The sequence below is a fragment of the Pseudomonas shiyinii genome, from assembly GCF_056725765.1.
The window spans coordinates 3,866,649-3,977,793 of record NZ_CM161522.1 but is presented as its reverse complement, the minus strand read 5'-3'; the positions used below and the strand labels follow the sequence as shown (position 1 = coordinate 3,977,793).

The 111,145-nt window shown below is 64.4% G+C and carries 103 protein-coding genes, 1 tRNA gene, 4 pseudogenes and 1 riboswitch (2 of these 109 only partly in view); of the genes and pseudogenes, 63 read left to right on the top strand and 45 right to left on the bottom strand.

Translation table 11 applies throughout. The features are described 5' to 3' along the window. From ACXHGZ_RS17980 to ACXHGZ_RS17965, 4 genes are all read left to right on the top strand, one after another. On the top strand, positions 1-498 hold the end of the coding sequence (locus ACXHGZ_RS17980; protein WP_480460784.1) for an MFS transporter. The gene continues 660 nt to the left of window position 1, outside the view; only the last 498 of its 1,158 coding nucleotides appear in the window; its start codon lies off the left edge, out of view; the stop codon is at positions 496-498. Between the two features lie 88 nt (positions 499-586). Next, positions 587-1,213 carry a DNA-3-methyladenine glycosylase family protein gene (locus ACXHGZ_RS17975; RefSeq protein ID WP_480460783.1) on the top strand — a complete coding sequence of 209 codons (627 nt, stop codon included), beginning with the start codon at positions 587-589 and terminating at the stop codon, positions 1,211-1,213. Between the two features lie 227 nt (positions 1,214-1,440). Beyond that, entirely contained in the window at positions 1,441-2,508 is a 1,068-nt protein-coding gene (ada, locus tag ACXHGZ_RS17970) for a bifunctional DNA-binding transcriptional regulator/O6-methylguanine-DNA methyltransferase Ada (protein ID WP_480460781.1), read from the top strand. Between the two features lie 56 nt (positions 2,509-2,564). Continuing rightward, positions 2,565-4,949, top strand: a complete 2,385-nt coding sequence (locus tag ACXHGZ_RS17965) for a DUF3772 domain-containing protein (protein ID WP_084858605.1) — start codon at positions 2,565-2,567, stop codon at positions 4,947-4,949. A 72-nt stretch (positions 4,950-5,021) separates the two neighbouring features. Here ACXHGZ_RS17965 and ACXHGZ_RS17960 read toward each other — a convergent pair whose 3' ends face one another. After that, positions 5,022-6,239, bottom strand: a complete 1,218-nt coding sequence (locus ACXHGZ_RS17960; RefSeq protein ID WP_480460780.1) for a DUF3422 domain-containing protein — start codon at positions 6,237-6,239, stop codon at positions 5,022-5,024. Between ACXHGZ_RS17960 and ACXHGZ_RS17955 the strand changes: the two genes are divergently transcribed. After that, positions 6,238-6,570, top strand: a complete 333-nt coding sequence (locus tag ACXHGZ_RS17955) for a GNAT family N-acetyltransferase (RefSeq protein ID WP_480460778.1) — start codon at positions 6,238-6,240, stop codon at positions 6,568-6,570. The genes ACXHGZ_RS17960 and ACXHGZ_RS17955 overlap by 2 nt on opposite strands. A 132-nt stretch (positions 6,571-6,702) precedes the next feature. Here ACXHGZ_RS17955 and ACXHGZ_RS17950 read toward each other — a convergent pair whose 3' ends face one another. The 3 genes from ACXHGZ_RS17950 to ACXHGZ_RS17940 form a co-directional block, all read right to left on the bottom strand. Further along, the gene (locus ACXHGZ_RS17950) at positions 6,703-8,133 is read right to left on the bottom strand and encodes an aldehyde dehydrogenase family protein (protein ID WP_480460776.1); all 1,431 of its coding nucleotides are present in this window, start codon (positions 8,131-8,133) and stop codon (positions 6,703-6,705) included. A 13-nt stretch (positions 8,134-8,146) separates the two neighbouring features. After that, positions 8,147-9,646: a purine-cytosine permease family protein gene (locus ACXHGZ_RS17945; protein WP_480460774.1), complete on the bottom strand. Its 1,500-nt coding sequence runs from the start codon at positions 9,644-9,646 to the stop codon at positions 8,147-8,149. An 87-nt stretch (positions 9,647-9,733) separates the two neighbouring features. Then, positions 9,734-10,123: a YybH family protein gene (locus ACXHGZ_RS17940; RefSeq protein WP_480460772.1), complete on the bottom strand. Its 390-nt coding sequence runs from the start codon at positions 10,121-10,123 to the stop codon at positions 9,734-9,736. A 634-nt stretch (positions 10,124-10,757) separates the two neighbouring features. Here ACXHGZ_RS17940 and ycaC point away from each other — a divergent pair. The 5 genes from ycaC to ACXHGZ_RS17915 are packed head-to-tail and all read left to right on the top strand — an operon-like array spanning position 10,758 to position 15,675. Beyond that, positions 10,758-11,378, top strand: coding sequence for an isochorismate family cysteine hydrolase YcaC (gene ycaC, locus ACXHGZ_RS17935; RefSeq protein WP_480460770.1), 621 nt, complete (start codon positions 10,758-10,760; stop codon positions 11,376-11,378). Between the two features lie 59 nt (positions 11,379-11,437). Next, complete coding sequence (locus ACXHGZ_RS17930) at positions 11,438-13,594, top strand: FUSC family protein (protein ID WP_480460769.1); 2,157 nt, start codon at positions 11,438-11,440, stop codon at positions 13,592-13,594. Continuing rightward, positions 13,584-13,790: a DUF1656 domain-containing protein gene (locus ACXHGZ_RS17925; RefSeq protein ID WP_084858597.1), complete on the top strand. Its 207-nt coding sequence runs from the start codon at positions 13,584-13,586 to the stop codon at positions 13,788-13,790. The genes ACXHGZ_RS17930 and ACXHGZ_RS17925 overlap by 11 nt, the downstream gene beginning before the upstream one ends. Position 13,791: 1 nt before the next feature. Continuing rightward, positions 13,792-14,739 (top strand): HlyD family secretion protein, encoded by a 948-nt coding sequence (locus tag ACXHGZ_RS17920; protein ID WP_411969561.1) that lies wholly within the window; start codon positions 13,792-13,794, stop codon positions 14,737-14,739. Positions 14,740-14,766: 27 nt separating this feature from the next. After that, on the top strand, positions 14,767-15,675 hold the full coding sequence (locus ACXHGZ_RS17915; protein ID WP_480464090.1) for a LysR substrate-binding domain-containing protein: 909 nt from the start codon (positions 14,767-14,769) through the stop codon (positions 15,673-15,675). A gap of 73 nt (positions 15,676-15,748) precedes the next feature. Here the strand turns inward: ACXHGZ_RS17915 and ychF are convergent, their stop codons facing one another. The 8 genes from ychF to ACXHGZ_RS17875 all read right to left on the bottom strand — a co-directional run bounded on the left by ychF (position 15,749) and on the right by ACXHGZ_RS17875 (position 22,548). Next, complete coding sequence (gene ychF, locus ACXHGZ_RS17910; RefSeq protein ID WP_084858596.1) at positions 15,749-16,849, bottom strand: redox-regulated ATPase YchF; 1,101 nt, start codon at positions 16,847-16,849, stop codon at positions 15,749-15,751. A 22-nt stretch (positions 16,850-16,871) separates the two neighbouring features. Further along, a complete protein-coding gene (gene pth, locus ACXHGZ_RS17905; protein ID WP_084858595.1) occupies positions 16,872-17,456 on the bottom strand; it encodes an aminoacyl-tRNA hydrolase in 585 nt (194 codons plus the stop codon). Positions 17,457-17,535: 79 nt separating this feature from the next. Beyond that, on the bottom strand, positions 17,536-18,132 hold the full coding sequence (locus ACXHGZ_RS17900; RefSeq protein WP_084858594.1) for a 50S ribosomal protein L25/general stress protein Ctc: 597 nt from the start codon (positions 18,130-18,132) through the stop codon (positions 17,536-17,538). 121 nt (positions 18,133-18,253) lie between these two features. Continuing rightward, positions 18,254-19,195, bottom strand: a complete 942-nt coding sequence (locus ACXHGZ_RS17895) for a ribose-phosphate pyrophosphokinase (protein ID WP_016391678.1) — start codon at positions 19,193-19,195, stop codon at positions 18,254-18,256. Positions 19,196-19,242: 47 nt separating this feature from the next. Beyond that, positions 19,243-19,317, bottom strand: a tRNA-Gln gene (locus ACXHGZ_RS17890). A gap of 19 nt (positions 19,318-19,336) precedes the next feature. After that, positions 19,337-20,197, bottom strand: a complete 861-nt coding sequence (gene ispE / locus ACXHGZ_RS17885; protein WP_480460766.1) for a 4-(cytidine 5'-diphospho)-2-C-methyl-D-erythritol kinase — start codon at positions 20,195-20,197, stop codon at positions 19,337-19,339. Positions 20,198-20,200: 3 nt separating this feature from the next. Next, on the bottom strand, positions 20,201-20,818 hold the full coding sequence (gene lolB / locus ACXHGZ_RS17880; RefSeq protein ID WP_480460765.1) for a lipoprotein insertase outer membrane protein LolB: 618 nt from the start codon (positions 20,816-20,818) through the stop codon (positions 20,201-20,203). 2 nt (positions 20,819-20,820) lie between these two features. Continuing rightward, on the bottom strand, positions 20,821-22,548 hold the full coding sequence (locus ACXHGZ_RS17875) for a tetratricopeptide repeat protein (RefSeq protein ID WP_480460763.1): 1,728 nt from the start codon (positions 22,546-22,548) through the stop codon (positions 20,821-20,823). 239 nt (positions 22,549-22,787) lie between these two features. Between ACXHGZ_RS17875 and hemA the strand changes: the two genes are divergently transcribed. From hemA to murI, 5 genes are read left to right on the top strand one after another with little or no spacing between them, the layout of a single operon-like run. Then, a complete protein-coding gene (gene hemA / locus ACXHGZ_RS17870) occupies positions 22,788-24,065 on the top strand; it encodes a glutamyl-tRNA reductase (protein WP_084858590.1) in 1,278 nt (425 codons plus the stop codon). Continuing rightward, positions 24,062-25,144 (top strand): peptide chain release factor 1, encoded by a 1,083-nt coding sequence (gene prfA / locus ACXHGZ_RS17865; protein WP_196143737.1) that lies wholly within the window; start codon positions 24,062-24,064, stop codon positions 25,142-25,144. The genes hemA and prfA overlap by 4 nt, the downstream gene beginning before the upstream one ends. Then, entirely contained in the window at positions 25,145-25,975 is an 831-nt protein-coding gene (gene prmC / locus ACXHGZ_RS17860) for a peptide chain release factor N(5)-glutamine methyltransferase (RefSeq protein ID WP_480460762.1), read from the top strand. Continuing rightward, the gene (locus ACXHGZ_RS17855; RefSeq protein ID WP_084858587.1) at positions 25,969-26,724 is read left to right on the top strand and encodes a molybdopterin-synthase adenylyltransferase MoeB; all 756 of its coding nucleotides are present in this window, start codon (positions 25,969-25,971) and stop codon (positions 26,722-26,724) included. Before prmC ends, ACXHGZ_RS17855 begins: the two co-directional genes overlap by 7 nt. After that, positions 26,717-27,514 (top strand): glutamate racemase, encoded by a 798-nt coding sequence (gene murI, locus ACXHGZ_RS17850; protein WP_480460760.1) that lies wholly within the window; start codon positions 26,717-26,719, stop codon positions 27,512-27,514. Before ACXHGZ_RS17855 ends, murI begins: the two co-directional genes overlap by 8 nt. Positions 27,515-27,542: 28 nt before the next feature. Here murI and phrB read toward each other — a convergent pair whose 3' ends face one another. The 3 genes and pseudogenes from phrB to ACXHGZ_RS17835 form a co-directional block, all read right to left on the bottom strand. Next, positions 27,543-28,958: a deoxyribodipyrimidine photo-lyase gene (phrB, locus tag ACXHGZ_RS17845; protein WP_480460759.1), complete on the bottom strand. Its 1,416-nt coding sequence runs from the start codon at positions 28,956-28,958 to the stop codon at positions 27,543-27,545. Positions 28,959-28,977: 19 nt separating this feature from the next. Continuing rightward, positions 28,978-29,427: pseudogene (locus ACXHGZ_RS17840) on the bottom strand (YbgA family protein); the annotation flags it as partial. Between the two features lie 209 nt (positions 29,428-29,636). Further along, entirely contained in the window at positions 29,637-30,623 is a 987-nt protein-coding gene (locus ACXHGZ_RS17835) for an NAD(P)/FAD-dependent oxidoreductase (protein WP_324814017.1), read from the bottom strand. Between the two features lie 189 nt (positions 30,624-30,812). Here ACXHGZ_RS17835 and ACXHGZ_RS17830 point away from each other — a divergent pair, with 189 nt between their 5' ends. Together ACXHGZ_RS17830 and hemH are read left to right on the top strand one after the other, a co-directional pair. Further along, positions 30,813-31,718 (top strand): TIGR01777 family oxidoreductase, encoded by a 906-nt coding sequence (locus ACXHGZ_RS17830; RefSeq protein WP_480460757.1) that lies wholly within the window; start codon positions 30,813-30,815, stop codon positions 31,716-31,718. A 13-nt stretch (positions 31,719-31,731) separates the two neighbouring features. Beyond that, positions 31,732-32,745, top strand: coding sequence for a ferrochelatase (gene hemH / locus ACXHGZ_RS17825; protein ID WP_480460756.1), 1,014 nt, complete (start codon positions 31,732-31,734; stop codon positions 32,743-32,745). A 117-nt stretch (positions 32,746-32,862) separates the two neighbouring features. Here hemH and ACXHGZ_RS17820 read toward each other — a convergent pair whose 3' ends face one another. After that, positions 32,863-34,128: a uracil-xanthine permease family protein gene (locus tag ACXHGZ_RS17820; protein ID WP_084858580.1), complete on the bottom strand. Its 1,266-nt coding sequence runs from the start codon at positions 34,126-34,128 to the stop codon at positions 32,863-32,865. A 2-nt stretch (positions 34,129-34,130) separates the two neighbouring features. Next, positions 34,131-34,769: a uracil phosphoribosyltransferase gene (upp, locus tag ACXHGZ_RS17815; RefSeq protein WP_028691132.1), complete on the bottom strand. Its 639-nt coding sequence runs from the start codon at positions 34,767-34,769 to the stop codon at positions 34,131-34,133. A gap of 165 nt (positions 34,770-34,934) precedes the next feature. Here upp and ACXHGZ_RS17810 point away from each other — a divergent pair, with 165 nt between their 5' ends. The 4 genes from ACXHGZ_RS17810 (at position 34,935) to ACXHGZ_RS17795 (ending at position 36,898) form a co-directional block, all read left to right on the top strand. Further along, complete coding sequence (locus ACXHGZ_RS17810) at positions 34,935-35,492, top strand: hypoxanthine-guanine phosphoribosyltransferase (RefSeq protein ID WP_084858579.1); 558 nt, start codon at positions 34,935-34,937, stop codon at positions 35,490-35,492. Positions 35,493-35,494: 2 nt separating this feature from the next. Continuing rightward, a complete protein-coding gene (locus ACXHGZ_RS17805) occupies positions 35,495-35,968 on the top strand; it encodes a WbuC family cupin fold metalloprotein (RefSeq protein WP_480460754.1) in 474 nt (157 codons plus the stop codon). A gap of 99 nt (positions 35,969-36,067) precedes the next feature. Then, positions 36,068-36,538 carry a hypothetical protein gene (locus ACXHGZ_RS17800; protein ID WP_480460753.1) on the top strand — a complete coding sequence of 157 codons (471 nt, stop codon included), beginning with the start codon at positions 36,068-36,070 and terminating at the stop codon, positions 36,536-36,538. Between the two features lie 69 nt (positions 36,539-36,607). Further along, positions 36,608-36,898 carry a PA4642 family protein gene (locus ACXHGZ_RS17795; protein WP_480460751.1) on the top strand — a complete coding sequence of 97 codons (291 nt, stop codon included), beginning with the start codon at positions 36,608-36,610 and terminating at the stop codon, positions 36,896-36,898. A gap of 151 nt (positions 36,899-37,049) precedes the next feature. Here ACXHGZ_RS17795 and mqo read toward each other — a convergent pair whose 3' ends face one another. Both mqo and ACXHGZ_RS17785 read right to left on the bottom strand, forming a co-directional pair. Next, on the bottom strand, positions 37,050-38,558 hold the full coding sequence (mqo, locus tag ACXHGZ_RS17790; RefSeq protein ID WP_084858575.1) for a malate dehydrogenase (quinone): 1,509 nt from the start codon (positions 38,556-38,558) through the stop codon (positions 37,050-37,052). Positions 38,559-39,159: 601 nt separating this feature from the next. Continuing rightward, positions 39,160-39,393 carry a hypothetical protein gene (locus ACXHGZ_RS17785; protein ID WP_480460749.1) on the bottom strand — a complete coding sequence of 78 codons (234 nt, stop codon included), beginning with the start codon at positions 39,391-39,393 and terminating at the stop codon, positions 39,160-39,162. 143 nt (positions 39,394-39,536) lie between these two features. Here ACXHGZ_RS17785 and ACXHGZ_RS17780 point away from each other — a divergent pair, with 143 nt between their 5' ends. After that, positions 39,537-40,121, top strand: a complete 585-nt coding sequence (locus ACXHGZ_RS17780; protein ID WP_084858573.1) for a YajG family lipoprotein — start codon at positions 39,537-39,539, stop codon at positions 40,119-40,121. A gap of 112 nt (positions 40,122-40,233) precedes the next feature. On the opposite strand, the gene ACXHGZ_RS17775 is transcribed toward ACXHGZ_RS17780, so the two are convergent. Then, complete coding sequence (locus tag ACXHGZ_RS17775) at positions 40,234-40,440, bottom strand: hypothetical protein (RefSeq protein ID WP_480460747.1); 207 nt, start codon at positions 40,438-40,440, stop codon at positions 40,234-40,236. A gap of 166 nt (positions 40,441-40,606) precedes the next feature. On the opposite strand from ACXHGZ_RS17775, the gene ACXHGZ_RS17770 reads away from it, so the two are divergent. Beyond that, a complete protein-coding gene (locus ACXHGZ_RS17770; RefSeq protein ID WP_084858571.1) occupies positions 40,607-40,867 on the top strand; it encodes a hypothetical protein in 261 nt (86 codons plus the stop codon). Positions 40,868-40,917: 50 nt separating this feature from the next. On the opposite strand, the gene ACXHGZ_RS17765 is transcribed toward ACXHGZ_RS17770, so the two are convergent. Then, entirely contained in the window at positions 40,918-42,087 is a 1,170-nt protein-coding gene (locus ACXHGZ_RS17765; RefSeq protein WP_480460745.1) for a 1-acyl-sn-glycerol-3-phosphate acyltransferase, read from the bottom strand. 121 nt (positions 42,088-42,208) lie between these two features. Here ACXHGZ_RS17765 and ACXHGZ_RS17760 point away from each other — a divergent pair, with 121 nt between their 5' ends. From ACXHGZ_RS17760 to ACXHGZ_RS17750, 3 genes are read left to right on the top strand one after another with little or no spacing between them, the layout of a single operon-like run. Continuing rightward, on the top strand, positions 42,209-42,394 hold the full coding sequence (locus ACXHGZ_RS17760; protein WP_084858569.1) for a CPXCG motif-containing cysteine-rich protein: 186 nt from the start codon (positions 42,209-42,211) through the stop codon (positions 42,392-42,394). Continuing rightward, on the top strand, positions 42,394-42,654 hold the full coding sequence (locus tag ACXHGZ_RS17755) for a putative signal transducing protein (RefSeq protein WP_084858568.1): 261 nt from the start codon (positions 42,394-42,396) through the stop codon (positions 42,652-42,654). Before ACXHGZ_RS17760 ends, ACXHGZ_RS17755 begins: the two co-directional genes overlap by 1 nt. A gap of 12 nt (positions 42,655-42,666) precedes the next feature. Continuing rightward, a complete protein-coding gene (locus ACXHGZ_RS17750; protein WP_084858567.1) occupies positions 42,667-43,287 on the top strand; it encodes an SOS response-associated peptidase in 621 nt (206 codons plus the stop codon). Between the two features lie 29 nt (positions 43,288-43,316). On the opposite strand, the gene ACXHGZ_RS17745 is transcribed toward ACXHGZ_RS17750, so the two are convergent. The 3 genes and pseudogenes from ACXHGZ_RS17745 to ACXHGZ_RS17735 form a co-directional block, all read right to left on the bottom strand. Beyond that, entirely contained in the window at positions 43,317-44,378 is a 1,062-nt protein-coding gene (locus tag ACXHGZ_RS17745; protein WP_480460742.1) for a hypothetical protein, read from the bottom strand. Between the two features lie 521 nt (positions 44,379-44,899). Then, on the bottom strand, positions 44,900-45,604 hold the full coding sequence (locus ACXHGZ_RS17740; RefSeq protein ID WP_480464089.1) for a methyl-accepting chemotaxis protein: 705 nt from the start codon (positions 45,602-45,604) through the stop codon (positions 44,900-44,902). A gap of 198 nt (positions 45,605-45,802) precedes the next feature. Then, positions 45,803-45,862, bottom strand: a pseudogene (locus ACXHGZ_RS17735) (hypothetical protein); the annotation flags it as partial. Positions 45,863-47,192: 1,330 nt separating this feature from the next. Between ACXHGZ_RS17735 and ACXHGZ_RS17730 the strand changes: the two are divergent. Further along, on the top strand, positions 47,193-48,008 hold the full coding sequence (locus tag ACXHGZ_RS17730; RefSeq protein WP_480460740.1) for a M48 family metallopeptidase: 816 nt from the start codon (positions 47,193-47,195) through the stop codon (positions 48,006-48,008). Positions 48,009-48,113: 105 nt separating this feature from the next. Here ACXHGZ_RS17730 and ACXHGZ_RS17725 read toward each other — a convergent pair whose 3' ends face one another. From ACXHGZ_RS17725 to ACXHGZ_RS17715, 3 genes are all read right to left on the bottom strand, one after another. Continuing rightward, on the bottom strand, positions 48,114-48,698 hold the full coding sequence (locus ACXHGZ_RS17725; RefSeq protein WP_172403059.1) for a TMEM165/GDT1 family protein: 585 nt from the start codon (positions 48,696-48,698) through the stop codon (positions 48,114-48,116). Between the two features lie 90 nt (positions 48,699-48,788). Beyond that, a riboswitch (yybP-ykoY riboswitch) is annotated at positions 48,789-48,923 on the bottom strand. Between the two features lie 39 nt (positions 48,924-48,962). Next, a complete protein-coding gene (locus tag ACXHGZ_RS17720) occupies positions 48,963-49,961 on the bottom strand; it encodes a methyltransferase (protein ID WP_480460739.1) in 999 nt (332 codons plus the stop codon). A gap of 48 nt (positions 49,962-50,009) precedes the next feature. Continuing rightward, complete coding sequence (locus tag ACXHGZ_RS17715; RefSeq protein ID WP_480460738.1) at positions 50,010-50,975, bottom strand: 2-hydroxyacid dehydrogenase; 966 nt, start codon at positions 50,973-50,975, stop codon at positions 50,010-50,012. 224 nt (positions 50,976-51,199) lie between these two features. On the opposite strand from ACXHGZ_RS17715, the gene ACXHGZ_RS17710 reads away from it, so the two are divergent. From ACXHGZ_RS17710 to ACXHGZ_RS17665, 10 genes are all read left to right on the top strand, one after another. Next, a complete protein-coding gene (locus ACXHGZ_RS17710) occupies positions 51,200-52,882 on the top strand; it encodes a fatty acid--CoA ligase (protein WP_368829209.1) in 1,683 nt (560 codons plus the stop codon). A 311-nt stretch (positions 52,883-53,193) separates the two neighbouring features. Then, positions 53,194-55,083, top strand: coding sequence for a DUF1302 domain-containing protein (locus tag ACXHGZ_RS17705; protein WP_480460736.1), 1,890 nt, complete (start codon positions 53,194-53,196; stop codon positions 55,081-55,083). A 24-nt stretch (positions 55,084-55,107) separates the two neighbouring features. Continuing rightward, complete coding sequence (locus ACXHGZ_RS17700; protein ID WP_084858558.1) at positions 55,108-56,472, top strand: DUF1329 domain-containing protein; 1,365 nt, start codon at positions 55,108-55,110, stop codon at positions 56,470-56,472. Between the two features lie 512 nt (positions 56,473-56,984). Continuing rightward, positions 56,985-59,699, top strand: a complete 2,715-nt coding sequence (locus tag ACXHGZ_RS17695; protein ID WP_480460735.1) for a winged helix-turn-helix domain-containing protein — start codon at positions 56,985-56,987, stop codon at positions 59,697-59,699. A gap of 180 nt (positions 59,700-59,879) precedes the next feature. After that, positions 59,880-61,487 carry a tetratricopeptide repeat protein gene (locus ACXHGZ_RS17690; RefSeq protein ID WP_480460734.1) on the top strand — a complete coding sequence of 536 codons (1,608 nt, stop codon included), beginning with the start codon at positions 59,880-59,882 and terminating at the stop codon, positions 61,485-61,487. Further along, positions 61,484-62,176, top strand: a complete 693-nt coding sequence (locus tag ACXHGZ_RS17685) for a sensor histidine kinase (protein ID WP_480460733.1) — start codon at positions 61,484-61,486, stop codon at positions 62,174-62,176. Before ACXHGZ_RS17690 ends, ACXHGZ_RS17685 begins: the two co-directional genes overlap by 4 nt. A 168-nt stretch (positions 62,177-62,344) precedes the next feature. Continuing rightward, positions 62,345-62,623 (top strand): AbrB/MazE/SpoVT family DNA-binding domain-containing protein, encoded by a 279-nt coding sequence (locus ACXHGZ_RS17680; RefSeq protein WP_480460731.1) that lies wholly within the window; start codon positions 62,345-62,347, stop codon positions 62,621-62,623. Continuing rightward, entirely contained in the window at positions 62,620-62,970 is a 351-nt protein-coding gene (locus ACXHGZ_RS17675) for a type II toxin-antitoxin system ChpB family toxin (protein WP_084858553.1), read from the top strand. Before ACXHGZ_RS17680 ends, ACXHGZ_RS17675 begins: the two co-directional genes overlap by 4 nt. Before the next feature lie 22 nt (positions 62,971-62,992). Next, a complete protein-coding gene (locus ACXHGZ_RS17670; RefSeq protein WP_084858552.1) occupies positions 62,993-63,637 on the top strand; it encodes an MBL fold metallo-hydrolase in 645 nt (214 codons plus the stop codon). A gap of 95 nt (positions 63,638-63,732) precedes the next feature. Next, positions 63,733-64,452, top strand: coding sequence for a YiaD family glycine zipper/OmpA-like lipoprotein (locus tag ACXHGZ_RS17665; RefSeq protein ID WP_084858551.1), 720 nt, complete (start codon positions 63,733-63,735; stop codon positions 64,450-64,452). Between the two features lie 128 nt (positions 64,453-64,580). Here the strand turns inward: ACXHGZ_RS17665 and pta are convergent, their stop codons facing one another. Together pta and ACXHGZ_RS17655 are read right to left on the bottom strand one after the other, a co-directional pair. Continuing rightward, complete coding sequence (pta, locus tag ACXHGZ_RS17660) at positions 64,581-66,671, bottom strand: phosphate acetyltransferase (protein WP_480460729.1); 2,091 nt, start codon at positions 66,669-66,671, stop codon at positions 64,581-64,583. A 31-nt stretch (positions 66,672-66,702) separates the two neighbouring features. Next, a complete protein-coding gene (locus tag ACXHGZ_RS17655) occupies positions 66,703-67,005 on the bottom strand; it encodes a DUF3565 domain-containing protein (protein ID WP_084858549.1) in 303 nt (100 codons plus the stop codon). On the opposite strand from ACXHGZ_RS17655, the gene ACXHGZ_RS17650 reads away from it, so the two are divergent. Then, positions 67,004-67,489, top strand: coding sequence for an FKBP-type peptidyl-prolyl cis-trans isomerase (locus tag ACXHGZ_RS17650; RefSeq protein WP_084858548.1), 486 nt, complete (start codon positions 67,004-67,006; stop codon positions 67,487-67,489). The two genes, ACXHGZ_RS17655 and ACXHGZ_RS17650, sit on opposite strands and share 2 nt — an antisense overlap. A gap of 145 nt (positions 67,490-67,634) precedes the next feature. Further along, entirely contained in the window at positions 67,635-68,117 is a 483-nt protein-coding gene (locus tag ACXHGZ_RS17645) for a glutathione peroxidase (RefSeq protein WP_480460727.1), read from the top strand. A gap of 219 nt (positions 68,118-68,336) precedes the next feature. Here the strand turns inward: ACXHGZ_RS17645 and ACXHGZ_RS17640 are convergent, their stop codons facing one another. Beyond that, entirely contained in the window at positions 68,337-69,554 is a 1,218-nt protein-coding gene (locus ACXHGZ_RS17640; RefSeq protein ID WP_480460725.1) for a glycosyltransferase family 4 protein, read from the bottom strand. 55 nt (positions 69,555-69,609) lie between these two features. Here ACXHGZ_RS17640 and ACXHGZ_RS17635 point away from each other — a divergent pair. Further along, positions 69,610-70,443 (top strand): annotated as a pseudogene (locus ACXHGZ_RS17635) (PAS domain-containing protein); the annotation flags it as partial. Positions 70,444-70,605: 162 nt separating this feature from the next. Then, complete coding sequence (locus ACXHGZ_RS17630) at positions 70,606-71,037, top strand: methyl-accepting chemotaxis protein (protein WP_411969659.1); 432 nt, start codon at positions 70,606-70,608, stop codon at positions 71,035-71,037. A 59-nt stretch (positions 71,038-71,096) separates the two neighbouring features. Here ACXHGZ_RS17630 and ACXHGZ_RS17625 read toward each other — a convergent pair whose 3' ends face one another. Next, complete coding sequence (locus ACXHGZ_RS17625; protein WP_480460723.1) at positions 71,097-71,708, bottom strand: hypothetical protein; 612 nt, start codon at positions 71,706-71,708, stop codon at positions 71,097-71,099. A gap of 81 nt (positions 71,709-71,789) precedes the next feature. Continuing rightward, positions 71,790-72,539: a sulfate transporter CysZ gene (gene cysZ, locus ACXHGZ_RS17620; protein ID WP_084858543.1), complete on the bottom strand. Its 750-nt coding sequence runs from the start codon at positions 72,537-72,539 to the stop codon at positions 71,790-71,792. Positions 72,540-72,866: 327 nt separating this feature from the next. On the opposite strand from cysZ, the gene trxB reads away from it, so the two are divergent. After that, positions 72,867-73,829 (top strand): thioredoxin-disulfide reductase, encoded by a 963-nt coding sequence (gene trxB / locus ACXHGZ_RS17615; RefSeq protein ID WP_224456886.1) that lies wholly within the window; start codon positions 72,867-72,869, stop codon positions 73,827-73,829. Between the two features lie 35 nt (positions 73,830-73,864). Here the strand turns inward: trxB and nadC are convergent, their stop codons facing one another. Then, positions 73,865-74,713, bottom strand: a complete 849-nt coding sequence (gene nadC, locus ACXHGZ_RS17610) for a carboxylating nicotinate-nucleotide diphosphorylase (protein WP_084858541.1) — start codon at positions 74,711-74,713, stop codon at positions 73,865-73,867. Between the two features lie 246 nt (positions 74,714-74,959). Here nadC and ACXHGZ_RS17605 point away from each other — a divergent pair, with 246 nt between their 5' ends. The 5 genes and pseudogenes from ACXHGZ_RS17605 (at position 74,960) to ACXHGZ_RS17585 (ending at position 80,817) form a co-directional block, all read left to right on the top strand. Next, on the top strand, positions 74,960-77,113 hold the full coding sequence (locus ACXHGZ_RS17605; protein ID WP_480460721.1) for a DUF1631 domain-containing protein: 2,154 nt from the start codon (positions 74,960-74,962) through the stop codon (positions 77,111-77,113). 75 nt (positions 77,114-77,188) lie between these two features. Then, positions 77,189-77,755, top strand: a complete 567-nt coding sequence (ampD, locus tag ACXHGZ_RS17600; protein WP_480460720.1) for a 1,6-anhydro-N-acetylmuramyl-L-alanine amidase AmpD — start codon at positions 77,189-77,191, stop codon at positions 77,753-77,755. Further along, complete coding sequence (gene ampE, locus ACXHGZ_RS17595) at positions 77,752-78,582, top strand: regulatory signaling modulator protein AmpE (protein WP_480460719.1); 831 nt, start codon at positions 77,752-77,754, stop codon at positions 78,580-78,582. The genes ampD and ampE overlap by 4 nt, the downstream gene beginning before the upstream one ends. Before the next feature lie 216 nt (positions 78,583-78,798). Further along, positions 78,799-79,914 (top strand): annotated as a pseudogene (locus ACXHGZ_RS17590) (methyl-accepting chemotaxis protein); the annotation flags it as partial. Then, positions 79,888-80,817 carry a methyl-accepting chemotaxis protein gene (locus ACXHGZ_RS17585; protein WP_480464087.1) on the top strand — a complete coding sequence of 310 codons (930 nt, stop codon included), beginning with the start codon at positions 79,888-79,890 and terminating at the stop codon, positions 80,815-80,817. The pseudogene ACXHGZ_RS17590 and the gene ACXHGZ_RS17585, both read left to right, overlap by 27 nt. A gap of 14 nt (positions 80,818-80,831) precedes the next feature. On the opposite strand, the gene ACXHGZ_RS17580 is transcribed toward ACXHGZ_RS17585, so the two are convergent. Both ACXHGZ_RS17580 and cra read right to left on the bottom strand, forming a co-directional pair. Further along, positions 80,832-81,608: a TatD family hydrolase gene (locus ACXHGZ_RS17580; protein ID WP_480460718.1), complete on the bottom strand. Its 777-nt coding sequence runs from the start codon at positions 81,606-81,608 to the stop codon at positions 80,832-80,834. Between the two features lie 2 nt (positions 81,609-81,610). After that, on the bottom strand, positions 81,611-82,606 hold the full coding sequence (gene cra, locus ACXHGZ_RS17575; RefSeq protein WP_480460717.1) for a catabolite repressor/activator: 996 nt from the start codon (positions 82,604-82,606) through the stop codon (positions 81,611-81,613). 285 nt (positions 82,607-82,891) lie between these two features. On the opposite strand from cra, the gene ptsP reads away from it, so the two are divergent. From ptsP to ACXHGZ_RS17560, 3 genes are read left to right on the top strand one after another with little or no spacing between them, the layout of a single operon-like run. After that, positions 82,892-85,744: a phosphoenolpyruvate--protein phosphotransferase gene (gene ptsP / locus ACXHGZ_RS17570; RefSeq protein ID WP_480460716.1), complete on the top strand. Its 2,853-nt coding sequence runs from the start codon at positions 82,892-82,894 to the stop codon at positions 85,742-85,744. Position 85,745: 1 nt separating this feature from the next. Further along, a complete protein-coding gene (pfkB, locus tag ACXHGZ_RS17565; protein ID WP_480460715.1) occupies positions 85,746-86,693 on the top strand; it encodes a 1-phosphofructokinase in 948 nt (315 codons plus the stop codon). Then, the gene (locus tag ACXHGZ_RS17560; protein ID WP_480460714.1) at positions 86,690-88,426 is read left to right on the top strand and encodes a PTS fructose-like transporter subunit IIB; all 1,737 of its coding nucleotides are present in this window, start codon (positions 86,690-86,692) and stop codon (positions 88,424-88,426) included. Before pfkB ends, ACXHGZ_RS17560 begins: the two co-directional genes overlap by 4 nt. Before the next feature lie 106 nt (positions 88,427-88,532). On the opposite strand, the gene ACXHGZ_RS17555 is transcribed toward ACXHGZ_RS17560, so the two are convergent. Beyond that, on the bottom strand, positions 88,533-88,760 hold the full coding sequence (locus ACXHGZ_RS17555; RefSeq protein WP_480460713.1) for a DUF3820 family protein: 228 nt from the start codon (positions 88,758-88,760) through the stop codon (positions 88,533-88,535). A 199-nt stretch (positions 88,761-88,959) separates the two neighbouring features. Between ACXHGZ_RS17555 and ACXHGZ_RS17550 the strand changes: the two genes are divergently transcribed. After that, entirely contained in the window at positions 88,960-89,436 is a 477-nt protein-coding gene (locus tag ACXHGZ_RS17550) for a ferritin-like domain-containing protein (RefSeq protein WP_480460712.1), read from the top strand. Here ACXHGZ_RS17550 and ACXHGZ_RS17545 read toward each other — a convergent pair. From ACXHGZ_RS17545 to norR, 6 genes are all read right to left on the bottom strand, one after another. Next, complete coding sequence (locus ACXHGZ_RS17545) at positions 89,433-90,929, bottom strand: GGDEF domain-containing protein (protein ID WP_480460711.1); 1,497 nt, start codon at positions 90,927-90,929, stop codon at positions 89,433-89,435. The two genes, ACXHGZ_RS17550 and ACXHGZ_RS17545, sit on opposite strands and share 4 nt — an antisense overlap. 131 nt (positions 90,930-91,060) lie before the next feature. After that, positions 91,061-92,392, bottom strand: a complete 1,332-nt coding sequence (locus ACXHGZ_RS17540) for an OprD family porin (protein ID WP_480460710.1) — start codon at positions 92,390-92,392, stop codon at positions 91,061-91,063. A 205-nt stretch (positions 92,393-92,597) separates the two neighbouring features. After that, a complete protein-coding gene (locus tag ACXHGZ_RS17535; protein WP_368829193.1) occupies positions 92,598-92,822 on the bottom strand; it encodes a hypothetical protein in 225 nt (74 codons plus the stop codon). A 193-nt stretch (positions 92,823-93,015) separates the two neighbouring features. Further along, a complete protein-coding gene (locus ACXHGZ_RS17530) occupies positions 93,016-93,750 on the bottom strand; it encodes a YkgJ family cysteine cluster protein (RefSeq protein WP_480460709.1) in 735 nt (244 codons plus the stop codon). A 152-nt stretch (positions 93,751-93,902) separates the two neighbouring features. Beyond that, positions 93,903-94,802, bottom strand: coding sequence for a chemotaxis protein (locus ACXHGZ_RS17525; protein WP_480460708.1), 900 nt, complete (start codon positions 94,800-94,802; stop codon positions 93,903-93,905). A gap of 328 nt (positions 94,803-95,130) precedes the next feature. Next, positions 95,131-96,684 carry a nitric oxide reductase transcriptional regulator NorR gene (gene norR / locus ACXHGZ_RS17520; RefSeq protein WP_480460707.1) on the bottom strand — a complete coding sequence of 518 codons (1,554 nt, stop codon included), beginning with the start codon at positions 96,682-96,684 and terminating at the stop codon, positions 95,131-95,133. Between the two features lie 156 nt (positions 96,685-96,840). Here norR and hmpA point away from each other — a divergent pair, with 156 nt between their 5' ends. From hmpA to ACXHGZ_RS17470, 10 genes are all read left to right on the top strand, one after another. Then, positions 96,841-98,016 carry an NO-inducible flavohemoprotein gene (gene hmpA, locus ACXHGZ_RS17515; RefSeq protein WP_480460706.1) on the top strand — a complete coding sequence of 392 codons (1,176 nt, stop codon included), beginning with the start codon at positions 96,841-96,843 and terminating at the stop codon, positions 98,014-98,016. A gap of 530 nt (positions 98,017-98,546) precedes the next feature. After that, positions 98,547-99,053 carry a disulfide bond formation protein B gene (locus tag ACXHGZ_RS17510; RefSeq protein ID WP_084858522.1) on the top strand — a complete coding sequence of 169 codons (507 nt, stop codon included), beginning with the start codon at positions 98,547-98,549 and terminating at the stop codon, positions 99,051-99,053. Between the two features lie 559 nt (positions 99,054-99,612). Continuing rightward, positions 99,613-100,557, top strand: coding sequence for a ubiquinol oxidase subunit II (gene cyoA / locus ACXHGZ_RS17505; protein ID WP_224456866.1), 945 nt, complete (start codon positions 99,613-99,615; stop codon positions 100,555-100,557). Between the two features lie 3 nt (positions 100,558-100,560). After that, on the top strand, positions 100,561-102,579 hold the full coding sequence (cyoB, locus tag ACXHGZ_RS17500; RefSeq protein WP_480460705.1) for a cytochrome o ubiquinol oxidase subunit I: 2,019 nt from the start codon (positions 100,561-100,563) through the stop codon (positions 102,577-102,579). A gap of 3 nt (positions 102,580-102,582) precedes the next feature. Continuing rightward, positions 102,583-103,206 carry a cytochrome o ubiquinol oxidase subunit III gene (gene cyoC, locus ACXHGZ_RS17495; protein WP_084858519.1) on the top strand — a complete coding sequence of 208 codons (624 nt, stop codon included), beginning with the start codon at positions 102,583-102,585 and terminating at the stop codon, positions 103,204-103,206. Then, positions 103,206-103,538: a cytochrome o ubiquinol oxidase subunit IV gene (cyoD, locus tag ACXHGZ_RS17490; protein ID WP_043208038.1), complete on the top strand. Its 333-nt coding sequence runs from the start codon at positions 103,206-103,208 to the stop codon at positions 103,536-103,538. Before cyoC ends, cyoD begins: the two co-directional genes overlap by 1 nt. Before the next feature lie 11 nt (positions 103,539-103,549). Continuing rightward, the gene (cyoE, locus tag ACXHGZ_RS17485) at positions 103,550-104,437 is read left to right on the top strand and encodes a heme o synthase (RefSeq protein WP_224456863.1); all 888 of its coding nucleotides are present in this window, start codon (positions 103,550-103,552) and stop codon (positions 104,435-104,437) included. 415 nt (positions 104,438-104,852) lie between these two features. After that, a complete protein-coding gene (gene alaC, locus ACXHGZ_RS17480; protein ID WP_084858517.1) occupies positions 104,853-106,061 on the top strand; it encodes an alanine transaminase in 1,209 nt (402 codons plus the stop codon). Between the two features lie 150 nt (positions 106,062-106,211). Next, positions 106,212-106,589 carry a YkgJ family cysteine cluster protein gene (locus ACXHGZ_RS17475; protein ID WP_084858516.1) on the top strand — a complete coding sequence of 126 codons (378 nt, stop codon included), beginning with the start codon at positions 106,212-106,214 and terminating at the stop codon, positions 106,587-106,589. A gap of 98 nt (positions 106,590-106,687) precedes the next feature. After that, the gene (locus ACXHGZ_RS17470; RefSeq protein ID WP_224456861.1) at positions 106,688-107,227 is read left to right on the top strand and encodes a hypothetical protein; all 540 of its coding nucleotides are present in this window, start codon (positions 106,688-106,690) and stop codon (positions 107,225-107,227) included. Positions 107,228-107,239: 12 nt separating this feature from the next. Here the strand turns inward: ACXHGZ_RS17470 and ACXHGZ_RS17465 are convergent, their stop codons facing one another. Then, positions 107,240-107,719, bottom strand: a complete 480-nt coding sequence (locus ACXHGZ_RS17465) for a DMT family transporter (RefSeq protein ID WP_480460704.1) — start codon at positions 107,717-107,719, stop codon at positions 107,240-107,242. 90 nt (positions 107,720-107,809) lie between these two features. Here ACXHGZ_RS17465 and ACXHGZ_RS17460 point away from each other — a divergent pair, with 90 nt between their 5' ends. Both ACXHGZ_RS17460 and ACXHGZ_RS17455 read left to right on the top strand, forming a co-directional pair. Then, entirely contained in the window at positions 107,810-108,727 is a 918-nt protein-coding gene (locus ACXHGZ_RS17460; RefSeq protein ID WP_480460703.1) for a LysR family transcriptional regulator, read from the top strand. Positions 108,728-108,814: 87 nt separating this feature from the next. Then, complete coding sequence (locus ACXHGZ_RS17455) at positions 108,815-109,201, top strand: lysozyme inhibitor LprI family protein (RefSeq protein WP_480460702.1); 387 nt, start codon at positions 108,815-108,817, stop codon at positions 109,199-109,201. Between the two features lie 140 nt (positions 109,202-109,341). Here the strand turns inward: ACXHGZ_RS17455 and mnmH are convergent, their stop codons facing one another. Continuing rightward, positions 109,342-110,451 (bottom strand): tRNA 2-selenouridine(34) synthase MnmH, encoded by a 1,110-nt coding sequence (mnmH, locus tag ACXHGZ_RS17450; protein ID WP_480460701.1) that lies wholly within the window; start codon positions 110,449-110,451, stop codon positions 109,342-109,344. After that, positions 110,451-111,145 carry the 3' portion of a selenide, water dikinase SelD gene (selD, locus tag ACXHGZ_RS17445; RefSeq protein WP_224456856.1) on the bottom strand. It continues 340 nt past the right edge of the window, so only the last 695 of its 1,035 coding nucleotides appear in the window; the start codon falls outside the window, past its right edge; the stop codon is at positions 110,451-110,453. Before selD ends, mnmH begins: the two co-directional genes overlap by 1 nt.

The following is a 111,145-nucleotide window of genomic DNA, read 5'->3' as shown; positions in this document are numbered from 1 at the left end:
CTGCTGCCGGTATACGCCACCAGCCATGGTTTTGCGGTGGGTGTGGCGGCGTTGATGGTGACCGTGGTGTTCGCTGGCGACATGATCTTCCAATTGCCCCTGGGCTGGCTGGCCGACCGGGTCGAGCGTACCGGGCTGCACCTGGTGTGCGGTGTGGTGGCCATGGCGATCGGCATCGGCCTGCCGTGGCTGCTGCAGATGAGCTGGCTGCTATGGCCGCTGCTGGTGGTGCTGGGCGCGGTGGCTGGGGGCATCTATACCCTGGCGTTGGTGCTGATCGGCCAGCGCTTCAAGGGCCAGGACCTGGTGACGGCCAATGCCAGCGTTGGCTTGCTGTGGGGTGTCGGCAGCCTGGTCGGGCCGCTGGTCAGCGGGGCGGCGATGGACGTGGCGCCGCACGGGCTGCCCATGGCCTTGGCGGTGATGGCAGGGTTGTTCGTGTGCTTCGCCCGGCAGTCGTATCGCCGGGTAGGGAAGCTGCGGGCTGTGACAGACTGAGGCGCCATTACCTGCGCAAGAACCGTCGTTCCGTCGATGACAGGTTGGTCTAAGCTGGTCTTTTTCCGATCATTCGAGGCTATCGCGCATGATCCACGCCGACCTCTCGCCCTCGGCCTATCGCCAGGCCACGGACTTCCTCGCGGGGTTGGACCCGGACTGGGCCCGACACATCGCTGCAATCGGCCCGTGCCAGCACAGCGCTGTGCCGGAGCGCGAGCCCTTCGAGGCGCTGGTGCGGGCGGTGGCCTACCAGCAGTTGCACGCCCGGGCGGCCGAAGCGATCCTGGCGCGCTTGCTGGCGTTGTACCCGGGGGCCACCTTCCCTAGCCCCGAGCAACTGTTGGCCACGCCGCCCGAGGTGCTGCGTGGCTGTGGCTTATCCGCGAACAAGCTGGCTACGGTGCAGGGGATTGCCCAGGCGCGCCTGGACGGTATCGTCCCCAGCCGCGAGCAAGCGCTGGCGATGCATGACGATGTGCTGATCGAGCGGCTGGTGAGTCTGCGTGGCGTCGGACGCTGGACCGTGGAGATGTTGCTGATCTATTGCCTGGAGCGCTCCGATATCCTGCCGGTGGACGACTTCGGCGTGCGCGAGGGGTATCGTCGGCTCAAGGGCATGGACAAGGCGCCGACTCCGGCGCAGATGCGTTCGCTGGGAGGTGGCTGGAGCCCATATCGGACCGTGGCATCCTGGTACCTGTGGCGCGCCTGAGCGTAATCCCCTTGTAGGAGCGGGCTTGCCCCGCGAAAGGGCCGCAGGGCGGCCCCGGGATGTCAGCATTGACGCCCAAGATGTCGGGGCTGCTTTGCAGCCCTTTCGCGGGGCAAGCCCGCTCCTACAGGGCGATGCACTACTGCCGGATTGCCGTGCAATAAACGGAGTGCCAGCCCCGCCCCAGCCTGTCAGGCTTGCAACATCAGCCGCCCAGGAGAGATTTCATGAAGCCTGCCACCGCCTACGCCACCGACGCCGACCGCTGGCTTGCCGTGCAACGCCGCGACTTGGCGGCCAGCGGCCATTTCGTCTATGCCGTACGCACCACGGGCGTCTACTGTCAGCCTGGCTGCAAGTCGCGCCTGGCCAAGCGTGAGAACGTCGAATTCTTCAATGATGCCGACGCTGCCGAAGCGGCCGGCTATCGCGCCTGTCGCCGCTGCACGGAGGGCAAGGCCCTGCAGATGATGCGCCGCACCGAACTGGTGGCCCGCGCCTGCCGCCTGATCGAGGCCAGCGAGACCCCTCCCAACCTCGACCAGCTCGGTGCGCAGCTGGCCGTCAGCCCCTTCCACTTGCACCGCGTGTTCAAGGCCGAGACCGGGCTCACGCCCAAGGCCTATGCTTCGGCCTATCGCGCCCGGCGCTTGCGCGAGCGGCTCGATGACCGCGCCAGCTCCGTGACCGAGGCCATCTATGACGCCGGCTACAACTCCAACAGCCGCTTCTACGAGAGCGCCGGCCAACGCCTGGGCATGCGCCCGAGGGAATACCGGGCCAAGGGCGCGGGCTCGACCATTCACTTCGCCATTGGCCAGTGCTCGCTCGGGGCGATCCTGGTGGCGCAGAGTGAACGGGGCATCTGCGCCATCCTGTTGGGCGAGGACCCTGAGCGCCTGCTCAAGGACCTGCAGGACCAGTTCAGCAAGGCTCGGCTGATCGGCGGCGACGCCGGTTTCGAACGCCTGGTCGCCGAAGTGGTGGGGTTCGTCGAGCAGCCGGCCCTGGGCCTGGCGCTGCCGTTGGACGTACAAGGCACGGCCTTCCAGGAGCGCGTCTGGCAGGCGCTGCGCGAGGTACCCGCCGGCAGCACCGTCAGCTACACCGACATCGCCGAACGCATCGGCGCACCCAAGGCCGTGCGCGCTGTCGCAAAGGCCTGCGCCGCCAACTGCCTCGCCGTGGCCATCCCCTGCCACCGGGTGGTACGCCGTGACGGCGACCTCAGTGGCTACCGCTGGGGAGTGGAGCGTAAACGGCAATTGTTGACACGAGAAACGGCACTCACCTGAGCGCTGCGAGCAGCGTAGAATCCCCGCCCAATCGAGCGTGTAAATAGGGGAATTCGATGAGGCGCCTGAGCCTTTACCGTTTTTGTGTAGCAACGCTTGCCGTGCTGTTGTGGGTAGCCACGCCAGCCTGGTCGGCACAGGTCGGGCCGTTGAGCGCGGGTGAACTGCCCACGTTGGACGAGAACGCCAGCCTGGAGCAGTTGAGCGACCGCCTGGACCAGGTCCGCCAAGGGCTTACCAGCGAGGCGAACGATGACTTGCTGTCCCAGCTGCGTCAGGCCGCCTTGCAGGTGCAACGCCAGGCTGACGCCCTGGGCACGCAACGCACCTCCGACGTGGAGCGCCTGGACGACCAGCTCCAAGTGCTCGGCCCGGTACTGCCCGACGAAGCCGACAGCATCACCCGCCAGCGCAAGCAGTTGAGCGATGAAAAGAAGTCGGTACTGGCCGAGCAACAGCAGGCGGTGAAGTTGACCCAATCGGCTCGTGACCTGGCCACGCAGATCGTCAACCTGCGCCGCAGCCAGTTCAACTCGCAGGTCACCACCCGCGCCGCCAGCCCCCTGAGCCCAGCATTCTGGTCGAGCCTGATCCGCCCGACCGACGAGGACGTGGCACGCCTGCGCGACCTGCGCGGCGAGGCCGCCGATGCCGTGGCCAGCGCCTTCAGCGCCGAGCACCGCTGGCTGTTCATCAGCAGCCTGGTGGCGGCCCTGCTGGTATGGACACTGGTGCGCAAGGTGCTCGAGCGGCTGCTGGCCGATGCCATGATCCGCTGGCTGCCCGAGGGCCGCCTGCGGCGCAGTGCCCTGGCCTTGAGCGTCAGCCTGGCGACCCTGAGCACCATCGGCGGCTCGGTATCGCTGGTGCGCTGGGGGCTGGAGAACAGCGCCGCGCTGGGCAGCGACATCGCCAGTCTGATCAACCATATCCTCACCCTGGTGGTGTTCAGCGCCTTCATCGCCGGCCTCGGCCGCGCCATGCTGATGTTGCAGCGCCCCTCCTGGCGCCTGCCGCCGATCCCGGACGAAGTGGCCAGTGCCCTGGGCTGGTTCCCTCAGGTCCTGGCCCTGGCGCTGATGGTGCTGCTGACCCAGGAGCGTATCAACAGCGTGATCGGCACCAGCCTGGCGCTGACCGTGGCCACCAACGGCCTGACTGCCCTGGTGGTGTCGCTGATCTTCGTTGCGGCGCTGGTGTGCTACCGCCGCGCCCGCACACGGCACCAGTTGGAGCGCCCGCCTGGGTTGGCCGGGCTGATTCCGTTCGTGATCGTGGTCTGGGTGGGGCTGATCCTGCTGGCGTTGCTCACCGGCTACCTGACCCTGGCCTACTTCCTCACCGCCAAGCTGCTGTGGATCAGCGTGGTGGCCACCTGCGCCTATCTGCTCATCACGGTGTTCGGCGACCTGTGCGAAACCCTGTTGTCGCCGCGCCAGCCCAGTGGTCTGGCATTGTCCGCGGCCCTTGGCCTGCAGCCACGGCACCAGGCCCAGGCCAGCACCATCCTGGCGGGCATCGGGCGTACGTTGTTGCTGTTCATCGCCGGCCTGCTGGTACTCATGCCCTCGGGCACCAGCCCCGGCGAGCTGCTGCTGAGCCTGGCGGAATGGGACGGCAGCGGGGGCAAGGTGCTCGGCAACCTGAACATCGTGCCGCAGGACATCTTCCTGGCCGTGGCCATGTTCCTCGGTGGGCTGTTCGCCATCCGCGTGGTCAAGCGTTGGCTGAGCGAGCGCCTGCTGCCGGAGACCGACATGGATGCCGGCATGCGTGCATCCCTGGTGACCCTGGTCGGCTACCTGGGCTTCCTGTTCCTGGCCATGCTGGTGATGTCGACCCTGCGTATCAACCTCACCAGCCTGACCTGGGTGGTCAGTGCGCTGTCGGTGGGTATCGGTTTCGGCCTGCAGCAGATCGTGCAGAACTTCATCTCCGGCCTGATCCTGCTCACCGAGCGCCCGGTCAAGGTGGGTGACTGGGTGAGCCTGGCCGGGGTGGAGGGCGACATCCGTCGGATCAACGTGCGCGCCACGGAAATCCAGATGTCCGACCGTTCCACGGTGATCGTGCCCAACTCGCAGTTCATATCCCAGAACGTGCGCAACGTGACCATGGGCAATGCCCTGGGCGTGGTCGGCATCACCCTGACCCTGCCGCTGGATACCGACGCGAACAAGGTGCGTGACCTGCTGTTGACGGCGTTTCGCGAGCATGAATCGATCCTCGATGCGCCGGCGTCGTCGGTGACCTTCAAGGACCTCACCGCCAGTGGCATGGTGCTCAGCGTCAGTGGCTACGTGGCCAGCCCGCGGCAAGTGTCGGGTGCGCGCAGCGACCTGCTGTTCACGGTGTTGGGGCGGTTGCGGGAGGAGGGGATCGCGTTGTCGTCGCCGCAGAGCATGGTATTGGTGCAGGAAGGCGCACAGCCGGCAGAATGAGGCTAGGGGCTGCTGCGCAGCCTTTTCGCGGCACAAGGCCGCTCCTATTAGGGGGAGCGGCGAATGCCTGGGTCAATGCTGCTTCGCCCGCCTGATCCTTAGCAGGATCATTCCCAGCAGCAGCATCACCGGCACTGCCATCCCCAGCAATGCCTCGCGCGCCGTCAGCCCCGCGCCCAGCACGTTCAGCCCGCCATACAGCAGCTTGAACAGGTTCAGCAGATAATAGGTGATGGCGATGATCGACAGCCCTTCCACCGCCCGCTGGATCTTCACCTGGGCATCGGCGCGGGCATTGAGGCTGCGCAGGATCTCGGCGTTCTGCTCCTCCATCTCCACCTGCACCCGCGCCTGCAGCAGGTCGCCCAGGTTGGCGACATTCTTGGCCAGTTGCTCCAGACGCTGCTCGGTGGCGGCGCAATAGCGCACCGTCGGTTTGAAGCGTCGCTCGATGAACACCCCCAGCCGCTGGCAATCCCCCACATGGCTTTCGCGCAGCTCGCCCAGGCGCTCGAACACCAGTTGCGCATAGGCCTGGGTCGCACCGAAGCGATGGCGGGTCTTCACCGTACGGCTGACCACTTGACGGGAGAGGTGGGCGATGGCTTCGAGCAAGGCCTTGGAGTCGTGGCCATCGACGCTGGCGCTGCGCTCGGAGAGGCTCACCAAGGTCCGGTCGAAGGCGTCCAGCTCCTGGCTCAGCGCCTTTGCCGTGCTGAGGGTGAGCGAGGCCATCATGCGGTAGGTCTCGATCTCCAGCAGGCGGCGGATCATCCGGCCCTGGCGGTAGGCGTTGAGTCGGCGGTTGACGAACAACAGGCGGTTGGTGCCGTCCTCGGTCAGGCGAAAGTCGCTCCACACCACCGCATCGCCGCCACCGACCAGCGAGCCGCAGGGGTCCTTGAAACCATAGCGCGTCAGGTCCAGGCCCTGTTCGCCACGCACCAGCACCTGCACGGCATTGATCACCTGGTGTGCCTGGGGTGCGATGGCTTCGGCCAGACCCTGGGGCAGCGCCTGCCAGCCGGCATCGTGGGTGGCGCAGGGCACCACCAAGGTCAGCGTGAAGAACTCGGCGTGGCGCTCCCATTTGAAGGGGTTGCCATCCAGCCGGGTAATGCCCTGGGCGGCCTCCCTATCGACGGCGTCGGGGCAGCAGCGATGCAGCAGGGCCAGGCAGGCGGTGTCGTCGCCCAGCACGGCCAGATGATGGACATGGGCGGGTTCGTCGAAATACAGCGATGGACGAGCGTGCAGTTCGTTATGCAGGGCGGTGCGTTGCGGATGCATGGGAGGTCTGGCCTGGTGTTGTGATTATTGGGCTACCAGGGGTGGGACTTGGGTACGTCGGATAAAAGTCACGGGCTGCGACAATTCCCCGCATGACAATCCAGATTTCTCACCCCTACCCTCCAGGTCTCGCCGAGTCCTGGATCGCCGGTCAACCGAAGGCCTGGCAACAGCGCAGGGGGCCATCTGGGGTGCGATACGTCTGTTGATAGGGGTCATATCGCTGCAAGGGCTTGCCGATGACCTGGTGCTTGGCTACTGGATCGGCGTGGACGACTGGAGCAAGGGTTACGCCACGGAGGGGGCCTGCAGCCTAATGCCAGTCAGTTAAGCCTTATCGTCCAGCGCAGGCTCCGCCAGCTCCCCAGGGACAGTGCCGTTCTCGAGACTGGCGCGTTACTGGTGGGAGCCGGCTTGCCGGCGATGGGGCCCTAACTGACAGGCACTCACCTGCAGCCTGGTTTCAACCCAGGCAACGTGTCACATGCTTGACCGACTGGTACGCCGACAGCCCCCAGGGCCCGAGTTCGCGGCCGATGCCGCTGCCCTTGGTCCCGCCCCAGGATGTCTCGACGAACACCGCCTGCACCGAGTTGATCCATACATGGCCAACCTCCAGTGCGTCGGCCACACGTTCGGCGCGGTCCAGGTCGGCGGAGCATACGGTGGCGACCAGGCCGAAGCGGCTGTCGTTGGCCAGCGCAATGGCCTGTGCCTCGGTGGCGAAGCGGCGGGCGCACAATACGGGACCGAAGATCTCCTCGTTCCACAGGCGGCTACCCTCGGGCACATCCCTGTACAGGGTCGGGCTGACGAACCAGCCCTCGCGGTCCAGCACCTGGCCACCGGTGAGGCAATGCAGGCCTTCTTCGCGGGCAATGGCGAAATAGCTGGCGACCTTGAGCCATTGTGCCTGGCTGGTCAGCGGGCCCATGGCGACGTCCTCGACCAGCGGGTTGCCCACGTTCATCTGTTCCAGGGCCGCCTGCAGGCGGGGCAGCAGGGTATCGGCGATGCCGTCCTGGACCAACAGGCGCGAGGTGGCCGAGCACATCTGCCCGGCGTTCCAGGTGATGCCGGCGACGATCCATTCCACGGCCTGGTCCACGTCGCAGTCATCGAACACCACGATCGCCGACTTGCCACCGAGTTCCAGGGTGACGGGGCGGCACTGGGCTGCAGCGGCGCGCATGACCTGGCTGCCCACCCCGTTGCTGCCGGTGAACGACAGCTTGTCCAGCCCGTTGTGGCCGCTCAGCGCTGCGCCGGTCTCGGCCTTGCCGTTGACGATGTTCAGCACGCCGGCGGGCAGGCCCAGGGTGTCGGCGATCTGGCCGTAGGCCTGTTCGATCAGTGGCGTGACCTCCGAAGGCTTGAGTACCACAGTGCAGCCGGCGGCCAGGGCCGGGGCAAGCTTCCATGCGCTGGTGACCAGGGGGAAGTTCCACGGCACGATCAAGCCGACCACGCCCACCGGTTCAAGGCGCGTACGGGCCGTGAAGCCGGGGGCGGCCAGGGGGACCTGGCGATTCTTGCCAGGCAACTGCTCGGCAAGGTCTGCGTAGTAGGCGAACGTGGCCACGGCATCGTCCAGGTCGATCTCGGCTTCGTGGCGTGGCTTGCCGTTGTTGCGCATCTGCAGGGTAATCAGTGCTTCGCGGCGTTGGCCAAGTTGTTCGGCGAAGCCACGCAGCAGCGCGGCACGTTCGCCCGGGGCAGTGGCTTTCCAGGCGGGCAGGGCGCGCCGGGCGGCAGCCACGGCCTGGTCGACCTGGGCGGTGCTGGCGGACATCAGCTCGGCGAATGGCTGGCCCAGCGCGGGGTCATGCACGGTGATGCAGTCGCTGCCTTGGCCTTCGACCCAGCGGCCGTCGATGTAGTGGGGTGTGGTCATGGTCGGGTTCCAGTCAGGCGGTTTCGGCGGTGGTTACCGGCGTGCGCGGGGCGCTTTTGCAGCGCACCCAGCGCGGGCCATGGGGGCCATAGACGCCGGCAGGTTCAGGGAACAGGTTGAGCAGGGCGATGTACAGCAGGCCAGCCATGCCCAGGGTCACCGGCAGGCTCAGGTCGATTCCGCCGGCCAGCTCGCCCAGTGGGCCGACGAACTGCCCTGGCAGGTTGACGAAGCACAGGCCCACCGCTGCGCTGGGGATCCAGGCGCCCATACCGCGCCAGTTCCAGCCATGGGTGAACCAGTAGTGCCCGCCGCGTTGGCCGCGGGTGAACACCTGCAGGTCGTCGGCATGGTAGAAGCCGCGACGGGTGACCAGGCCGAGAATCATGATCACCATCCAGGGGCTGGTGCAGGTGATGATCAGCACGGCGAAGGTGGACACGCTCTGCACCAGGTTGAAGGTGAAGCGGCCGATGAAGATGAAGGCGATGGCGGCGACGCCTATCAGCAGGGTCGCGCCGGCGCGGCTGAGCAAGCGCGGGAATACGCTGGACATGTCCAGGCCGGTGCCATACAGCGAGGTGGTGCCGGTGGACATGCCGCCGATCACCGCGATCAGGCACACCGGCAGGAAGAACCAGCCCGGCGAGATCGCCAGCAGGCCGCCCACATAGTTATTGGCGGCGATGTAGTCCGGGGCCTGGGTGGCGACCAGGGTCGCGGTGCACAGGCCGAACAGGAACGGGATCAGTGTCGCCGCCTGGGCCGCAATCACGGCCAGCATGATGCGCGCCTTGGGCGTCTGGCGCGGGATATAGCGCGACCAGTCGCCGAGGAACGCGCCGAACGACACCGGGTTGCTCATGGCCAGGATCCCCGCGCCGACGAAGGCGGCCCAGAAACCGGGCTGGCCGAGGTTGACGCTACCGGCGAAGTGCACGTCGAAGGGGCCGGCGAATGCCAGGATGCCCAGCAGGAACAGCAGGCTCGATGCCCATACGGCGATCTTGTTGACCCATAGCATGAAGCGGAAGCCGAAGATGCACACCACCAGCACCAGCACGGCGAACAGGCCGTAGGCCAGGCCCAGGGTCAGGTCGGTTTCCGGCAGCCCCGCCAGGCGCTTGGCGCCACCGACCAGGGCGTCGCCTGAGCTCCACACCGACAGCGAGAAGAACGCCACGGCGGTGAGCAGCGACAGGAACGAACCGACGATGCGCCCATGCACGCCGAAGTGTGCGCCGGACGACACCGCATTGTTGGTGCCGTTGAGCGCACCGAACAGGCCCATGGGGGCGAGGATCAAGGCGCCCACCCCGACGCCGAGCAGGATGGCCCACAGCCCGGCCTGGAACGACAGGCCGAACAGTACCGGGAAGCTGCCCAGCACAGCGGTGGCGAAGGTGTTGGCACCGCCGAAGATCAGGCGGAACAGGTCCAGCGGGGTCGCGTCGCGTTGATCGTCGGGGATCTGTTCGACGCCATTGGTCTCGATACCGGTCGAATGGCTCATGGCAAGGCTCCAGCGCGATTGTTGTGAGTCGGCGCGGTGCGCGGACTTTTTTGTGGTGCGTTGGCAGTGCGGCAGGGCCGCGAAACATCAGGTGTCGGAGGCAACCGACAGGTGCTCGTGACAGGCCAGCCAGCGTTCGCCCTGGCGCTTGAAGACGATGGTCTCGCGCTCGGCCAGCCGGTGCTCCTGGCCCGCGATGCGCATGTGCGTGGCCACGTCGTGCATGAAGATTGCCACCTCACCTTGCAGGCTCACCTGCGCGTTGCTGGACTGGCATGCCAGCACGGCAAAGCCCTCGGCCTGCCATTGTGCCCACAGCGTTTCATAGGCATCGCGCGCGAGCAGCGGGTGCGCCAAGGTGTGGAAGAGGAAGGTGGCGTCTTCGCTGAAGCAGGCGAAGTAGCGGGCGGTGTCGTTGCTGGCGAAGGCGTCGACGAGGTCGGCGGCGGCCTGGCGCACTTGGAGGGTCTGGTCCACGGGAGTGGCCTCACGGTTATTGTGATTGTTGAAGCGATTCTGGTGAGGGTTGGCGGGGGGAAAAATCGCTGGGGATAAATAATCAGTTCAGGAATCTGTGAACCAATTTCATGGCCGCACGCATCCTTGTAGGAGCGGAGCAAGCCCTAATGTCGGTCAGTTAAGCCTTATTGGCTGCATTTGGGGCTGCTTCGCAGCCCATCGCCGGCAAGCCGGCTCCCACAGGTTCCGCGGTGTCTACAACAGCAGCGCAGGACAGGTGGGAGCCGGCTTGCCGGCGATGGGGCCTTAACTGACAGGCATTAGGGCAAGCCCGCTCCTACAGGTTCAGCGCTGGGCGCTCCAGTAACGGCGTTCACGAAATGGAACGCAGAGGTTCGAATTAAGCGTCTACCGGCGCTTCGTTCATCGAACTAACGTTGTGCCTGTATTTTGCGTAGGCAGCCGTCAAGCGCGGCCTTCGGCGACTGGCGGTCGCGTGGTTCACCGGGGGTTGCCTACGCTGATAGTCCCATAACCGCGTTTGTGAACGCCGATCGAACGCGACATGAACGCCCAGGCCGTGGTCACCCACCACGAGCAACTGGACTCCGAACGAGCTGAGTTACCTACCCACCAAGCAAGGAGAAACATCATGGCCTTCCAATACAAGCGTCTGGACAAGAACAACGCCGCTGTTCTGCTGGTCGACCACCAGACTGGCCTGCTCTCCCTGGTACGGGACATCGAGCCCGACCGTTTCAAGAACAACGTGCTGGCCCTGTCGGACCTCGCCAAGTACTTCAAGCTGCCGACCATCCTCACCACCAGTTTCGAAAACGGCCCCAACGGCCCGCTGGTGCCCGAGCTCAAGGAGCAGTTCCCTGACGCGCCGTACATCGCACGCCCAGGCAACATCAATGCCTGGGACAACGAAGACTTCGTCAAGGCGGTCAAGGCCACCGGCAAGAAGCAATTGATCATCGCCGGCGTAGTGACCGAAGTGTGCGTGGCTTTCCCGGCCCTGTCGGCCCTGGAAGAAGGGTTCGATGTGTTCGTGGTCACCGATGCATCGGGCACCTTCAACGAACTGACCCGCGACTCGGCCTGGCGCCGCATGGAGGCTGCTGGCGCGCAGCTGATGACCTGGTTCGGCGTGGCCTGTGAGCTGCACCGCGACTGGCGCAACGACATCGAAGGCCTGGGCGCGCTGTTCTCCAACCACATCCCGGACTACCGTAACCTGATGACCAGCTACAGCCTGCTGACGAAGTAACCCGGTTTGGGGAGCCATGCCGTGGCGCATGGCTCTCCGTCCGTGTTTCGAGGTACCGGATGGGTCCACTGATTTCCTATTTCAAGCTGGCTTTGAACCCTGGGCGCGGGGTGCTGTTATTCGCACTGCGCACCATCGTCGCGGGCCTCCTGTGCCTGTATTTGGCGTTCATCTTCGATCTGGAACAACCGAAGTGGGCGCTGATGACCGTGATCATCATCAGCCTGCCGCTGGCCGGCATGACCCTCAAGCGCAGCTTCGCCCAGGTGCTCGGCACTGCGGCGGGTGCCGCCGTGGCTGTGGCGATCATGGCGTTGTTCCCCCAGGCACCGATGCCCTTCATCGTCTGCCTGTCCCTCTGGCTGGCGTTCTGCACGGCCGGTGGCACCTTGTTGCGCTACACCGATTCCCATGCTTTCGTCCTGAGCGGCTTCACTGCCGTGGTGGTGGCGATGCTGGCGGTCCCGGAGCCGGACGGCATTTTCCTGTTGGCCATCACCCGCTTGACCGAAACCTTGCTGGCGGTGGTCTGTGTGGCCGTGGTCAGCCTGTTGACCGCTCGCCCCCAGGCGGTGGCGCAGGGGTATTTCAACAAGGTCGACAGCTTGGTCAAGCTGATCGCCCGCCACGCCGCCGAGGTGGTCCGTACCGAGGAAGACGAAGCGGCGTTCCGTCAACGCCAGGCGCAGCTGATCGCCGAGATCAGCGCGCTGGAAGGCCTGCGCCGCCACCTGTATTTCGATGCGCCGCACCTGCGCAGCGCTGATGGGCTGGTGCAGTTGCTGGCCAACCAGCTGGTGCTGCTGGTGTCGCGTCTGCTGGTGTTGCGCCAGCAACGCGAACTGATCAAGCAGCACTGGCAAGGGCCGTTGCCGGCCGACATCCAGCTGCTGCGCCTGGCCGAACTGGACAGCCTGGACGCATTGGCCCGCGATGGCGTGGCCTTGTCGGCGAGCGGGCGCAAGGCGATCCGTAGCTTGCACCAGGGCTTCGACCAGGCTGCCGACCGCGCCGAGTTTCTCAACGAGCCGCTGCCGCCGCGCATGCGTTCGCTGGCCTGGGCTTTGCGCTGGGAGCAGGCGCGCCTGTTGCAGCAGCTCGATGAACTGATCGAACTCAACGAGGCGATCCAGCAGGGGAGGGCGGCCAGTTGCCCCCATGACCAAGGGCGGGTCAGTGCGCTGCACCTGGATTTTCGCCTGGCCGGCATGAACGCCGTGCGGGCATTCCTGGCCTTGTTCCTGGCCGGCTGGTTGTGGGTCGAGACCGCCTGGGACGGCGCGCGCTCCGGGGTGATCCTGATCGGTGTGATGTGTTCCCTGATGGCGACCCTGCCGCGGCCCTTGCTGGCGAGCCAGAACTACAACCGTGGCCTGCTGGTGGCGTTGGTGCTGTCGGCCCTCTACCAGTTCGCACTGCTGCCGATCTTCACCGATTTCGAAATGCTCGCTCTGTGCCTGGCGCCGTTGCTCTACCTGGCGGCTGTTGGCCTGGCCAACCCGATGACCGCCGGCATCGGCATGGGCATCGGCCTGATCAGCCTGTTGATGATCGGGCCGCAGAACGTCGGCACCTACCACAACAGCGCCATCCAATGGTTCGAGTTCGCTGGCGGCTACGTGGTCGCCGGGGTGCTGGCGATGGTGGTGTTCGCCCTGGTCTTTCCATTCAATGCACCAAAACGCATGGCCCGGCTGTTCCGCCTGACCCGTGACGATGTGTACCGGCAGGTAACCGAGGGCAACGGGTTGACCCACCAGTTCGACTTCGAAAGCCGCACGCTCGACCGCCTGTCAGCAATGATCGGCCTGCTGCCTGCCGCCACCGACCCGCGCTCGCGGGAGCTGTTCGACTGCAGCCTGGTCTGCCCGGCACTGGCCATTGCCCTGGTCCAGGCGCGTACCCAGTGCGTGACCAGCGTAGCGCTGCCGGAGGGCACGAAGGCTCGTTTAGGCCTAGTGTTGCAAGAGATGGCCGAGGTCATCGGCGGGCAACGCCAGGTAGACATCGACGGGCTGTTACGAGAGACCGAACAGGTAGGCCTGGCCCTGGATGCGTTGCACGAGGCGCACCTGGACGCTGATCGGGAAGCGCTGCGGCGGTTGTTCATCCTGCGCGTGGCACTCTCGGTTGCCGGCCAGTTGCTGCAGCGCTATCGGTCAGTCCTGGCAGGGCCTGCGCCGTTGCCTGAAAAGGAGGGCGCCCATGCCCATTGATTTCGAATTCGGCGGTGTCTACCTGCCGCCCATTGCCCAGGCCCTGCTGTTGGGGCTGGTGTTGTTCCTGGTCGCCGATGCCGTGCTGCGGCGGCTTGGCGTGCTGGCGCGGGTCTGGCACCCGGCGCTGTTCCAAGGAGCCCTGTATGCCGCGATCTGCGCGGCCCTCGTGTTGACGATGGGAGCGAGCGTCTGAAATGCCTGCGTTGAAACCTGTTGTGGCCAAGGCCTTGACCTTGGTGGTGTTGGCGATTGCCGCCGGCCTGGTCTGGCTAGCCTGGGACTATTACACCCGCGCGCCATGGACTCGTGATGCGAGGGTGCGGGCGGACGTGGTGACGCTGTCGGCGGAAGTCGCCGGGCGCATCATCGAACTGCCCGTGCAGGACAACCAGTTCGTCCACCGTGGCGACCTGTTGCTGCAGATCGATCCGGCCCGCTACGAACTCGCTGTGCTGCACGCCGAGCGCGCAGTCGAGGTGGCCCGTGCCACCCTGGGCCAATCCCAGGCTGCCATCGTCGCCAGCGAAGCGCTGCTCAAGCAGCGGCGCAGCGAGGAACAACGGCGCCGCAAACTGCAATCGATGTCGGCGATTTCTGCCGAGGAATGGGAGAAGTCCGGCACCGAGGTCGCCGTGGCCCAGGCCGACCTGCTGCGCGAGCAATCCAACCTGGGCCTGGCGCAGGCCAATGTGCAACTCGCCGAAGCCACCCTCAAGCAGGCGCGCCTGGACCTTGAGCGTACCCGCGTGAGTGCCCCGGTCAATGGCTATGTGACCAACCTGCTGACCCGCCAGGGCGACTTCGCCCAGCCCGGCGCGCCGCTGCTGGCCCTGGTGGACAGCGAGTCGTTCCATGTCAGCGGTTACTTCGAGGAAACCAAGCTGCCGAAGATCAAGGTCGGCAGCCGGGCACGCATCGAACTGATGAGCGGCGAGCGGCTGCAAGGCACGGTGGAAAGCATCGCCTACGCGATCACCGACCGGGAGAACCAGCCGGGCAACCGCCTGCTGGCCAACGTCAACCCGAGCTACACCTGGGTCAAGCTGGCCCAGCGCATCCCGGTGCGGTTGCGTCTGGAGCGTGACGCCGATGCGCCGCCACTGCGCGCGGGCACTACCGCGACGGTCACCATCCTTGAATAGTGTTTGGGTGGGCCGTCGATGAGCATGATGTTTGACCTCAATGACCTGTACCTCTACAGCAAGGTCGTCGAGCATGGTGGTTTCGCCCCGGCGGGCAGGGTGCTGGGCCTGCCCAAGTCACGCCTGAGCCGGCGCGTGGCCAAGCTCGAGGAGCGCCTGGGCGTGCGCCTGATCCAGCGTTCGACCCGGCAGTTCGCTGTCACCGAAGTGGGACTGGAGTACTACCACCACTGCGTGTCGATGATGGACAGGGCATTTGCCGCCGAGGATGCCATCGAGCGCAGCCGCGCCGTGCCCAGCGGCATCGTTCGCCTGGCCTGCAGCACCGCGCTGCTGGACTCGCGCCTGGCGCCGATGCTGGCACGGTTCATGGTCGAGTGCCCGGTGGTGGAGCTGCTGGTCAAGAGCTACAACCGGCGGGTGGACGTGATTGGCGAAGGCTTCGACCTGGTCCTGAGCGTGCGCCATCGTCCCCTGGAGAGCAGTGAGCTGATCATGCGCAGGCTGGCCTTGAGCCGGCAGTGCCTGGTAGTAGCGCCAAGGCTGCTGGCCGGCCTGGACCAGCCCTTGCTGCCCTCGGACCTGTTCGGCTTGCCCAGCCTTGGCTGGGGCGCCAATGTGCAGGAATACACCTGGGACCTGGATGGGCCGGACGGCAGCGTGGCCTCCATTCGCTACCGGCCTCGCCTGGTGTCGGATGACCTGGCCGTCTTGCACCGGGGCGCGTTGGGCGGTGTGGGCGTGGCGCTGTTGCCGGAGGAGCTGGTGCGCGCCGACCTGGCTGCTGGCCGCTTGGTGCACGCGTTGGAAGGCTGGACGCCGAGGCTCGGGGAAATCGTTGCACTGTTTCCTTCTCGCCGGGGCCTGATGCCCGCGGTGCGCAAGCTGATCGACTTTCTGGTCGAGGCGTTCGAGCAGGAGGCGATGAGGCTGTGACGAACCACCCTGCCATAAACGAAAAACCCCTTGAAGCGCCTGTCCTCAAGGGGTTTTTTCTATCGTGTGGTGATCACACGTTGAAGCGGAAGTGCATCACATCGCCATCCTTGACGATGTAGTCCTTGCCTTCCAGGCGCCACTTGCCGGCTTCCTTGGCGCCGCTCTCACCCTTGAACTGGATGAAGTCGTCGTAGGCCACCACTTCGGCGCGGATGAAGCCTTTCTCGAAGTCGGTGTGGATAACGGCAGCGGCCTGCGGGGCGGTGGCGCCGACGCGTACGGTCCAGGCGCGGACTTCCTTCACACCGGCGGTGAAGTAGGTCTGCAGGTTGAGCAGGCTGTAGCCGGCGCGGATCACGCGGTTCAGGCCAGGCTCTTCCAGGCCCAGGGCCTCGAGGAACATGTCCTTCTCTTCACCTTCTTCCAGCTCGGCGATCTCGGCTTCGATCTTGTTGCACACCGGCACCACGACCGCGCCTTCTTCCTCGGCGATGGCCTTGACCACGTCCAGGTGCGGGTTGTTCTCGAAGCCGTCTTCGGCAACGTTGGCGATGTACATCACAGGCTTGCTGGTCAGCAGGTGGAAACCGCGGATGACGGCCTTCTCTTCGACGCTCATGTTCTTCATCAGGCTGCGCGCCGGCTTGCCGTCGGTGAAGTGGGCGATGAGTTGCTCCAGCAGGGCCTTCTGTGCCAGGGCGTCCTTGTCGCCGCCCTTGGCGTTGCGCGCGACCTTCTGCAGTTGCTTCTCGCAGCTGTCGAGGTCGGCGAAGATCAGTTCCAGGTCGATGATCTCGATGTCACGCTTGGGGTCGACGCTGTTGGAGACGTGGATCACATTCTCGTCTTCGAAGCAGCGCACCACGTGGGCGATAGCGTCGGTTTCGCGGATGTTGGCGAGGAACTTGTTGCCCAGGCCTTCACCTTTCGACGCGCCGGCGACCAGGCCGGCGATGTCGACGAATTCCATGGTGGTAGGCAGCACGCGCTCAGGCTTGACGATGGCAGCCAGGGCGTCCAGGCGTGCGTCGGGCATCGGTACGATGCCGCTGTTCGGCTCGATGGTGCAGAAGGGGAAGTTCTCTGCCGCGATGCCGGACTTGGTCAGGGCGTTGAACAGGGTGGACTTGCCGACGTTGGGCAGGCCGACGATGCCGCAATTGAAACCCATGGGTATTCCCCTCTCTAGGAAATCAGGCCTTCTGGCTGTGCAGTTCGCGCATCGCCTTGGCGAAGTCGCCGGCGAGGACGTCCGGCATCACGCCGAGGGCAAAATCGATGCTGGCGTCGAGCTTCTCCTGCTCGGCGCGCGGTGCGCGGCCCAGGACGAAGTTGGAGACCAGTTTGGCGTCGCCCGGGTGGCCGATGCCAAGCCGCAGGCGGTGGAAGTCGTTCTGGTTGCCGAGCTGCGCGATGATGTCGCGCAGGCCGTTGTGCCCACCATGGCCGCCGCCCTTCTTGAGCTTGGCAATGCCAGGAGGCAGGTCGAGTTCGTCATGCGCCACCAGGATCGCTTCCGGCTTGATGCGGAAGAAATTGGCCAGAGCCGCCACGGACTGACCGCTGCGGTTCATGTAGGTGGTGGGGATCAGCAGGCGAACATCGTTGCCCTGATGGCTGAACTTAGCCGTCAGGCCGAAATACTTTTTGTCAGCGGACAGCGAAACGCGCTGGGCACTGGCAAGGCGTTCAACGAAAAGAGCCCCTGCGTTATGCCGGGTCTGTTCGTATTCGGGGCCAGGGTTACCCAGGCCGACGATCAACTGGATGGCGGTCACGTCAGGGGCTCTTCCTTGGAGTTGGTGGGTTACGGTGCGCGCGGCACTGTAACCCGATCAACGCCGGCGCGCGAGTGGATTACTCGGCAGCGCCTTCAGCAGCTTCAGCGGCAACGCGCGGAGCGTGGACGTTGGCAACAGCTTTGTCATCACCGTGGGCCAGAGCGACGAACTCTACGCCTTTCGGAGCTTTCAGGTCCGACAGGTGGATGATGGTGCCGATTTCAGCGTTGGCCAGGTCGACCTCGATGAACTCAGGCAGGTCCTTGGCTTCGCAGGACACTTCGATCTCGGACTCGACGTGGGAGATCTCGCCGCCTTTCTTGACCGGGGCTTCTTCGTTGATGAAGTGAACCGGTACCTTGGCGGTCAGCTTCTGGCCAGCAACGACGCGAACGAAGTCGGCGTGCATGATGAAGCCTTTGGCCGGGTGACGCTGCAGGGCCTTGACCACGACGTTCTGCTTGGCGCCGTCGACATTCAGTTCCAGAACGTGGCTGAAGGCAGCTTCGTTTTCGAACAGCTTGGCGATTTCCTTGGCCACGATGGTCAGGGATTGGGCTTCTTTATCACCACCGTAGACAACGGCAGGGATGCTGGCGGAATGACGCAGGCGGCGGCTCGCACCTTTCCCCAGGTCAGTACGCGCTTGGGCGTTCAGGGTGAAGTTAGTCATTTTGTTTCTCCAAAATAGCCTCCCGAGGGCGTTTGCGACCAGCGCCAACGGGGATGGCAAAAAAGCCCCGCCCCGACAACCAGTGTCGGGGCGGGGCGCTTCTCGTCAGCGAGTGTTCCGCTTAGCGGAACATCGCGCTGATCGATTCTTCGTTGCTGATGCGGCGGACCGCCTCAGCGACAACCGGTGCGATATCCAGCTGGCGGATACGGTCACAGGCTTGAGCAGCGGCGGACAGCGGGACGGTGTTGGTCACCACCAGCTCGTCCAGTACCGACTTCTCGATGTTCTCGATCGCACGGCCCGACAGGACAGGGTGCGTGCAGTAGGCGTAAACCTTGGCAGCGCCATGTTCTTTCAGGGCCTTGGCCGCGTGGCACAGAGTGCCGGCGGTATCGACCATATCGTCTACCAGGATGCAGGTGCGCCCCTCGACGTCGCCGATGATGTGCATGACCTCGGAGTGGTTGGCCTTTTCGCGGCGTTTGTCGATGATCCCGAGGTCGACGCCCAGGGACTTGGCCACGGCACGCGCACGTACCACGCCACCGATGTCCGGGGAGACGATCATCAGGTTCTCGAAACGCTGGTCTTCGATGTCGTCGACCAGTACGGGCGAGCCGTAGATGTTGTCGACGGGGATATCGAAGAAGCCCTGGATCTGGTCAGCGTGCAGGTCGACAGTAAGTACACGGTCGATACCCACGACAGTGAGCATGTCAGCGACGACTTTGGCGCTGATGGCTACACGTGCCGAACGCGGACGGCGGTCCTGGCGGGCGTATCCGAAGTAGGGAATCACGGCGGTGATTCGAGACGCTGAGGAGCGGCGGAAGGCGTCGGCCATCACCACCAGTTCCATCAGATTGTCATTGGTAGGAGCACAGGTTGGCTGGATGATGAAGACGTCCTTACCACGAACATTTTCATTGATCTCAGCACTGATTTCGCCGTCGGAGAATTTACCGACAGAAACATCACCCAGTGGAATATGCAGCTGACGTACGACACGCCGAGCCAGATCGGGGTTGGCATTCCCCGTGAAGACCATCATCTTGGACACGCGCAGTACCTGAAGGCTGAGGGTAACCTGGATGAGTATAAGGAAAATGGCAGGGGCGGCTGGATTCGAACCAACGCATGGCAGGATCAAAACCTGCTGCCTTACCGCTTGGCGACGCCCCTGTATCTGTTGCTGCGAGCGCTAGGCACTCGACTTCTTGATCAGACTTTGCAGCTTGCGATGCAACATCGAAACATTGCTTCCCTTTGCCACAAACCCTGTTTGGGTCTCTGAAAGAAGGGCCAGAACTTTATCAGCTTCGGCTTTGCTTGGGAAGGCCCCAAACACACAACTTCCAGTGCCGGTCATTCGAGCTTCCGTATATTTACCCAGTGAATTCAATGCATTGCGAACTTCTGGATAACGTTGCTCAACTACCGGTTGGCAGTCATTTCGACTGTTTCCCTCGGGAACGGGGCGCATCTTAAGGGGGAGGGAATCACGTGTCAACTCTGGATGCGAAAAAATTTCCGCTGTGCTGACAGACACTTGCGGCACCAACACGACGTACCAGGGCTCTTGCGGGTCGACCGGGGTCAGTTGCTCGCCCACGCCTTGGGCGAAGGCGGCATGGCCACGCACGAACACCGGCACATCGGCGCCGAGGGCAAGGCCCAGGGCGGCCAGGCGGTCTTCGTCCCAGTCCAGCTGCCACAGGTGCGCCAGCGCCAGCAGGGTGGTGGCGGCATCGGAGCTGCCGCCACCGATGCCGCCGCCCATGGGCAGGACCTTGTCGAGCCAGATGTCGGCGCCCAGCGAGGTGCCGGATTGCGCCTTGAGCATGCGGGCTGCGCGCACGATCAGGTTGTTGTCATGGGGGACTGCTTCGATCTCGGTGTGCAGGTGGATCTGGCCATCATCACGCAGGGCGAAGCTGAGCTCATCGCCGTGGTCGAGGAACTGGAACACGGTTTCCAGCTCGTGGTAGCCGTCCGGGCGTCGGCCGGTGATGTGCAGCCACAGGTTGAGCTTGGCCGGGGCGGGCAGGGTGAGCATGGCCATGGATCAATGCCCCAGCTGGCGGGGTTGCCAGTCCTTGACCACCAGGGTGACGTCCAGGTCCTGGCCATGCAGCTTCAGGCGCTCGGGCAGCCAATAGCCGTTCTGCTGGGTGTAGCTCAGGTACTGCACCTGCCAGCCGTCCTGGCTCAGGCTGGCCAGGCGGCTGTCGCCGTCCAGGGTCAATTGGCTCTTGCTGTCGGGCGCGGGCAGGCCGCGGACCCACCACACCAGGTGCGACACCGGTAGCTGCCAGCCCAGCTGCTCTTCGAGCAGGGCTTCGGGGCTTGGCGCTTCGTAGCGGCCCTGGTTGGCCACTTCCAGCACCACGCCGCCGGGGCGCCCGGTCAGGCGGGCGGCGCCACGGCCCAGGGGGCCGGCCAGGCGAATGTCGTAGTAGTCCTGGCGTTGCAGCCAGAACAGGGTGCCGCTGCCGGAGTCACGCGGTGCGCGGATACCGACCTTGCCGTTGATCTGCCAGCCGTCGAGGGTGCTCAACTGCGCTTTGTGGGCACGCCACTGCTGCGGGTCGCCTTGGCCTTGCAGGGCTTCGCGGCTTGTGAAGCCGGCGCAGCCGGCGAGCAGGGCGATCAGGGTGAAGGTGATGCAATGACGCAGGAACATGTCTACAGGGTCTCTGATCCGGTCAGGCGCAGGAGGGTCTTGCGCAGGATGGGGCTGTCGGGCTGGCCTTCGAAGGCTTTGGCCCAGACCTGTCGGGCTTCACGGCGCTTGCCGTTGGCCCAGAGGACTTCGCCCAGGTGGGCGGCCACTTCATGGTCGGGGAAGCGTTCCAGGGCCTGGCGCAGCAGGCGTTCGGCTTCGTCGAGGTTGCCCAGGCGGTAGTTCACCCAGCCCAGGCTGTCGAGCACTGCCGGGTCATCCGGGGTGAGCTGGTGGGCTTTTTCGATCAGCGCCTTGGCTTCGGTGTAGCGGGTGGTACGGTCGGCCAGGGTATAGCCGAGGGCGTTCAGGGCCATGGCGTTTTCCGGCTCGCGCTCGATGATGGCGCGCAGATCCTTTTCCATCTGCGGCAGGTCGTCGCGTTTTTCGGCCAGCATGGCGCGGGTGTAGAGCAGGTTGAGGTCGTCCGGGTAGCGCTTGATGGCCTGGGCCAGGACTTGCTCGGCCTGGGCGTCCTTGCTGTTGTTGCCGTAGCTCTCGGCTTCGATCAGGTACAGCTGGATGGCGTAGTCGGGCTGGGCTTCGCGAGCCTCGGCGAGCAGGCGCGAGGCCTCGGTGGCACGGCCGTTGGCGATGAGGATATCGGCCTGGCGCAGCTGTGCCGGCAGGTAGTCGGGGCCCGGGCCGACCAGGGCGTACTCACGCAGTGCCGCCTCGGGGTCGCCGCGCTCTTCGCGGATGCGGCCCAGGTTCAGGTGCGCGGCGTCGACATTGCTGTCGCGCTCGACCAGCTCCTGCAGGTAGCCTTCAGCTTCGTCCCAGCTTTTGTTCTCCATGCTCACCAGGGCGAGCGAATAGCGTAGCTCGTCATCCTCGGGGTACTGCTGCAGCAGGCTTTCGAATTCGGCCTTGGCATCGGCCATGCGGTCCTGTTCGACCAGGGTACGGGCGTAGGTCAGGCGCAGGCGCTTGTCGTCGGGGTTGTCGCGTATGGCCCCGCGCAGCAGCGGCAGGGCTTCCGAGCCGCGGTCAAGCGCCTGCAGCAGGCGTGCGCGCAGCAGCACCGGGGCCACTTCGCCATTTTGTGGCGGGTGCGCCTCGAGCAGGTCGAGGGCTTGCTGGGTCTTGCCGTCCTGGTTGAGCAGCAGGGCCTTGCCGAATACCAGCTGGCCGTTGTCCGGGTGTTTGACCAGCAGACGGTCGAAGCTTTGCAGCAAGCCATCGCGGGTGTTCTGGTCGGTTTCGGCGGCCGACAGGGCAAGGAAGTCGAAATGGGTGTCGCCTTTGCCCTGGAGGACTTTCTCCATGTAGGTCATGGATTCGTCGTAGCGCCCGGCGCGGGCCAGCTGGATGGCGGCGGCGCGTTGCGCGTCGAGGTTCTGTTTGTCGTTACGGGCCCAGATCAGGGCGGTGTCCAGGGACGGCTCGTCGGCGCCCAAGTACTCGGCGATGCGGTAGGCGCGCTCGGAGACCGCCGGGTCCTGGGTCTTCTCGGCCTGGTCGACATAGTTGGCCAGGGCGATGTCGAAGCGGTTGCGTTGGCCGGCAAGTTCGGCCACCAGCAGGCTGTACAGGGTTTCCTGCTTGAACGATCCATACACCACGGGCTTTTGTGGTTCGCCCTTGCCGGCCTCGGCCACGGGCGGCTCGGCCTCGTTGTTCTGCGGGGCCAGGCTTTGGCAACCCTGGAGCAGGGCAAGGGCAAGCAGCAATGCGTAGGACTTGTTCATAAAGGAGGCTTTGGATACCGGCGGTCGGAGCATGATGACACAAGCGCGAGGGCAAACCCACCAGTGCGGTGTCTGGTTAACTGCGACCTTTTGGGGGGAGTAGGGTTCCACGATACCTGGCCTCAGGCACGCAGCCCCAGGCATACACCCTTGCTATCGCGACAATAGCGAACGGTGGTTGTTCTGGAACCTGCGAAGTAGGACAATTATCGGCTTCTCGTCACAACCAGCGACCTTGCATGGCCTTTCTTGCACTTGGTATCAACCATAAGACTGCCTCGGTAGACGTACGCGAGCGCGTGGCGTTTACGCCAGAGCAGCTGGTCGATGCCCTGCAGCAGCTCTGCCGACTGACCGCCAGCCGCGAGGCCGCGATCCTGTCGACCTGCAACCGCAGTGAACTCTATATAGAGCAGGACCACCTGGCCGCCGATGCGGTGCTGCAATGGCTGGCCGAGTACCACCAGCTGAGCCTCGACGAGCTGCGCGCCAGCGCCTACATCCACGAGGAGCACGACGCCGTCAAGCACATGATGCGCGTGGCCTCCGGCCTGGATTCCCTGGTGCTCGGCGAGCCGCAGATCCTCGGCCAGATGAAGTCCGCCTACGCTGTCGCCCGCGAAGCCGGTACCATCGGCCCGCTGCTCGGGCGCCTGTTCCAAGCCACCTTCAGCGCCGCCAAGCAAGTGCGCACCGACACCGCCATCGGCGAAAACCCGGTTTCGGTGGCCTTCGCCGCTGTCAGCCTGGCCAAGCAGATCTTCAGCGACCTGGGGCGCAGCCAGGCACTGCTGATCGGAGCTGGCGAGACCATCACCTTGGTTGCCCGCCACCTGCACGAGCAGGGCGTGCGCCGGATCGTCGTGGCCAACCGCACCCTCGAACGGGCCAGCACCCTGGCCGAGCAGTTCGGTGCCCATGCGGTGCTGCTGTCCGATATCCCCCAGGAGCTTGCCAACAGCGATATCGTCATCAGTTCCACGGCCAGCCAATTGCCGATCCTGGGTAAAGGTGCAGTGGAAAGCGCCCTGAAGCAGCGCCGGCACAAGCCGATCTTCATGGTCGACATCGCCGTACCGCGGGATATCGAGCCGCAGGTCGGCGAGCTGGACGACGTCTACCTCTATACCGTCGACGACTTGCATGAAGTGGTCGCGGAAAACCTCAAGAGCCGCCAGGGCGCTGCCCAGGCAGCGGAGGAGCTGGTGTCGGTGGGCGCCGAGGACTTCATGGCGCGCCTGCGCGAGCTGGCTGCGGTGGATGTGCTCAAGGCCTACCGCCAGCAGAGCGAACGCCTGCGCGACGAAGAACTGCAAAAGGCCCAGCGCCTGCTCGCCAATGGCGGCAACCCCGAAGACGTGCTGGCCCAGCTGGCGCGGGGGCTGACCAACAAACTCCTGCATGCACCCAGCGTGCAACTGAAAAAGCTCTCCGCCGAAGGCCGCCTCGATGCGCTGGCCATGGCCCAGGAACTCTTTGCCCTCAACGAGGGCTCGACGGACAAGACCCCGCAATGAAAGCGTCGCTGCTCAATAAACTGGATACCCTCCAGGACCGCTTCGAGGAACTCACCGCCCTGCTGGGCGATGCCGAAGTCATCACCGACCAAACACGTTTTCGCGCCTATTCGCGCGAGTACGCCGAAGTCGAGCCGGTGATCGACGCCTATAAGGAGTGGCGCAAGGTCCAGGACGACCTGGAAGGCGCCCAGGCGTTGCTCAAGGACAGCGACCCGGACCTGCGCGAGATGGCCGTCGAGGAGGTGCGCGAGGCCAAGGAACAGTTGGTCGGCCTGGAGTCGCAGCTGCAGCGCATGCTGCTGCCCAAGGACCCCAACGACGGTCGCAACGTGTTCCTGGAAATCCGTGCCGGCACCGGCGGTGACGAGGCGGCGATTTTCTCCGGCGACCTGTTCCGCATGTATTCGCGCTATGCCGAGAAGCGTGGCTGGCGCCTGGAAATTCTCTCCGAGAACGAAGGCGAGCACGGCGGCTACAAGGAAATTATCGCCCGGGTCGAGGGCGAGAGCGTGTATGGCAAGCTCAAGTTCGAGTCTGGCGCGCACCGCGTGCAGCGGGTGCCGGAGACCGAATCCCAAGGCCGTATCCACACCTCCGCTTGCACCGTGGCCGTGCTGCCCGAGCCGGATGAGCAGGTCGCCATCGAGATCAACCCGGCCGACCTGCGGGTCGACACCTACCGTGCCTCCGGCGCCGGTGGCCAGCACGTCAACAAGACCGACTCGGCGATCCGCATCACCCACTTGCCCACCGGGATCGTGGTCGAGTGCCAGGAGGAACGTTCCCAGCATAAAAACCGCGCCCGGGCCATGTCGTGGTTGTCGGCCAAGCTCAACGACATGCAGACCAGCGCCGCACAGAACGCCATCGCCAGCGAGCGCAAGCTGCTGGTGGGCTCGGGCGATCGCTCCGAGCGCATCCGCACCTACAATTATCCACAGGGCCGGGTGACCGATCACCGCATCAACCTGACCCTGTATTCGCTCGACGATATCCTGGCCGGCGGTGTCGATGCCGTGATCGAGCCTCTGCTGGCCGAGTACCAGGCCGACCAGCTGGCCGCCCTGGGGGATTGAATGACCATCATCGCCAGCCTGCTGCGCAACGCGCAGCTGCCGGATTCCCCGACCGCGCGCCTGGATGCCGAGCTGTTGCTCGCCGCAGCCCTGGGCAAGTCGCGCAGCTACCTGCACACCTGGCCGGAGCGCATCGTCGGCAGCGAAGCAGCCGAGACGTTCGCCGGCTACCTGGCCCGCCGCCGAGCCGGTGAGCCGGTGGCCTATATCCTCGGCCAGCAAGGGTTCTGGAAGCTGGACCTGGAAGTGGCGCCGCACACGTTGATTCCACGCCCGGAAACCGAGCTGCTGGTGGAAGCCGCCCTGGCCCGGGTGCCGCCCCGCCCTGCGCGCGTGCTCGACCTGGGGACCGGCACCGGCGCCATTGCCCTGGCCCTGGCAAGCGAATGCCCGGCCTGGCAGGTGACGGCACTGGACCGCGTCCCGGAGGCCGTGGCCCTGGCCGAGCGCAACCGTGAGCGCCTTGGCCTGGGTAATGCCCAGGTGCGCCTGAGCGACTGGTACGGCGCCGTGGCCGGCGAGCGCTTCGACCTGATCGTCAGCAACCCGCCCTATATCGCGGCCAATGACCCGCACCTGGTGGCCGGCGATGTGCGTTTCGAGCCCAGCAGTGCATTGGTGGCCGGCACCGATGGCCTGGACGACCTGCGCGTGATCATCGCCCAGGCGCCCGAGCACCTGCTGCCCGGTGGCTGGCTGCTGCTCGAACACGGCTACGATCAGGCCGTGGCGGTGCGCGAACTGCTGGCCAGCCATGGCTTCGTCGAGGTGGCCAGCCAGCGCGACCTAGCCGACCACGAACGTATTTCCATGGGGCGACTGCCATGCTGAGTGATCAGGAACTGTTGCGCTACAGCCGGCAGATCCTGCTGGCCCAAGTGGATATCGACGGCCAGTTGCGGCTCAAACGCAGCAAGGCGCTGGTGGTCGGCCTGGGTGGGCTCGGCTCGCCGGTGGCCTTGTACCTTGCCGCTGCCGGGGTGGGCGAACTGCACCTGGCCGACTTCGATACCGTCGACCTGACCAACCTGCAGCGCCAGGTTATCCATGACAGCGACAGCGTGGGCATGAGCAAGGTCGACTCGGCGCTCAAGCGCCTGCAGGCGATCAACCCCGAGATCAGCCTGGTCGCCCATCGCCAGGCGCTGGACGAAGACTCCCTCGCCGCGGCCGTGGCGGCGGTCGATGTGGTGCTGGACTGCTCCGACAACTTCTCCACCCGCGAGGCGGTCAACGCCGCGTGTGTCGCGGCCGGCAAGCCGTTGGTCAGTGGTGCGGCGATTCGCCTGGAGGGGCAGTTGTCGGTGTTCGACCCACGTCGTGACTACAGCCCTTGCTACCACTGCCTCTATGGCCATGGCAGCGACGCCGAGCTGACCTGCAGCGAAGCCGGCGTGCTCGGGCCGTTGGTTGGCCTGGTCGGCAGCCTCCAGGCCCTGGAGGCGATGAAGCTGCTGGCCGGTTTCGGTGACCCGCTGATCGGCCGCCTGCTGCTGATCGATGCCCTCGGCACGCGCATGCGCGAACTGCGCGTCAAGCGCGACCCGGCGTGCCCTGTGTGTGGCAGCCGGCATGGCTGAGCGTTCGGCGCCGGTCGGCGTGATGGACTCGGGGGTCGGCGGCCTGTCGGTGCTTGCCGAGATCCAGCGCCTGCTGCCCAGCGAGTCGCTGCTGTATGTCGCCGACAGCGGCCATGTGCCCTACGGCGAGAAGTCCCCGGACTACATCCGCCAACGCCTGCGCCACATCGCCGGGTTCTTCCGCGAGCAGGGCGCCAAGGCCATGGTGCTGGCCTGCAACACCGCTACGGTGGCCGCGGTCGCCGACCTGCGCGAGCTGTATCCGGACTGGCCCCTGGTGGGTATGGAGCCTGCGGTCAAGCCGGCGGCGTCGGCCACCCGCTCGGGCGTGGTCGGTGTCCTGGCCACCACCGGCACCTTGCAGAGCGCCAAGTTCGCAGCTTTGCTCGATCGTTTCGCCAATGACGTACAGGTGGTGACCCAGCCGTGCCCTGGGCTGGTCGAACGCATCGAGGCCGGGGACCTCGACAGCCCCGAGCTGCGCCAACTGCTTTGGGGCTATGTGCAGCCTTTGCTGGCGGCCGGGTGCGATACCGTCATCCTCGGCTGTACCCATTATCCCTTCCTGCGCCCGCTGCTGGCGCAGATGGTGCCTTCGGACGTGGCGATCATCGATACCGGCGCCGCCGTTGCGCGACAGTTGCAGCGCTTGCTGGCTGCGCGGGGCCTGCTGGCCGCTGGGCCGGCGCGCAGTACCGCATTCTGGACCAGCGCGCAGCCGCAGTCGTTGGGCACGGTGCTGCCGCTGCTCTGGGGTAGCGCCGACCCGGTTCAGCCTTTCCCGCTGTAGCCTTCCGCTCCCAATAGGGCAGACGCCTTCATCTGCACACGCCCTGAAACGCCGCCAGGGCCCGCGCCCGGCTGCTGGCCAGATCGACGATCGGCCGAGGGTAGGGCGCCGCGAACAAGTCGCCGCTGCCCCCGGGTTCATGAACAGTCTTGTCATCGAGCCCCTGCAGCTCCGGCAGCCAATGGCGGATGAACTGCCCCTGTGGATCGAAGCGACGCGACTGGCTGATCGGGTTGAAGATCCGGAAATACGGCACCGCATCGGTCCCGGTGGAGGCGCTCCACTGCCAGCCGCCATTGTTGGCGGCCAGGTCGCCGTCGATCAGATGACGCATGAAATGGCGTTCGCCCAGTCGCCAGTCGATCAGCAGGTTCTTGCTCAGGAACATGGCGACCACCATGCGCAGGCGGTTGTGCATCCAGCCGGTATGGCGCAGCTGGCGCATGGCCGCATCGATCAGCGGAAAGCCGGTGCGCCCTGCCTTCCAGGCTTCCAGGTCCTCGGGGGCGTCGCGCCAGGGCAAGGCTTCAGTATGGGCGCGGAAGGCCCGATGCCGGGCGACCTGTGGATAACCCACCAGGATGTGCTTGTAGAACTCCCGCCAGAGCAGTTCGTTGATCCAGGTTCGTACGCCGGCGTTGCCGCTGTCCAGCTCGCCTTGATTGCCGAGCAGGGCTGCATGCAGGCATTGGCGTGGCGAGATTACGCCAGCGGCCAGGTAAGGCGACAGCTGGCTGGTACCGGTCCTGGCGGGCAGGTCGCGCAGACGAGGATAGTCCTCGACGATTTCATCGATGAAACGGGTGAGGCGGCGCTGCGCTTCGTTTTCACCCGCTGGCCAATGCTCGCGCAGGCTTCGCGACGGTGCGGCAAAGCCGGAGAAGGCCTGGGGAATCGGATCGCTGGCGATGCCCGTCGGTGCCTGGCTCGTCACCCTCGGGGCCAGGGGCGGCAGGCTCAGGCGCAGCTGTTCCAGGCACGCCTTTCGAAACTGGCCGAACACCTGGAAGTAATGACCGCTGCGGGTAAGCACCGAGCCCGGGCGCAGCAGCAGTTGGTCCAGGTGGCCCTGGGCTGCGATGCCGGCCTCGTGCAGCAACGCCTGGGTACGTGCGTCGCGCTGCTGTTCGTTGACGCCGTATTCCTCGTTCCAGTGCACGCCTTGCACCCTGTATTGCCGGCATACCTCCAGCACCGCCTGGGGCGCTTGCTGCCAGGTGTCGACCTGGCGAACCAGCAACGGTATCTCCAGGCGCTCCAGCGACTGGCGCAGGGCCTGCAGGTTACGCAGCCAGAAATCGACCTTGCAGGCGGCATCGTCATGAGCCTGCCATTGGCCGGGGCTGGCCAGCCACAGGGCGAGGGTCGGCCCGCGCGCGCAGGCGGCGCTCAAGGCGTGGTTGTCATCGACGCGCAGGTCGGTACGCAGCCAGATCAATTGCATGGTGAAGCGCCTCGTCCGGTTATGCAGCATCGGGTGAATGGAGGGCCGGTTGCAGGTAGACCTGCTGCAGCAGGTAGGGGTCAGGGTGCCCGTGCAGGTGGTGCCTGAGCAGGGCCAGGGGAGCCGTCAGCGGCACGCTGCCTTGCTGGTAGTGGCTGATGGTGTCCTGCAACTGTCTGCGCTCATGCTGCGCCAGCACGGGGCGCAGGTAACCGCTCAGATGCTGCAATACATTAGTGTGGGTACCCCGGCTGGGCGTGTGCTGCAGGGCCTGCAGCAACAGGTTGAAGTAATTCGCGCCGAGCTGCTGCGGATCGTCATCGCCGGACATGCTGCCCAGCAGGCGCCCCAGTTCCCGGTAGGCCTGGGGGCTGCAGGCCATTACCAAGTACTTGTAGCGCGAATGGAAGCGCACCAGCGCGCCACGGCTCAGGCCTTCGGCAAGCAAGTGCTGCCATTGCGCGCGCGCCTGGGTTTGAAAGGGGGTGGTGGTCAGGCTGTCGGCATCCTTCATCGCTGCGTCCATAAAACTTGTACATCTATATATTTTTGTACAAGTCGATTTCAACACAGCGCCGAGGTTATGCAAGCGATTTTTAAACAGGGCGTACCGTGAAGGGCGTTCGAGCTCTAGCACCGCTGGTGCGATGCTTGGCTCAAGCCTTTACAGAGGCAGGTTCACTCCAGGTGTTCCAACAGCCGCCTGGCAGCTTCCTGGCCACTGAGCCAGGCGCCTTCGACGCGGCCGGACAAGCACCAGTCGCCACAGGCATACAGGCCCAGGTCGGCATCGGCCAGGGCGCCCCATTCGTGGTTGCCGGCCGGGCGGGCATAGAGCCAGCGGTGCGCCAGGGCAAAGGTAGGCGCCGGTACCACGCAGCCCACCAGCTCGGCGAACTCGCCCCACAACTGTTCGATCACGTCTTCCTTGGGCAGGTCGATATGCTGTTTGCTCCAGCTGGAGGTGGCGTGCAGCACCCAGGTGTCCAGGTGCTCGTCGCGCCCGGGCTTGCTGCGGTTGCGAGCCAGCCAGTCGAGGGGGTTGTCCTGCACGAAGCAGCCTTGCATGGGGGTATCGAGGGCGGACTGGAACGCCAGGGCAACGGCCCAGGTCGGTTCCATCTGCACGCCCGCGGCCACGGCGGCGAGTTTCGGCGTTGCAGCCAGCAGGGGCGTGGCCTGCGGTGCGGGCACGGCGATCACTACGCGGCTGAACGGGCCGTGGCTGCAGCCTTCGGTGTCCTGCAGGTGCCAGTACTGCTTGCCGCGGAACACTTCGGCGATGCGGCAGCCAAAATTCACCGTCACATCCTTGAGCAATCCACGGGTGATGGCGCTCATGCGCGGCACGCCCACCCAGCGTATCTGTTCATCGGGGGAGGGCGTCAGCTCGCCGTCGCGGTAGTTGTACAGCTGCGGTTTCCATTGTTCGGCCCAGCCTGCGGTGACCCAGTGCTGCACCTGCTCGACGAAGCGCCGGTCGCGAGCGGTGAAATACTGGGCACCGAGGTCCAGCGCACCGGCCTCGCTGCGCTTGCTGGCCATGCGGCCGCCGCTGCCATGACCTTTGTCGAACAGGTGGACGGTTTGCCCGGCTTTTTGCAGGGCCTGTGCGGCGGACAGGCCGGCGATTCCGGCACCGATGATGGCAATAGGTACTGTCATGATGGCCTCTTCGAAACCTTGCTGTTAGCAGACTACGCGGTCAGGCAAACCTGTACAATGCAGTATTTCTGTATAAGGTTATTCCGCTCGATAGGGCAGGTTGGCCTATGTTTATCCGAGAGCATCCGGTCTAAAAAGTGCCTGTGTTCTTAAAAATAGACCACGGGCGCAGCTTGCGAGGACACAGCCATGCATATATTGCTGACCGGCGGTACAGGTTTGATCGGCCGTCACCTCTGCCAGTACTGGCGCGACCAGGGGCATCGCCTGACGGTCTGGAGCAGGCGCCCCCAACAGGTACCAGGTATCTGCGGTACGGGGGTGCGCGGCATCGCGCGCCTGGACGAATTGACCGCAGACGACACGGTGGATGCAGTGATCAACCTGGCGGGCGCGCCCATCGCCGATCGCCCCTGGACGGCTGCGCGGCGGACGTTGCTGTGGGCCAGCCGCATCACCCTCACCGAGCAGTTGCTGGCTTGGCTGGAAAGCCGCGAGCAGCGCCCCGAGGTGCTGGTGTCGGGCTCGGCGGTGGGCTGGTATGGCGACGGTGGCGAACGCGAACTGACCGAGGCGTCGCCGCCGGTGAAGGAAGACTTCGCCAGCCAGTTGTGCATCGCCTGGGAAGAAACCGCCCAGCGTGCGCAACGGCTGGGTATCCGCGTGGTGCTGGTGCGCACTGGCCTGGTACTGGCCAGCGATGGCGGCTTTTTGTCGCGTCTGCGCATGCCCTTCAAGCTGGGGCTCGGCGGGCCCTTGGGCGATGGTCGACAGTGGATGCCCTGGGTTCATATAGAAGACCAGATCGCCTTGATTGATTTTCTCTTGCAGCACAAGGACTGCAGCGGTCCTTATAATGCCTGCGCGCCGGAGCCGGTGCGCAACCGCGAATTCGCCAAGCGCCTGGGGCGCACGCTGCATCGGCCCGCTGTGCTGCCGGTGCCGGCGTTGCTGCTCAAGGCTGGGTTGGGCGAGCTGTCGACGTTGTTGCTCGGTGGCCAGCGCGCTCGCCCGGTTCGCCTGCTGGCGGCAGGTTTCACGTTCCGCTTCAACGATCTGCAATCGGCCCTGGACAACCTGTCCAGCCGCCTCTGACATAGGACGCTGCATGACCGATCACGCCCTGCTGCTGGTCAACCTGGGTTCGCCGGCCTCCACCTCGGTGGCCGACGTGCGCCGTTACCTCAACCAGTTCCTCATGGACCCCTACGTGATCGACCTGCCTTGGCCCGTGCGGCGCCTGCTGGTGTCGCTGATCCTGATCAAGCGCCCGGAACAGTCGGCTCACGCCTACGCCTCGATCTGGTGGGACGAGGGCTCGCCCCTGGTGGTGCTGACCCGCCGCCTGCAGGCGGCCATGGCCGAGCATTGGCCCCATGGCCCAGTGGACATCGCCATGCGCTACGGCGAGCCAGCCTTGCCCGAGGTGCTGGAGCGCCTGGCGGCCCAAGGCGTGCGCAAGGTCACCCTGGCGCCGCTTTATCCACAGTTCGCCGACAGCACCGTGACCACGGTGGTGGAGCTGGCGAAGCAGACCCTCACTGAGCGCCAATTACCGTTGCAGATGCGCGTGCTGCAGCCGTTCTATGAACACCCCGACTACATCGAGGCGCTGGCCGCCAGCGCCAGGCCGTACCTGGAGCAGGACTACGACCACCTGCTGCTGAGCTTCCATGGCCTGCCCGAACGCCACCTGAAGAAGCTCGACCCGACCGGCCAGCATGACTTCCAGGCCGCCGACTGCTGCAAGGAGGCCAGTGCACAGATGCGGGCGGTCTGCTATCGCGGCCAATGCCTGGCCACCGCGCGGGCCTTTGCGCAGAAAATGGGTATCCCGGACGGCAAGTGGTCGGTGTCGTTCCAGTCGCGCTTGGGGCGTGCCAAATGGATCGAGCCCTACACCGAGACGCGCTTGGACGAGCTGGGCAAGGCGGGGGTGAGGAGGCTGCTGGTGATGTGCCCGGCGTTCGTTGCCGATTGCATCGAGACGCTGGAAGAGATCGGCATGCGCGGCAGCGAGCAGTTTATCGAGGCCGGTGGCAAGGAGTTGGTGTTGGTGCCTTGCTTGAATGATCACCCAGAGTGGGTGAGGGTACTGGCGGGGATGTGCGAGAAGGCCTAAATGACTGGGGCCGCGTTGCGGCCCTTTCGCGGCACAAGGCCGCTCCTACAAGGGTTGCGGTGAACCCTGTGGGAGCGGCCTTGTGCCGCGAAAGGGCTGCGCAGCAGCCCCGCGAGTTCAGTCATCCAGCTGCTTGTGCTTCCAGCTGTCATTGCCGGGCAGGATCAGGTTCAGCGCGATGGCCACGATGGCACACAGGGCGATGCCTTTCAGGCCCCAGTCGTCCGGGCCGTCGCCGCTGCCGATCAGCACGCCGCCGATACCGAACACCAAGGTCACCGAGACGATCACCAGGTTGCGTGCCTCGGCCAGGTCGATCTTGTGGCGGATCATGGTGTTCATGCCCACCGCGGCGATCGAGCCGAACAGCAGGCAGAGAATGCCGCCCATCACAGGTACCGGGATGCTTTGCAGCAGTGCGCCGAACTTGCCGATGAAGGCCAGGGTGATGGCGAAGATCGCCGCCCAGGTCATGATCTTCGGGTTGTAGTTCTTGGTCAGCATCACCGCGCCGGTCACTTCGGCATAGGTGGTGTTGGGCGGGCCGCCGAACAGGCCGGCTGCAGTGGTGGCCAGGCCATCACCGAGCAGGGTGCGGTGCAGGCCGGGCTTCTTCAGGTAGTCGCGGCCGGTCACGCTGCCCACGGCGATCACCCCGCCGATATGCTCGATGGCCGGCGCCAGCGCCACCGGAACGATGAACAGGATCGCCTGCCAGTTGAAGGCCGGGGCCGTGAACCTGGGCAGCTCCAGCCAAGGCGCGGCCGCGATCTTGGCGGTGTCGACCACGCCGAAGGCGAACGACAGGCCAAAGCCCACCAGCACGCCGGCGATGATCGGCACCAGGCGGAAGATGCCCTTGCCGAACACGGCCACGATCAGCGTGGTCAGCAACGCCGGCATGGAGATCAGCATCGCGGTCTTGTACGGCATCAATACGCTGCCGTCGCCGCCCTTGCCCATGGCCATGTTGGCGGCGATCGGCGCCATGGCGAGGCCGATGGAGATGATCACCGGGCCGATCACCACCGGCGGCAACATGCGGTCGATGAAGCCGGTGCCCTTGATCTTCACCATCAGGCCCATGAAGGTGTACACGAAGCCGGCTGCCATCACGCCGCCCATGGTCTCGGCCAGGCCGAACTGGCCTTTGGCGAGAATGATCGGGGTGATGAAGGCAAAGCTCGAGGCCAGGAAGACCGGAACCTGGCGCCCGGTGACCAGTTGGAACAGCAGGGTGCCGATACCCGCGGTGAACAGGGCCACGTTGGGGTCCAGGCCGGTGATCAGCGGCATCAGCACCAGCGCGCCGAATGCCACGAAGAGCATCTGCGCGCCCGAGACGACCTGGCGCCAAAGCGGGTCGTTGAAGCCGTCCTGCATGATCAGGCGTCCTTCTGCTTGGTGCCGAAGATCTTGTCGCCGGCATCGCCCAGGCCTGGGACGATATAGCCGTGTTCGTTCAGGCGCTGGTCGATCGAGGCGGTGTAGATCTGCACGTCGGGGTGGGCTTTTTCCACCACGGCGATGCCTTCGGGGGCCGCGACCAGGACCATCGCGCGGATCTCCTTGCAGCCGGCCTTTTTCAGCAGGTCGATGGTGGCGACCATCGAACCGCCGGTGGCCAGCATCGGGTCGATGATCAGGGCCAGGCGCTGGTTGATGTCCGGCGCGAGTTTTTCCAGGTAGGTGTGCGCTTCGAGGGTCTCTTCGTTGCGGGCGACGCCCACGGCACTCACCTTGGCGCCCGGCACCAGGCTGAGCACGCCATCGAGCATGCCGATGCCAGCGCGCAGGATCGGGACCACGGTGATTTTCTTGCCGGCGATCTTCTCGACCTGCACCTTGCCGCACCAGCCGTCGATCTCGTAGGTTTCGAGCGGCAGGTCCTGGGTGGCTTCATAGGTCAGGAGGGCGCCGACTTCCTGGGCGAGTTCGCGAAAGTTCTTGGTGCTGATATCGGCACGGCGCATCAGGCCGAGCTTGTGGCGGATCAGCGGATGGCGGATCTCACGAGTAGGCATAGGGGAGGGCTCCGGGAGGCGGGCAAAAAAACCGCGCTAGATTAATCTATTCAGCCTGAGCTGTCGTCCAGTCATTCTGCACGTTAGTCCATAAATGCTTGATCTGTGACGAGCGGATGCGTACCTTTGCCCGCTTTTCCAATTCCGAGCCCCCTGGAGAGCGCCATGTCCGCCGATCTCGAGCATATCCGTCAAGTCATGCGCGAGGCTGACTGCCTGTACACCGAAGCCGAGGTCGAAGCGGCCATCGCCAAGGTCGGCCAGCAGATCTGCCAAGACCTGCACGACAAGAACCCGGTGGTCTTCTGCGTCATGAACGGCGGCCTGATCTTCGCCGGCAAGTTGCTCACCCACCTGCAGTTCCCGCTGGAAGCCTCCTACCTGCACGCTTCGCGCTACCGCAACCAGACCAGTGGCGGCGAACTGTTCTGGAAAGCCAAGCCGGAGATCTCGTTCATCGATCGCGACGTGCTGATCGTCGACGACATCCTCGACGAAGGCCACACCCTCAGCGCCATCATCGACTTCTGCAAGCATGCCGGCGCCCGCTCGGTGCACACCGCCGTGCTGATCGACAAGGACCACGACCGCAAGGCCAGCCCGGACCTGAAGGCGAACTACGTAGGCTTGCCGTGCGTCGACCGCTACATCTTCGGCTACGGCATGGACTACAAAGGCTACTGGCGTAACGCCAACGGCATCTTCGCCGTCAAGGGCCTGTGACCATGCGCCAGCCCGCATTCATCGACCGCACGCTGTTTGCCGGGTTGGCGCAAAAGGCCGCCGGCAACCCGCGCGGCCGCCAGCACCACAACTTCCACCAGATGGAAGAGCCCTGCCACCGGATGGCCGTCGGCCTGCAGCCGACCACCTACATCCCGCCCCATCGTCACCTGAGCGATGACAAGGCCGAGGCGCTGATCGTGCTCAAGGGGCGCCTTGGCCTGCTGATCTTCGACGACCAGGGCGTGGTAATCGACAAGCGCGTATTGGCGGCCGGGGGCGACTGCCTGGGCGTCGACCTGGCGCCAGGCACCTACCATGGGCTGGTGGTGCTGGAGGCCGACAGCATTCTGTTCGAGTGCAAGGCCGGGCCGTATCGGCCGGTGGGCGAGGGCGAGCATGCCCACTGGGCGCCGCGCGAAGGCGAAGAAGGCGTGGCCGAGTACCACGCCTGGATGCGTGCGCAGTTCGAGTGATGCCGCGGCTGCGTTGCAGCCCTTTCGCGGCGCAACGCGTCCCCACGCGCTTGCGCCCAGCACCATGCTAGAGTGCACCTCCCTGCCAAGGAGCCTCACATGCGTGCGATTCTTCCCTTCCTGCTGGCGGTGAGCCTGCCGCTGTCTGCGGCGCCGTTGCATGGCCAGTTCCTGCCGCCCGACGATCTGAGCCTGCGCCAGCAAGCCCCTTCAGCCCAGCAATTGTTGCAAGTAACCGACTATTCGGTGGTGGCCGGCATCCAGCGCCAGTCCGATCAGCAACCGATCCCGATCACCTCCTCGCTGTTGCTGCGTCTGAAGGGCAAGCCGCTGAGCAAGGGGGCAACCATCAGCCAGGTGCTGGTCAATTTCGATGGGGAAGGCGGCAAGAGCCTGAAGAAGCCGGCCTATGATGAGAAAACGCGAACCTTGACGTTGAGCTACCCGATGGCCAACTACCGCGTGATCATGGACCTGCTGCGCAACGAAACCCTGTACGTGCAGTTTCTCACCTACCCCAACGGCCACGTGTGGGCCGACCTGCATACCGGCACCGTTCGTACGCGTTGAGGCCCGTGGCCCACGAGGGGTACACTGCCGGCCTTTGAAATGTCCGTGATGGTCTACTTGGAGTCGGCAATGCGTAAAGACAAGAAGCAGGTGATTGGTGACGAGATCAGCGACGACTACGTCAAGACGTTCCTTCGGTTCGAGCCGGCCGATGCGCGGACCTCGCCTTCGCTGCACAAGCTGGTCAAGGCCTACCGTGGCCTGCGCGTCGACGACTTCGAGCGCTTCGTCGGCTTCTTCGTCGAGGCTGGCCTGGACCTGGACGGCAAGGACGAACAGGGCAAGACCTTCGTCGAGCTGATTGCCGACCAGCGTAATGCGGCCGAGTACATCGAGATCATCAATAACGCTCGAGGCTGAGATGTAGGCCTGTACCGGCCCTATCGCGGGGCAAGCCCGCTCCCACCAGGTACTCGTACACCTGTAGGCGCGGGCTTGTACCCCGATAGGGCTGACACCGATATCAGGCACAAAAAACGCCCCGAAGGGCGTTTTTTCGTTACAGGCCGACTCAGGCGTAGTGCTGCGCCGGGCTGCTGTCCTCGACCATTTCCAGCGCTTCGTCGTTCTGCGCGCTGATCTTGTGGTAGAGCGCAGCATCGGTCGCCAGGACCTTCTCGCGGGCCGGGAAGATCTCCTTGAGCTTGGCAGCCCAGGCACCCTTGGCCTGCTCGGGGAAGCAGCGTTCGATCAGCTCGAGCATGATCGACACGGTCACCGAAGCGCCTGGCGAGGCGCCGAGCAGTGCGGCGAGGCTGCCATCCTGGGCCGAAACCAGTTCGGTACCGAACTGCAGGATACCGCCCTTCTTCGGGTCCTTCTTGATGATCTGCACGCGCTGGCCGGCGACTTCCAGGCGCCAGTCCTCGGCCTTGGCTTCGGGGTAGAAGCGGCGCAGGGACTCCAGGCGCTGTTCCATCGACTGCATCACTTCGCTGACCAAGTACTTGGTCAGGTCCATGTTGTCACGGGCCACGGCCAGCATCGGGCCGATGTTGCCCATACGTACCGACAACGGCAGGTCGAGCAGGGAGCCATGCTTGAGGAACTTGGTGGTGAAGCCTGCGTACGGGCCGAACAGCAGGGACTTCTTGCCGTCCACCACGCGGGTATCGAGGTGCGGGACCGACATGGGCGGCGCGCCGACCGCAGCCTGGCTGTAGACCTTGGCCTGGTGCTGCTTGACGATTTCCGGGTTGTCGCAGCGCAGCCACTGGCCGCTGACCGGGAAGCCACCGAAGCCCTTGCTCTCGGGGATACCGGACATTTGCAGCAGCGGCAGGGCCGCACCGCCGGCGCCGAGGAACACGAAGCGGGCATCGACTTCACGGCTGCCGCCGCTGTTGACGTCCTTGATGCTAACGGTCCAGCCGCTGCCGTTGCGACGCAGGCCGACGACTTTCTTGCTGTATTTGACCTGGGCGTCGGGGCAGTTGCCCAGCTGCTTGAGCAGCTTGTTGGTCAGGGCGCCGAAGTTGACGTCGGTACCCTTGATCACGCGGGTGGCGGCGATGTGCTGATCGGCCGGGCGGCCTGGCATCATCAGCGGCATCCACTCGTTCATCACGGCCTTGTCTTCGGTGTATTCCATCTCGGCGAAGGCGTGATGCTGCTTGAGCAGCTCGAAGCGCTTCTTGAGGAATGCAACACCCTTGTCGCCTTCGACGTAGCTCAGGTGCGGCACTGGGTTGATGAAGGCGCGTGGCGAGCCGAAGCCGCCCTTGCGAATGAGATAGGCCCAGAACTGGCGGGACACCTCGAACTGGGTATTGATGTGCACGGCCTTCTTGATGTCGATGCTGCCATCGGCGGCCTGGGGCGTATAGTTCAGCTCGCACAGGCCAGCATGGCCTGTCCCTGCGTTGTTCCAGGGGTTGGAACTTTCCGCGGCACCGGAGTCCATCGCCTCGACGACCTCCAGCTTGATCGACGGGTCGAGTTCCTTGAGCAGTACGGCCAGGGTGGCACTCATGATGCCCGCGCCTACCAGTACTACATCAACCGATTCGTTCTGCGCCATTTAACGCGTCTCCACAATCTACAGCACCTAATTGACAGCATAGGATCACTGGGGTGGCCAGGATCGCCATGTCCGACTCTTCGCAGTTCTTGCCACTTCCGCGGACACTGCCAATTCAGTCTTGGTGTTCACATATTGAACGCCGTTTGCCACGGGTGCGGCAATGCGACTTATGGTCAAGGTGTCCGCCGTGCGGTATGGACCGGCCTCAGCACCCCATTGAGGATGAAGGCTGTTGTCGTCTGTTCGAGGCTGTTCGGGACGCATCTGTCGCTTTTGCACATGCCAGACTGTTCATTTTGCTCGCCACACTCTTGTGAAGTTTGAAAAACCCGTTTTTTCACGTTCTTTTGGAACGTGAACCTCAAAAGGGACTGCGCGATGGCAACCCACAGGTTCATGCAGTGCGAAGGCCGGGAACAGCAGGCACGACAGCCGATGCAAGACCTGAGTGGAAGGCTCTCTGTGGGCGAAGCGTCGAAGGTGCCGTGGTCAACGGCGATGCGGGGCCCGATCAGGAGACGTCCTTATAATCGGGGGGAGATTATAACGATGTCGCGGGCAGAAAGGTGCGCTTAATGGCTTTTTATTGCTGCGTTTGTCAGGCCGGCAGGGTGCGTTGTTGCCAGCGACGGCTTGCGCGTGCGCAAACCCGAGCGCTGGCCGGTAGCGGCTGGCCCAGCCAGCCCAGGTGCGCTTCGCTGACCTGGACCCAGCCGCTGCCGACGGGCAGCCGAGTGCAGTGCATGAACCCAAGGCATCTGCCGTCGGCGTCGAGGCGGGCATAGGTGTTCTGGCGGGGGCGGGAGAAAAGCAGGTTCCAGAGCGAGGCCATGGCGAGCGATCCTGTTCGTTCGGTCTGGCCACAGGATAGGTGCAGGGCATGAAACCAATGTGACAGCGTGCCCGCTGCGATGACTGGTTCGCACGCGACTGGGTATACTGTGGGCCTTTGCCGCATTTTCTGGAGAAACGCGCATGTTGCAACGACTGTTGTTCGGTTTGATCGCGGTGGCCAGCCTGAGCCTGGTCGGTTGTGCCCACAGCCCGCAACAACTCAGCCCGCAACCCAAGCTCACCGCCCAGCTCAACCCGGTCGGTCGTGGCCAGCCGGTGGTGGTCAAGGTGGTCGACGGGCGTGCTTCGCAGTCCCTGGGCACCCGCGGTGGCATGTACCCTGAAACCAGCACCATCAGCGTCAGTGGCAATGACATCGTGCCCAAGCTGCAGGCCCAGGCCGAGGCGGCGGTGCGCCTGCTCGGCTTCACCCCGACGCCCAACGCCTACAACGCGCCGCAGCTGACCGTGACCCTGGCCGAGCTCAAGTACCAGTCGCCCAAGGACAACCTGTACGTGACCGAAGCCACCATTGGCGCCACCTTCCGTGCCGACGTGTCCAACGCCAACCGCCGCTACAGCGGCCGCTACGGCGCCTCGCTGGACCAACGCTTCGGCATGGCGCCGAACCAGGAAACCAACACCAAGCTGGTGGGTGACGTGCTCAGCGATGCCCTGACCCGCCTGTTCAAAGACCCGACCATCGGTCAGGTGCTGGGCGAATAAGCGTTACGCGTTGATAAAAAGCCCGCTGCCCGGTCATCCGGCGGCGGGCTTTTTTGTGCGGCTTGGCTGGCGATTGTCGGGGCGGCGCAAGGCCGCTCCTGCAGATGTGGCGTCAGGCTGCGGCGATGTGGAAATCGATCACGCTCAGGCCTGTGCCCGGGTCGACTTCCGGCAGGTCGTGGTGGGCATGGCCGCCCAGCGCGCAGTAGACCAACCACTGGTGATCCTGGACGTTGATGGCGAAGCCGTCGATCAGCGCCTGCTGTTCATCGCTCTGGGTGACGAGATAGAGGCGGTCCTGGTTTTCGGCGTGCAGCATGTCTAGCTCCGTTGTAGGAAAAGGCCGACAGAGTGGCGTCTTCTCATGACGAGCGTGTGACAGACGAAATTAACGACAGCTGGTCGCAAAACCCGGGCGTCAGAGGCGGGCTTGGGTAGAATGCCGGCCTTCGCTGTCGTTCTTTGTCTTTACCGAGGTTGTTGCGATGTCCTTGCAAGTGCTCTGGGGATTCCTGGCCGCCCATCCAGCCAAGTTGATCAACCTGCTTGCCCTGCTGATCACCTGCCCGGGCGGCATGTTGCTGCACAGTGCCCGGCGGCGAGAGGCGGTGGTGCGCGAGCGCGTGGTGAGTGACGAGGTGGCGGTCGATGCCTTCGGTCAGCGCGTGCCGCGCTATTACTACATCCTCGGTTTTTCCTGCCTGGCCATGGCGCTGCTGCTGTCCTGGTTCAGCACCTGGATCTGAACACCTGATGACCCTGTGGGGCGGGCGAGCCCGCACCCACAGCAAGCCTGTCAGGCGACCGGGCTTTGCGCCTTGACCTGATACTGGTTGCGCACCGGCGTCGCGTACTGCTGTACCAGGTACGGCTGCTGCTCGGTCGGGCAGGCGTCCAGGCGGCGCTGCCATTCCTCCTTGGCCTTGGCCAACTCCTCGGCTGGAAACAGCTTCTGCGCACTCGGCACCTGCAAGGCCGGGTCTGCCTCGCTCCACGTCTCATACGCCAGGTAATGCACCGGGAACAGGCGATAGCCGCCGAGAATCTGCCGGTCGATTTCTTGTGCCAGCTGCTTGGTGTCCTCGTAATACTCGGTCACCGGGGGCGCGAAATTGATGTGGACCCGGCCTTTGTACCCGGTGATGCCCTGGGCGATGCTGTTGTCGTCTTCGCCGGGCGCCTTCTTGTAGGTGCCGGTGGTGGCGCGGATGTACAGCTCCCGAGCCTTGGCCAGGTCGCACGGGTCGTACTCGTAGCTGATCGACACCGGGATCAGGTTCAGGCCCTGGATCACTGCGCCGAACGGCTCGTCCTTGCGGCTCATGTGGAACATCTTGAGGATCGCCGAATCGGTACGGTCGTCGCCATCCTTGGCCCGCCCTTCGGCCTGGGCGATCCAGATCGACACGCAATCGTTGCGGATCGAGTGGTTGATGTAGGCCGACAGCAGCTGGTAGGCGGCCAGCTTCTCCCGGCGACCGCTCAGCGAGCGATGCACGATGAAGCTTTTGTTCAGGCGCATCATGTCGCTGACGAAGGGCTTTTGCAGCAGGTTGTCGCCAATGGCGATGCGTGGCGTCGGCAAGCCGGCGTGGTACACCGCGTAGTTGACGAAGGCCGGGTCCATGACGATGTCCCGGTGGTTGGCCAGGAACAGGTAGGCGGTGCCCGACTTGAGCTGTTCGACGCCGGAATAGGTCACGCCGTCCGTGGCCCGCTCGATGGTCTGGTCGACGTAGTACTCGACTTTGTCCTGCAGGGTCGAGACGCATTTGACGCCGGCGAACTCCTTGCGCAGGCGACGGGCGATCAGCGGCTTGAGCAGCCAGCCGAAGGCGCCGGCCGCCCGTGGGAAGCGGAAGTGGGTGAGGATATCCAGGAATGCCGGGTCGCTGAGCAGGCGTGCCAGGACAGCAGGCACCTCAGCGTCGTCGTACGGTCGGATGGCATCGAATTCGCCCATCATGCTCTCTTGTTGGAAACGGCTAGGGTAATAAGTAGGGGTGGGGCCCGAAAAACGGCTCGGACACACGCAGGCCCTGTAAACAGACCGGCAATTATACGCATAAGTCAGCGCGGAGGCCGCGATGCTGGAGATCGACTTCTATCGTTGTCCCTATTGCGGCGAAACGGTGGAGACCACCGTGGACATTTCCGGTGGCGACCAGGTCTATACCGAAGACTGCCAGGTCTGTTGCCAGCCCATCGTGTTCATCCTGCAGGTGCATGGTGACGAATGGATGCTCGAAGCACGACGCGAGGATGACGCTTGATGAAACGGATCTACGAACCGGAAAGCCTGATGGAGGCGCAGTTGCTGGTGGGCATGCTCGCCAGCGAGGGCGTCGAGGTGCACCTAGTGGGGCGCGACCTGGTCGGCGGCGTGGGTGAATTGCCGATGCAGGGATTGCTGGGCCTGGCGGTGCCTGATGAACAGGCCGGGTACGCACGGCAGCTGATCGATGCGTACAATGCGGCCCTGCCACTTGCCGGCGACGAACCGGAGAGTTTTCCCGGAACCCTGATCTGCTGAGTTTTTATCGCCATGTGTGGACGCTACGCCCTGTTTCGCTGGTCCCCGGCCTTTGCCGCCTTGCCGGGCTACCCTGCCGACCAGCAGGCGCAATGGAACATTGCCCCGGGCGCTTCGGTGCTGATCCAGCGCCAGCTCCATGGTCGGCTGGAGCTGGCCAGGGCCCGCTGGGGCCTGACCCCGGCGTGGCTCACCGACCTTTCCCGCACCCCGGCCCAGGCCCGCGCCGAAACCCTGGCCGAGCAGCCGATGTTTCGCGACGCCTTTCGCCAGCGACGCTGCCTGCTGCCGGCCAACGGCTTCTACGAATGGCGCGGCACCGTGCGCAAGCGCCCATACTGGCTCACACCGGGGGAGGGGGCATCATTGTTCTTCGCCGGGGTGTGGGAAGAGTATCCGGTGCAGGGCCAAGTATGGCTGAGCTGCGCCGTGGTCACCCAGGCGGCGATGAGCCAGCGCCGGCCGTTGATCCTCGACGAGGCAGGGCAGGCGGCCTGGCTCGATCCGGACACGCCGTTGGCACGCTTGCATGAGCTGTTGGCCAGCCGGCCAGCGACGTTGCGCGAGCGGGCGCTGGCACATTTCGTCAACGATCCGAAGCTCGATGGGCCGCAGTGCCTGACGCCGGCCTGAGGGGGCAAGGTGGGGAATATTGGGGGGTTCTAGCGCTTTTGAATGACCAAGTCCCGTCTCGAGGAGGCATATGAGAACAAGATCCGATAAACGTTGCCCTGTTCGTCTGTGATATCGCCGTGTCGCCAAAGTTTATCGCTCGCATGCGCGAAATCGTCCCAATGGAACCGCCAGTGCGATGGGTCCAGAAACATGATGACCACCACTTCGTCCTCTCGCGGGTTGACCACTTCTTGGGGCCTCATCATGTCAAGCGGCTGAAAGTTCATGCCTACATTGTCAGGAGGGTTTAGATAAGGCGGCAATCCCTCTGAATTTATCCGGGTCTGGCCCGCATGTCCCGAGACACAGAACGAATATTCGGCCAGGTTTTCCTCGCCCCTGTCCCACCAGATACCGGGCATGGAGATGTATTTGAGCTTGATTTTTTCGTTGTCTGAGGTGCGGGCCTGTATGTAGTTATTGTAGCCACGCGCATCATGAGAAGAAATGCCGCCGTAAGCGCGTACTTCCTCATGCTTGAACTCGACCTTGGCAGTGTCCACCTTGACGGCCGCCAGGCGTATCCACTGTGCATGGATATCCTGCTCAGACGAGACGAAATCCCCGAGTGTGGCAGCGAACGTCTTTGTAGCGCTTATGCTCGTGGCCACCCAGATTTGCGCGCGGTCCGTTTCCATCGCCAGGGCGTCATGGCCAGCCGCTTCGGGCGCTCGTCGGTCGTCTTGGACAAGGCCTTTTGCGAGTTTCTTTACCAGGCGCTCATCGTATACATATTCGCTCGGGCCAGCATACGTGCTCCAACTGGTCAATGTTTCGGGGTCGACTTCATGGGGAAGCGGGCGGCCTATCGGGGTGCCGTATTGGTCCACTTCAACGAGCCGTAGGGCCGCCAGGTGCTTGGGGGTAAGGTCGACTTTTCGGCCTTGGGCATCCCGGGCCAGTACTTCGATCGTGAGCGCGATTCGCTGGCGGCTGTTGCCGAACAGATAATGCGTTGCGTTGGGCTGCGCTGCGGTGTGATAGACCCGGAATATCTGGAAATAGGCGATTTCGGGAAGCGCGGAAGTCGCGGCGGGTTGAACAGTCATGCTGTGTCCTTGGCTTGTTTGGTACAGCCTTGACTGTGCGGTTTTTCAGAAGGGCTGATAACTCTGTGTTTTCCTAGGCTGTGAAGGTGGCGATACGACGATGCACGCCCAGCCCGCCAGACACGAGTCCGATGATATTGCGCTGCAGGTACAGCGCCGATTTCAAAAACGGTGCTGTACCTGTGGGAGCGGGCTTGTCCCGCGATCAAGGGCGAAGCACTTGCCAGGCGACGGTGATATCGGGCCCGGCCTAATCGCGGGACAAGTCGGACCGCCGCACCGCCGCTCCCACAGGGTGCCGCGAATCAAATGGTCATGCGTTGTTCTAGGAGAGCTGGCGGAGCCTGCGATGGGCCGCAAAGCGGCCCCTTGAGTCTGAAGGGGCTCCAGCGTTCAAGGGCTTAGGGCTGCTTTGCAGCCCATCGCAGGCTGTCGCCCCACCGAGATTGCGCCGCTCTCAAGACTTGCGAAATCCCTGTGGGCTCGGCGGTCCGGCTTGCCCCGCGATTGGGCCCGGCCCTTCAGACGCGGAACTGATTGATCAACCGTCGCTGCTGCTCGGCTAGCTTGGTCAGTTCGGCACTGGCCTGGCTGGACTCGTCCGCACCGCCGGCCACTTCACCGGCTACCTGGCCGATATTGATGACGTTGCGGTTGATGTCCTCAGCCACTGCGCTTTGCTGCTCGGCAGCGCTGGCGATCTGGGTGTTCATGTCGTTGATCACCGACACCGCCTGGGTAATGCTTTCCAGTGCTTCGGCGGCGCGGCTGGCCTGCTGCACGCTGTCGTCGGTCTTGTCCTGGCTGTCTTCCATCACCCGGACCACTTCGCGGGTTCCCTGTTGCAGCTGCTGGATCATCTGCTGGATTTCCTCGGTGGCCTGCTGGGTCTTCTGCGCCAGGTTGCGCACCTCGTCGGCGACCACCGCGAAACCTCGACCCTGCTCGCCGGCTCGGGCGGCTTCGATGGCGGCGTTGAGCGCCAGCAGGTTGGTCTGCTCGGCAATGGCGCGGATCGCCACCAGGATCGCATTGATGTTCTCGCTGTCGCGGGCCAGGGTCTGCACCACGGTGACCGCGCGGCCGATTTCGGTGGCCAGCGCGCTGATCGAGTGGGACGTGTCGCGCACGATCAGCAGGCCTTGGTTGGCAGCCTGATCGGCGTTGTTCGCGGCCTGGGCGGCATGGGTGGCGTTGCGTGCCACGTCTTGTGCAGTGGCGGTCATTTCCTGCACAGCGGTGGCCACTTGGTCGATCTCGGCCATTTGCTTGTGCACGCCCTGGTTGGTGCGGATGGCGATGTCGGCGGTGTGCTCCGACGAATCGCTGACTTTCTGCACCGAGCCGACCACCTGGCTGATCATCGCCTGCAGCTTGGCCAGGAAGGTGTTGAAGCCTTTGGCGATGGCGCCCAGTTCGTCGGCGCGGTCGCTGTGCAGGCGACGGGTCAGGTCGCCTTCGCCCTGGGCGATGTCATCGAGCATGGCGACCATCTGGCGCAGCGGGCGGGCGATGCCGTGGGCCAGCAACCCGATCACCAGCAGGCCGACGGCGGCGATGCCCAGGCCTACCAGGGTCATGCCGGTGATATCGGTACGGCGTTGCTCGGCCAGGTCCTGCTGCAGTTTGTGCACGTCCGCCATGACGGTGCTCAGCGGCAGCTCCAGCAGCAGGGACCAGCGTGCAGCCGTGTTGGCGACCCGGAACGGCAGGTACAGCTCGATGCGGTCCTTGGCCTCGTCGATTTCGTAGTGCAGGTCGTCGCCGCTCAGGTTCTTCAGCGTACCGGCCTGTTCGGCGTCCAGTACGTCATCGGCCTTTTCGCCGAACTTGGACGCGTCGCGGGTGTAGGCCACCAGGCGGCCATTGCTCGATACCAGGGCCAGTTCTCCGGCGCCGCCGTACAGCTGCTGGTCGGCGGCATTGAGCAGGTCCTGGATGAAGTCAACCGACAGATCGGCACCGGCGATGCCCTGGAACTGGCCGTTGACCAGGATCGGTTCGACGAAGGAGGCGAGCATGACGGTCTTGTCGCCGACCTTGTACGGCGCCGGATCGATCACGCACGCCTTTTTCGACTCCTTCGGGCACAGGTAGTACTCACTGGCACGCACGCCGGTGGCCAGCACCGTGTGGTCGTCGACATCGATCAGCTTGTCCTGGCCGAGGCTGCCGTCACCATTGCGGAACCACCAGGGCAGGAAGCGGCCGGTGGCGCCGTCGACGCCCACCAGGTCGCTGCCGACATAGCGCGCATCGTCGTGGTCCAGCGCGTTGGGCTCCCAGCCCAGGTAGGCGCCGAGCACCGTCGGGTTGACCTCCACGGTGCGCTTGAGCTGGTTGGCCAAGTGCTCGCGGTCGATGCGCATCAGCGGCTGGCCGTCTGCGCCTTGCATGCCGATCATTGCGTTGCTGGTGGCCAGGCTTCGGGCGATCAGAAGGGGCGCTTCGAGGCCGCGCTGGATCTCGCTGACCTGGGTGCGGGCGAGGGCGGCCAGGCGCTGCTCGATCACGTTCTCGAACTGCTGGCGGGTGCGCTCCTGCACCAGCGCCTGGGTGCGTTCGCCGGCATACACGGCGTACAGCACCAGGGCCGCGACAATGCTCAACACGATGGCGCCGGCTAGGGCTGCCACGGAAAACTGGATCGACTTGAACTTCATGGGGCACCGCGCACTCAGGAGGGTCGTTATCCCGGGTTATCGGCGGGGTAATACCAAAGCATGAGGGGGCGCGGATAAATCTTCCCTGCGGCTCTGGCGACGCCAGGCGACTCGGCCTAGGATACGCGGCATGTAGAAAGGGAGTGTTTCCATGCGTAGATCATTCGTTGCCAGCCTGCTGGGCACCAGTATCCTGCTGGCCGGTTGCCAGGCGGTGAATACCACCAGCGGTGGCGCCGTGGGCGTCGACCGTCAGCAGTACATGTTCAGCATGCTCTCGACCGACCAGGTCAACCAGATGTATGCCCAGTCCTACCAGCAGACCCTCAGCGAGGCGTCGACCAAGGGCGAACTGGACAAGACCAGCGCCAAGGCCAAGCGCATCCAGGCCATCGCCGACCGGCTGATCGCCCAGGCGCCGAAGTTCCGGCCCGATGCCGCGCAATGGAACTGGGAGGTCAACCTGATCAAGAGCGACGAGCTCAACGCCAACTGCGGCCCCGGCGGCAAAATCATCTTCTATACCGGCCTGATGGACCAGCTCAAGCTCACCGACGCCGAGATCGCTGCAGTGCTGGGCCACGAAATCGCCCACGCCCTGCGTGAGCATGGCCGCGAGGCGATGTCCAAGGCCTATGGTGTGGAAATGGCCCGCCAGGGCGCCGGTGCCCTGTTCGGCCTGGGTCAGGGTGGCATGGCCCTGGCCGATACCGTGGTGAACTACGCCATGACCCTACCCAACAGCCGTTCCAACGAGAACGAGGCTGACCTGATCGGCCTCGAGCTGGCGGCTCGCGCCGGCTACGACCCGAATGCCGCGATCACCTTGTGGAACAAGATGAACCAGGCTTCGAACGGTGCCCCGCCGGAGTTCATGAGCACTCACCCGGCATCGAGCACTCGGATCGCCTCGCTGCAGGCGGCCATTCCGAAGGTGATGCCGCTGTATGAGGCGGCCCGGAAGTAAACAAAGGGGCCTATCGCGGGACAAGCCCGCTCCCACAGGGTTGCGCAGGATTCTGTAGGAGCGGGCTTGCCCCGCGATGGGGCTGCCAGCAGCCCCCGTATGGCTTCAACCCACCCAACCGCTGGCCTTCATCGCCGAATACACCGCGACGATGGCCAGTACGAAGAACGCCGTCGCTGCCAGGCGACGAATCAGGGTCAGTGGCAGTTTCTCCGCCGCGAAATTACCTGCCAATACCACCGGCACGTTGGCGATCAGCATGCCCAGGGTGGTGCCGATGATGACCATGATCAGGTGAGGGTACTGGGCTGCCAGCATGACCGTGGCCACTTGGGTCTTGTCGCCGATCTCGGCCAGGAAAAACGCGATCAAGGTCGTGACGAACGGGCCGAAGCGGCGTGCGGCGCTGTTCTCGTCGTCGTCCATCTTGTCCGGGACCAGGGTCCACAGGGCCGTGGCGGCGAAGCTTGCGGCAAGGATCCAGTGCAGCACCGTGTCGCTGAAGAAACTGCTGACCCAGGCGCCTACGGCACCGGCGGCGGCATGGTTGGCCAGGGTGGCGGCGATGATGCCGGCGATGATTGGCCAAGGCTTGCGGAAACGGGCGGCGAGGATGAGTGCGAGCAATTGCGTCTTGTCGCCGATCTCGGCGAGGGCAACGATGGCGGTGGGGACGAGCAACGATTCCAGCATCAGGATTCCTACGGGGGCGGGCCGACACGGCTATGACACGTACGACCTCCCCGCCCCGGGTAAGGTGTGCGTGTCATAGGTCTTGTCAAACCCGTGATCCGACAGTGCGGATCGCTCTCTATGGAGCTTGGGTCGCACGCGCCATGGCCTGTGGGCCAAGTGTGTTGACGCGTGCCGGGCGAGCAGGGCGCTCGCGGGAGACTACTCCCCTAGGACGGTGCGGATTCTGCCTAGCCGAGCGGCTTTCGGCAAGCCCTGTTTTTAACCGCGTGTTGCCTGGTAGATACGAAAACCCTCTGCCTCGGCGCAGGTCCGGCAGTTGCCCAGGGCCCCTTCGATCAGTGGCTGGTAGCGCAGGAAGCTGTTGGCGACAAGGCGCATTTCACCGCCTTTTTGCAGGTGCTCGCCTGATTTTTTCAGCAAGTTTTCTGATGCCTGGTAATTGGTGTGTACCCCGGTATGGAACGGCGGGTTGCTCAGGATCAGGGCCAGCCCGGCAGGCGCGGCATCGATGCCATCGCCGCTGATCACCTCAGCGTCCAGGCCATTGGCCGCCAAGGTCAGGCGACTGCTGGCCACTGCGAAAGCGTCCACGTCGAGCAGGGTGACCTGGCTCTGTGGGTAACGGCGTTTGACCGTTGCGCCCAGCACCCCGGCGCCGCAGCCGAAGTCCAGCACGTGGCCGACCGGCAGGTTGTCCAGGTGCTGCAGCAGCAGGGCGGTGCCGCGGTCCAACCGGCCATGGCTGAACACGCCGGGCAGGCTGACTACCTGCAGCGGGCCGTCGGCGAGCGGCAACTCGAAGCGCTCGGCCAGGCTTTCCAGCGGTTTGGCCTGCGGCGCGTTGTCCACGGTCACCTGCCACAGCTGGCAATGCCGGGCGCTGTCGAGCTTGCGCGGCTTGCCGAAAGCCTGCAGCTGCTTGGCCGCACCTTCAATGCCGCCGCGCTTCTCGCCTACCAGGTACAGCTCGCGGCCGGCCAGGCGCGAGGCCAGGGCATTGAGCAGATAGGCGGCCAGCTCGCGGGACTTGGGCAGGAACAGCACGGCGGCCTCGAACGCGACGTCCGGCACCTCGACGCCATAATGGCTGCGGCCGGCGAAACGGCTGTCGAGCAGCGCTTGGTCGCCGGCATGCCAGGACCAACCGTGGGCGCCCGGCAATTGGCCGAGCAGGTCATCGGCGGGGAGCCCGGCAAGCAGCAACGGGCCTTGGAACAGTTCGGCCTGGCGAAGCAACACTTCACTGCGCGGGTCCATGGACGGCGTCTCCTGAAAAAGTGGCGCAGTGTACCAGAGGCCCTGGCTTCAGCCGATCACACGCCGTGGTTGGCCGGCGAAGAATGCCTCGGCGTTCTCGCTCAACTGGCCGACGATGCGCTGGCGCGATTCCACCGCGCCCCAGGCACTGTGGGGCGTGACGATCAGGCGCGGTACATCCGCCTGCAGCAGTGGGTTGCCGTTGACCGGCGGCTCGACGCTCAGCACGTCGGTGGCAGCGCCGCCCAGGTGGCCGCTGCGCAGGGCATCGGCCAGGGCCTGCTCGTCGATCAGCCCGCCGCGGGCGGTGTTGACCACCAGGGCGCCGGGCTTGAGCAGCGCCAATTCGCGGGCGCCGATCATGTGGCGGGTGTGATCGTTGAGCGGGCAGTGCAGGGTCAGCGCATCGACCTGGGGCAGCAGCGTGTCCAGCGGCACGCGTTCGGCGCGGGCTGGGCGGCCGGGAATTTGCCCGCTGAGCACACGCATGCCGAAGGCCTCGGCCAGGCGTGCCACCGCGCCGCCCAGTTCGCCATGGCCGAGCAGGCCGAGGGTCTTGCCTTGTAGCTCGACGATGGGAAAGTCCAGCAAACAGAACTGGCTGGCCGCGGCCCAGCGCCCGTCGGTGACGGCCTGGCGGTAGTCGCACAGGCGTGTGGCCAGTGCCAGCAGCAGGGCCAGGGTGTGCTGGGCCACCGACGGCGTGCCATAGCCTTGGCAATTGCACACCGTGACGCCACGCAGGCGCGCGGTGGCCAGGTCGACGTTGTTGGTGCCGGTGGCGGCGACCAGGATCAATTGCAGCTGCGGGTTGGCTTCCATCGCTGCGGCATCGATCATCACCTTGTTGCTGATCACCGCGGTGGCGCCCTGCAGGCGTTCGGCGACCTGGTCCGGGCGGGTCGAGGGATACAGTTGAAGCTCGTCGAACTGCGCATGCAGGGGCGAGAGGTCGAGATCGCCGAGGTCCAGGGACTGGTGGTCAAGGAATACGGCGCGGCGCGGGCTGGGCATGGCAGGCTCCGGGGCTGGTAGGTTCTGGTTTCGCATGCCCCTTGGGCTATCTCCCACAGGGTTCATCAACCTGACGGCGGCCGGGCGATGTGTCAAGCGCACGGCACCCGGCCACTCATACCTTGCGCCCGGCAAATCATTCCTTCGGCTGATTTGACCGATGCGTCACCGTTCTACAGTAACGGCCAGACTTCTCCGGCCCGCATTGCAGAAAAGGGATACCCATGTTGCAGACGCGTATCATCCAGCCCGCCGAGGGCGCTTATACCTTCCCCTTGCTGATCAAGCGCCTGCTGATGTCGGGCGGGCGCTACGAAAAGACCCGCGAGATCGTCTATCGCGACCAGTTGCGCCTGACCTACCCCCAGCTGGTCGAGCGCATCGCGCGCCTGGCCAACGTGTTGACCGAGGCCGGGGTCAAGGCCGGTGACACCGTGGCGGTGATGGACTGGGACAGCCATCGCTACCTCGAATGCATGTTCGCCATCCCGATGATCGGCGCGGTGGTGCATACCATCAACGTGCGCCTGTCACCGGAGCAGATCCTCTACACCATGAACCACGCCGAGGACCGCTTCGTGCTGGTCAACAGCGACTTCGTCGGGCTCTACCAGGCCATTGCCGGCCAGCTGGCCACCGTGGACAAGACCCTGCTGCTGACCGATGGCCCCGACAAGCACGCCGACCTGCCCAACTTGGTCGGCGAGTACGAGCAGCTGCTGGCCGCTGCCAGCCCGCACTACGACTTCCCCGATTTCGACGAGCATTCGGTGGCCACCACCTTCTACACCACCGGCACCACAGGCAACCCCAAGGGCGTGTACTTCACTCACCGCCAACTGGTGCTGCACACCCTGGCCGAAGCCTCGGTGACCGGCAGCATCGACAGCGTGCGCCTGCTGGGCAGCAATGACGTGTACATGCCCATCACGCCGATGTTCCACGTGCATGCCTGGGGCATTCCCTACGCCGCCACCATGCTCGGCCTCAAGCAGGTCTACCCGGGGCGCTACGAGCCGGACATGCTGCTCAAGCTGTGGCGCGAGGAAAAGGTCACCTTCTCCCACTGTGTGCCGACCATCCTGCAGATGCTGCTCAACTGCCCAGCCGGCCAGGGCGAACACTTCGGCGGCTGGAAGATCATCATCGGCGGCAGCGCCCTGAACCGTGCGCTGTACGAGGCGGCCCTGGCCCGCGGTATCCAGCTCACTGCGGCATACGGCATGTCCGAAACCTGCCCGCTGATCTCCTGCGCGCACCTGAACGATGAACTGCAAGCCGGCAGCGAGGATGAGCGTATCTCGTACCGGATCAAGGCCGGCGTGCCGGTCCCGCTGGTGGAGGCAGCCATCGTCGACGGCGAGGGCAACTTCCTGCCCGCCGACGGGGAAACCCAGGGGGAGCTGGTGTTGCGTGCCCCGTGGCTGACCATGGGCTATTTCAAGGAAGCGCAGAAGAGCGAGGCGCTCTGGGCCGGGGGCTGGCTGCACACCGGCGATGTCGCCACCCTCGATGGCATGGGCTACATCGATATCCGTGACCGCATCAAGGATGTGATCAAGACCGGCGGCGAATGGGTTTCTTCGCTGGACTTGGAAGACCTGATCAGCCGGCACCCGGCGGTCCGCGAGGTGGCGGTGGTGGGCATCGCCGACCCGCAATGGGGCGAGCGGCCTTTCGCCTTGCTGGTACTGCGTGAAGGCCAGGCGATCGATGCCAAGGCGCTCAAGGAGCACCTCAAGCCGTTCGTCGAGCAGGGCCATATCAACAAGTGGGCGATCCCCAGCCAGATCGCCGTTGTTACCGAAGTTCCCAAGACCAGCGTCGGCAAGCTCGACAAGAAGCGCATCCGCCAGGACATCCTCCAGTGGCAGGCCAGCAACAGCACCTTCCTGTCGACTCTCTGACAGGCGTGCCGGCCGCGTGCGTTGCCATGTGACCCGCATTGCAGAGCGGCTGGCGGCTTGTAAAACGCAGGAATTGCGCCATGCTTGCCGTGGCTTGCAGGTCGCTGCCGCAACAGGTGCATTCAAATCACACTTTAGAGGGATCAAGCACCTGTGCCTGCTGGCTATAGTCGGGGCCAGGGGATTTTCAGGAATGGGGAAGGTGCTGCGTGCAAGTCGCAGCGCCGTGGGCGAAAGCCTGCACACCGGTCGCCCGGGCCGTTTCTGGAAGGACCCACTGCCATAACAATAAAGTACATGGAGTAGCGTCGATGACATCTGCAAACCTGTTCTGGCGCCGGGCCAAGCTGCCCCTGGCCGTCAGCCTCGCTTCCACGCTCGCAAGTCCCGCGTTTGGTGTCAGTTTCAACATCGGTGAAATCGAAGGCCAGTTCGATTCGTCGCTCTCCATCGGTGCCAGCTGGTCCACGGCCAACCCGAACAAGAACCTGATCGGTGCCAACAACGGCGGCAAGGGCCTGTCCCAGACCTCCGACGATGGCCACCTGAACTTCAAGAAGGGCGAGACCTTCTCGAAGATCTTCAAGGGTATCCATGACCTGGAGCTCAAGTACGGCGACACCGGTGTGTTCGTACGGGGCAAGTACTGGTACGACTTCGAACTCAAGGACGAACACCGCGAGTTCAAGGACATCAGCGACTCCAACCGCAAGGAAGGCGCCAAGTCGTCCGGCGCCGAGCTGCTCGACGCGTTCGTCTACCACAACTACGCCATCGGCGATCAACCAGGCTCGGTGCGGCTGGGCAAGCAGGTGATCAGCTGGGGTGAAAGCACCTTCATCGGCGGCGGCATCAACGCGGTCAACCCGATCGACGTGGCGGCGTTTCGCCGCCCAGGCGCGGAAATCAAGGAAGGCCTGATTCCGGTCAACATGTTCTATGTGTCCCAGAGCCTGACCGACAACCTGTCGGCCGAAGCCTTCTATCAGATCGAGTGGGACCAGACCGTCGTCGACAACTGCGGCACCTTCTTCTCCCAGCCGGACATCGTGGCCGACGGCTGCACCGACAACCTGCGCGTACTGGCCAGCAGCCGGGCGATCCCCACCGCGGTGCCGTTCCTCAACAGCCAGGGCGTGGACATCAACGAAGAAGGCGTGCTGGTGCGCCGTGGCGCTGACCGCGACGCCCGTGACAGCGGCCAGTTCGGTGTCGCGTTCCGCTACATGTTCGAACCGCTGGATACCGAGTTCGGCGCCTACTTCATGAACTACCACAGCCGCGCGCCGATCTTCAGTGCCAGCGGTGCATCCCAGGCGACCTACGACCGCGCGCGCGCCTTGCTGAACGGCCCATTTGCCGGCCTTGCGCCGCTGATCGTCGCCGGCAACTCGGAATACTTCATCGAATACCCCGAAGACATCCGCCTGTACGGCCTGAGCTTCTCGACCACGCTGCCGACCGGTACGGCCTGGAGTGGCGAACTGAGCTACCGGCCCAACGCTCCGGTGCAGCTGAACACCACCGATATCCTGTTCGCCGGCGTGGGCCCGATCGGGGTGCCACCGTACAGCAACGCCTCGGTGCTCACCGGCACCCCGGGCCAGGACCTGCATGGCTACCGGCGCAAGGAAATCACCCAGTTCCAGACCACCTTCACGCACTTCTTCGACCAGGTGATGGGCGCCAGCCGCCTCACCGTGGTGGGTGAAATCGGCGTCACCCATATCGGCGGCCTGGAAAGCTCGACCAAGGCCCGCTACGGTCGCGACCCGGTCTATGGGCCCGGCCCGCTGCCGGCCACGGGCCCGTTCAATACCTGTGAGCTGCTCAACGGCGGCACCCTGGGCAACTCGGGCCTGGACACCTCGACCGCCAACCTCAGCCGCAAGTGCGAGAACGACGGCTACGCCACCACCACCTCCTGGGGTTATCGCGCCCGTGCCATCTGGGACTACAACGACGTCTTCGCCGGGGTCAACCTCAAGCCCAACGTGGCCTGGTCCCATGACGTCTCGGGCTACTCGCCCGGCCCAGGCGCCAACTTCGAGGAAGGTCGCAAGGCGATCAGCCTGGGCCTGGATGCCGAGTACCAGAACACCTATACGGCGAGCCTGTCGTACACCAACTTCTTCGACGGCAAGTACACCACCGTGGACGACCGTGACTTCATCGCCCTCAGCTTTGGCGTGAACTTCTAAGAACACTGATCCAGGACGACGACAATGAACAAGACCAGAAGTCTGCTGCAAGCCGGTGTGCTGGGCCTGTCCCTGCTGGCGACCAGCGTCATGGCTGCGGTATCCGCCGACGAGGCGGCCAAGCTGGGCACGACCCTGACCCCGATGGGCGCGGAGAAGGCCGGCAACGCCGACGGCACCATCGGCCCCTGGCAGCCGCTGTCCAAGACCGCGGGCAGTGCCGATGCCAAGGGGTTCCTCTCCGATCCGTATGCGGGCGAGCAGCCGCTGTACACCATCACCGCGCAGAATGTCGACCAGTACAAGAGCAAGCTGTCCCCCGGCCAGCTGGCGATGTTCAAGCGCTACCCGGACACCTACAAGATCCCGGTGTACAAGACCCATCGCGGCGCCACCGTGCCCGATGAAGTGTTCGCCGCCATCAAGGAGAACGCCACCAAGACCACCCTGGTCGAAGGCGGCAACGGCCTGAAGGACTTCCGCACCGCGGTGCCGTTCCCGATTCCCAAGACGGGCCTGGAGGTGATCTGGAACCACATCACCCGCTACCGAGGCGGCAGCGTCACACGCCTGGTCACCCAGGCCACGCCACAGCAGAACGGCTCGTACAGCCTGGTGTACTTCCAGGACCAGTTCGTCTTCCGTGACCGGATGAAGGACTACGACCCGAACAACCCGGGCAACATCCTGTTCTACTTCAAGCAGAAGGTCACCGCCCCGGCGCGCCTGGCGGGCACCGTGCTGCTGGTTCACGAGACCCTCGACCAGGTCAAGGAGCCGCGCAAGGCGTGGATCTACAACGCCGGCCAGCGACGTGTGCGCCAGGCCCCGCAGGTTTCCTACGACGGCCCGGGGACCGCGGCCGACGGCCTGCGCACTTCCGACAACCTGGACATGTACAACGGGGCGCCGGACCGCTACGACTGGAAGCTCGAAGGCAAGAAGGAGATGTACATCGCCTCCAACGCCTACAAGCTCGACTCGCCGACGCTCAAGTATGCGGACATCCTCAAGCCTGGGCACATCAACCAGGACCTGGCCCGCTATGAACTTCGCCGCGTCTGGCATGTGGTCGCGACCTTGAAGCCGGGCCAGCGGCACATCTATGCCAAGCGTGACTTCTACATCGACGAGGACACCTGGCAGGCCGCGGTGATCGACCAGTACGACGGCCGTGGCCAGCTGTGGCGGGTATCTGAGGCCCATGCCCAGGACTATTACAACGTCCAGGTGCCGTGGTACACGCTGGAGGCCATCTACGACCTGCAATCGGGCCGCTACCTGGCGCTGGGCATGAAGAACGAGGAAAAGCGCGCCTACGATTTCGGCTTCAGTGCCAGCCGCAGCGAGTTCCAGCCTGCGGCGCTGCGCCAGGATGGCGTGCGTTGAGGTTCGTCAGGGTGTGAAGCCACGGGGCTGCTTCGCAGCCCTTTGGTGATGCACGCGGTTCGCCGTAGCCGCTTTGGTGCCTGTAAGATCCAGCGCCGCCCGCGCGGCGCATCGCGAGCTGCGCTCGCTCCTACGTTTGTTTCGGGCCAATTAGTCCTGGGGGATTTTCGCGCGGACGCCTTGGTGTATGGCGCAATATCGTGTCGTACGAACCAGGCGGTCGCGCGCGCCTGTCACAGGCGTTACTGGCCGTAAACAAACGTAGGAGCGAGCGCAGCTCGCGATGCGCCGCGCGGGCGGCGCTCGATCGCACCGGCAGCACCCATCTCAAGACCTACCCTAACGCCCATTCACGCATCCAATACCCGCCCATTTCCGCCATCGGTCTTGTTTCTTTTTGTTGTAGTCTTTTCCTCGCCCGACGCGCCCATCATCTTCAAATACGCCGCGTTACCCGCTAGTCTCGCAACAATCCGTACTGCCATAGTCCTCCACCCCAGAACGAGCCGGCCATGACAGACCTGTCCCGTACGCATGGATTCGCCAGCCAGGCCCTGGGCCTGCTGGACGGGCGTTTCTTCCGGCCACCGCTGCCGGATGGGCACGTCCCCAGGGCGCGCCTGTGCCAGCGGTTGCACGCGGGCTTGAGTGGGCGCCTGCTGCTGGTCAATGCCCCGGCAGGTTTCGGCAAGAGCTCCCTGGCCATCGAGTTCTGCCAGGCCCTGCCGGCCCATTGGCGCAGCCTATGGCTCGGGCTGAGCCAGCGGGACGCCGACCCGGGGCGCTTCCTCGAACGTTTGCTCGAAGGGCTCCAGCAATTCTGTCCGGCACTCGGCGGCCAGGCCATGGGCCTGCTGAAGATGCGCCAGCGCCACCAGCCGTTCGCCTTCGAAGAGTGGCTCGACGGTCTGCTCGATGAGCTGGCCCTCTACCTGCGGCCTGAGTCGCCCGTGTTGCTGGTGTTGGATGACTACCACCTGGCCCAGGGCGCAGTGCTTGACCGCTGCCTGCAGTTCTTCCTCAACCACCTGCCCAATGGGCTGATGCTGCTGGTCACCAGCCGTCAACGACCTGACTGGCACCTGGCGCGGCTGCGCCTGTCGCGCCAATTGGTCGAGCTCAACGAGCAGGACCTGCGCCTGACGCCCGACGAAGCCCTGGCGGTGATCGGCCGCCAACCTACTGGCTTGCGCGGCCAGGCCCTGGACAACCTGATCCAGCGCAGCGACGGTTGGGTCGCCGGGCTGCGCTTCTGGCAACTGGCGGCCAGCGAGTCGGGCGAGGACAACGCCTTGCCACAGGCCTTGCACGGTGGCGAAGGGTTGATTCGCGACTACCTGCTCGAAGAGGTCATCGAGATCCTGCCGGCGCACGTACAGGCCTTCCTCTACGACACCGCCTGCCAGGAGCGTTTCTGCGCCGAGTTGTGCGACGCGCTGCGCGAGCGCGACGACAGCATGGGCATCCTGCATTACCTGCAGGCCCACCAGGTATTCCTGGTGCCGCTGGACGAACATGGCCACTGGTTCCGGTACCATCATCTGTTCTCCGACCTGTTGCGCAGCCGCCAGGCCAGCGAGCCGCTGGCTGCCCTGCACCTACGGGCCTGCCGCTGGTTCCAGGCCCACGGGCTGCTGGACGAGGCGGTCGAACAGGCTCTGCGCGCCGGCCACCTGGACGTGGCCGCCGACCTGGTGCAAAGCCTTTCCGAGGAACAACTGCTGGCCGAGCAGAATGTCGGCATGTTGCTGCGCTGGAAGATGGACTTGCCCGACAGCCTGCTGATCAGCACGCCGCGGCTGATCGTGCTGTACAGCTGGGCCCTGGGCCTGGCCTGCCAGCTGGACGCGGCCGAGGAGCTGGCCGCTCACCTCAGCCGCTTCCTGCCGGCTCCCTCGGCCACTGCGCAAAAATCCATGCTGGCCCAGTGGCTGGCGCTGAGCGGTGTGATCGCCCGGGGTCGGGGGGATCGCCAGCGGACCCTGGACTACTGCGGCGAAGCGCTGCAGAGCCTGCCGTACAAGCGTTACGGCCAGCGCCTGGTGTGCCTGTCGACCTTGTCCAACCTGGCGATCGCCGACGGTGACTTCTGGCGCGCACGTGGCTGGAACCGTGAGGCCCTGGAGCTGGCGCAGCGGGTCGGCAACCCGTTGTTCGAGGCCTTGGCCCACTATGACCGCGCACGGGTCCTGCATGCCCGGGGCGAGGTGCTGCGTGCCTTGGACGAAGTCCGCCAGGGGCTGCAGCGCCTGCAGGGGTTGTCGGGCCAGCGCCTGTATGCCGTGCGGGCCAGGCTGACCTTGTATGAGGGCTACCTGCTGGTCACCCGCCTGCAACCTGCCCAGGGTCGAGCCCGATTGCGCGCCGGGCTCAGCGAGGCACGGGCCTGTCGCGACATCAGCGTGCTGATCGGCCACTGCGTGATCGCCTCGCTCGACGGTCGCGAAGGGCGTTTTGCCGAGGCTTTCGCCGAACTGGCCGAGGCCGAGCGGCTGATGCATATCTGGGATGTGCCGCCGATTTTCTACCTGGCCATGATCACCCTGGTGAAGTGCGAGCTGTGGCTGGCCCAGCGGCGCACGGACCTCGCCGAATCCTGGCTTCTGCGCTTGGGCCAGACCTACGGCGGCGAACAACCGGCAGCGGCGCCGGAGTTCCACCCGCTGTTGCCATTGCATATCGAATTGCAGCAGGCGCTGCTCGACGGCGTGCTGGGCCGTGCGCAGGAGGCCAGCGAGCGTCTGCAGGCGCTGGTGAGCCGTGGCGAGGGCAGCGGCGGCTTGATGCTGGTGGTCTGCGCGCTGTGCCATTGGATGGCACAGTTGCTTGCCCAAGGCCAGGAGGCGCAGGCCGCAGCGCTGCTGCCCAAGGCGCTGGAGGCGGCGCGGGGTGGGGTGCTGCAGCCCTTCCAACGGTTGCTCGAGGCGCACCCGGTATGGCTGCGCGAGCAACTGGCGGCGCGCCCGGCCTGCCTCGTCCAGGTCGACCTGCTGGCGAGCCTGCCGCGCCCGGTGGCGGCCAACGAAAGTACCGAAGCGCTCAGCGGTCGCGAACTGGCGGTGCTCGAACTGATCGCCCAGGGCTGCTCGAACCAGCAGATCAGCGAGCGGCTGTTCATCTCCCTACATACCGTCAAGACTCACGCCAGCCACATCAACAGCAAGCTCGGCGTGGAGCGGCGCACCCAGGCGGTGGCCAAGGCCAAGTCGCTCGGGTTGCTTGCCTGACCACTCTCGCTGCCGGCGTCATCGCGCCCTCATTTTTCCTCGGTTGCTGCCGATAAGCTGTTCGGGTTACTGGATAGCCGTGCCGACGCCATCGCGGGCGGCATGCGTCGGCACCGCCAGGCCCGATGTCGGCATCGTCGCGTGCCACTCTCCAACCCCTTGCCAATACAGGTCGTATTGATGCTGCAGTACGGGCAAAAAAGCTTTCTGATCGTCGATGACTTCACCGACTTTCGTACCTCGACCCGCTCCATGCTCCGGGAGCTGGGCGCACGCGATGTGGACACCGCCGACAGCGGTGAACAGGCCCTGCGCATGTGCGCGCAGAAGCGCTACGACTTCGTGCTCCAGGATTTTCACCTCGGCGACGGCAAGAAAAATGGCCAGCAGGTGCTCGAAGACCTGTTGCTGGACAAGCTGATCAGCCATGAATGCGTGTTCATCATGGTCACCGCCGAGAGCAGTCAGGCGATCGTGCTCAGTGCCCTCGAGCATGAGCCGGACGCCTACCTGACCAAGCCGTTCAACCGTGTGGGCCTGGCCCAGCGCCTGGAAAAGCTGGCGCAGCGCAAGACGTTGCTCAAGCCCATCCTCCAGGCCCTGGATCGCGGTCGCCCGGCCGAGGTGCTGGCGGCCTGCGCCGAGCTGTGCAAGCAGGACCCACGCTTCGCACCGCTGTGCCTGCGCTATCGGGCCGATGCCCTGCGCGACCTCAACCGCGTCGAGGAGCTGGAGAAGTTCCTCAAGACCATCCTGGCCAGCCGCCCGCAACCTTGGGTCTATGCCGCCCTGGGCAACCTGTTGCACAAGCGCGGCCAGCACGGCGAAGCCCAGGGTGTCTTCGAGCAAGCGCTCAAGGCCTTCCCGATCATGCCCAGCCTGTACGACGGCCTGGCCGAGGTGTTGGTGGCCCAGGGCGAGACCAAGCGCGCCCAGCACATGCTCGAGGAGGCGGTGCGCCTGTCGCCCCTGGCCGTGCGCCGGCAGGCGGCATTGGGCAAGCTGGCCCTGGACAACGAAGATTTCGAAAGCGCCTCCAAGGCCTATCGCCATGCGGTCAACCAAGGGCAGAGTTCGCGCTACAAGGACCCGGAGAGTAACCTGGGCCTGGTCCAGGCGCTGATGAGCAAGAACGTCGGCAATGGCCTGGACGCGCGTACCCGCGTCGAAATCAACAGCGTGCTCAGCGATGTCGCCAAGGAGCACGTCGAGGACCAGGGCCTGCAAGTACGCGCCCGTCTGATGAAAGCCGCCAGCCTGCAGCAGGCCGGCGACCCCGAAACCGCCGGCAAGCTCACCGAGCAGGCCCTGCAGCGGCTGGAGAAAATGGACCAGTTCTTCTCGGTCGAGGCCGCCTTGAGTGTGGCCAGGCAGTTGCAGGCGCTCGGCCAGCAAGCCGCGGGTACCAGCATCCTGAAGGGCTGTGTGGAAACCTATGGCGACGATCCGAAGGTCATGCAGAGCGTTGCCCAGATCACGGACGATCCGACAGTGCTCGGGGCGGTCACCGAGGCGGTCGACCTCAACCGCCAGGGTGTACGCAGCTACCAGGCCGGCCAGCTCAGCGAGGCCCTGGACATGTTCCGTCGGGCCCTGTCGTTGCAGCCGAAGAACATCAGCATCGCCCTCAACACCGCCCAGGCGCTGCTGCGTGTAGGTGGCGAGAGCCCCACGCCGGCGATCATGCAGGAATGCCGCAACTGCCTGCAAAGCGTTGCCGGCATTCCGGCCAGCGACAGCCGCTACGATCGCTACCGCAAACTGCACATCCGGATCTTCGGCGCATGAATCGAGACGAAAAGGGGCTGGACTTCTCCACGGTGATCGCCTCCACCGTGCACGACATGAAGAATTCGCTGTCGGCCTTGATCCAGGCCCACGACCAGTGGTTGGCGCGTCTGCCTGAGGTGCTGCACGGCGGCAGCGAACAAGGCGTGATAGAGCACGAGTTTCGTCATTTGAACGGCATGCTGGTGCAACTGCTGGGCCTGTACAAGCTGGGCATCAACCAGTTGCCGATCTGCCCCGACTATCATGAGCTGGACGATTTCATCGAGGCCCAGCTCGCGGCGCAGCAGGAGGTACTCAGGCATCGCGATATCCTCGCCACGTGGCGCATCGACACCGACAACCCGCTGGGTTTCTTCGACCGCGAACTGGTCGCCTCGGTGGTGGCCAATGTCCTCACCAATGCCATCCGACACGCCGGACATGCCTTGCTGATCAGTATCGAAGAGCAGGGCGAGCAACTGGTCATCAGCGTCAACGACGACGGCCCGGGCTATCCAGAGCGCATGCTCGAACGCCAGCAGGACTACCTCCAGGGCATCGATTCACGTACCGGCAGCACAGGCCTTGGCCTGTATTTCGCCGCGCGTATCGCGGCCCTGCACGAACGCAACGGTGTGCACGGGCGCATCGAGATTGCCAACGGCGGGGCACTAGGGGGTGGGTTGTTCCGGTTGTATCTGCCTTGACCCAGGCTGAGCAGGCCTTGCTGTGGGCTTTACCCTGCGCCGTTTTTCTCGATGTACGGTAGGAGATGTCTGGTTCGTACATTGAGGGCTTTTTCAACGGCTTGCCGAATGACAATGTAGATACGGTGTTTCTACATTTCACTTGCATTCATTCTGAGGGTTTCTACTATGTATCTACCTTTGGAGATACTTATGGAAGTCAAGATTCAGCAGTGGGGCAACAGTGCAGCGATTCGGTTGCCAGCAGCGGTCCTCAAACAGATGCAGCTGGGCGTCGGTTCCGTATTGAGCCTCGATACAGCAGGTGAGTCGATGGTACTCAAGCCAGTGAGGGCCAAGCCCAAGTACACGCTTGAGGAGCTTATCGCCCAATGCGATCTCGATGCCCCCGAGCCAAAGGAACTGGAGGGCTGGAACGCGATGCGCCCGGCAGGTCGTGAAGTATGAGGCGGGGCAGGTTCGCCAGAGGTGATATCGTTCGGGTGTGCCTTGACCCGACACTGGGACGGGAACAGCAAGGCAATTCCCGACCTGCGCTGGTCCTGACACCTGCCGCGTACAATGCTTCCGGCCTGGCTGTGATAGTGCCTATCACCCAAGGCGGTGATTTCGCGCGGCATGCAGGTTTTGCCGTGACGCTGAGTGGCGCCGGCACGCAAACACAAGGCGTCATCCTGTGTAACCAGCTACGTGCCGTCGACCTCGAAGCCAGGAACGCCAAGCGTATCGAGTCGGCGCCCGGGGTGGTCATCGAAGACGCCTTGGCACGTGTCCAGACACTTTTCGACCACTAGACCTTCCAAGACCTCTGCCTCCATGAATCCTCCAGACACCACCCTCATCCGCGAAACCTTCCCCGTAGGCCCCTTGCAATGCAACTGCACCCTGATCGGCGACCCGATCAGCAAGAAGGCCATCGTCGTCGACCCAGGCGGTGACCCAGAGAAAATCCTGGCGCGCCTTCAGGCCCATGGTCTGACGCTGGTGAGCATCATCCACACCCACGCCCATTTCGATCACTTCCTCGCCTCGGGCAAGCTCAAGGAACTGACCGGCGCGACCTTGCACCTGCACAAGGACGACCAGCCTTTGTGGGACAACCTCGAGATGCAATGCCAGATGTTCGGGGTGCCCTATACGCCGGTGCCGTCGCCGGACCGTTGGCTGGGCGATGACGAGGCGCTGGCCTGCGGTTGCGGTGTGGCCTTGCATACCCCTGGGCACACGCCTGGCTCGATGAGCTTCTGGTTCGCCGATGCCAAGCTGTTGATCGCCGGCGACACCCTGTTCCGCCGCGGCATCGGCCGTACCGATTTGTGGGGTGGCGATCAGCGAGCTATCGTTCGCTCCATCAAGTCGCGGCTGTATTGCCTGGATGAAGAGGCAGTGGTGGTAACTGGCCATGGCCCGGATACCCGCCTTGGCGACGAGATGCGCGAAAATCCTTTCGTGCGGGCCTGAGGTTTCAGGGAATTTTTCCGTTTCGCCCGGGTCCAAGGCTGGCATAGGGCCATCCATGACCTGTTGCACTCTCGAATATCTGTAGGAGCTTGTCCATGTTCACCATGCGTCGTCTGATTATCGTCGCTACCGCTGCTGCCCTGATGACTGGCTGTGCCGGCCAGAACCCCTATGACAGCCAGGGCCAGGCTCAAGGCTCCACCGGGATGAGCAAGACCGCCAAGTACGGTGGCCTGGGCGCGCTGGCCGGTGCCATCGCTGGTGCCGCCATCGATCACGACAACCGTGGCAAGGGCGCGCTGATCGGCGCCGCCGCGGTGGGTGCTGCTGCTGCAGGCTACGGCTACTACGCCGACAAGCAGGAAGCCGAGCTGCGTGCCAAGATGGCCAACACCGGTGTCGAGGTGCAGCGCCAGGGTGACCAGATCAAGCTGATCATGCCGGGCAACATCACCTTCGCCACCGATTCGGCGAACATCTCCCCAAGCTTCTATTCGCCGCTGAACAATCTGGCCAACTCGTTCAAGCAGTTCAACCAGAACACCATCGAGGTGGTGGGCTTCACCGACAGCACCGGTAGCCGTCAGCACAACATGGACCTGTCCCAGCGCCGTGCCCAGGCCGTCAGCACTTACCTGACCTCCCAGGGTGTCGACCCGTCGCGCGTTTCCGTACGCGGCATGGGCCCGGACCAGCCGATCGCCAGCAACGCCGACGCCAATGGCCGTGCCCAGAACCGTCGCGTGGAAGTGAACCTCAAGCCGATTCCTGGCCAGCAGTATGACCAGCAGGGTACCGTGCAGCAGTACCCGTAAAGCAAGGAAACGAGGGGCCGCTATGCGGCCCAATCGCGGGCAAGCCCGCTCCCACAAGGTTGATGTATGCGACCCTGTGGGAGCGGGCTTGCCCGCGATTGGGGCGTGTAGTGGCCCCTTTTTGCATGTCAGCGCACGGTACTGGCTTGAATCGCAGTCAGGGCGATGGTGTGCACGATATCGTCCACCTGCGCGCCCCGCGGCAGGTCGTTCACCGGCTTGCGCAACCCCTGCAGCATCGGCCCCAGGCTTACACAATCGGCACTGCGCTGCACCGCCTTGTGGGTCGTGTTGCCAGTGTTGAGGTCCGGGAATACGAACACCGTGGCGCGGCCCGCCACTGGGCTTGCCGGTGCCAGCTGGCGCGCGATCTCAGGGTTGGCCGCCGCGTCGTACTGCAACGGGCCGTCGATCAGCAGGTCATGTTCGGCCTGCTGCGCCAGGCGCGTGGCTTCGCGCACCTTCTCCACTTCCTCGTCGCTGGCCGCCGAGTCGCTTGAATAGCTGAGCATCGCCACCCGTGGCGCGATACCCAAGGCCTGGGCCGATTCGGCGCTCTGCCGCGCGATCTCGGCCAGCTCCGCGGCGCTGGGGTGCGGGTTCATCACGCAGTCGCCATATACCAGCACCTGCTCGGGGAACAGCATGAAGAACACCGAGGACACCAGGCTGCTGCCCGGTGCGGTCTTGATCAACTGCAACGCCGGGCGAATGGTGTTGGCAGTGGAATGCACCAGGCCCGAGACCAGACCGTCGACTTCATCCAGTGCCAGCATCATGGTGCCGACCACCACTGGGTCTTCCAGCTGCTGTTCGGCCATTGGCGCGTTGAGGTTGCGGCTGCGGCGCAGCTCCACCATGGGCTCGACGTAACGCCCGCGAATCACCTCTGGATCGAGGACTTCCAAGTCAGGCGGCAGGGTGATGCCCTGGGCGCGGGCTACCGCCTCGACCTCCTCGGGCTTGGCCAGCAGCACGCAACGGGCGATGCCGCGGGCCTGGCAGATGGCCGCTGCCTGCACCAGCAGTGGCTCGGCGCCCTCCGGCAGGACAATGCGCTTGTTCGCCTGCTGGGCGCGCTGGATCAGCTGGTAGCGGAATACCGCCGGCGACAGGCGCAGCTCGCGCGGCGTGCCGCAGCGCTGGTGCAGCCAGGCCGCGTCGAGGTGGCTGGCGACGAAGTCGGTGATGAACTCGGCGCGTTCTCGGTCATCCACCGGGATTTCCCGGTTGAGCGAATTGAGGCGGTTGGCGGTGTCATACGAACCGGTACCCACCGAAAGAATTGGCAGCCCGGCCTGCAGGGCGCCTCGGCACAGTTCCAGGATGCGCGGGTCCGGCTTGCTGTCGCTGGTCAGCAGCAGGCCGGCCAACGGTACGCCATTGATGGCCGCCAGGCTCACGGCGAGGATGATGTCGTCGCGATCGCCTGGGGTCACCACCAGGGTGCCGGGCTTGAGCAGTGGCACGGTATTGGCCACGGTACGGGCACAGATGATGATGGTGTTCATGCGCCGTTGTTCGTAGTCCCCGGCATTGAGCACCTGGGCGCCGAGCAGCTCGGCCACGTCGCGGGTGCGCGGGGCGTTGAGCTCGGGCTGGTAGGGGATGCACCCCAGCAGGCGGAAGTCGTCGCCGCGCAGCAGCGGCGAATGCTCGCGCAGGCGGGCGGCGAAGGCGGCCATGCTTTCGTCGGTGCGCACCTTGTTGAGCACGACCCCGAGCACCTTCGGGTCGCGTGGGCCGCCGAACAGCTGAGCCTGCAGCTCGACACGCCCCGAGAGCTCGCTGAGCACTTCGTTTTCCGGCGCCGACACCAGGATCACCTCGGCGTCCAGGCTCTTGGCCAGGTGCAGATTGACCCGCGCGGCATAGCTGGCGTGGCGGGTCGGCACCATGCCTTCGACCACCACCACGTCGTTGCCGATACAGGCCTGTTGGTACAGGCGGATGATCTCCTCGAGCAGCTCGTCCAGCTGGCCATCGCCGAGCATGCGCTCGACCTGGGCCAGGCTCAGAGGCGTCGGCGGGCGGATGCCATGGGTGCGCGCCACCAGTTCGCTGGAGCGCTCGGGGCCGGTATCGCCGGGGTGATGCTGGGCGATCGGCTTGAAGAAGCCGACCTTCAGCCCGCCGCGCTCCAAGGTGCGCACCAGGCCCAGGCTGATGGAGGTCAGGCCGACACCGAAGTCGGTCGGCGCGATGAAAAATGTCTGCATGCGTGCTTCTCGAAATAAGCGGTGCAAGGGGTCAGCCGCCAAGGGTATCGCTATCGACCCCCTGGGCGCACCAGCCGCAGGCAAATACCTGGCCGATGCGGCGCTGGCGCTCGGCCGGGTCCAGCACCCAGGGCCGCGCCTGCCATGGAGGCTGGTGGCGCAAATGCTGGGTATGGCCGCATGACAGCTCGACCACCCAGTGGCCCTCTTCGTCCTGGTGAAAACCCGTGATCCGACTGACGGATTTGTCATTCCCCGACACGCGTTCGCAATCGGGCGATGCGTTGGTTACACTTGATCGCTCTACATTCTTTTGCAAAAGGTCTTGCCCCATGCTGATCGCCGCCAACAAGGCTGTCTCCATCGACTATACCCTGACCAACGACGCCGGGGAGGTCATCGACAGTTCCGCCGGTGGTGCGCCGCTGGTGTACCTGCACGGTGCCGCCAACATCATCCCGGGCCTGGAAAAAGCCCTGGAAGGCAAGCAGGCCGGTGACGAGCTGAACGTCGCCATCGAACCTGAAGAAGCCTACGGCGAATACCTGGCCGAGCTGGTCAGCACCCTGAACCGCAGCCTGTTCGAAGGCGTCGACCAACTGGAAGTCGGCATGCAGTTCCACGCTTCCGCGCCGGACGGTCAGATGCAGATCGTCACCATCCGCGACATCGACGGCGACGACATCACCGTCGACGGCAACCACCCGCTGGCCGGCCAGCGCCTGAACTTCAAGGTCAAGGTAGTCAACGTGCGTGACGCCAGCGACGAAGAAATCGCTCACCGTCACATCCACGGTGAAGGTGGCCATCACCACTGATTTTCTGCGCTAAGCTCAGAGAGTCGCCAGGCGCTCGGGCAAGCCGTTTTGCCTTCCTTGGGGAAGGCCGACGGTTTGGCTGCGCGCCTTTTTAGTGGGCGCGATTCGCCCCTGCGACCATCGGGAACCTGAGAGGGGAGTCATCATGAGTGCGTTTCACGACCTGACGTTGAAGGCGCTGAACGGCGAGGAACTGCCCCTCGCACCGTTCAAGGGCCAGGTGGTGTTGGTGGTCAATGTCGCCTCCAAGTGTGGCCTGACGCCGCAATACAAGGCCCTGGAGAACCTGTACCAGGTCTACAAGGACAAAGGCTTCAATGTCCTGGGCCTGCCGTGCAACCAGTTCGCCGGGCAAGAGCCGGGCAGCGAAAAGGACATCCAGGAATTCTGCAGCCTCAACTACGGGGTGAGTTTCCCGCTGGGCGCCAAGCTCGAGGTCAACGGGCCGCAGCGTCATTCGCTGTATCGCCTGCTGGCGGGCGAGGGCGCCGAATTTCCGGGGGATATCACCTGGAACTTCGAAAAGTTCCTGGTGGGCAAGGACGGGCGCGTGCTGGCCCGTTTCGCACCGCGTACCGCACCGGATGATCCGGCGGTCGTGCAGGCGATCGAGAAGGCCTTGGGCTGAATACCAGGGGGCTATTGCGGGACAAGCAGCGGCGCAATCTCGGTGGGAGCAACTGTCTTGAGTTGCTTGCCCTGACTCTATCGCCGGCAAGCCGGCTCCCACAGGGATTTCGCAAGTCTTGAAAGCGGCGCAATCTCGGTGGGAGCAGGCCGGGCTGCTCTTCAGGCCTGCGCTGTACCTGTGGGAGCGGGCTTGCCCCGCGATGGGGACTTGAGGCGATCAACCGTGCGGTGCTGTCGAGCCCGGCTTGGTCGCCAACGCACCATTCACTGCTCCGCCATCCTGGCTGGCAACCTGACGGCACGCACCGGCCAGATATCCCTCGAACTGCTCGATGATCGTGGGCCAGCCTTGTCGACTGGCATGCTGGCGTGCATTCAGGCGCACCCTGCGCAAGGTTTCGTCTTCCTCCAGCAGCCAGCACGCCGCGTCGATGAACCCCGCCTGGTCACCCGGCATCGCCAGGCCCCCGCTATGCCCATGGCGGATATGCTGGGCGGCGGCCGCTTCGTCGTAGGCGACCACGGCCAGGCCTGAGGCCAATGCCTCGAGCACCACGTTGCCGAACGTCTCGGTCAGGCTGGGGAACAGGAACAGGTCGCCGCTGGCATAGTGCTCTGCCAGCGCTTCGCCCCGCTGCGCACCGCAGAACACGGCATCGGGCAGCGACTGCTCAAGGCGCTCGCGTTGTGGCCCGTCGCCCACGACCACCAGGCGCATGCGCCGCTGTGGATAAGCCTTGTGCAGCGCGTCCATGCAGGGCTGCAACAGCCCGAGGTTCTTCTCCGCAGCCAGGCGGCCGACATGGATCACGGCGATATCGTCCGGCCCCAGGCCCCATGCCTGGCGCAACGCTTGGCTACGCCGGGCCGGGTTGAACAGGCAGGCATCGACCCCTCGTGCCATCAGCCCGAGGCGTTCGAAGCCCCGGCGCTCGAGCTCCAGGCGCTGACTGGCACTGGGCACCAGGGTGACCGCGGTGCGCCGGTGAAACCATCGCAGGTAATGGGTAAGCAGGCGGGTCAGCAAGCCCAGGCCATATTGCCCCGAGTATTGCGGGAAGTTGGTATGAAAGCCGCTGACCACGGCGATGCCCAGGTGGCGCGCGGCACGCAGGGCGCTCAGGCCCAACGGGCCTTCGGTAGCGATGTAGAGCACATCCGGGCGTTGCCGACGCCAGCGTCGTACCAAGGTGCGCTTGGTTGTTTCCCCCCATTGCAGACCCGGGTAGCCGGGCAACGGCCAACCGCGGCAGAGCAACAGGTCGTCGGTGTCACGACTGGCGTTGTCGCTGGCCTGGCGAGGGCGTACCAACTCCACCTGGTGCCCGCGTTGACGCAAGCCATCGCTGAGGCGGCCAAGGGTATTGGCCACGCCATTGATTTCGGGTGGAAAGGTTTCGGTGACCAGGGTGATGCGCAGGGGCGGTATGTTCATGACAAAAGTGTCCGCCTGGGCTGTTGCGTTCATGTGACAGATTCGTGGCTGGCCGATGACGCGGGTTTTGCCCGTGCGAACATTTCCTTGCGGGCCACTCAAGAATCCTTCGGGGCCAGCCGATGCAGAAGTATCCAACGGTCGGGGTGCGCTCCCGGGAGCGGTCATGTTCAACAGCAAACTCAAAAAAGAAATCCAGCAACTGCGCGAGGACCTGATGTCCGTCGAGCAGGTCAAGAGCAGCCTCGACAGTGAGATGCTGGTCTTGCAGCTTGGCCCTGACGGACGTATCGAGTCGGTCAACAGCAACTTCGAACAGGAGATGCTTTATCGCGCCGAACAGCTGATCGGGCGCAATATCGAGGACATCGTCCCAGCCCATGTGAAGCAGCTGGACTTCTACCAGCGCATGAAAGGCGCCATCAGCCGTGGCGAGCACCTCAACGGCGCCTTCCGCCTGCTGCGTGGCAATGGCCAGGAAGCCTGGCTGCGTTCGATCCTGCAACCGGTCAAGAGCAGTGACGGGCGAATCCGCTATTTCAGCCTGCATTCGAGCGACCTCACGCGCACCATCGAGACCTCTCGCGAGCACGAAAGCCTGATCAAGGCCTTGATGCGTTCGACCGCGCTGATTGAGTTCAACCTGCAAGGCGAGGTGCTGACCGCCAATGACCGTTTCCTGCAGGCCATGGGGTATTCCCTGGAGCAGTTGCGTGGCAAGCATCACCGTATTTTCTGTGAACCTGAGGAAGCCAATTCGCCAGCCTACCAGGCCTTCTGGGACAAGCTGCGCCGTGGCGAATTCGTCGCCGACCGGTTCAAGCGCATCGACGCCCATGGTCGAGTGGTGTGGTTGGAGGCATCCTACAACCCGATCATCGATGCCCATGACGTGCTCTACAAAGTGGTCAAGTTCGCAACCGTGATCACTGACCAGGTCAACCAGGAGCTGGCTGTTGCCGAGGCTGCGGACATCGCCTACAACACATCGTTGGGCACCGATGCCAGCGCGCGCAAGGCCACGGGTGTGGTGACCCAGACCGTCGATGTGATGCGTGGCCTGGAGCGTTCCATGCAGGACGCGGCCCAAGGCATCCAGGCGCTGGATACACAATCTCGGGTGATTGGTTCGATCATCAAGACCATCAGCGACATCGCCGGGCAGACCAACCTGCTGGCGCTCAACGCGGCTATCGAGGCGGCGCGGGCAGGCGAGCAGGGTAGAGGCTTCGCGGTGGTGGCCGACGAGGTGCGCCAGCTGGCCTCGCGTACCAGCACGGCCACCGACGAGATTGCCAAGGTGGTTCTGCAGAACGAGCAACTGGCCCAGGCGGCGGTGGATATCATCGACACCAGCAAGCGCCAGGCTGAGCAGGGGTTGGCGTTGGCCGCCGATACTGGTGGGGTGATCGTCGAGATCCAGGAAGGTGCGCAGAAGGTGGTGGATGCGGTAGGGCGGTTTTCCAGCCAGTTGAGCCTTTGAGCGAACGCTGAAAAAGGCCTGCGCCGCAAACTGCGCGCAGGCCCGGGGTATTTCAGGCGTCAGGCGATCACACCTACCGTCATCATGATGTCGAACGTTTCTTGCAGGGCGGCCCAGAAGGTGCCGTCGGTATCGGCAAGCACCTCGCCTGTGCGATGGTCTTCATACTCGACCAGCGCCGGCTTTTGCAGGTTTCCGGTAATCAGTGCCCAGGTCAGGAACATGGCGGCAGGGGAGCGCTCGGAGAAATCATCCTTGATGTGGATGAGCCAATCCCCCGAAGGATCCAGACCATGGTTCGACAGGACGTCCTGAAAAACGAAGTGCACATGCGTCTGCACTTTGTCGAATGCTTCGTGCTCCGCATTGGTGAGGTCCGGCCCCTCCTTACCCACGCGACCACGCAGGCCCAGCGGGCCCAGTGGGTCGATGGGACCTAATGACGAGCCTATGATCTCGAGTGCACCGGACTGGTCGAGCTTGGCGGGTTCTTCCGGCGCTTCGCGTTCAGGCTCGACAGATTCTTCAGGATGTTCAGGCTCCGGCTCGGCAGAGTCTTGTGGTGCTTCCAGTTCCGCCTCGGCAGGCTGTTCAGGTTCTGCCGTCATGGGAACGCTTTCATCAGTCCCCTCGTCCTGAACATCCACCTTCAACTTATCATCGTCAATCATCTGGTCATCCTCCAAAGATGCGCACCACAGGGTGCCGGCGATGATTGAGCCACTGATTCGAAGCCCGCCTAGGGTATATAACTACCGCGGGTTCTGTTTACCGGACGCGCCCTCCCGCACCCAGAACAAGGTGGCACCCGCCACCGCCGCCGGCATCATCACCACGTTCACCAACGGAATCATCAACGCCAGGTAGGTAATGCCGCCAAAGCCCAGGCTCTGCCAGCGCTTCTCGCGCAGCCAAGCGAGCATGTCCTGCCAGCTCATCTTGTTGTTGTCGGCCGGGTAGTCGATGTACTGGATAGCCATCATCCATACCCCGAAGATCAGCCACAGCGGTGCGGCCACCACATTGACCACCGGGATCAACGAGAGAATGAACAGGCCGATGGCCCGCGGCAGGAAGTAGCCCAGCTTGCGCATTTCGCGGCCCAGGGTACGTGGCACCATGGCGATCAGCTCACCCCAGCTGAAGGCGGGGAAGGTGTCCTCGCCGCGCACCACCACCTCGACCTTTTCCGCGAGGAAGCCGTTGAACGGCGCCGCGATGATGTTGGCCACCAGGGTGAAGGTGAAGAACACCATCAGTATCACCAAGGCGACGAACAGCGGCCAGAGAATGTAGGTGAGAAAGCTCAGCCAGCTCGGCAGGGTGGGCATCAAGGCATCGACCCATAGGCTGAACTGGTGCCCGGCAAAATAGATGAGGCCGCCGAACAGCAGCAGGTTGACCGCCAGCGGCAGCAGGACGAACAGCCGCAGGTTCGGGCTCATGACCAGTTTCAGCCCTTCGCGCAGGTACTGGGGGCCAGAGAGGACAGGGGCTTGCATCGAGACGCTCCGGATCAAAGGGAAAACGCGCTGACCTTACCCGAGTTTGCCCGCACGACGAAAGGCGCCAATCCTAGAAGCAATGGGCTGTAACAAAAGCGAGTGAAGATTTTCTATCGGTTTTCAGCTTGGATAGAAGCACTCTATAAGGTGGATTGTCGAAGGATATTTCCTTAATCTCTGCGACCTCGCTACAGTGCGCTCAACTTTTGGTTTCGGATCTACGCGTTGTAGCCTTCCCCAAGTGCTGCGTGGGTCCCTTTTAATTCCAGCCGGTGCTGCCGGCACACCGATGCCGGCCCGCGGCCGCCTCGACAGGAGTTCGACATGTCTGAAGTACGTCATTCGCGCGTCATCATTCTCGGTTCCGGCCCTGCCGGTTACAGCGCTGCGGTCTATGCCGCCCGCGCCAACCTCAAGCCGCTGTTGATCACCGGCATGCAGGCTGGCGGCCAGCTGACCACCACCACCGAAGTCGACAACTGGCCAGGCGACCCCCACGGCCTGACCGGCCCTGCGCTGATGCAGCGCATGCAGGAGCATGCCGAGCGCTTCGAAACCGAAATCGTCTTCGACCACATCAATGCCGTGGACCTGGCCAACAAGCCGTTCACCCTCAAGGGCGACAGCGGCACCTACACCTGCGATGCCCTGATCATCGCCACCGGTGCCAGCGCCCGTTACCTGGGCCTGCCGTCGGAAGAGACTTTCATGGGCAAGGGCGTTTCGGCCTGCGCCACCTGTGACGGTTTCTTCTACCGCAACAAACCGGTCGCCGTGGTGGGCGGTGGCAACACGGCCGTGGAAGAGGCGCTGTACCTGGCCAATATCGCCAGCAAGGTGACCCTGGTACACCGTCGCGATACCTTCCGCGCCGAGAAGATCCTGGTCGACAAGCTGCACGCCCGTGTGGCCGAAGGCAAGATCGAGCTCAAGCTCAACGCCACCCTGGACGAAGTGCTGGGTGACGACATGGGCGTGACCGGTGCCCGCCTGAAGAACAACGATGGCAGCAGCGACGAAATCAAGGTCGACGGCGTATTCATCGCCATCGGCCATACGCCGAACACCTCGCTGTTCGAAGGCCAGCTGACCCTCAAGGACGGCTACCTGGTGGTCAACGGTGGCCGTGAAGGCAACGCCACCGCCACCAACGTCGAAGGCGTGTTCGCTGCAGGCGACGTGGCTGACCACGTCTATCGTCAGGCGATCACCTCCGCCGGTGCCGGCTGCATGGCTGCACTGGACGTCGAGCGTTACCTGGACGGCCTGGCCAACGCGTCGTTCTAAGCTCTGTAATGGGGCCGCTTTGCGGCCCCAGTCGTTTACAGGCTAAGGCGCATGGACAGATCCACCGCCTTCACATCCTTGGTCATGGCACCAATGGAGATGTAGTCCACTCCCGTCTCGGCAATCACCCGCAGGGTGCTTTCATTCACGCCGCCGCTGGCCTCCAGCTTGGCCTTGCCGGCGGTGATGCGCACGGCCTCGCGCATTTCATCGAGCGTCAATTCGTCGAGCATGACGATATCGGCACCGGCTGCCAGTGCCTGGCGCAGCTCGTCCAGGCTTTCCACTTCGATTTCCACCGGTTTGCCCGGCGCGATCTTGTGCGCCGCAGCAACCGCCTCGGCTACCCCGCCACTGGCCGCGATATGGTTTTCCTTGATCAGGAAGGCGTCATACAAGCCGATGCGATGGTTGTCGCAACCGCCACAGGTCACGGCATATTTCTGCGCCAGGCGCAGGCCCGGCAGCGTCTTGCGGGTGTCGAGCAGGCGCACCTGGGTGCCCTGCACCAGGTCGGCGAGAAAACGCGCCCGGGTAGCCACGCCGGACAACATCTGCAGGAAGTTCAGCGCCGTGCGTTCGCCACTGAGCAACGAGCGCGCCGGGCCTTCGAGGTGGAACAGCGCCTGGTTGGCCTTGGCCCGGTCCCCGTCGGCCACCTGCCAGTGTACGGCCACCCGTGGGTCGAGCTGGCGGAACACCGCATCGACCCAGGCGGTACCGGCGATGGTGCAATCTTCGCGGGTGATGATGGTCGCCTTGGCCAGGCGCTCGGCCGGAATCAGCTGGGCGGTGATGTCGCCGCTGCCGATGTCTTCCAGCAGCGCACGGCGCACGTTGGCTTCGATTTCGGCGGTCAGGTCGGCGAGGCGTAGGTTCGGCATGGTCGGCTCCACAAGCTAGGTGCCGGCGATTATAGGGCAGGGGGCCGACGTGTACAGCGCCAACCACACCGGTGACCTTTGGTCAGGACGAGTGAGCATTTCGCCGAACCCATGGTCAGTTGGGAGCGTAAGCAGATCACGCTAGAAGCTGTCAGATTTTTTACCGATAATGCGACCAGTATTTGGCGTCATGCTTTTGACTGGCTCAGGTCATTCGAACAGATCACCCCTATCAAGGAGTCCGGGATGCAGATAGAAGGCAAGGTGGTGCCGCTGGCGGCGGCCATCGATCGAGGGCCGCGTGCTTCCTTGCCTTGCCTGCCGCTCCCACTTCTGCAGGTGCGCGACCTGGCGGCGCTGCACTTGCGCCTGGGCCTGCAGACGCTGTTCGACAACGCCGACGACACCCTCTTCGAAATGGCTGACAAGGCCAGCGAACGGTTCGAGCAGAACCTGTACTTCGAGGCGATGCGCGACCTGCGCCTCAAGCGCAAGAATATCGAACGCGGGTTCCTTGACCGGTTTCACGATGCCTTCGCCCGGCTCAACCAGGCCGATGAGCGGCAATCGGGCGTAGCCGACCGCCCACGCAGCACTGTGCAACTGGAGCGCTCTGCGGCCGTCGAGGCGATGGTCGCGCGAGTATTGTCCCGGGATGGTCAGGCGCTCGAGCAACTGACGTTACGCTTCCAGGCCCTGCTCGAAACCCCTCTGGCCCAAAGGCTTGCGCTGGGGCCTGAGTCATTGTGCGACCACTTCCTGCAAGCCGGGCGCGACCTGGGGGTAGGGCCGAAGGTCAAGCTGGTCTTGCTGAAACTGTTCGAGCGCTATGTGTTGCGCGACATCGACCAACTGTACGAGCAGGCCAACCAGTTACTGGCCAACGCTGGCATATTGCCTGAACTCAAGGCTACGCCACGCCGCCGCGCCGAGGACCATCGGCCTCTGGAGCGACCGGCCACTGGCCTGGCCAAGGCCGACGAGCCCCAGGCCGACGATGCCAGCCAGGTATTCTTCGACGCGCTAACGCCCTTGCTGGCGCCACTGCGAGGCCGCATTGCTCCGCGGGTGCAGCAGGTGCCCGGCGCACAGCCGGTCAGCACCGCCGACCTGTTGCGGCTGCTCTCCCATCTGCAGCACTACGTGCCCACCACCTGTGAGGCCGATGACTTCGACCTGGGCCAGCAGCTGGAGCAACTGTTGTTGCGGGTGAGCGTGCGCAGCGGTACGCGCCGTTGCATCGCCACCGCCGATGAGGACACATTCAACCTGGTCGGCCTGTTGTTCGCATTCATCCAGAAAGATAACAACCTGCCTGCGGCCGTGCGCGAGCTGATCGAACGGCTGCACATTCCGCTGCTCAAGGTGGCGTTGCTCGACAAGGCCGTGTTCAGCCGTGCCAGCCACCCGGCCCGGCGCCTGCTCAACGAGATCGCAGCGGCTGCCATTGGCTGGGAAACCGGCAACGAGGGGCTGCGCGACAGCCTGCAACTGCGAGTGGAGCGTATCGTCCAGCGATTGCTCAACGAGTTCACCGATGATCCACGGCTGTTCAGCGAGCTGCTCGAGGACTTTCTTGCCTTCAGCCAGCAGGAACGCCGCCGCAACGAACTGCTCGAGCAACGCACCCGTGATGCCGAAGAGGGAAGGGCGCGTGCCTTGCAGGCTCGCCTGCAGGTGCAGCGCGAGCTGAACGTGCGCCTGCATGGCCGGGTTCTGCCGCAGGCGGTGGTGCACATGCTGGTCCAAGGCTGGAGCCAGGTCCTGCTGCTGGCCTGGCTCAAGCACGGCGAAGGTTCCGCAGCCTGGGCCGAAGGGCTGGCGACCATGGACGCGCTGCTGGCGAGCATTGCCCCGCACCACGAGCCCTCGGCGCGCGAGCGTTTGCTGCAGCAGGTGCCCGGGCTGCTCAAGGCCCTGCGCGAAGGCCTGGCGGGTGTGGTCATGGACGCGGTCGCTACCCGCGAATTCTTCCAGCAGCTGGAGCAATTGCACCTGGCTGCCTGCGTGGGGGCATCGGGCAGCGCTTGTGCCGTGGAGCACATGCTGGTGGCCGAGGAAGTCATCCTGGCGGTGGCCGACGAGCCAGCGTGCGGCCCTTTGCTGCAGCCGGACATGCAAGGGCCGGAGCTGGCCCAGGTGCAGCGGCTGAAGGTCGGTGCATGGGTCGAGGTAATGGATGACGACGAGCTGCTGCGCTGCAAGCTGGTCGCCAGGATCGACAGCCATGACCGCTTCGTCTTCGCCAACCGCACCGGCATGAAGGTGCGCGAGTGGAACCGTGCGGGGCTGGCCCAGGCCCTGCGCCGCGGCGAACTGCGCCTGCTGGACGACGGGCTGTTGTTCGAGCGGGCCCTGGAGGCAGTGCTCGGGCGCTTGCGTCGCCAGGCGGATCGCTGAACAATCATTTACATGCAAGCGCATCGGGTGCGGGGCATACTGGCTACCTCCCCGGCGATTTTCAGGAACTGCTCCATGCAATTGGACCGTGCGACAGGCTGGTTCTCCGGCGTTACCCATTGCCCCTCGCCCAACTTCAATGCGCGCCCTGAAGGCGAAGCCATTTCCCTGCTGGTCATCCACAACATCAGCTTGCCGCCGGCATGCTTCGGTACCGGCAAGGTGCAGCAGTTCTTCCAGAACCAGCTCGACCCAGGCGAACACCCTTATTTCCAGGACATCTGCCACCTCACCGTATCGGCGCACCTGTTCATCGAGCGTGACGGGGCGGTGACCCAGTTCGTGTCTTTGCTCGACCGGGCCTGGCATGCGGGTGTCTCGAGCTTCGATGGGCGTGAGGGTTGCAACGATTTTTCCATTGGCATCGAGCTTGAAGGCACCGACGAGCTGCCCTACACCGATGCCCAGTACGCCACCTTGGCGCAGCTGACCCACGAGATTCGTCGCGCCTGGCCGGTGATCGGCCCGCAGCGCATCTGTGGCCACAGCGATATCGCCCCGGTACGCAAGACCGACCCGGGCCCGGCCTTCGACTGGTGCCGCTATCGCGCGGCGCTGCAGTGCAATGAGGACAATGCATGAGTTTCCTGGTGTTGGTGCTGGTGCTTTGGGTCGAGAAATTCTCCGCCCTGCGCCAGCGGCTGCAACGTGATGGCTTCTTCCTGGGCGAGCTGGTGCGCCTGGAGCGCGGCGGCAAGGTACACCCCTGGTGGACTCTGGCCATTCTGGTGCTGGCGCCGGTGGCGTTGCTGGCTCTGCTGTTGCATGTACTGGAGCCGGTGGCCTATGGGTTGCTGGCATTGCCGGTGCATTTGCTGGTGCTGATCTACAGCCTCGGCCGTGGCGATGCCAAGGCGGCCCTGGGGCCGTTCCGGGATGCCTGGCGCCGAGGAGATGACCAGGCCGCGCTGCATGTGGCCGAGCGTGACCTGGGGTTGGCCGCCGACGATGCGCAAAGCTTGTTGATCCGAGTGCAGGGCCACTTGCTGTGGCAGGCGTACCAGAGCTTTTTCGCGGTGATCTTCTGGTACTTCCTGCTGGGACCTGGAGCCGCCCTGGCCTATCGCCTGCTGGCCCTGTGCGCGGGCAACAGCCGGCAACCGGCGCTCAAGGAGCGGGCCGAGCAGCTGCGCCATGCCATGGACTGGCTGCCGGTGCGGGTGCTGGCGTTGAGCTTTGCCCTGGTCGGCAACTTCGTCGCTGTGGTGCGGGTGATGCTGCACGAGCTGCTCAACTGGCACATCAGCGCCGGGCACCTGGTGGCGCGGGTCGGGCGGGTAGCTGATACGGTGCCCGAGGAAGAAGACAACCAGCGTGGGCTGGGGCGGCTGGACAGCCTCTGGGAGCTGCTGCTGCGTTGTGCGGTGCTGTGGTACGCGTGCTTTGCGCTGTGGACCGTGTTGGTCTGACGGGGCGTGCAGGTTTTGGGGCTGCCTTGCAGCCCTTTCGCGGCACAAGGCCGCTCCTACACGAGCGAGCTATCCACAGGCCGGTGAAGCCCAGCCACACAGCCTCGACTCCTGCTTAACCTTAAATTACAAACCTTGGATTCGTTCTGCGCTATACAGGTCGCCTGGCCATTAATGGCCTTGTGCTACCTCAAAGAATAAAAAGAATCCAAGGAGATGCGCATGCTGCGTTTGCTCTATCCGGCCATCGTCCTGATGGACCGGCTGAGCTTCGGCCTGAAGTTCAGCCTGATCAGCGCCCTGTTCTTTGTACCGATGCTGGTTACCAGTTTTTACCTGGTGCGCGGCGTCCATGACCAGTTCCATGCCACCCGCGTCGAGCTTCAGGGCCTGGCTCCTCTGGCGAGCGCCCTGGCCTTGCGCGGGGAGCTGGAAACCCTGGGCAATCTCTTGCAGATCAATGTGATGCTCGGCCAGTCGGGGCAGGCCGGCGACCTGGAACAACGTATTGGGCACAGTCAGGAGCAGGTCGCAGCGAAGCTGCAGGCGCTACTATTCGACGACCCACAACTGCAGGCCCGGCGCGACGAGGTGGGCGAATCGTTTGATCGGGCCCGCAACGAGTCTTCCCTGCAAAGCAAGGCGGCCCTGGTGGACAAACTGCTGGTGCAGGCCCAGGTGCTGGTCAAGCAGGTGGCCAGCCAGGTGGGCCTGGACCAGGACAGCCAGGCCTCGGTGCGCCACTTAAGCGAGGTGCTGGGTGTCGCCACGGGCCAGGTGACCCAGGCGCTAGGCGAGGGCCGGGCGATGGGCGCCATGGCCCTGGGGCGAGGCTTCATCGACTCCTCTGGCAGCGCCCGTTTCGAAGACTTGCTGCAACGGCTGGAGCGGCTGGCCGCCGACTACGGCATTCGACTGGACGAAGCCTTGGCCGCCGACCCGCAGGCCAAGGTCGCCCTGGCCGAGCTGGCCCAGGCCAGCCAGGCGACCATCAAGCAGGCGGCCGGCCTGTTCGAAGAACAGGTGGTGATGGCCGAGACCTTGGATGTGCCCTGGGCCGGGTTCTACCAGCAAGTCAGCGGGCTGATGGCACAGACCTACCGGCTCAACGACGCCATTCTCACTCACTTGCAGGTGCAGTTGCAGGCGCGCCTGGGCGAGCACCGGTTGCGCATGATTGCCCTGGTCGGCGCGCTGGCCGTGGTCTTCGCCTTGATCATCTACCTCGCCAGTGGCTTCTACGTTTCCATCCGCCAGACGCTGGGCAACCTCGGCTCGGCCATGGACAAGGTCGCCGCCGGGGACATGACCGTCAGTTTTTGCTCCCGCAGCCAGGACGAGCTAGGCGAACTGGGCCAGGGGTTCAACCAGACCGTGCAACGCATGCGCGAGCTGATCGGCCAGGTCAGCCGCACGGTCGGCCAGGTCGAGGAACAGGCCGGGCAGGTGCTGGCCGTGTCGGTACACAGCAGCCAGGCCATCGGCGGCCAGCGCGAGCAGATCGAGCAGGTGGCTGCGGCCATGAACCAGATGAGTGCCACGTCCCAGGAAGTCGCGCGCAGCGCAGCCCTGGCTGCTGAAGGCGCGCAGCAGGTCAATCGTGAAAGTGCCGCGGGCCGTGGCCTGGTGGAGAGCCAGCAGGGCAGCATCGCCCGCCTGGCCAGCGAGATCGACCACACGGTGGCCGCGGTCAACCAGTTGGCCGGCGACAGCCAGGCCATCGGCCGGGTGCTGGAAGTGATCCGCAGCATTGCCGAGCAGACCAACCTGCTGGCCCTGAACGCGGCCATCGAGGCCGCTCGGGCCGGCGAGCAGGGCAGGGGGTTCGCCGTGGTCGCCGACGAGGTGCGGACCCTGGCCAGGCGCACCCAGGATTCCACCGAGGAGATCGCCCAGATGATCCAGCGCTTGCAGGAGGGCGTGGGTGCGGCGGTCAGGGCGATGGGCAGCAGCCACCAGATGGCCGCCGGCACGGTGGACGAGGCTCGTCAGGTGCAACAGGCGCTGGGCAATATCCTTGGGGCGGTGGGTGGCATCGTCGAGCAGAACCAGCAGATCGCCGCCGCCGTCGAGCAGCAGACGGCGGTGGCCCACGATATCGACCAGAACATCGTGGCGATCAACCGCGCGGCCCAGGATACGACCCAGGGAGCCAACCAGACCGAGGATGCCAGCCGGAACCTGTCAGCCCAGGTGCTGGAGCTCAAACGGTTGATCGGGGCATTTCGTGTCTAGGTAATGGGCCGGTGCTACCAGCCGAACAACTCACAGGCATTTTGGGTACTGGCCTCAGCCAAGCGGTCGGCCTCGAGGCCCATCACCTCGGCCAACGCGCTGGCGATCTGCGGCAAGTGCTCCGGGCTGTTGCGCACCCCAGGGAACATCGACGGCGCCATGTCCGGCGCATCGGTCTCCAGCACCACGCTTTCCAGCGGCAGGCGTGGCAGCGTCTTGCGCAGGCGCAGCGCCTGGGGCCAGGTGGCGGCACCGCCCAGGCCCAGCTTGAAACCCAGCCGGATGTACTCGCGGGCTTCCTCGTAGCTGCCGGCGAAGGCATGGATGATGCCGGCGCGGGCGGGTTTGTAGCGCTTGAGGGTGGCGATCACCTGGGCGTGGCTGCGGCGCACATGCAGCAGGGCGGGCAGGGCAAAGTCGCAGGCCAGTTGCAGTTGCGCCTCGAACAGTGCTTGCTGGCGGCCCTTGTCCAGTTCCGGCAGGTAGAAGTCCAGGCCGAACTCGCCCACCGCGCACAGGCGCGGGTCGCCTCGCAGACGCTGCAGCCAGTCGCGCAGCTGAGCCAGGTGCTCGGGGCGGTGCTGGTCGAGATACACCGGGTGCAGCCCGAGCGCGGCATGCAGGTTGGGCGTGCTGCAGGCCAGGTCCCACACGCGTTGCCAGTTGTCCTGATACACACCCAGCACCACCATGCGCTCCACGCCGAGGGCCGCCGCGTTGGCCAGCAGGCGTTGGCGGTCGGCGTCGAAGTCGGGGAAGTCCAGGTGGGTGTGGGTGTCGATCAGGCGCATGGTCAACCTGCGCTGATGCGTTGTTTGAACATACGCGCCACGGCATGCACGCCGGGCTCGTAGCGTTTGTCTTCGATGGCGGCCAGGGCCAGTTCCAAGGCGGTGGCGGCAATCTGCCCGTGCTGCTGGGCCATGGCGTTGACCGGCAGAGGCAGGAAGTCCAGCAACTGGTTGTCACCGAAGGTCCCCAGCTGCAACTGGCGCGAATCGGCCGGGCGTGCCTGCAGGGTGTCGAACACACCTTGCAGCAGTACATAGGAGGTGGTGACCAAGGCATCGGGCAGGCCGCCGAAATCCTCGATCAATTGCTGCATCAGACGCTGGCCGCATTCACGGCTGAAGGCCTCGCCCTGGTAACGGCGTACCTGGCCCTCGAAGGGTTGCAGCGCTTCATCGAAACCGCCAGCGCGGGCCTGGCTGACCGACAGCTCCGGGCGCGCACCGATCAGGGCGATGGTGCGCGGGTGTGTGTCCAGCAGGCTCTGGGCCAATTGGCGGCTGGCATCGCGATCGTCGCTGATCACCGAGCAGAAGTACGACGGGTCCATGCGCCGGTCGATGGCGATCACCGGCAGCCCCTTGTCCTGTAGTTCGCGGTAGCTTTCGTCGTCCGGCGGCAGGCAGCTGGCAACGAACAGTGCATCGCAGCGTCGGGCGCGGAACAGTTGCTGCAACTGCCGTTCGCTGTCTGGTTGGTCGTCGCTGCTGGCGATCAGCAACTGGTAGCCACGAGCGCGGGCTCCTTGCTCGAGCTGCTTGGCGATACGGGCATAGCTGGGGTTCTCCAGATCCGGGAGAATGAAGCCCAGGGTCCGGGTGTGCCGGCTGCGCAAGCCGGCAGCCTGGGGATTGGGCGTGAAGCCGTGGGCCTCGACCACCGCGCGCACGCGCTCGACCGTGCTGTTGCTGATGCGCTGCTGTTCGGCCTTGCCATTGATGACGTAGCTGGCGGTGGTCACGGACACACCGGCCAGACGGGCGATATCGCTGAGTTTCACCGAATTTTCCTTGTTATTACCGGGGCTGCTGCAGAGCTTGACCGGGTAGTGTGACCCAAGGGCCAGGCCGTGCGCAGGCGACCATTGTCGCAATTGTCCGACAGGATGGGGCTTTTTCGTCGCAAGATTATCGAGTAACGTGGCCTCCTGGTCAGGTTAAACGATTCAGCAGGTGATTTTCCTGCCGCGGCTTGCCATCCGCGCAAGGTCGTCAAACTGGCCCTTTTCGTGAATTTCACAACAATACCTCAGTACCCGACCCCGGGGCTGCAAAAGGAGAAGGTCATGCTGGAGCTCGCTCAGGAGCAGATCGCCATGGGCCAGGTGGCCGCCGACAAGGCCCAGGCGTTGCGCCTGCTGGCCGATCGGCTGGTCGCTGATGGCCTGGTCGCCGAAGGTTACCTGCAAGGGCTCGAGGCCCGTGAGGCGCAAGGCTCGACCTTCCTCGGCCAGGGTATTGCCATCCCTCACGGCACCCCGCAGACCCGCGACCAGGTGTTCGCCACCGGTGTGCGACTGCTGCAGTTTCCCGAGGGGGTCGACTGGGGCGATGGCCAAGTCGTCTACCTGGCCATCGGCATCGCGGCCCGCTCGGATGAACACCTGCGCCTGCTGCAGTTGCTGACCCGAGCCCTGGGCGAGACCGACCTGGCCGAGGCCTTGCGCCGGGCCAGCTCCGCCGAGGCCCTGCTCAAGCTGCTGCAGGGCGCCCCCCAAGAGCTGGCGCTCGATGCGCAGCTGGTGGGCCTGAACTTGGCGGCCGAGGATTTCGACGAGCTGGCCTGGCGTGGTGCGCGCCTGTTGCAGCGCGCCGGGTGCGTCGAGGCAGGCTTTGCCAGCGTGCTGCAGCAGGCCGAGCCGCTGCCCTTGGGCGAGGGCCTGTGGTGGCTGCACAGCGAACGCCAGGTGCGCCAGCCAGGCCTGGCTTTCGTTACGCCACAGCAGCCGCTGCGCTATCGAGACCAGCCGCTCAACGGCCTGTTCTGCCTGGCCAGCCTGGGTGTTGCCCATCAGGCCTTGCTCGAGCGCCTGTGCGAGGTGTTGATCGAAGGCCGTGGGCAGACGCTCTACCAAGCCACCAACAGCCGCGACGTGCTCGAGGTGCTGGGCGGCGAGGCGCCGAGCGACTGGCCCAGTGCGCGCATCGTCCTGGCCAACCCCCACGGCTTGCATGCCCGGCCGGCGAAAGTGCTGGCGCAACTGGCCAAGGGCTTCGAGGGCGAGATCCGCGTGCGTCTGCTCGACAGCGGCCAGCCGGCGGTGTCGGCCAAGAGCCTGAGCAAGCTGCTGGGCCTCGGTGCCCAGCGTGGCCAGGCGCTGGAACTGATCGCCGAACCGAACATTGCCAGCGATGCGTTGCCGGTGCTGCTGGCCGCCATCGAACAGGGCCTGGGCGAAGAGGTGGAACCCCTGCCCGAGCAGGCCGTGCTTGTTGCACCGGTTGCCGTCGAAGCGCTGCAAGCCCCTGCCGCCGGCAGCTTGGTTCAGGGCATCGGTGCCGCGCCGGGCATCGCCAGTGGCCCGGCCCATGTCCATGTCGAGCGCGAAATCGACTACCCCCTGCGTGGCGAGTCGCCTGCTCAGGAGCGCCAGAAGCTACGCCAGGCCCTGGAGGTGGTGAATGCTGAACTGCAGGCCCTGGTGCAACGCAGCGACAAGGCCATCGGCGAAATCTTCGTCACCCACCAGGAAATGCTCGCCGACCCGGGCCTGGGCGATGAGGTCGAGCTGCGCCTGGCCCAGGGCGAAAGCGCCGCGGCCGCCTGGATGACCGTCATCGACAGCGCCGCGCGCCAGCAGGAGGCGCTGCATGACGCCCTGCTCGCCGAGCGTGCCGCCGACCTGCGTGACATAGGCCGGCGCGTGCTGGCGCAACTGTGCGGTGTCCAGGCCGTGCCCGAGCCCCAGCAGCCTTATGTGCTGGTGATGACCGAGGTCGGCCCGTCCGACGTGGCCCGCCTGGACCCGGCACGGGTGGCCGGTATCGTCACCGCACAGGGCGGTGCCACCGCCCACAGCGCCATCGTCGCCCGTGCCCTGGGCATCCCGGCGGTGGTCGGCGCAGGGGCGGCGATTCTGCTGCTGGAGCCTGGCACGCCTTTGCTGCTAGACGGTCAGCGTGGCCGGGTCAGCGTGGCGCCGCCCGCCGATGAGCTGCAACGTGCCCTCGCCGAACGTGACCTGCGCGAGCAGCGCCTGCAGGCGGCCTGGGCCAAGCGCCACGAACCTGCAGTGAGCCGAGACGGCCGCGCCATGGAGGTGTGCGCCAACATCGGCGAGAGTTCCGGCATCGACAAGGTGGTGGAGCAGGGCGCCGAAGGCGTCGGCCTGCTGCGTACCGAACTGATCTTCATGGCCCACCCCCAGGCACCGGATGTGGCCACCCAGGAAGCCGAATACCGCCGCGTGCTCGACGGCCTGGCCGGGCGCCCGCTGGTGGTACGTACCCTCGACGTGGGCGGCGACAAACCGTTGCCCTACTGGCCGATCGCCGCCGAGGAAAACCCCTTCCTCGGTGTGCGTGGCGTGCGCTTGACGCTGCAGCGCCCACAGGTGATGGAAGACCAGCTGCGCGCCTTGTTGCGCGCCGCTGACGATCGCCCGTTGCGGATCATGTTCCCGATGGTCGGCCAGGTGCACGAGTGGCGCGAGGCCAAGGCCATGGTCGATCGCCTGCGCGAGGAAATCCCGGTCGCCGACCTGCAGGTCGGCATCATGGTCGAGGTGCCTTCGGCCGCCTTGCTGGCACCACAGCTGGCCCGCGAAGTGGACTTCTTCAGCATCGGCACCAACGACCTGACCCAGTACACCCTGGCCATCGACCGTGGCCACCCAAGCCTCTCGGCCCAGGCCGACGGCCTGCATCCAGCGGTGCTGCAACTGATCGACATGACCGTGCGCGCCGCCCATGCCCAAGGCAAATGGGTCGGTGTGTGCGGCGAGCTGGCGGCCGACCCGCAGGCGGTCGCGGTGCTGCTCGGCCTGGACGTGGACGAGCTCAGCGTCGCCGCCCGCAGCATTGCCGAAGTCAAGGCACTGGTTCGCCAGGCCGATCACCAGACGGCCCGCGCCCTGGCGCGCGAGGCCCTGCAACAAGACAGCGCCGCCGCGGTACGGGCGCTGGTGGAGCGTTACTGAAATGGCCAAGATCCTCACCCTCACCCTCAACCCGGCGCTGGACATCACCGTCAGCCTGCAGGCCCTGCACCCGGGCCAGGTCAACCGTAGCCAGGCCCAGCACAGCCACGCCGCCGGCAAAGGCCTGAACGTGGCGCAGGTGCTGGCCGACCTGGGTCATCGCGTGACCGTGGGTGGCTTTCTCGGCCGTGACAACCTGGCGCCGTTCGAAGAACTCATCGCCTGGCGCGGTTTTACCGACTGCTTCGTTCGGGTGCCTGGCGAAACCCGCAACAACATCAAGCTGGTCGAGGCCGATGGTCGCGTCACCGATATCAACGGCCAGGGGCCTGAAGTCGACGAGGCCGCCCAGTCCGCCCTGATGCGGCGCCTTGAACAGGTGGCGGCAGAGCACGATGCGGTGGTGGTGGCCGGCAGCTTGCCAAGGGGTATCGATGCCCAGTGGTTCCAGGCGCTGTTGCTGATGCTCAAGGGCAAAGGCCTGAAAGTGGCCCTGGATACCAGCGGCGAAGCGTTGCGTGCAGGTCTCAAGGCCGAGCCCTGGCTGGTCAAGCCCAACACCGAGGAACTGGGCGAGGCGTTCGGTATCGTCATGCACAACCCGGCCGACCAGCGTGCGGCTGCCCAGCGCCTGTTGGCGTCGGGCATCGAGCACGTGGTGGTGTCCCAGGGCGAGCAGGGCGTCAGCTGGTTCGCCCAAGGCCTGGCCTTGCACGGGCAACCGCCCAAGGTGCGGGTGGCCAGCACGGTCGGCGCCGGCGATTCGCTGGTCGCCGGCATGGTCCACGGCCTGCTGCAAGGCGAGCCGGCCGGGCAGACGCTGCGCCGCGCCACGGCCATCGCCGCCCAGGCGGTGAGCCAGGTCGGCTTCGGTATCCGTGACCGGGAACAGCTGGCGCGCCTGGAAAGCGCCGTGCAACTGACAGAACAACAAGAGGGTTGCCGATGAACATCGCCATCATCACTGCCTGCCCCAACGGCCAGGTATCCAGTGTGCTGAGCGCGCGCCTGCTGTCGGCGGCCGCCCAGCAGCGGGGCTGGAGCACCAGCGTCGAGGTGCAGGACGCCGAACACCCCGAACGCTGCCTGAGCCCGGCGCAGATCGCCGAGGCCGACTGGGTGCTGGTGGTCAGCACCGGTGCGGTGGACCTTGCCCGTTTCGTCGGCAAGCGCGTCTACCAGAGCACGCCCGCCCAGGCCCTGGCCGACCGCGGCAGTTTCCTCGACGAAGCCGCAGCCAAAGCCCAGGTGCTGCAACCGCTGGACGCCGAGCAGGCGCCGCTGGCCGCTGCCGTGCCCAAACTCGTCGCGGTCACCGCTTGCCCCACGGGGGTGGCCCATACGTTCATGGCAGCCGAGGCGTTGCAGCAGGCCGCCAAGGAGCTGGGCTACCAGCTCACCGTGGAAACCCAGGGCTCGGTCGGCGCGCGCAATCCATTGCCTGCCGAAGCCATCGCCGAGGCCGACGTGGTGCTATTGGCCGCCGACATCGAGGTGCCGACCGCGCGCTTCGCCGGCAAGCGCATCTACCGCTGCGGCACCGGCATCGCCCTCAAGCAGGCCCGCGCCACCCTCGACAAGGCCTTGGCCCAGGGCAAGGTAGAGGCGGTGGGTGAGGCGACCGGCGAAGCCGTGAAAAAGGGCGAGAAGACCGGCGTCTACAAGCATTTGCTCACGGGCGTCTCGTTCATGTTGCCGATGGTGGTGGCTGGCGGCTTGCTGATCGCTCTGTCGTTCGTCTTCGGCATCGAAGCCTACAAGGAGCCCGGCACCTTGCCGGCGGCGTTGATGCAGATCGGTGGCGAGGCGGCCTTCAAGCTGATGGTGCCGTTGCTCGCCGGCTATATCGCCTGGTCCATCGCCGACCGGCCTGGGCTCGCCCCCGGCATGATCGGTGGCCTGCTGGCCAGCACCCTTGGGGCTGGCTTCATCGGCGGCATCGTCGCAGGGTTCCTGGCGGGCTACAGCGCCAAGGCCATCAGCCGCTGGGCGCGCCTGCCGAGCAGCCTCGATGCGCTCAAACCGATCCTGATCATTCCGCTGCTGGCCAGCCTGTTCACGGGCCTGGTGATGATCTATGTGGTCGGCCAACCCGTGGCGGCCATGCTTGAGGGCCTGACGCACTTTCTCGACAGCATGGGCACGACCAACGCCGTCCTGCTTGGGCTGCTGCTTGGCGGGATGATGTGCGTCGACTTGGGCGGACCGATCAACAAGGCGGCGTACGCGTTCTCGGTGGGGCTGCTGGCGTCGTCGAGCTACGCGCCGATGGCCGCGACCATGGCCGCCGGCATGGTGCCGCCGATCGGCTTGGGCATCGCCAGCTTCCTGGCCCGGCGCAAGTTCGCCCAAAGCGAGCGCGAGGCAGGCAAGGCGGCATTGGCGCTGGGGCTTTGCTTCATTTCCGAGGGCGCGATTCCGTTCGCCGCCAAGGACCCGCTGCGGGTGATTCCGGCGAGCATCGCCGGAGGCGCGTTGACCGGTGCCTTGTCGATGTACTTCGGCTGCAAGCTGATGGCACCCCATGGTGGCTTGTTCGTGTTGCTGATCCCCAATGCGATCAACCACGCGTTGTTGTACTTGGTGGCGATCCTGGCCGGAAGTTTGCTGACGGCGGTGGTATATGCGGTGATCAAGAAGGGCGAGCGGGTGGAGCTGGCGGTGGCGCCGGTAAAAGGCTGAGTCCTATTGAGGGGTCAATCGCCGGCAAGCCGGCTCCCACAGGTACGGCGGTGTCTCTGAGGGCGGCGCAGGGCAGGTGGGAGCCGGCTTGCCGGCGATAGCTGTTTCAAGGCTGGTGCCGCTGTTTGCGCCGCAACGGCACCAGCAGTTCCCCCAGCCCGTTGTGATCGATCTCGTGCATCAGGGCCAGCAACCCACCCAGCTCCCCGGCCGGGAACCCCTTGCGCGCGAACCACGCCAGGTAATCGCCTGGCAGATCGGCGATCAGGCGCCCCTGGTACTTGCCGAAGGGCATGGTGCGGGTAACCAGCAGTTGCAGGGATTCGGGTTTCATCGGATGGCCTGGCAGTGCAAAGCGCCGACCATACTGCAAAGTGCACGAACGCCCAAGCGGCAATCATGCAGAACGCCTCGTCACCGGCAGCTCATGACTGACGTAATTGGTTGTTTTTAAACGAAATTATCTTCTCGGCCGGCTTGGCACGATGCCTGCTCCATCACAGGGGACTATCACCTGCCAAGGAGTTCGCGCCATGAGTCATCCCAATAAAGACGTGATCGACGTACTCAACGACCTGATCGAGTACAGCAAAGACGGCGAAAAAGGCTTCAAGGAGTCGGCCGAAGATGTGAAGAACACTGAACTCAAGGCGTTCTTCGTCCAACGTGCCAGCGAGTGCGCCAGTGCCGCCGCCGAGCTGCAGGGCGAGGTGCGTCGCCTGGGCGGCGACCCGGAAACCTCCACCAGCCTGAGCGGCGACCTGCACCGGGGCTGGGTCAACTTCAAGTCGATGCTCACCGGCAAGAGCGAGGAAGCGGTGCTCAATGAAGTCGAGCGCGGCGAGGACTTCGCCCTCAAGGCCTACAAGGACGCGCGCGAGAAGCTGGTCAAGCTTGGCCGCACCGCCAGCGATGCGACCTATGCCCTGGTGGAAAAACAGTTGCAAGGCGTGCAGCGCAACCATGACCAGGTAAAAGCACTGCGCGACGCCGCGCGTGCCCGCTCCTAGTCCGACGGGCCTTCCACGCGGTTGCGGCCGTTGGCTTTGGCCCGGTAGAGCGCCTCGTCCGCCGAACCCAGCAAGCCGGTGAGGTCTTGCTGGGTGCCGGGGATGTGCAGGCTGATGCCGATACTCACGGTCACTGGCCGCTCATCGTTGCCGAACGTCGGCAGCGCCTCCACGCTGGCGCGTATGCGTTCGGCCAGCAGCCTGGCACCGGGCAGATCGGTGTCGGGCAACACCACCTGGAATTCTTCCCCGCCATAGCGCGCAGCCAGGTCCGCCGGGCGGCGGATGCAGCGCTCTATGGTCTTGGCGACCTCGCGCAGGGCATGGTCGCCGCCGGCATGGCCGTGACGCTGGTTGAACGACTTGAAGTGGTCCACATCCACCATGAGGATGGCCAGCGGCTGGCGATTGCGCTGGGCGCGCGCCCATTCCTGGCGCAACACCTGATCCAGCCGTCGGCGGTTGGCGAGCCCGGTGAGGCTGTCGGTGGCCGCCAGCGCTGCCAGGCCTTGCTCGGCTTCCTGGCGTCGACGCAATTCGCGCCCCAGCAGCAAGGTCAGCCAGAGGATACCGACGCACAGCAGGCCCGTGGCGACGCTGACCAGGATCGCGGTACGGCGCCAGGACTGGAATACCTCGTCGGCGGCGTCCACCACCAGCACGATCAGCGGCAGGTCGGCGACCCGGGCGAAGGTATAGATGCGCTGCACCCCGGCGTGCTCGGACCTGGCAGTGAAACTGCCGCTGCGCTCGTTGAGGATGCGTTGGAAGTTGGGCCGCTCGCTGTAGTTGCTGCCGATCATCGGGTCTTGCGGGCGCGAGGGTTGTCGGGCCAGCAACTGGCCGTCGGTGTTGAGCAGGTTGATGCTGCTGTCCCTGCCGATATCGAGGCGTTCGAACAGTTCGGTGAAATATGAAAGGCGCAATGCGCCGGCGGCGATTCCGGCGAATTCGCCGTTGGGGCCGGAAATCCGGCGGCTGAAGCTGATGCACCAGTCCAGGTCGCCCAGCCGCGCCTTGAACGGTGGGCTGATGAACAGGCCCAGGTCCGCTCGGTCGCGGTGGGCCTGGAAGGCCACCGAATCGGCAAAATTGGCCTGGCGCGGGCGCGCATGCAGCGAGTCGCCCAGTACATCACCGTGGGCGCCGAGCCAGAGGATATCCCCGCGCACCGGGGCGGCGAAGGTCTGATTGAAGAGGATCTGCTGGCGCAGTTCCGGCGAGCTGTTGAGCAACTCGGGATGTTTCACGGCCCAGATCACCCCATGCAGGGACTGGTCGTAGAGTTCGACGTTGCGCAGGATGTCGCTTTCGATGAGCTGGACGATATTGCCCGATGAGCGTTTGGCCGACTGCTCGACGCTGTCGCGCTCGCGGGCCAGCAGGTAGCTGACGATGGCCACGATGGCAAGCACAGCGAGGCAACTGCCCAGGTTGAGGATCAGTTCGGGGTGCGACCGGTACAGGGAAGAACGCGATGATCGAGTGGGCATGCTCGCTACTGCACGGGCGGGGCCATTACGCGGCGGCGGTATTCTAGGGAAGTGCGCAGGGGCGAACAAGGTTCGTTCGACGGAAAACAAGGGGCCGCGCTGCGGCCCGCCTTGTTCTGCCGGGCGTGCGGTCAGAAGATGTTCAAGGGGTAATCGACGATCACCCGCACTTCATCGTTGTCGCTGTTGTCATCGATATCGGCATAGCCCTGGCTGCCGCGGTGGGTGGCGTAGCGCAGCAGCACCGACAGGTCCTTGAGGTTGCCTTGCTGGAACACGTACTTGATGTCCAGGTCGCGCTCCCAGTGCATGGCGTTCTTGCCCTCGGCGTTGTAGTAGCCGTAGTAGTCGTTCTGGGCAGCCTTGGTCAGGTCGGCTTCGCCGCGCGAATAGGAGACCGAGGTGCTCAGGCCGGGGATGCCGACGCCGGTGAAGTCATAGTCGTACTGCAGCTTCCAGGAACGCTCGTTGGGGGCGTTGAAGTCCGAGTACATGCGCGAGTTGTCCAGGTACACGCTGTCGCCCAGGTTGATGTAGTCGAACGGCGTGTTGCCGTTCACGCGCTGGTAGGCGGCGGTGATGCTGTGGTAGCCGGCGTTGACGGTGAAGTGCAGGCTGTAGGTGTTGTTGTCGATGTTGCCCAGCAGCGCCTGGCCGGTGTCCTGGGTGTGGTAGAAGTGCAGGCCGGGGTTGAGGCTGACCAGGTCGTTGACCACATAGGTGTAGTCGAAGTCGAAGTAGTACTGGTTCCAGATGTCCTTCAGTTCAGCGGCATACAGGTTGGTGGTGATGTTCTCGGTGCCATTCCAGGACAGGCCGGCCCAGCTCAGGTGGTCGCTCTTGGTGCCGTCCGCCAGTTGTCCGTAGTAGGTGTCGATGCGGCGATGGCCGCTTTGGTTGTAGGGCTTGGTGAAGCTGACCTGGCCGCCTTCGAGCAGCAGGCCGTCGATGCTGGTGTTGGTCAGGCTCACGCCGCGGAAGGTCTGCGGCAGCATGCGGGTTTCACCGCCGGCGATCACCGGGTTGGTGAGGAACAGGTCGCCGGCCTTGAGTTCGGTGTCGAAGGCCTTGAACTTGACTGCCGCGCCCGCGGTAGAGAATGAGTGCGGGGCTGCGCCCAGTTCGCCGTTGTTCTTGATGTGTTCAGGCAGGATGCTGGTACCGGCATGGCCGCCACCGCCATCGAGCTTCAGGCCCAGGATGCCGTGTGCATCGAGGCCGAAGCCGACCACGCCTGGGGTGTAGCCCGATTCGAAGCGCGCCACGGCGCCCTGGCCCCATTCGCGCAGGTCACGCACGCCTGGGTTGAGGTTGTTGCGGTTGAAGTAGGCATTGCGAAAATGCAGGTTCAGGGTTGCCCCTTCGATGAAGCCATCAGCCTTGGCTTCATCGGCGTGTGCTGCTACAGGCATCGTTGCGGCAAGTGCAACGAACAACGGGGTAAAGCGAAACGCGGAAGACACCGGTACGAGCTCCTTTGGTCTGGCGGTGAGGCGTTGTTGTTTTCGGGTTTTGCAAGTTTCTTTATGAATACGTAACAGCGTGGCTGATAATTCGAGCACATAAAAAAAGCCGCTGATCGGCAGCGGCTTTAAAAGGCTAACATATCGACGCCCAAGGCGCCCACGGGCTAGCCGAGGGAAAAACAGGGAGCTACGGAATCGTCGATCAACTCTCGGCCTGATCGTCGGCAACCACCTTGGAAGCAGTCTGCTGCACGTCTTTCGCTGCATCTGCCTGTTGCGCGGCATAGGCGTCGCGCGCGGTTTGGTGAACAGCGGAAAGTTCGGCGTTACGGGCTACGAAGGCCGGCGATTCTTCAGCCATGGCCAGGGGCGACAGCAACAGGGACGACAGGACGAAAACGCTGGCAATACCCATACTGTTGGACATTTGAAACAACCTTCTTGCAAGGCAAGTGTGAATTGGGACAGGCATAAGTTAGTCCTAACACAGGCTCGGAAACAGGCTTGAGTTGGATAAGCACTGTTGCGTAAAAAGTAATGATCGAGTCGTGAAATAACCGGATTTCACTGCAAACCCGCGTAGTTGAGCGCTTGCCATTCGGCCCTGTTGGGAAGAGGCGTCAGAATCCGATGAAGGCGTAGTACACCGGTGCTTCGGCGGTGGTCTGCAGCCCATGGCTGGTCAGCGTTTGCGCAAGGGCAGGGGCTTCGACGTGAAGTGTCCATGGCGCATGGTTGTCATCCGGTACCCGGGTCAGGGCCTGGGCGAACGGCTCCATCGCCGGTAGGTAGGCGGTGAAGCCGTTGCCCTTGAGGGCGCTGGTGGTCATGCCCAGGGCCTGGCAGATGGCGATCTTGGCCGTGATGTCGTCGCGGTCGGCCTGGCGCGAGGCTTCGATCAGGGCGGCCAACTGTGGGTCCACCGGCAGCTGGCCATGGATCAGCGCGGGGCCTTGTGCCCAAGCCTCGGGCGGGCAGTCCTTGTTTTCCGGGCGCAGGGGCAGGTGCGGGTTGATCTCCGCCGGGTAGATGCGGCACACCAGTGGTCGGCTTTCATAGATGGTGCACAGGTCGTTGTCGTCCAGGTTGCGACAGCGGCCAGGGTTGAACGCGGCGAAGGTCACCGAGACCCACAGCTCGGCTTCGCCGCAGGCCACCGGGCAGGAACGGCGCAGCACATGGTCGCGCTGTTCGGCGGGCATGCCAGGGCCGTCTTCGACGAAGCCTTCGATCAGCACCACCACCTGGCCGCCGCTGGCGGCCCACTGGCGAGCTTCGCCCAGGGTCAGAGGAACGTGGTGGCCGGTGCAGCACTTACCGCAACCGGTGCAGGCGAAACGGATGGTGTCGTTCACGGTATACCTGGGCTCCATGGGCTTACGCGGGCGTGGTGGCCAGGAAGGGGCTGAGAAACTTCATGCGCGATCCGGCAAGAAAACGACCGAGGGACGCGAATTATGCCCGACTCGCCCCGGGCGGCAAGCCAGGGCATCTGTCACTGGATATATCAGTGCTCGGCGAACACCACGGTGCGCGCGGCCACCACCAGGCAATCGGTCAGCTCTGGCGAGGAGAACTTGGTGAGAATGGCATTGGCCCCGGCCAGCCGAGCCTTCTCGGCACTCATGGTGCTGTCCAGCGAGGTGTGCAGCAGCACATAGAGATGCTGGAAGTCCGGGCTTTCGCGCAGCGTGCGGGTAAAGGCGTAGCCATCCATCTCGGACATCTCGATGTCCGAGACGATGATGTTGATCTCCCGCTCGGTGCCTTGCAGCTCCAGCAGCACGTTGATCGCGTCCTTGGCGCTGCGCGCGGTATGGCATTCGATACCCAGGTTGCGCAGGGTGTGCACCGATTGCTGCAGGGCGACCTGGCTGTCATCCACCACCAGGATGTTCGCAGCGGCCAGCAGGCTCGCGTCTTCTTCGCCGAGCTCGCCGGGGTGGGGGGAGGGCTCGGGCGGGGCGATGGCATGGATGACCTTCTCGATGTCCAGCACCTGGACCAAGGTATCGTCCACACGGGTGACGCCAGTGATGAACGATCGGGTACCGGAGCCGTAGGGGGGCGGTTTTATGTCAGTGCTCAGGCAATGCACGATGCGGCTCACGGCCTGTACGTGCAGGCCTTGGCGCGATCGGCTGATCTCGGTGACGATCAGGCAGCCGCCGTCCGGGTCGGCCAGGGGCTGTTCGCCGATGGCGCGCGATAGGTCGATCACCGACAGCGGGTTGCCACGCAGGGTGGCTACGCCTTTGACGTGAGGGTGCGACTCCGGCAGCTTGGTCAGCGCGGGGCAGGGGATGATTTCGCTGACCTTGAGCAGGTTGATCGCCATCAGCTTGCCGCTGCGCAGGGTGAACAGCAGCAAGGACAACGAGTCCGCACGGGCGTTTTGCGTGGCCATGGGCAACCTTCGAGTCTGTCGGTAATAAAGGAGGTTGCCGGGTTATCGGCTTGTTCCGACCAGGCTTTAGGTGGTGGCGGGCCAATCGTGGGGCAAGCCCGCTCCCACTGAGCCTCGACAGTGTTCCAGGTAGCGTTGACCTGAAAGCGGGCTAACCCCTAATGCCTGTCAGTTAAGAACCCAGGGCGTTGCACGCCCATCGCCGGCAAGCCGGCTCCCACAGGGACAGTGCTGTCCTCTAGGCTCACGCATTACTTGTGGGAGCCGGCTTGCCGGCGATCGGCTGCGATATGCTTAGCTGACTGCATTAGGCTAACCCCGCTTTTTCTCAACGCAACCCTAGGCGCTTGGCCAGCCGGCTGAGGTTCGCTCTATCCAGACCAAGCTCCCGCGCCGCCGAGGCCCAATTGTCCTGGTGCTTGACCAGGCAAGCTCCGATCAAGCGCCGCTGGTAATCGTCCACTGCCTCGCGCAAGCCACCCTCGGGCAGGCTGGCCAAGGGGGCGGCGGGGGCCGGTGCCGGCTCGGCGTTGGCCGGCAGGGCAGGGCGCAGGTCCAGGTCGCTGGCGTCCAGAGTCAGGATTCGCGGGCGCTGGGCATGCTGGCCGAGCGCCTTGAGTGCCGAGCGGCCGATCAGGTGTTCGAGCTCGCGCACGTTGCCCGGCCAGTCGTAGGCCAGCAGGGCGGCCTGGGCGTCAGCACTCAGGCGCAGGCTGTTCAGGCCCAGGCGCGAACGGTTCTGCTCGAGGAAATAACCGGCGATCAGCAGCACGTCGCGATCGCGCTCACGCAGCGGCGGGACCAGCAGCGGATAGACGCTCAGGCGATGATAGAAGTCGGCGCGGTAGTTGCCGTTGCGCACCTCTTCGGCCAGGTCGCGGTTGGTGGCGGCGATCAGGCGAACGTCGACCCGGTGCTCCCGGTCCGAGCCCAGGCGCTGCAGTTGGCCGCTCTGCAGCACCCGCAGCAGCTTGGCCTGCACGGCCAAGGGCAGTTCGCCCACCTCGTCGAGGAACAGCGTGCCGCCATTGGCCAGCTCGAACTTGCCCCGGCGTTCGCCATGGGCTCCGGTGAAGGCACCGCGAACATGGCCGAACAGCTCGCTTTCCACCAGGGTGTCCGGCAGGGCCGCGCAGTTCAGGCTGATCAGCGGTTTGTCGGCGCGGGCGCTGGCGCGGTGCAGTGCCTGGGCCACCAGCTCTTTGCCCACGCCGGTCTCGCCGGTGATCAGCACGGTCAGGTCGCTGCCGCCGACCAGGCGGATTTCCTCCAGCAGGCGCTTGTGTGCCTTGCTCTGGCCGATCAGCTCCTTGTCCAGGCCACTGGCCTGGCGGTAGACCTCGGCGCGCTGGTGTTCGTCTTCGGCGCGCAGCGCCAGGTCCTCGATGCGTTCGGCCACGGTGACAGTCGCGGCGGCGAGGCTGGCGAATGCCTGCAGCGCGTCCAGTTCCAGGCTCTGGAACTGCCCTGGAGTGAGGGCGTCGAGGGTCACCAGGCCCCAGGGTCGTTCATCGACCATCAAGGGGCAACCCATGCAGTCGTGCACGTGCAGGTCGGCATGGGGCGCGTTGACCAGGCCATCGTAGGGGTCGGGCAGTTCGCTGTCGCTGGCGAAGCGGGTCGGTTCGCTGCGGCTGAGCAGGATCTGGAAGCGGGGGTGTTCGCTGACCTTGAAACGTCGCCCGAGGGTATCGGCCGACAAGCCATCGACGGCCAACGGCACCAGCCATTCGCCATCCAGGCGCAGCAATGCGGCGGCATCGCATGGCAGCAGACCGCGCATCGCTTCAAGCAGGCGGCGGTAGCGTTCCTGGTCGGGCAGGTCGCGGGACAGGTCGCTGACCAGGGGCAGCAGGCTGGTGAGTAGGGGCTGTGCAGTCATAAGGACTCCTGTTGGTCGTTATGACTATACGCCTGTCGATGTCGTTTTGACTCCCCCGTGCATGGAACCCCCGGATTCATTGGCCGGAAAAGTTGGCACGATTGGTGATAGAGCCAAGGCAGTCAAGTTCAAGCCACAGGCTCAGGAGTCATTGCAATGCTCAATGCCGAACAACGTGCAATCATCAAGGCCACCGTTCCGCTGCTCGAAAGTGGCGGCGAAGCCCTGACCACTCATTTCTACAAGATGATGCTCAGCGAGTACCCCGAAGTACGCCCGCTGTTCAACCAGGCCCACCAGGCCAGCGGCGACCAGCCGCGTGCCCTGGCCAACGGCGTGCTGATGTATGCCCGCCACATCGACCAGTTGGAACAGCTTGGTGGCCTGGTCGGCCAGATCATCAACAAGCATGTCGCCCTGCAGATCCTGCCCGAGCACTATCCGATCGTCGGCAGCTGCCTGCTGCGTGCCATCGAGGAAGTGCTGGGCAAAGACATTGCCACCCCGCAAGTGATCGACGCCTGGGGCGCAGCCTATGGCCAACTGGCCGACATCCTCATCGGCGCCGAGGAAAACCTCTATAAGCAGAAGGAGGAGGCCGCCGGCGGCTGGCGCGGTACCCGTGAATTCCGCTTGGTGCGTCGTGAGCAGGAAAGCAGCGAAATCACCTCGTTCTATTTCGCTCCGGTGGACGGCAAGCCGGTGCTCAAGGCCGAGCCTGGCCAGTACATCGGCCTGCAGCTGTTCGTCGACGGCACCGAGCAACGCCGCAACTATTCCCTGTCGGCCCTGTGCGATGGCGAGCAGTACCGCATCAGCGTCAAGCGCGAAGAGGGCGGCAAGGTCTCGAACTACCTGCATGACCAGTTGATGGTCGGCCAGACCCTGCAGCTGTTCCCGCCGTCCGGGGACTTCACCCTGGCCGCCAGCGACAAGCCGCTGGTGCTCATCAGCGGCGGCGTGGGCATCACCCCGACCCTCGCCATGCTCCAGGCTGCACTGCAGACTCAGCGCCCGGTGCATTTCATCCATTGTGCGCGCAACGGCGCGGTGCATGCCTTCCGCGACTGGATCGATGGCCTGGCCGCGCGTCACCCGCAGCTCAAGCGCTTCTACTGCTACGAGCAGGCCGGCCATGGCGAGGCCGATGCCGTGGGCCTGTTGAGCCAGGAACAGCTGGGCCAGTGGCTGCCTGGCGAGCGTGACCTGGATGCCTACTTCCTGGGCCCGAAAGGCTTCATGGCAGCGGTCAAGCGCCACCTGAAGGGTCTGGGTGTACCGGAGCAGCAGAGCCGCTACGAGTTCTTCGGGCCGGCGGCGGCGCTGGAGTAACGATCCGATAACAGTGGTGGCGCGATCGCCGGCAAGCCGGCTCCCACAGGATCCAGGCATTGGGTGTCTCTGTGGGAGCCGGCTTGCCGGCGAAGCGGATGCCAGGGTTGTCCCCAATCGCTGGCAAGCCAGCTCTCGTGCGCGGTGCTCCCGAACGTGGGTAATCGAGACGAAACGAACGTGACATCGTCCGTGCGGGGGCTGGCTTGCCAGCGATTGGGCCTTGTAGGCCTTCCTTTATATAGAAGGGGATGAAATAAGCAGGCGCAATTTCATCTTTAATCTTCCATTAATCACGGTATCCTTCACTCCCGGGTGTCGAGGGGCTTTCCCCTGCCTGACATCCGGGCTGTCGCTTTTGGGCGGTCGATGTTGAACCGATGTCGCTCCGTCTGGTCAGAAGTCGTCACCGGATAGCCCCTGCGCAGCATCAGCACGCCGCTCCTCGACGCACGTGTAGACTGTCGCCGGGCAGGCCAAGCGCCCTGACGCGCCACAGGCACTGCCACTATCCATCGAAGGAACCGGTAATGAACGAACAAACCTCGCACCTGAACCGCGAACGGCGCTTCCTGGTGCTGCTGGGCGTGATCTGCCTGTCGCTGATCGGCGGCGCCCTCTACATGCAGGTGGTGCTCGGCGAGGCGCCGTGCCCGCTGTGCATCCTCCAGCGCTATGCACTGCTGTTGATCGCGGTGTTCGCTTTCATCGCCGCGGCCATGCCCGGGCGTCGCAGCCTGACCTTCTTCGAAGCCTTGGTGGTGCTCAGCGCAATCGGCGGAATCGTTGCGGCCGGCAACCATGTGTATATACTCGCCCACCCGATGGTCAGTTGCGGTATCGACACCCTGCAGCCGATCGTCGACGACCTGCCGCTGGCGCACGTGTGGCCGCTGGCATTCCAGGTCGATGGTTTCTGCTCCACGCCCTACCCGCCGATCCTGGGGTTGTCCCTGGCGCAATGGGCACTTCTGGCGTTCGTCCTCACCACGGTCCTGGTGCCGCTGGGCATCTACCGCAACCGTCGCCGGGGTTAGACAAAAGTCCCCCTTCGAGGCCCCTCTGTTGCATGGCGAGATAACATCTTTACCTCGCCTCACGCTTGACCCAGATCAACGACAAAGCCTTGCAGTATGCGGGTTACAGGGCTATCAAGCGGGGTGCGACAAACTGTCGCGAAGTTGATTTTTTGAGCAGTATTGTTACCGATTCGGTAAAAGACTGTTGCTCAATAAGTCATAGTCAAGGGGGGGCGACCTATCTACAATCGCCCCCAATTTCCGTTCGGCACTGCTTGCGAGTCGCAGGATTGGAGGAAGCCGCAGCGCTTTCTTTTGCTGACTTCGACAAGTTTCGCCCAACGGCGATACCGGGCGGACCCCCCTCCGCGTTTTCCCGCACCAAATGGACTTGGTCTGAAGTACAGGCCGTTAGCCTACGAACCATAAAGCACCGTAAACCCGCTCGCGCCCAGGTCCAGCAGTCGGACCACAGGCAGGAGCGAATTCGAGCCCGAAATGCTGACGCTTGGCAGGACGAAGTGTTGGCGACCAAAACACAAATTGCATTGAAGCAAGCTGATCTAGAGGTCGTGAGATGAGTAAAAAGCGTTACCCCAGACTGTTTGGCATATTGCCCTTTTTAGGCATGCTTTTACTCAGTGGGTGCAACTGGACCCTGCTCGATCCAAAGGGCCAGGTGGGCATTGAGCAAAAGAACCTGATCCTGATCGCCACCGGCCTGATGCTGCTGGTCGTCGTCCCGGTCATCATCATGACCATCGCGTTCGCCTGGAAGTACCGTGCTTCCAACAAGGCCGCCACCTACACCCCCGACTGGTCGCACTCGACCAAGATCGAAGCGGCTGTCTGGATCATCCCGATCCTGATCATCATCGCCCTGGGCTATGTCACCTACCACTCCACCCACAAGCTGGACCCGTATCGCCCACTGGATTCCGACGTGAAGCCGGTGCAGATCGACGTGGTCGCACTGGACTGGAAATGGCTGTTCATCTACCCGGAACAGGGCATCGCCACGGTCAACAAGATCGTCTTCCCGGCCAATACCCCGGTCAACTTCCGCGTGACCTCCGATGCCGTGATGAACTCGTTCTTCATCCCGGGCCTGGGCGGCCAGATCTACGCCATGGCCGGCATGACCACCAAGCTGCACCTGATCGCCAACGAGAACGGCGAGTTCGACGGTATCTCCGCCAACTACAGCGGCGCCGGTTTCACCGGCATGAAGTTCAAGGCTACTGCAACCTCCCAGGCTGACTTCGAGAAGTGGGTCGCCGAAGTCAAGCAGTCGCCGAAGAAGCTGGATAAGGCTGAATACGAAGCCTTGGCCAAACCTAGCGAAAACAACCCAGTCACGCTGTACAGCGAGGCTTCGGCTGACCAGTTCCAGATCATCGTCGACAAGTACGAAGGCATGAACCGCGGTCGCCCGAGCCACGAAGAAGTAGGCAGCAAGGAACTGGCCACTACCAAGGGTGTGGAGTCGAGTATGCAACCAGCTGCCGGGGCAGAGGAGTAAGAGATGTTCGGTAAACTAAGTCTGGAGGCGATACCCTATCACGAGCCGATAGTCATGGTGACGCTTGCCATGATTGCGCTCGGTGGTATCGCTCTCGTCGGTGCTATCACCTATTTCCGCAAGTGGACCTACTTGTGGAGCGAGTGGCTGACCACGGTCGACCACAAGAAGATCGGGGTGATGTACATCATCGTCGCGATGGTCATGCTGCTGCGCGGCTTCGCCGACGCCATCATGATGCGTACCCAGCTCGCTGCCGCTACTGGTGGCGCCGAAGGCTACCTGCCGCCTGAACACTATGACCAGATCTTCACCGCCCACGGTGTGATCATGATCATCTTCATGGCGATGCCGTTCTTCACCGGCCTGATGAACCTGGCGGTTCCGCTGCAGATCGGTGCACGTGACGTTGCCTTCCCGTTCCTGAACTCCCTGAGCTTCTACCTGCTGCTGGCAGGCGTGCTGCTGGTCAACATCTCCCTGGGCGTTGGCGAATTCGCCAAGACCGGTTGGGTTGCCTATCCGCCGCTGGCGGGCATCCAGTACAGCCCTGGCGTGGGTGTCGACTACTACATCTGGGCGCTACAGCTCTCAGGTTTGGGTACGACGCTTACCGGCGTGAACTTCCTCGTCACCGTGATGAAGATGCGCGCGCCTGGCATGAAGCTGATGGACATGCCGATCTTCACCTGGACCTGCACCTGGGCCAACGTGCTGATCGTCGCTTCGTTCCCGATCCTGACTGCTGCTCTGGCCCTGCTGACCGTTGACCGTTATCTGGACTTCCACATCTTCACCAACGAGCTTGGTGGGAACCCGATGATGTACGTCAACCTGTTCTGGGCATGGGGCCACCCTGAGGTCTACATCCTGATCCTGCCGGCCTTCGGCGTGTTCTCGGAAGTCACCTCGACCTTCGCAGGCAAGCGCCTGTTCGGTCACCACTCGATGATCTACGCATCGGGCGCGATCGCCGTCCTCGGCTTCGCGGTCTGGCTGCACCACTTCTTCACCATGGGTGCCGGCGCCAGCGTCAACACCTTCTTCGGTCTGGCGACGATGCTGATCTCCATTCCGACCGGTGTGAAGCTGTTCAACTGGCTGTTCACCATCTACCAGGGCCGTCTGCGCTTCACCGCGCCGATCATGTGGACCCTGGGCTTCATGGTCACCTTCTCGATCGGTGGTATGACCGGCGTCCTGCTGGCTGTTCCAGGTGCTGACTTCGTTCTGCACAACAGCCTGTTCGTGATCGCCCACTTCCACAACGTGATCATCGGTGGCGCGGTGTTCGGCTACATCGCCGGCTTCGCCTACTGGTTCCCGAAAGCCTTCGGTTTCACCCTGAACGAGAAGTGGGGCAAGGCTGCCTTCTGGTTCTGGATCTCCGGCTTCTACGTAGCGTTCATGCCGCTGTACGCCCTGGGCTTCATGGGTATGACCCGTCGTCTGAACCACTCGGACAACCCGGCTTGGGAACCCTACCTGTACGTTGCCGTCGTCGGCGCCGTGCTGATCCTGTTCGGTATCGCTTGCCAGTTGATCCAGCTGTACGTATCGGTCCGCGACCGCAACCAGAACCTGGACGTCACTGGCGATCCATGGGGTGGCCGTACCCTGGAATGGTCGACTTCGTCGCCACCTCCGTTCTACAACTTCGCCCACATGCCTGAGAAGGTTGGCCTGGACGCCTGGCACGAAGCCAAGGAAGCCGGTGTTGCCTACAAGCCTGCGGCCAAGTACGAAGCGATCCACATGCCGAGCAATACCTCTACCGGTTTGTTCATGGGCCTGTTCCTGACCATCTTCGGCTTCGCTTTCATCTGGCACATCTGGTGGCTGGTAGGCGCGAGCCTGGTTGCAACCATCGCTGTCTTCGTTCGCCACGCCGCGCGTGACGACCAGGGCTACATGGTTCCGGCCGAAGAAGTGGCGCGCATCGAAGGCGAGCGCATGAAAGCGCTGGCCAAAGCAGGTGCTCTGCCTGCCGGCGCACGTGTCGAATCGTTTGAGCGGGTGTAATCAATGTCCAGTCAAGTAATCCACGCCGGCGCTCATGGTCACGACCATGGGCACGACGATCACCACCACGACTCGGGCCAGATGACCGTACTCGGTTTCTGGCTGTACCTGATGACCGACTGCATCCTGTTTGCGTCGCTCTTCGCCACCTACGCGGTGCTGTCCGGCAGTTTTGCCGGCGGCCCGTCGGGTCATGACATCTTCCAGCTCGATTTCGTAGCTGTTGAAACCGCATTGCTGCTGCTGTCGTCGATCACCTTCGGCTTCGCCATGCTGCAGATGTTCAAAGGCAACAAGGGTGGCGTGCTGGGCTGGTTGGCCATCACCTTCCTGTTCGGTGCCGGCTTCATCGCGATGGAAGTCTATGAGTTCCATCACCTGATCGGCGAAGGCTACGGCCCGAACCGCAGCGGCTTCCTGTCGGGCTTCTTCGCCCTGGTGGGGACCCACGGTCTGCACGTGACTGCCGGCCTGATCTGGATGGCTGTCCTGATGTACCAGATCAGCACCAAGGGCATCACCCCGACCGCCAAGACCCGCATGAGCTGCCTGAGCCTGTTCTGGCACTTCCTGGACGTGGTCTGGATCTGCGTCTTCACCGTCGTCTACCTGCTGGGAGTTCTGTAATGGCTAGCGCACACGACACTCATCACGAAGGCAACCACGGCAGCGTCAAGTCGTACGCGATCGGCTTCATCCTGTCGATCATCCTGACCGCGATCCCGTTCGGTCTGGTGATGTACCCGAGCCTGCCGAAGAACCTGACCGTCCTGATCGTGGTGGCCATGGCCGTCATCCAGGTGGTGGTGCACTTGGTGTACTTCCTGCACATGGACCGCTCGAAAGAGCAGCGTTCCAATGTGTCGACGTTCCTGTTCACCACTCTCGTAATCGCTCTGCTGGTCGGCCTGTCGCTGTGGATCATGTTCAGCATCCACATCGAAATGATGGCCAAGTGAGGTAAGACTGCATGTCCGTGAAGCACTTTATCCAAATCACCAAACCGGGGATCATTTTCGGTAACGTGCTTTCCGTGGCAGGCGGTTTCTTCCTTGCCGCGAAGGGCCATGTGGACTTCGCCCTGTTCTTGGCGGTGGTGGTAGGTACCTCCCTGGTCGTCGCGTCCGGATGCGTGTTCAACAACTGCATCGACCGCGACATCGACCAGAAGATGGAGCGCACCAAGAACCGCGTCATGGTCCAGGGCGGCATGTCGCTGCCCTTCGCGCTGGCCTATGCCACCCTGCTCGGGGTGGCGGGTTTCAGCTTGCTGTATGTCCAGGCCAACCCGCTGTCGGCGTTCTGCGCGCTGGTCGGCTTCGTCGTCTACGTGGGCTTCTACAGCCTTTGGCTCAAGCGCAAGTCGGTGCACGGCACCCTGGTCGGCAGCCTGTCCGGTGCCATGCCGCCTGTGATCGGCTATTGTGCCGTGAGCAACAGCTTCGACCTGGCTGCAGTGACCCTGCTGGTGATGTTCAGCCTGTGGCAGATGCCGCACAGCTTCGCCATCGCCATCTTCCGCTTCAAGGACTACAGCGCCGCCAACATCCCGGTCCTGCCGGTGGCGCGCGGTATCCTGGCAGCGAAGAAGCAGATTGTGCTGTACGTGCTGGCCTTCGTGCTGGCCACCCTCATGCTCACCCTCGGTGGCTATGCAGGGCTTGGCTACCTGGCCGTTGCCGCCGCCATGGGCCTGTACTGGCTGTACATGGCCTGGGGTGGCTACAAGGCTGAAGACGACAGCAAGTGGGCGCGCAAGGTATTCGGTTTCTCCATTCTCACCGTCACCGCCCTGAGCGTGATGATGTCGGTGGACAGCCAGACCGCTACCGACGTGCTCATGACCTACGCACGCTGACAGTCGCCTGTTACACGAAAAACCCCGGCCAATGTTGCCGGGGTTTTTTTTTATCTGTTCGACCCTATCGCTGGCAAGCCAGGTCCCACAGGTATGGCGGGGTCCCTGAAACAGGGCAGGTGGGAGCAACTGTCTTGAGTTGCCTGCCCCGGCCCAATCGCCGGCAAGCCGGCTCCCACAGGGATTGCGCAAGTCTTGAGAGCGGCGCAATCTCGGTGGGAGCCGGCTTGCCGGCGATAGGGCATCCCTGAAACGCCCTATTCAATATTTTCAAAAAATAGATCTAAAAATATCTGATAAAACAGGAAATTGACCTTTACATGGGTCATGTTTCGGCACTATCTTCTGCTCCAGGCCGCCGCAGCGGCCAGCGTCGCTCGGACGGTTCCGGGCGCTTACGTACTCAGAGGAAGCCATGGCCAACCCAGGTTCGCCGCGCCGCTTTGCGCGCATCGATCGTCTCCCCCCTTACGTCTTCAATATCACCGCCGAGCTCAAGATGGCGGCCCGCCGTCGTGGCGAGGACATCATCGACCTGAGCATGGGCAACCCTGACGGCGCCACCCCGCCGCACATCGTCGAGAAACTGGTGCAGGTCGCCCAGCGCGAAGACACCCACGGCTACTCCACCTCCCGCGGTATCCCGCGCCTGCGCCGGGCCATCTCGCATTGGTACAAGGACCGCTACGACGTCGAGATCGACCCGGAAAGCGAAGCCATCGTCACCATCGGCTCCAAGGAAGGCCTGGCACACCTGATGCTCGGCACCCTCGACCATGGCGACACGGTGCTGGTGCCCAACCCCAGCTACCCGATCCATATCTATGGTGCGGTGATCGCAGGCGCCCAGGTGCGTTCGGTGCCGCTGGTGCCGGGCGTGGACTTCTTCAACGAGCTGGAGCGGGCGATCCGCGAGTCCATCCCCAAGCCGAAGATGATGATTCTGGGCTTCCCGTCCAACCCGACGGCCCAGTGCGTCGAACTGGACTTCTTCGAGCGGGTGGTGGCCCTGGCCAAGCAGTACGACGTGCTGGTGGTCCACGACCTGGCTTATGCCGACATCGTCTACGACGGCTGGAAGGCCCCCTCGATCATGCAGGTGCCCGGTGCCAAGGACATCGCCGTGGAGTTCTTCACCCTCTCCAAGAGCTACAACATGGCCGGCTGGCGCATCGGCTTCATGGTCGGCAACCCGGAGCTGGTCAGCGCCCTGGCGCGGATCAAGAGCTACCACGATTACGGCACCTTCACCCCGTTGCAGGTTGCGGCCATCGCCGCGCTCGAAGGCGACCAGCAGTGCGTGCGCGATATCGCCGAGCAATACCGCCAGCGCCGCAACCTGCTGGTCAAGGGGCTGCACGAGATCGGCTGGATGGTCGAGAACCCCAAGGCCTCGATGTACGTCTGGGCGAAAATTCCCGAAGCCTATGCCCACCTGGGCTCGCTGGAGTTCTCCAAGAAGCTGCTGGCCGAGGCCAAGGTCTGCGTGTCGCCCGGCATCGGCTTCGGCGACTACGGTGACGACCATGTGCGCTTCGCCCTGATCGAGAACCAGGACCGCATCCGTCAGGCGATTCGGGGCATTCGCCAGATGTTCCGGGCCGATGGCCTGACCCGCAAGTGACGGCGAAAACGGGGCCCCGAAACGGCCCCGTTCTTCCCGGATCAGCGGCAAACTATTTTTGCTTTCCCCCTCTTCTCAGCCACCCCGGCTTGGATTGAAAATGGCGCGCGGGCCCAGCCCCGAAAACAACAACTTTCCCTCCGTGCCATCATGTCCGAATACAACCCTTGCCTTGACTGCGGCGCCTGCTGCGGGTACTTCCGTGTGTCTTTCTTCTGGGGTGAATGCCAGTCCGCCGGCGGCCTGGTACCCGATGACCTGGTGGTGCAGATCAACCCGACCCGCGTCGCGATGATCGGCACCGATGCCAAGCCCTGCCGCTGTACGGCCCTGGATGGCGAGGTCGGCAAGCAGGTCGCCTGCACCATCTACGAAAACCGCGCTTCCCCATGCCGTGAATTCGAGGCCTCCTGGGTCAATGGCGTGCACAACCCCAGCTGCGATGCCGCACGCGCTCACTATGGGCTGCCGCCGCTGGAAGCCAATGAGCCGCATTGGCCGGAGGATGACGGCGCCGAAGTCGCCTGAACCATGGGTGAGACAGGTCATGGCGGTGGTTCTGCCTGTCACCTGACGGCTGGGTGCGGTATGGTCATGGGCTTGTCGTTATCCGATGGAGCTCGCGGTTGCCTGCCTATTACCTCACCTTCAGCCTGGCGCTCTACCTGCTGGGGTTGTGTTTCGACGGCGCCTTGACCAGCGCCGGCCGGCACATGCCCGCGCTGCAGATGCTGCTCTACGGGCCTTGGGGCGTACCCTTCGGGCTGTACCAGTGGTTCGCCAACCCATTGCTGGCGCTGGCGGTCCTGGCGCACCGGCGTTTTCGTCGCCTGGCGCTGCTGCTGGGGCTGGGGGCCCTTTACCTGGCCGCCAGCAGCCTGGGTATCGAACGGCTGCCGGACAACCAGAGCTACGCGTTCCAGGATGTCACCGGCTTTGGTGCCGGCTTCTACCTGTGGTTGCTGGCGATCGCGTCGTTCTGCCTGGGCCAGGCCTGGTGGTGCTGGAAGGCTAGGCGCGCCGACGACATGCCGGCGTGGCACTGGCTCGATGTCGGGCTGATCGCGGCGCTGGCGGTGGTGATGTATGCCGGCACCCAGATGCCTGCACTGCATTTCGATGTGGACAAGGTGCTGATGCCGCCAGAACAGCCGCAGGCCTTGTAGCGCTCGCGCGCACTAGGAGGCACGCGACGTACCCCATTGCACGACCAGCATGCCGATCACGATCATACCCACCCCGGCCAGGCGAATCGCATTGACCGGCCGCTCCGGCAGCCCCATCAACCCCCACTGGTCGATCAGCAACGACGACAGCACCTGCCCGGCGATCACGCAGACGATGAACCCCGCCGCTCCCAGCCGGGGTGTCAGTACCAGCGCAGCGGTAATGTAGAGCACGCCCGCTACGCCACCGAACCAGGCCCACCAAGGGGCCTGGGCGAGATTCTGCAGCTGCGGCGCAGGCGCGCGCATGACCAGCAAGGCCGGTACCAGCATCAACACGCTGACCATCAGCGATACCCCGGCCGCCCACAGCGGGTGACCCAGCAGGCGCCCCAGCGCAGCGTTGCTGCCAGCCTGGAAGGGCACCGCAGCGCCGGCCAGCAGGGCAACGAGCAAGGGGAGGAGGGTGGACAGCGTGAGGGCATGCGGCATCGGGAACTCCTTTGGAAAAACACTAGGCGCAGTGTTGTTTATCCATTTCAATGATGGAAATTCGAACGTTGCACAGGCTCTATTCGTACCATGGATGATCTTCGCCGCATCGACCTCAATCTGCTCCTGACCCTGCATGCCTTGCTCAGCGAACAGCATGTCTCCCGCGCTGCGGTGCGCCTGCACCGCAGCCAGCCTGCAGTCAGCCATGCGTTGGCGCAGCTGCGTGAAATCTTCTCCGATCCCCTGCTGGTGCGCCGGGGCGGCCGCCTGCACCTGAGCAGCCGGGCCCAGGCCTTGCGTGAGCCGCTCGAGCAGGCGCTGGAGCAGTTGGACGGCTTGTTGGGCAGCCCGCGCTTCGAGCCGAGCCGGGCGCGGCGCACCTTTCGCCTGGCCATGTCGGACTATGGTGCGCGGGTCGTATTGCCTGGGCTGATGGCTCTGCTCAGGGCCGAGGCTCCGGGGATCGACCTAGTGGTTTCCCAAGGCAGCCGGGAAGCCATGCTCGGCCAACTGATCGATGGCGAGGTTGACCTGGCCCTGGGGGTATTCCCCGAATTGCCGTCCGAAATTCAGGTGCAGGTACTGTTCGAAGAGTCTTTCGTGTGCCTGGCCGACCGCCAGACTTTGCCACCCCGAGGTGGGCTGCCGCTGGATCGATGGCTGGCTCGTCCTCATGTATTGGTGGCCGTGCGGCCGGGCATCGACAACGAGATCGACCTGGCGCTCCAGGCGCTGGGCGAGCGACGCCGCATTGCCTTGACCTTGCCGCACTGGGGCGTGGCCCAAGGGCTGATCATCGGCACCGACCTGGTACTTACCGTGGCCCGTCGCAGCCTGGCAGGCGCCCGCCTGGCGCCGGGCTTGCGCTGCTTCGAGCCGCCGTTGGCCATTGCGCCTTTTGGTTTTACCCAGGCCTGGCATTCGCGACGCGAGGGCGATGCAGGGCACCGATGGTTGCGCGAGCGGATCCGCGCCTTGTGCGAGGCGGACCAGGCGCAAGAGTAGGACGTGTCCGATTTTTCCGGGCTACGGCTGATCCAGCGGGTGGGAGTGCTAGGCTCTGGCTCCTATGCCAACGTACAAGGAGCGCACATGACCCGCTATTCCCTGGCTGCCATCGTCCTCGCCTGCTGTGCCATTCAGGCCCAGGCCGAGGCGCCGTCGTCGTCCTATTCGCAGTGCATGGACAAGGCCATGAGCACCCTGGCCATGAGCAACTGCATCGTAGCCGAGACCCAGGTGCAGGATGAGCGCCTGAATCGCGTCTACAAGCAACTGATGGCCAAGCTGGAGTCAAGCCAGCAGAAGGCGCTGCGCGATGTGCAGCGCACGTGGATCAAGTACCGTGATGAAAACTGCGCGTTTCATGGGCAGGTGAGCGGCGGCACCGCCCGCCAGCTCGAAAGCGGCATGTGCCTGATGGACCTGACTCGGGAGCGGGCGGTGGAGCTGGAGCGGGTGCTGAGCCCCGCGCCATGACAAACCAGTCCTGTGGGAGATTACCCAGCCCTTCGGGCTGAGCTGTCGCGCAGAGAACAAGCGGCCAATGCTGCCCCTGTGGGACCGCCGCTCCTACAGGTTCTGCGCAACATCAGGACGTTCGTGCATGCGCTGGAGCGCTAGCGGGGTTCCCGCCTGGCCCGAGCCTTCAGGTATTCCCGCACTTCCACGCCATCGCCGGCAAACTCGATACGCCCTGCCTTGGCCTCGCGCTGGTAGGCGTACATCGGGTCGTAGTATTCGTTGAGCAAGCCTTCGATCCAGCCTCGGTGCAGGCTCACATCGCCGCTACGCAGTTGTTCCTCGAGTGCCTGTTCCAGCAATGCGGACAACCGCTGGAAGCGTTCGCCACCGAGGCGCTTGTGGATATTGGCCATGCTCTGGCGCATGCGCTGGGCAAACAGCGACGGCCCTTGTTCCGCGCCATGGACCACGACGAACTCGGCGCACAGGTTGATCACGTAGTCGCGCAGGATGCGCTCCACGCGGTTCTCGAAGCTGTCCTCGAGCCACACCAGCGGATAGTGCTGCATACCCTGGTACAGCTCCAGGGGCACCGAGCAACTGCCGACGATGCGCCCTTCGTCCTCCAGCACGAACTGCTGCATGCCGCGGGCGCGTTTCTTGAGGATGTCGATGGCCAGCTGGTTCTCGAAGTCGATCTGCGCCGGCTGCGCGGTGGCGCGCTTGCCGAAGCTGGAGCCGCGGTGATTGGCATGGCCTTCCAGATCCAGCACATTGTCCAGCTGGAGCAGCACATCGGTCTTGCCCGTGCCGGTGAGCCCGCCCACCAGCACGAAATCGCATTGCTCGACCGCCTGCAAGGTGGTGTCCAGCAGGAAGTTGCGCATGGCCTTGTAGCCACCCTTGACCTTCGGGTACTGGATGCCGGCTTCATCCTTCAACCAGCCTTGGACGATCTGCGAGCGCAGGCCGCCGCGGAAGCAGTACAGGTAGCCGTCGGGGTGGGCCTTGGCGAACGCCGCCCAAGCCTCCAGGCGCGCCTGCTTGGTCGCTCCGCTGACCAGCTGGTGGCCCAGGGCGATGGCGGCGGCCTGGCCTTGTTGCTTGTAGCAGGTGCCGACCTTCTGCCGCTCCTGGTCGTTCATCAGCGGCAGGTTGACCGCGCCGGGGAAGGCCCCCTTGGCGAATTCGACCGGTGCGCGCATGTCCATCATCGGCACGTCGTCGAGGAACAGTTGGCGGTAATCGGTGCAGTCGTTGCGCATCAAAGCACCTCGACCGCGTGGGTCTGTCGCTCGACCAGCTCGCCGATCGGCGAGAGCGCCAGGTTCAGCTCTGCCGCCACGGCGAGGAACTCGGCCTCGCCCTCGGGGCTGACTGCCACCAGCAGGCCACCGCTGGTCTGCGGGTCGCACAGCAGGTGCTTCTGGTCATCGCTCAGGGCGCCGATCTTGTGGCCATAGCTGTCGAAGTTTCGCAGGGTGCCGCCAGGAATGCAGCCCTCGGCCAGGTAGTGATCGACACTGGGCAAGCGCGGCACGGCGTCGTAGCGCAGGTGCGCGGTCAGGCCGCTGCCTTCGGCCAGCTCCACCAGATGGCCGAGCAGGCCGAAGCCGGTGACGTCGGTCATGGCCTTGACGCCGTCGAGCTTGCCGAAGCGGCTGCCGGGGGTGTTGAGGGTGCACATCCAGTCGCGGGCCAGGCCCTGGTCCTGCTCGCGCAGCTTGGCCTTCTTCTCGGCGGTGGTGAGGATGCCGATGCCCAGTGGCTTGGTCAGGTACAGGCGGCAGCCTGCGCTGGCGGTGTCGTTGCGCTTGAGGTGGCGCTTGCCGACCACGCCGGTGACGGCCAGGCCGAAGATCGGCTCGGGGGCATCGATCGAATGGCCACCAGCCAGCGGGATGCCCGCTTCGGCGCACACGGCGCGACCGCCACGGATCACTTCGCGGGCCACCTCGG

What these genes read in the sequence shown, in the direction of transcription:
- phrB (WP_480460759.1), bottom strand. Translation starts at nt 28,958, where the DNA reads ATGCAATTGATCTGGCTGCGTACCGACCTGCGCGTCGATGACAACCAC.
- ACXHGZ_RS17560 (WP_480460714.1), top strand. Translation starts at nt 86,690, where the DNA reads ATGAACATCGCCATCATCACTGCCTGCCCCAACGGCCAGGTATCCAGT.
- trxB (WP_224456886.1), top strand. Translation starts at nt 72,867, where the DNA reads ATGTCTGAAGTACGTCATTCGCGCGTCATCATTCTCGGTTCCGGCCCT.
- ACXHGZ_RS17650 (WP_084858548.1), top strand. Translation starts at nt 67,004, where the DNA reads ATGCTGATCGCCGCCAACAAGGCTGTCTCCATCGACTATACCCTGACC.
- ACXHGZ_RS17765 (WP_480460745.1), bottom strand. Translation starts at nt 42,087, where the DNA reads ATGATGGGCGAATTCGATGCCATCCGACCGTACGACGACGCTGAGGTG.
- nadC (WP_084858541.1), bottom strand. Translation starts at nt 74,713, where the DNA reads ATGCCGAACCTACGCCTCGCCGACCTGACCGCCGAAATCGAAGCCAAC.
- ACXHGZ_RS17665 (WP_084858551.1), top strand. Translation starts at nt 63,733, where the DNA reads ATGTTCACCATGCGTCGTCTGATTATCGTCGCTACCGCTGCTGCCCTG.
- prmC (WP_480460762.1), top strand. Translation starts at nt 25,145, where the DNA reads ATGACCATCATCGCCAGCCTGCTGCGCAACGCGCAGCTGCCGGATTCC.
- ACXHGZ_RS17680 (WP_480460731.1), top strand. Translation starts at nt 62,345, where the DNA reads ATGTATCTACCTTTGGAGATACTTATGGAAGTCAAGATTCAGCAGTGG.
- ACXHGZ_RS17605 (WP_480460721.1), top strand. Translation starts at nt 74,960, where the DNA reads ATGCAGATAGAAGGCAAGGTGGTGCCGCTGGCGGCGGCCATCGATCGA.
- ACXHGZ_RS17525 (WP_480460708.1), bottom strand. Translation starts at nt 94,802, where the DNA reads ATGGCCACGCAAAACGCCCGTGCGGACTCGTTGTCCTTGCTGCTGTTC.
- ACXHGZ_RS17965 (WP_084858605.1), top strand. Translation starts at nt 2,565, where the DNA reads ATGAGGCGCCTGAGCCTTTACCGTTTTTGTGTAGCAACGCTTGCCGTG.
- ACXHGZ_RS17460 (WP_480460703.1), top strand. Translation starts at nt 107,810, where the DNA reads ATGGATGATCTTCGCCGCATCGACCTCAATCTGCTCCTGACCCTGCAT.
- hemH (WP_480460756.1), top strand. Translation starts at nt 31,732, where the DNA reads ATGACCGATCACGCCCTGCTGCTGGTCAACCTGGGTTCGCCGGCCTCC.
- alaC (WP_084858517.1), top strand. Translation starts at nt 104,853, where the DNA reads ATGGCCAACCCAGGTTCGCCGCGCCGCTTTGCGCGCATCGATCGTCTC.
- ACXHGZ_RS17630 (WP_411969659.1), top strand. Translation starts at nt 70,606, where the DNA reads ATGCGTGGCCTGGAGCGTTCCATGCAGGACGCGGCCCAAGGCATCCAG.
- murI (WP_480460760.1), top strand. Translation starts at nt 26,717, where the DNA reads ATGGCTGAGCGTTCGGCGCCGGTCGGCGTGATGGACTCGGGGGTCGGC.
- ACXHGZ_RS17475 (WP_084858516.1), top strand. Translation starts at nt 106,212, where the DNA reads ATGTCCGAATACAACCCTTGCCTTGACTGCGGCGCCTGCTGCGGGTAC.
- ada (WP_480460781.1), top strand. Translation starts at nt 1,441, where the DNA reads ATGAAGCCTGCCACCGCCTACGCCACCGACGCCGACCGCTGGCTTGCC.
- ACXHGZ_RS17835 (WP_324814017.1), bottom strand. Translation starts at nt 30,623, where the DNA reads ATGACAGTACCTATTGCCATCATCGGTGCCGGAATCGCCGGCCTGTCC.
- lolB (WP_480460765.1), bottom strand. Translation starts at nt 20,818, where the DNA reads ATGTTCCTGCGTCATTGCATCACCTTCACCCTGATCGCCCTGCTCGCC.
- ACXHGZ_RS17785 (WP_480460749.1), bottom strand. Translation starts at nt 39,393, where the DNA reads ATGGCCTCGCTCTGGAACCTGCTTTTCTCCCGCCCCCGCCAGAACACC.
- ACXHGZ_RS17955 (WP_480460778.1), top strand. Translation starts at nt 6,238, where the DNA reads ATGGGAGGTCTGGCCTGGTGTTGTGATTATTGGGCTACCAGGGGTGGG.
- ACXHGZ_RS17455 (WP_480460702.1), top strand. Translation starts at nt 108,815, where the DNA reads ATGACCCGCTATTCCCTGGCTGCCATCGTCCTCGCCTGCTGTGCCATT.
- ACXHGZ_RS17700 (WP_084858558.1), top strand. Translation starts at nt 55,108, where the DNA reads ATGAACAAGACCAGAAGTCTGCTGCAAGCCGGTGTGCTGGGCCTGTCC.
- ptsP (WP_480460716.1), top strand. Translation starts at nt 82,892, where the DNA reads ATGCTGGAGCTCGCTCAGGAGCAGATCGCCATGGGCCAGGTGGCCGCC.
- ACXHGZ_RS17755 (WP_084858568.1), top strand. Translation starts at nt 42,394, where the DNA reads ATGAAACGGATCTACGAACCGGAAAGCCTGATGGAGGCGCAGTTGCTG.
- ACXHGZ_RS17875 (WP_480460763.1), bottom strand. Translation starts at nt 22,548, where the DNA reads ATGAACAAGTCCTACGCATTGCTGCTTGCCCTTGCCCTGCTCCAGGGT.
- ACXHGZ_RS17820 (WP_084858580.1), bottom strand. Translation starts at nt 34,128, where the DNA reads ATGCAGGACGGCTTCAACGACCCGCTTTGGCGCCAGGTCGTCTCGGGC.
- ACXHGZ_RS17625 (WP_480460723.1), bottom strand. Translation starts at nt 71,708, where the DNA reads ATGATTGACGATGATAAGTTGAAGGTGGATGTTCAGGACGAGGGGACT.
- cyoA (WP_224456866.1), top strand. Translation starts at nt 99,613, where the DNA reads ATGAGTAAAAAGCGTTACCCCAGACTGTTTGGCATATTGCCCTTTTTA.
- ACXHGZ_RS17925 (WP_084858597.1), top strand. Translation starts at nt 13,584, where the DNA reads ATGCCCATTGATTTCGAATTCGGCGGTGTCTACCTGCCGCCCATTGCC.
- ACXHGZ_RS17685 (WP_480460733.1), top strand. Translation starts at nt 61,484, where the DNA reads ATGAATCGAGACGAAAAGGGGCTGGACTTCTCCACGGTGATCGCCTCC.
- ACXHGZ_RS17810 (WP_084858579.1), top strand. Translation starts at nt 34,935, where the DNA reads ATGTCCGCCGATCTCGAGCATATCCGTCAAGTCATGCGCGAGGCTGAC.
- ACXHGZ_RS17695 (WP_480460735.1), top strand. Translation starts at nt 56,985, where the DNA reads ATGACAGACCTGTCCCGTACGCATGGATTCGCCAGCCAGGCCCTGGGC.
- mnmH (WP_480460701.1), bottom strand. Translation starts at nt 110,451, where the DNA reads ATGCGCAACGACTGCACCGATTACCGCCAACTGTTCCTCGACGACGTG.
- ACXHGZ_RS17780 (WP_084858573.1), top strand. Translation starts at nt 39,537, where the DNA reads ATGTTGCAACGACTGTTGTTCGGTTTGATCGCGGTGGCCAGCCTGAGC.
- ampE (WP_480460719.1), top strand. Translation starts at nt 77,752, where the DNA reads ATGAGTTTCCTGGTGTTGGTGCTGGTGCTTTGGGTCGAGAAATTCTCC.
- ACXHGZ_RS17645 (WP_480460727.1), top strand. Translation starts at nt 67,635, where the DNA reads ATGAGTGCGTTTCACGACCTGACGTTGAAGGCGCTGAACGGCGAGGAA.
- ACXHGZ_RS17770 (WP_084858571.1), top strand. Translation starts at nt 40,607, where the DNA reads ATGTCCTTGCAAGTGCTCTGGGGATTCCTGGCCGCCCATCCAGCCAAG.
- ACXHGZ_RS17960 (WP_480460780.1), bottom strand. Translation starts at nt 6,239, where the DNA reads ATGCATCCGCAACGCACCGCCCTGCATAACGAACTGCACGCTCGTCCA.
- ACXHGZ_RS17550 (WP_480460712.1), top strand. Translation starts at nt 88,960, where the DNA reads ATGAGTCATCCCAATAAAGACGTGATCGACGTACTCAACGACCTGATC.
- ACXHGZ_RS17855 (WP_084858587.1), top strand. Translation starts at nt 25,969, where the DNA reads ATGCTGAGTGATCAGGAACTGTTGCGCTACAGCCGGCAGATCCTGCTG.
- ACXHGZ_RS17830 (WP_480460757.1), top strand. Translation starts at nt 30,813, where the DNA reads ATGCATATATTGCTGACCGGCGGTACAGGTTTGATCGGCCGTCACCTC.
- hmpA (WP_480460706.1), top strand. Translation starts at nt 96,841, where the DNA reads ATGCTCAATGCCGAACAACGTGCAATCATCAAGGCCACCGTTCCGCTG.
- ACXHGZ_RS17670 (WP_084858552.1), top strand. Translation starts at nt 62,993, where the DNA reads ATGAATCCTCCAGACACCACCCTCATCCGCGAAACCTTCCCCGTAGGC.
- ACXHGZ_RS17945 (WP_480460774.1), bottom strand. Translation starts at nt 9,646, where the DNA reads ATGAGCCATTCGACCGGTATCGAGACCAATGGCGTCGAACAGATCCCC.
- ampD (WP_480460720.1), top strand. Translation starts at nt 77,189, where the DNA reads ATGCAATTGGACCGTGCGACAGGCTGGTTCTCCGGCGTTACCCATTGC.
- ACXHGZ_RS17805 (WP_480460754.1), top strand. Translation starts at nt 35,495, where the DNA reads ATGCGCCAGCCCGCATTCATCGACCGCACGCTGTTTGCCGGGTTGGCG.
- ACXHGZ_RS17975 (WP_480460783.1), top strand. Translation starts at nt 587, where the DNA reads ATGATCCACGCCGACCTCTCGCCCTCGGCCTATCGCCAGGCCACGGAC.
- ACXHGZ_RS17900 (WP_084858594.1), bottom strand. Translation starts at nt 18,132, where the DNA reads ATGACTAACTTCACCCTGAACGCCCAAGCGCGTACTGACCTGGGGAAA.
- ACXHGZ_RS17465 (WP_480460704.1), bottom strand. Translation starts at nt 107,719, where the DNA reads ATGCCGCATGCCCTCACGCTGTCCACCCTCCTCCCCTTGCTCGTTGCC.
- ACXHGZ_RS17585 (WP_480464087.1), top strand. Translation starts at nt 79,888, where the DNA reads ATGACCGTCAGTTTTTGCTCCCGCAGCCAGGACGAGCTAGGCGAACTG.
- cyoE (WP_224456863.1), top strand. Translation starts at nt 103,550, where the DNA reads ATGTCCGTGAAGCACTTTATCCAAATCACCAAACCGGGGATCATTTTC.
- norR (WP_480460707.1), bottom strand. Translation starts at nt 96,684, where the DNA reads ATGACTGCACAGCCCCTACTCACCAGCCTGCTGCCCCTGGTCAGCGAC.
- cysZ (WP_084858543.1), bottom strand. Translation starts at nt 72,539, where the DNA reads ATGCAAGCCCCTGTCCTCTCTGGCCCCCAGTACCTGCGCGAAGGGCTG.
- pta (WP_480460729.1), bottom strand. Translation starts at nt 66,671, where the DNA reads ATGCAGACATTTTTCATCGCGCCGACCGACTTCGGTGTCGGCCTGACC.
- ACXHGZ_RS17800 (WP_480460753.1), top strand. Translation starts at nt 36,068, where the DNA reads ATGCGTGCGATTCTTCCCTTCCTGCTGGCGGTGAGCCTGCCGCTGTCT.
- ACXHGZ_RS17640 (WP_480460725.1), bottom strand. Translation starts at nt 69,554, where the DNA reads ATGAACATACCGCCCCTGCGCATCACCCTGGTCACCGAAACCTTTCCA.
- ACXHGZ_RS17930 (WP_480460769.1), top strand. Translation starts at nt 11,438, where the DNA reads ATGGGTCCACTGATTTCCTATTTCAAGCTGGCTTTGAACCCTGGGCGC.
- ACXHGZ_RS17690 (WP_480460734.1), top strand. Translation starts at nt 59,880, where the DNA reads ATGCTGCAGTACGGGCAAAAAAGCTTTCTGATCGTCGATGACTTCACC.
- cyoC (WP_084858519.1), top strand. Translation starts at nt 102,583, where the DNA reads ATGTCCAGTCAAGTAATCCACGCCGGCGCTCATGGTCACGACCATGGG.
- ACXHGZ_RS17655 (WP_084858549.1), bottom strand. Translation starts at nt 67,005, where the DNA reads ATGGGGCAAGACCTTTTGCAAAAGAATGTAGAGCGATCAAGTGTAACC.
- ACXHGZ_RS17730 (WP_480460740.1), top strand. Translation starts at nt 47,193, where the DNA reads ATGCGTAGATCATTCGTTGCCAGCCTGCTGGGCACCAGTATCCTGCTG.
- ACXHGZ_RS17915 (WP_480464090.1), top strand. Translation starts at nt 14,767, where the DNA reads ATGTTTGACCTCAATGACCTGTACCTCTACAGCAAGGTCGTCGAGCAT.
- ycaC (WP_480460770.1), top strand. Translation starts at nt 10,758, where the DNA reads ATGGCCTTCCAATACAAGCGTCTGGACAAGAACAACGCCGCTGTTCTG.
- ACXHGZ_RS17710 (WP_368829209.1), top strand. Translation starts at nt 51,200, where the DNA reads ATGTTGCAGACGCGTATCATCCAGCCCGCCGAGGGCGCTTATACCTTC.
- ACXHGZ_RS17510 (WP_084858522.1), top strand. Translation starts at nt 98,547, where the DNA reads ATGAACGAACAAACCTCGCACCTGAACCGCGAACGGCGCTTCCTGGTG.
- ACXHGZ_RS17760 (WP_084858569.1), top strand. Translation starts at nt 42,209, where the DNA reads ATGCTGGAGATCGACTTCTATCGTTGTCCCTATTGCGGCGAAACGGTG.
- ACXHGZ_RS17795 (WP_480460751.1), top strand. Translation starts at nt 36,608, where the DNA reads ATGCGTAAAGACAAGAAGCAGGTGATTGGTGACGAGATCAGCGACGAC.
- mqo (WP_084858575.1), bottom strand. Translation starts at nt 38,558, where the DNA reads ATGGCGCAGAACGAATCGGTTGATGTAGTACTGGTAGGCGCGGGCATC.
- ispE (WP_480460766.1), bottom strand. Translation starts at nt 20,197, where the DNA reads ATGGCCATGCTCACCCTGCCCGCCCCGGCCAAGCTCAACCTGTGGCTG.
- hemA (WP_084858590.1), top strand. Translation starts at nt 22,788, where the DNA reads ATGGCCTTTCTTGCACTTGGTATCAACCATAAGACTGCCTCGGTAGAC.
- ACXHGZ_RS17775 (WP_480460747.1), bottom strand. Translation starts at nt 40,440, where the DNA reads ATGCTGCACGCCGAAAACCAGGACCGCCTCTATCTCGTCACCCAGAGC.
- ACXHGZ_RS17555 (WP_480460713.1), bottom strand. Translation starts at nt 88,760, where the DNA reads ATGAAACCCGAATCCCTGCAACTGCTGGTTACCCGCACCATGCCCTTC.
- pfkB (WP_480460715.1), top strand. Translation starts at nt 85,746, where the DNA reads ATGGCCAAGATCCTCACCCTCACCCTCAACCCGGCGCTGGACATCACC.
- ACXHGZ_RS17920 (WP_411969561.1), top strand. Translation starts at nt 13,792, where the DNA reads ATGCCTGCGTTGAAACCTGTTGTGGCCAAGGCCTTGACCTTGGTGGTG.
- cyoD (WP_043208038.1), top strand. Translation starts at nt 103,206, where the DNA reads ATGGCTAGCGCACACGACACTCATCACGAAGGCAACCACGGCAGCGTC.
- ACXHGZ_RS17750 (WP_084858567.1), top strand. Translation starts at nt 42,667, where the DNA reads ATGTGTGGACGCTACGCCCTGTTTCGCTGGTCCCCGGCCTTTGCCGCC.
- ychF (WP_084858596.1), bottom strand. Translation starts at nt 16,849, where the DNA reads ATGGGTTTCAATTGCGGCATCGTCGGCCTGCCCAACGTCGGCAAGTCC.
- ACXHGZ_RS17720 (WP_480460739.1), bottom strand. Translation starts at nt 49,961, where the DNA reads ATGGACCCGCGCAGTGAAGTGTTGCTTCGCCAGGCCGAACTGTTCCAA.
- upp (WP_028691132.1), bottom strand. Translation starts at nt 34,769, where the DNA reads ATGCCTACTCGTGAGATCCGCCATCCGCTGATCCGCCACAAGCTCGGC.
- cyoB (WP_480460705.1), top strand. Translation starts at nt 100,561, where the DNA reads ATGTTCGGTAAACTAAGTCTGGAGGCGATACCCTATCACGAGCCGATA.
- ACXHGZ_RS17545 (WP_480460711.1), bottom strand. Translation starts at nt 90,929, where the DNA reads ATGCCCACTCGATCATCGCGTTCTTCCCTGTACCGGTCGCACCCCGAA.
- ACXHGZ_RS17745 (WP_480460742.1), bottom strand. Translation starts at nt 44,378, where the DNA reads ATGACTGTTCAACCCGCCGCGACTTCCGCGCTTCCCGAAATCGCCTAT.
- ACXHGZ_RS17715 (WP_480460738.1), bottom strand. Translation starts at nt 50,975, where the DNA reads ATGCCCAGCCCGCGCCGCGCCGTATTCCTTGACCACCAGTCCCTGGAC.
- ACXHGZ_RS17740 (WP_480464089.1), bottom strand. Translation starts at nt 45,604, where the DNA reads ATGACCGCCACTGCACAAGACGTGGCACGCAACGCCACCCATGCCGCC.
- ACXHGZ_RS17535 (WP_368829193.1), bottom strand. Translation starts at nt 92,822, where the DNA reads ATGTCCAACAGTATGGGTATTGCCAGCGTTTTCGTCCTGTCGTCCCTG.
- ACXHGZ_RS17580 (WP_480460718.1), bottom strand. Translation starts at nt 81,608, where the DNA reads ATGCGCCTGATCGACACCCACACCCACCTGGACTTCCCCGACTTCGAC.
- ACXHGZ_RS17675 (WP_084858553.1), top strand. Translation starts at nt 62,620, where the DNA reads ATGAGGCGGGGCAGGTTCGCCAGAGGTGATATCGTTCGGGTGTGCCTT.
- ACXHGZ_RS17950 (WP_480460776.1), bottom strand. Translation starts at nt 8,133, where the DNA reads ATGACCACACCCCACTACATCGACGGCCGCTGGGTCGAAGGCCAAGGC.
- prfA (WP_196143737.1), top strand. Translation starts at nt 24,062, where the DNA reads ATGAAAGCGTCGCTGCTCAATAAACTGGATACCCTCCAGGACCGCTTC.
- ACXHGZ_RS17705 (WP_480460736.1), top strand. Translation starts at nt 53,194, where the DNA reads ATGACATCTGCAAACCTGTTCTGGCGCCGGGCCAAGCTGCCCCTGGCC.